Source organism: Methylobacterium organophilum, from assembly GCF_022533465.1.
GTDB lineage: Bacteria > Pseudomonadota > Alphaproteobacteria > Rhizobiales > Beijerinckiaceae > Methylobacterium > Methylobacterium organophilum.
Genome location: NZ_CP092848.1, coordinates 3,364,876 through 3,474,812, shown reverse-complemented (window position 1 = coordinate 3,474,812; position 109,937 = coordinate 3,364,876). Strand labels below are relative to the sequence as shown.

Here is a 109,937-nt window from a genome sequence, read left to right as displayed (position 1 = left end):
GCCTGACCGGCGACGCGCTGCTGGCCGAGGCGCGCGGCTTCCACGAGGCGCAGGCCATCCTGCTCACGGGCTATGCCGACATCACCGCGGTGATCGGCGCGCTCAACCGCGGCGGCATCATCGGCTACGTGACCAAGCCGTGGGACCCGGCCCTGCTGCGCAGCACCGTGCGCAACGCCTATGAGCGCCACCGGCTCGCCCGCGACCTCGCCACCGAACGGGCGCTGCTGCGCGGCCTGCTCGACCATTCCGAGGACGCCATCGCCTTCAAGGATTCGGAAGGCCGTTTCGTCCGCCTCAACGCCCGCAAGGCGGCTTCCCTCGGGGCCGAGCCCGCCGCCTGCATGGGGCGGCAGGAGGCGGAGTTCCTCGATCCCGCCGCGGCCGAGGCGGTGCGCGGGGCCGAGGCGCTCGCCGTCTCCGGCGCCGAGCCCACCGAGGCGGTCGTCGCGACGGGGCCGGCGGGGGCCGAGCGCTGGACGCAGGTGAGCCGCGTCCCGATCCGCGACACGGCCGGGGACGTGTCCCATCTCGCCGTGATCGAGCGGGACGTGACGCAGCAGCGGCTGATGGAAACCCGCCTGCGCCAGACCGACAAGATGCAGGCGCTGGGCACCCTCGCGGGGGGCATCGCCCACGACTTCAACAACCTGCTGACCGCGATCCTCGGCAGCCTGGAGCTCGCCGGCCCGAAGGTCGCCGACCAGCCGCGGGTGAAGCGCCTGATCGACAACGCCACCGGTGCGGCCCAGCGCGGCTCCGCCCTGACCAAGCGCCTGCTCAGCTTCAGCCGGACGCCGGACCTGCGCCTGCGCAGCGTCGACGTGAACGCCCTGATCGACGGCATGAGCGACCTGTTCGGCCGCAGCCTCGGCGGGCTCGTCACCGTGCGCACGGCGCTCGCCTCCGAGACGCCGCAGGCCTGCGTCGATCCCGATCAGCTCGAACTCGCGATCCTCAATCTCTGCATCAACGCCCGGGACGCGATGCCCGAAGGCGGCGCGATCACGATCGCGACCGGAGCCGCCCATGTCTCCGGCGAGGCGGAGCTCGCCGACGGCGACTACGCCCTGGTGACGGTGACCGACGAGGGCACCGGCATCCCGCCCGAGCTGCTGGAGCGCGTCTGCGAGCCCTTCTTCACCACCAAGGCCGTGGGCCAGGGCACGGGGCTCGGCCTCGCCATGGTGTTCGGCCTCGCCCAGCAGGCCAAGGGACGCCTGCGGATCCGCAGCGAGGTCGGGCGGGGCACGCAGGTGGAGCTAGCCCTGCCGCGGGCCGTGGGGGAGACGGAGAGCGGCACCGTCACCGTCAACGGCGACCGGCCGGCGCCCCGGCGCTCGGCCCGGGTCCTCGTCGTCGACGACGACGCCGAGGTCCGGCACGTCACCGCCTCCTTCCTGCACGATTTCGGCTACGCGGAATCGGAGGCCGTGGACGGCCCGTCTGCGCTGGACGCCATGGACGGGGCCCGCTTCGACCTCGTCGTGGCCGACCTCGCCATGCCGGGCATGAACGGGGTGGAGTTCGCCACGGAGGTGCGCCGGCGCTTCCCCGGCACGCCGGTCCTGATCCTGACCGGCCATGCCGACGCCGTCGCGATCCCCGAGGATCTGCCGGTGCTGATGAAGCCCTTCGGCTCCGGCGAGCTCGCCGCCCAGGTCGCGGGCCTGCTCGGCGCGACGTGAGCGTGGCTCAGGCTGCGGGCGCCCCTGGGGCTACGGTTCCTTCTTGTCGAGGGACACGCAGGCCTTCACCAAATCCTCGAGCCGCAGCGCGCCGGGATTGCCGATATTGGCCGTCTCCTCCAGGCAGCGCATGAAATAGTGGTTGTCGAGGTTCGGCGAGAGCGCCGAGAAGGCCTTGCCCATCCGGTTCGTGAAATCGATCTTGTCGGTCATGCTGGCCCGCGGCCAGAGATCGGCCTTGTCGTCCATCGACAGGCGCGCCTGCGCGGATCCGGCGAGAGCACAAGAAAAGAATAAGAATAGAATAATCGAGCGACGCATGACCTGTTTCCTCCTCTTGTCGAGGACAGGCATCATAGTGCGATTGGCCTGGAAGAACAGAAAAGGGCGACCCTTTCGGATCGCCCTTCCTTGAAAAGATGGCCTTGTGGCGCGGATCAGGCCGCCTCGGCCTCGCCGCCGACCACCGGGCCGGAATCCTTGCCGCGGGCGTCGACGTCGCGGTCGACGAACTCGATCACGGCGAGCGGGGCGTTGTCGCCGTAGCGGAAGCCGGCCTTCATGATGCGGCAATAGCCGCCCGGACGGGCCTGGTAGCGCGGGCCGAGCACCGTGAAGAGCTTGGTGACCATGGCGGCGTCGCGCAGCTGGCCCATGGCGAGGCGGCGGTTATGCACGCTGTCGACGCGGCCGAGGGTGATCAGCTTCTCGACAACCGGACGCAGGTCCTTGGCCTTGGGCAGGGTGGTGACGATCTGCTCGTGCTTGATCAGCGCGGCGGACATGTTGGCGAACATCGCCTTGCGGTGCTCGGGGGTGCGGTTGAAGCGACGACCGCGGAAACCGTGACGCATGATGGCTGTCCTTCTCTCGACCCGGCCGCCGTGCCACGGAACGGTCGGGCGCCTCGCCAGGGAGGCTGTTCTTCATGGATCCGCTTGACCCCGCGGCGGGATTTCTTCGCGCGACGGGGCGCCCGCGGGCGCCCCGATGCGGCTTGCTCAGTAGTGCTCTTCGAAGCGCTTGGCGAGATCCTCGATGTTCTCCGGCGGCCAGCCGGGAACGTCCATGCCGAGGTGCAGGCCCATGCCAGCCAGCACTTCCTTGATCTCGTTGAGCGACTTGCGGCCGAAGTTCGGGGTGCGCAGCATCTCGCCCTCGGACTTCTGGATGAGGTCGCCGATATAGACGATGTTGTCGTTCTTCAGGCAGTTCGCCGAACGGACCGACAGCTCCAGCTCGTCCACCTTCTTGAGCAGGGCCGGGTTGAAGGGCAGCTGCGGCGCGAGCGGCGCGGCCTCTTCCTTGCGGGGCTCCTCGAAGTTCACGAAGACCTGGAGCTGGTCCTGGATGATGCGCGCGGCATAGGCCAGGGCATCCTCCGGCGACACGGCGCCGTTGGTCTCGACCGTCATGGTCAGCTTGTCCTTGTCGAGATCCTGGCCCTCGCGGGTAGTCTCGACGCGGTAGCTCACCTTGGTCACCGGCGAGAACAGGGCGTCCACCGGGATCAGGCCGATCGGCGCGTCCTCGGGGCGGTTGCGCTCGGCCGGGACGTAGCCCTTGCCGGTGGCGACCGTGAACTCCATGCGGATCTCGGCGCCGTCGTCCAGGGTGCAGATCACGAGGTCGGGGTTCAGCACCTGGATGTCGCCGACGACGCTGATGTCGCCCGCGGTGACGAGGCCCGGGCCGGTCTTGCGCAGGGTCATGCGCTTGGGCTGGTCGGACTGCGAGCGCAGGGCGATGGTCTTGATGTTGAGGACGATGTCGGTGACGTCCTCGCGCACGCCCGGGATCGAGGAGAACTCGTGCAGCACGCCGTCGATCTGGACGGAGGTGACGGCCGCGCCCTGGAGCGAGGACAGGAGCACGCGGCGCAGCGAGTTGCCGAGCGTGGTGCCGAAGCCGCGCTCGAGGGGCTCGGCCACGACGGTGGCGACGCGCTTGGGGTCGTCCCCGGCCGAGACCTGAAGCTTGTTCGGCTTGATGAGCTCTTGCCAGTTCTTCTGAATGACCACGGTCCTACCTCTCGTCCAATCCTGCGCCGCCCGCGAGGGCTCTAGCGCTTCGGCCGGATGCGCCCGCCCTGGCGCGCCCGGTCCCCAAAGTCTCGTTCCGCCTACCGGACTCCCGCCACCCAGAGCGCCGGCACGAAGCTGTAGCCTGCACCGTCCCGGGCGACGTGGCCGAGTGCCGGGAACTCGAGATGAGAGCCGGCGATGAACGTCTTCTCGCTCGCGACCTCGTCGAGGACGCGCTTGCGGGTCTCCCGCGCCTGCTCGCCGTCCACGTCGAAGACGACGCCGGCTTGCGGGTTCTTGAACTGGATCGCCGGCAGATGGACCACGTCGGTCCACAGCAACAGCGACTGGCCCCCGGACGAGATCCGGAAGCCGCAATGGCCCGGGGTGTGCCCGGGCAGATGGACCGCGTCGATGCCCGGCGCGACCTCGCCGCCCCGGTGATCGCGCAGCCGACCCTTGTAGGGCGCGACCGCCTTGCGGGCGCCCTCGAAATAGGGCTTTGCCCCCTCCGGAGCCTTGGCCAGCGCCTCGTCGGGCAGCCAATGCGCCACCTCGTCGGCATGCACCAGCAGCTCGGCGTTGGGATAGGCCGCCCGGTCGTCCCCCGTCAGCAGCCCGCCGGCATGGTCGGGATGCAGATGGGTGAGGATCAGCGTTTCGATCTCCTCCGGCTTCACCCCCGCCGCCGCAAGGGCAGCGGGAACGCGGCCGAGGGTCTCGGGCCCGAGCTTGCCGTAGCCGGTGTCGATCAGGACCGGCTTGCGGCCGGCCCCGGTGACGAGGAACGCGTTGAGCGTGATCAGCGGGGCCTGCGGACGAAAACCGGCGGCCTGGAGGGCGCCGGCTTCTTCCTTGGAGATGCCCGTGACGAGATCGAGCGACCCTTCGAAGTAGCCGTCATTGAGCGCGGTGACCGTGAGGTCGCCGAGATTCCAGCGCAGCACACCCGGAAGGGCCGTCGTGTCGTTCGCCACCGGCGTCTCCGTTTTCAGCCTCGTTCGTTCCGTCGATCCCGTCCGATCAGACGCGGCGGCGCTTGCGCGGCCGGCAGCCGTTATGCGGGATCGAGGTGACGTCGCGGATCGAGGTCACGGTGAAGCCCGCGGCCTGGAGGGCACGAAGGGCCGACTCGCGGCCGGAGCCGGGGCCGGAGACCTCGACCTCGAGGGTACGCATGCCGTGCTCGGCGGCCTTGCGGCCGGCATCCTCGGCGGCGACCTGGGCGGCGTACGGGGTCGACTTGCGCGAGCCCTTGAAGCCCATGGCGCCGGCGGACGACCAGGAGATCGTGTTGCCCTGCGCGTCGGTGATGGTGATCATCGTGTTGTTGAACGAGGCGTTCACATGCGCCACGCCCGAGACGATGTTCTTGCGTTCGCGCCGGCGGACGCGGGTCGGTTCCTTGGCCATTCTGTTCTCGCTGGTCCTTCAATCACGCCCGTAACACCAGGCGCTCGGGATGTTTCGTCACGTGGGCGCGGCTGCCGTGCAGGTCCGTCCCGATCAACCGCCGCCGCCGGGGAGCACCCGGCGCGACGCAAAGAAGGCCGAGCGACGCACGGCCTTCCAATGCCAGAATTACTTCTTCTTGCCGGCGATCGGCTTCGCCTTGCCCTTGCGGGTGCGGGCGTTGGTGTGGGTGCGCTGGCCGCGGACCGGGAGCTGCTTGCGGTGGCGCAGGCCACGGTAGCAGCCGAGATCCATCAGGCGCTTGATGTTCATCGAGACTTCGCGGCGCAGGTCGCCCTCGACGACGTAGTCGCGGTCGATGGTCTCGCGGATCTGGAGCACCTCGGCGTCGGTGAGCTGGTTCACCCGGCGCTCGGCGGGGATGCCGACCTTCTCGGTGATCTCGCCGGCCTTCTGCGGGCCGATGCCGTGGATGTACTGAAGCGCGATGACGACGCGCTTGTTGGTCGGGATGTTGACGCCAGCGATACGAGCCAAGACTGCACTCCATGGGGCGGGCCGCAGCCCTGCCGCTTTTGCCTGTGACAAGCGCGCGTCCGGTGGAGGCCGGCCCCTGCGCGCCCTCAAGACGACAAATCGGCCCGCAAGCAGCCTTTCTCGAAGGTGCCCCGGACCTGATCGTGTCTCGACGAAGGTGGCTCGCCTAGCGCAGGCGCGCAAAGATGTCAACGCGCCCTTTACGGATCTTCCGAGTCCGAAGGCGTCCTTCAACCCCGGCGCGACAGCAGCAGCGCCAGGACCGCGGCGCCCGCGCCGAAGAGGCAGGCGCCGGTCCAGCCCGCATGCTGGAAGGCGAGACCGCCCATCCCCGCACCGAAGGCGCCCCCGAGCAGCATCGTCGCCATGAACACGGTGTTGAGGCGACTCCGGGCCTGGGGATCGAGCCCGTGCACCTGGGCCTGGTTGGCGACCTGGGACGAGGCCACGCCGAGATCCATCACCAGCACGCCGGCGGCGAGGGCGGCGAGGCTGCCGTCCAGCAGCCGGAACAGCAGGAAGGCGGCGATGACGAGGCCGGCGCCGGCAGAGACGACCCTGGCAGGGCCGTGCCGGTCGGCGAGCGCCCCGGCCCGTGGCGCGGCGAGCGCCCCGGCGATGCCGGCCAGCGCCAGCAGACCCACCGCGGTGCCGCCGAGGCCGTAGACCGGCTCGCGCAGATGCAGGGCCACGGTCGACCAGAAGCCCATGAAGGCGCCGAACATCAGGAACTGGATCGCCATGGCGCGGCGCAGGCCGGCATGGCTGCGCACCAGCGTGACCATCGAGGCGAGGAGATGCGGGTAGCTGAGCCGCGTCGTCGGCTCGATCCGCGGCAGGACCAGGGCCAGCACGAGGCCGATCGTGCCGGTGAGGGCCACCGCGAACCAGTAGACCGCGTGCCAGCCGAGGGCGTCGGCGATCACCCCGCTCACGGCCCGCGCCCCGAGGACGCCGATGAGGATGCCGCTGAGCACCGTCCCGATCACGCGGCCGCGTTCCGAGGGGGCGGAAAGCTGGACCGCGAAGGGCACGATCTGCTGCGCGACGGTCGCGAAGAGACCGACGCCGAGGCTCGCCGCGGCGAGCCAGGCGAGGCTCGGGCTGAGCGCGGCCGCGATCAGGGTGACGACCAGGGCCGCGACGGTGGCCAGGATCAGCGCCCGCCGCTCGAACCGGTCCCCGAGGGGGGCGAGGAACAGGACGCCGCAGGCGCCGCCGAGCTGCGACAGCACGGGGATCGTGGCCACCGTGCCGGAGGCGACGCCGAAATCATGGGCCAGAAGCCCGAGGAAGGCCTGATTGTAGTAGCTGTTGGCGACCGCGCTGCCGGCCGCGACCGCCAGGATCCGCAGGAGCCCGGCCGAGAGGGTCGTGTCGGATGTGGGGGGCATGGGCGTCATGCCCGCCTCCTTGCATCCGGCCTGCGCACGGACAAACGCTTTCGCGAGAGGCGAGCTCTGCAACGGGGGAACGGCGCGCTTCGCCCCGCGGCGGCGGCCTAAGCCGCCGTCGCGCCTGAACGCCTCAGGAGGCGACGGCCTCGCGGTAGCCGTCGAGCAGCGCCGTGACCTCGGTGGTGACCGCATCGATCGGCTTCATGCCGTCGAGCTGCTTCAGGAGGCCCGTTCCGGCATAATAGTCGGAGAGCGGCGCGGTCTGCTTCTTATAGGCCTCGAGCCGGGTCTTGAAGACTTCCGGCGTATCGTCCTTGCGCACGGGCAGGCCCTTGGCGGCCGTCTCCTCCGCGCGCTTGGCGATGCGGCCGACGAGGGCGTTCTCGTCGACGACGAACTCCACCACCGCGTCGAGGGCGATGCCCTTGTCGGCGAGCATGGCGTCGAGGGCCCGGGCCTGCTCCACGGTGCGCGGGAAGCCGTCGAGGATGAAGCCGGGCTTGGCATCCGCCTCCTCGATCCGGTCGGCGACGATGCCGACCACGACCGCGTCCGGCACGAGCCCGCCGCTCTCCATGATCGCCTTGGCCTCGCGCCCGACCGGCGTGCCGGCGGCGACCGCCGCACGCAGCATGTCGCCCGTCGAGAGCTGAGGGATGCCGTAGCGCTGCACGATGCGCTCGGACTGGGTACCCTTCCCCGCCCCGGGGGGTCCGAGCAGAATGATCCGCATGGCGTCCCTTCCTGTCCTCAAAGGCCCGCGCCCGGGCTCTTGCTTCGCGGCCTGACGGCGCTTCGCTTAGCCGCAGCCCGCGTTTCTGCGCAATTCCTCAAGGCCCGTCCACCGCACCTTTGGTGGAGAGGCGGGCCGGTCTGTCACTCAACGGCGGCGCGTGGTGGAGGCGCCGCGCAGCTTCGCCTTCTTCACGAGGCCCTCGTACTGATGCGCCATCAGGTGCCCGTGGATCTGGGCCACCGTGTCCATGGTCACGGAGACCACGATCAGCAGCGAGGTGCCGCCGAAGCCGAGGCTCGCCGAGGTGTAGGAGGCGACGATCTCCGGCACCAGGCAGACGAAAGTCAGGTAGAGGGCGCCGATCACGGTGATGCGGGTCAGCACCTTGTCGATGAAGGCCGCGGTGCGCTCGCCGGGGCGGATGCCCGGGATGAAGCCGCCATGCTTCTTCAGGTTGTCCGCCGTCTCCTGCGGATTGAACACCACCGCGGTGTAGAAGAACGTGAAGAAGATGATCAGCGCCGCGTAGGCCACCATGTAGAGCGGCCGCCCGTGGCCGAGATAGGCCGTCAGCGTGCCGAGGATGCCGGTGGAGCCCTGATTGGCCGAGAAGCTCGCCACGGTCGTCGGCAGCAGCAGCAGCGACGAGGCGAAGATCGGCGGGATCACGCCCGAGGTGTTGAGCTTGAGCGGCAGGAACGAGGTCTGGCCCTCGTACATCCGGTTGCCGACCTGGCGCTTCGGGTAGTTGATCAGGAGACGGCGCTGGGCGCGTTCCATGAACACGATGAAATAGACCAGGGCGACCGCGGCCACGGCGGCGCCGAGCAGGATGGCCGGCGAGAGCGCGCCGGTGCGCGACAGCTCGAGGGCGCCGAAGATCGCCGCCGGCAGGTGGGCGACGATGCCCGCGAAGATGATCAGCGAGGAGCCGTTGCCGATGCCGCGGGAGGTGATCTGCTCGCCGATCCACATCAGGAACAGCGTGCCGCCGGTGAGCGTGATCACGGTCGAGAGGATGAAGAACGGGCCCGGATTGATCACCGCGTTCGAGCCCTGCAGGCCGAAGGCGATGCCCCAGGACTGGACCAGCGCCAGCACCACCGTGAGGTAGCGGGTGTACTGGTTGATGACCTTGCGGCCGGACTCGCCCTCCTTCTTCAGCGCCTCCAGGCTCGGCACGACCGAGGTGAGGAGCTGAACGATGATCGAGGCCGAGATGTACGGCATGATGTTCAGCGCGAACACCGCCATGCGCTCGACGGCGCCGCCGGAGAACATGTTGAACAGGCCGAGCACGCCGCCCGCCTGGTTCTGGAAGTTCCGGGCGAACTGCTCGGGGTCGATGCCGGGAATCGGGATGTAGGTGCCGAGCCGGAACACGATCAGCGCGCCGATCGTGAACCAGATCCGCTTTTTCAGCTCGTCGGCCTTGGCGATGGCGCCGAAATTGAGGTTGGCGGCAAGCTGCTCGGCGGCTGAGGCCATGTCACGCGTTCCCGGAAATGGGCGTTCGGACGCGATTCGCGCGTCCCGAAAACAGGAGCGGCGGCCACGCGCGTCGCACGGGCCGCCGCTCGGTTGTTCGACTTAAGGGCTGGCTCAGGCCGACGCAACCGTGCCGCGATGCGCGACGCCGGCGGCGTAGACCGTGGTCACCGAGCCACCCGCCTTCTCGACGGCCTCGATGGCCGACTTGGAGGCGCGGGTGACCTCGAAGCTGAGCTTCGCGGTCAGCTCGCCGACGCCGAGCAGCTTCACGCCGTCGCGGGCGCGGCTGATCACGCCGGCCTTGACGAGGGCGTCGACCGTCACGGTCGCGGCCTTGTCGAGCTTGCCGGCATCCACGGCCTCCTGCACCCGGCCGAGATTCACCTCGTTCAGGTCGGCGGCGTGGATGTTGTTGAAGCCGCGCTTCGGCAGGCGACGATGCAGCGGCATCTGGCCGCCCTCGAAGCCCTTGATGGCCACGCCGGTGCGGGCCTTCTGACCCTTCACGCCGCGGCCCGCGGTCTTGCCCTTGCCGGAGCCGATGCCCCGGCCGACACGCATGCGCGCCTTGGTGGCGCCCTCGTTGTCGCGGATCTCGTTGAGCTTCATGGTGGAGCCCTCCTCACGCCGCGGCGTCGTCGAGGACGCGCACGAGATGCGCGACCTTGCGGATCATGCCGCGCACCGCCGGAGTGTCCTCCAGCTCGGAGACGCGGTGCAGCTTGTTCAGCCGGAGGCCGATCAGCGTCTGGCGCTGGGAGGCCTCGCGGCGGATCGGCGAACCGATCTGCTCGATGCGGACAGTCTTGCTAGCCATTCTGCCCTCCCCTTACGCCACGGCGGCTTCAGAGGTGTCGGCCGGGTCGGCATCGCGGCGGCGCGCCTGGAGCGCGGACACCTTGAGGCCACGACGGGCCGCGACCGAACGCGGGCTGTCCTCGTTCTTGAGCGCGTCGAAGGTGGCGCGCACGAGGTTGTAGGGGTTCGAAGAGCCGAGGCTCTTGGCCACCACGTCCTGCATGCCCAGCGTCTCGAAGACGGCGCGCATCGGGCCGCCCGCGATGATGCCGGTGCCCTGCGGGGCCGCGCGGAGGATCACCTTGCCGGCGCCGTGACGGCCGTTGACGTCGTGGTGCAGCGTGCGGCCTTCGCGCAGGCTGACGCGGATCAGACCGCGCTTGGCGGCTTCCGTCGCCTTGCGGATGGCCTCCGGCACCTCGCGGGCCTTGCCGTGGCCGAAGCCGACGCGGCCCTTCTGGTCGCCGACGACGACGAGCGCCGCGAAGCCGAAGCGACGGCCACCCTTCACCACCTTGGCGACGCGGTTGATGTGGACGAGCTTGTCCACGAACTCGCTGTCGCGCTCCTCGCGGTCGTCGCGGCGACGACCCTCGCGTTCACGTGCCATTGTTCTTTCCCGTGATCTCACTGACGCGGGCGTGACGCCCGCTCGCTCGATGGTTCCCCTCCCCCGAGACGGGGGAGGGAGAAGTTCCTCAGAACTCCAGACCGCCCTCGCGGGCGGCTTCGGCCAGGGCCTTGACCCGGCCGTGATAGAGGTAGCCCGAGCGGTCGAAGATGACCTTCGACACGCCGGCCGCCTTGGCGCGCTCGGCGACGAGCTTGCCCACCGCGGTGGCGGCGGCGACGTCGGCGCCGGTCTTCAGGCTGCCCTTGAGATCCTTCTCCAGGGTCGAGGCGGAGGCGAGCGTACGGCCCGCCGCGTCGTCGATGACCTGGACGTAGATCTGCTTGGACGAGCGGAACACCGACAGCCGCGGACGGCCATTGGCGGCCGCGCGCAGGGCGCGGCGGACGCGCGCCTTGCGGCGGATGAGGGCTTCGTTCTTGTTCGACATGATCGCCCCCTTACTTCTTCTTGCCTTCCTTGCGGAAGATGAACTCGCCGGCGTACTTGACGCCCTTGCCCTTGTAGGGCTCGGGGCCACGGTATTCGCGGATCTCCGCGGCCACCTGGCCGACGCGCTGACGATCGATGCCCGAGACCACGATCTCCGTGGGCTTCGGCGTCACGATGGTGATGCCGGCCGGGATCTCGTACTCGATGTCGTGGCTGTAGCCGAGCGACAGCTTGAGCGCCTTGCCGGCCATCGCGGCGCGGTAGCCCACGCCGGTGATCTCCAGCTTCTTCTCGAAGCCCTTCGAGACGCCCTCGACGAGGTTCGCCACCTGGGCGCGCGAGGTGCCCCACAGGGAGCGGGCCTGCTTCGACTGGTCCTTGGGCTGCACCGAGACGGCGCCGTCCTTGAACTCGACGATGACCTGGGGCGGCACCACGAACTGGAGCTCGCCCTTGGAACCCTTCATCTTCACCGTCTGACCCGTGACCGTGGCGGTGACGCCGGCGGGGACGGGGACGGGCTTCTTGCCTACGCGAGACATGTCGCTGTCCTCCGGATCAGAACACCTTGCAGAGCACTTCACCGCCGACGTTGCGCTCGCGCGCCTCGTGATCGGCCATGACGCCCTGCGGGGTCGAGATGATGGTGACGCCGAGGCCATCGGCGACGCGCGGCAGCTCGCCCACGGACGAGTAGACGCGGCGGCCGGGCTTCGACACGCGGCTGATCGAGCGGATGACGGGCTGGCCGTCGAAGTACTTCAGCTCGATCGCGAACTCCGAACGGCCGTTGCCGAGGTCGGTGGTCGCGTAGTCGCGGATGTAGCCCTCGGACTTGAGGACGTCGAGCACGCTTTTGCGCAGCTTCGAGCCGGGCGTCTGGACGACGTTGCGGCGGCGCAGCTGGCCGTTGCGGATACGGGTGATCATGTCACCCACGGGATCGTTGACCATGGTCGCTCCCCCTTACCAGCTGGACTTCACGAGACCCGGGATCAGGCCCTTGTTGCCGAGCTCGCGCAGGGCAACACGGGACATCCCGAGCTTCCGGTAATAGGCGCGGGGGCGCCCGGTGATCTCGCAACGGTTGCGAATGCGGGTGGGCGACGAGTTGCGCGGCAGCTCGGCGAGCTTGAGGCGCGCCTCGAAGCGCTCCTCCATGCCGAGCGACTCGTTGTTCGCGATCTCGAGCAGCGCCTTCCGCTTCTCGGCAAAGCGCTTCACCAGCGCCTTGCGGTGGTTGTTCTTTTCGACTGAGCTCTTCTTAGCCATGTCTTCTCTCTCCGGTGTCCGCGTATAAGCGAGCGTTGCCGCCGCTTACTGCCGGAACGGGAAACGGAACTGGGCGAGGAGCGCGCGCGCCTCCTCGTCCGTCGTGGCGGACGTCTGGATGACGATGTCCATGCCCCAGGGCTGCTCCGCCTTGTCGTAGGAGATCTCCGGGAACACGAAATGCTCCTTCAGGCCGAGGGCGTAGTTGCCGCGGCCGTCGAAGGACTTCGGGTTCAGGCCGCGGAAGTCGCGAACGCGCGGCAGCGCGATCGTGATCAGGCGATCCATGAACTCGTACATGCGCTGCTTGCGCAGCGTCACCTTGCAGCCGATCGGCATGCCCTCGCGGACCTTGAAGGTCGCGATCGCCTTGCGGGCGCGGGTGATGACCGGCTTCTGGCCGGCGATGAGGGCGAGGTCGCCCGCCGCCACCGAGGCCTTCTTGGAATCGGCGGTGGACTCGCCGACGCCCATGTTGATGACGATCTTCTCGATCTGCGGGACCTGCATCGGGTTCTTGTACCCGAACTGCTCGATCAGCTTCTGCCGGACGACCTCGTCGTAGTGCTTGCGCAGACGCGGGACGTAGGCGTTCTTGTCGGCCTCAGCCATCGATCTGATCCCCCGTGGTCTTGGCGAACCGGACCTTGCGCCCGTCGTCGAGGATGCGGAACCCAACACGGGTCGGCTTGCCGTTGGCATCGGCCACCGCGATGTTGGACAGGTGGATGGCAGCCTCCTTGGAGATGATGCCGCCTTCCTGGTTCTGGGTCTGACGCTGGTGCTTCTTCACCAGGTTGATGCCGCGAACGAAGGCCTTGTCCTCCTTCGGCAGCACCTGGATGACCTCGCCGGAGCGACCCGCGTCGCGACCGGTGAGAACGACGACCGTGTCGCCCTTCTTGATCTTGGCGGCCATCACAGCACCTCAGGAGCGAGCGAGATGATCTTCATGTGGTTGCGGGCGCGCAGCTCGCGCGGCACCGGCCCGAAGATACGGGTGCCGACCGGCTCCTTCTGATTGTTGATCAGGACGGCCGCGTTGCGGTCGAACCGGATCACCGAGCCGTCGGCGCGCTTCACGTCCTTGGCGGTGCGAACGACGACCGCCTTCATGACGTCGCCCTTCTTCACGCGGCCGCGCGGAATCGCCTCCTTCACGGAGACGACGATGATGTCGCCCACGCCGGCATACTTGCGCTTCGACCCGCCGAGCACCTTGATGCACATCACGCGACGCGCACCAGAATTGTCGGCGACGTCCAGATTCGTCTGCATCTGGATCACAGGAGTGACCTTTCCTTGTTTCAGGCGGGTTTCCGCACGCGGGCGGTATTGCCCGGCGGACGACGCCTGATGGGGATCTGACGTCCCCGGCTCATAAGAGAGACCGCGCAATCGGCGCTGAGGACGCCGGCGCGGTCACCGCGTACGAAGGGATGCGAACATCCCATGGACTGTCGCGAAGGCGTGCCCATTACAATGAGTCCGTCCATCGCGCAAGGCCATATCGCGGCGATCGCCCGCTTCCGCATCCCGGCGACCCCTTGGCGGCGTCGACGAGGGAGGAAGCGGTCTGCCCGCAAACGAAAACGGGCGCGAAAGCTCGCGCCCGCTTCGAACCTGTCCCGAGGAAGACCTCAGGCGGCGGTGCCGGCCGCCTCGGCCGCAGCGGCCTGATCCTCGACCAGCTTCCAGGTCTTGGTCTTGGAGTAGGGCCGCGACTCCTCGATGAACACCGTCTGGCCGATCTTGGCCACGTTGCCCTCGTCGTGGGCATGGTAGTTCTTCGAGCGACGGACGGTCTTCTTCATCACCGGGTGGGTGAAGCGACGCTCCACCTTCACGACGATGGTCTTGTCGGTCTTGTCGCTGACGACGACACCCTGAAGGATGCGCTTGGGCATGGCGTTATCTCCTCAGGCCTTGGCCGCGTCGAGCGTCTTGCGACGCTGCAGCGTGCGCACGCGGGCAATGTCGCGCCGGACCTCACGGACCCGGGCGACGTTCTCGAGCTGGCCCGTCGCACCCTGGAAGCGCAGGTTGAACTGCTCCTTCTTCAGGTTGACGAGCTCGTCGGAAAGCTGATCCGCCGACATCGCGCGCAGATCAGACAGTCTTTGCGTAGACTTCATGATCCTTCTTCCTATCAATCGGCGATGCGCTGGATGACGCGCGTGCGCACCGGCAGCTTCGCGGCACCGAGGCGCAGAGCCTCGCGGGCGATGTCCTCGGCGACACCGTCGACCTCGAACATGATGCGGCCGGGATGGACGCGGGCCGCCCAGTACTCGGGGGCACCCTTACCGGAGCCCATGCGGACTTCGGTGGGCTTGGCGGTGACGGGCAGATCCGGGAACACCCGGATCCACACGCGGCCCTGACGCTTCATCTCGCGGGTGATCGCGCGGCGGGCCGCCTCGATCTGGCGCGCGGTGATGCGCTCGGGTTCCATCGCCTTGAGGCCGAACTGGCCGAAGTTCAGCTCAAAGCCGCCCTTGGCCGCGCCATGGATGCGCCCCTTGAACTGCTTGCGGAACTTGGTCTTCTTGGGTTGCAGCATGGCAGCCTCTCATATGCTTCAGGTGGCTGCGATCACGCGTTGGCGTGATCGCGGCGACCCTCGCGGCCGCCCTCGCGATCGCGCTCACGACGCCCGCCGGAGCGGCCGCCCTCTTCCTGAGCGCGCTTGTCCTGCGCCATCGGGTCGTGCTCGAGGATCTCGCCCTTGAACACCCACACCTTGATGCCGCAGGTGCCGTAGGTCGTGAACGCCGTGGCGACGCCGTAATCGACATCGGCGCGCAGGGTGTGCAGCGGAACGCGGCCCTCGCGGTACCACTCCGTGCGGGCGATCTCCGCGCCGCCGAGACGGCCGGCGCAGTTGATGCGGATGCCCTCGGCACCGAGACGCATGGCCGACTGCACGGCGCGCTTCATGGCGCGACGGAAGGCGACGCGACGCTCGAGCTGCTGGGCGATCGACTCGGCCACCAGGGTGGCGTCGATCTCGGGCTTGCGCACCTCGACGATGTTGATGGCGACGTCCGCCTTCGTCATCGTGTTCACGAGCTTGCGCAGCTTCTCGATATCCGCACCCTTCTTGCCGATCACCACGCCCGGGCGGCCCGAGTGGATGGTGACGCGGCACTTCCGGTGCGGACGCTCGATCACGATCTTGGAGACCGCGGCCTGCTTGAGCTGCTTCATGAGGGCGGCGCGGATCGCGACGTCCTCGTGCATCAGCCGGGCATACTCGCCCTTCTCGGCGAACCAGCGGGAATCCCAGGTCCGGTTGATGCCGAGCCGCAGGCCGATCGGATTGACTTTCTGTCCCATCGGAAACTCCTCAGGCCGCTTCGGCGCGCACTTCGCGAACCACGATCGTGAGGTTCGAGAAGGGCTTCAGGATGCGCGCGCCGCGGCCGCGGGCACGGGCGTGGAAACGCTTGAGAACCAGCGCCTTGCCGACGAAGGCTTGGCTCACGACCAGGTCGTCCACGTCGAGGTCGTGGTTGTTCTCGGCGTTGGCGATCGCGCTCTCGAGGCACTTCTTCACGTCGCGGGCGATGCGCTTGCGCGAGAATTCGAGGTCGGCGAGCGCCGTCTCGACCTTCTTGCCGCGGATCAGCGCCGCCACGAGGTTGAGCTTCTGAGGGCTGACGCGCAGCATGCGCGCGACGGCCTTCGCCTCGTTCTCGGGGAGCGCGCGGGGGGTGGCAGCCTTGCCCATCTCAGCGCCTCTTCGCCTTCTTGTCGGCCGCGTGGCCCGGGAAGGTGCGGGTCGGCGAGAACTCGCCGAACTTGTGCCCGACCATCTCCTCGGTGACGTAGACCGGGATATGCTTGTGTCCGTTGTGCACACCGAAGGTGATGCCCACGAACTGCGGAAGGATCGTGGAGCGGCGGCTCCAGATCTTGACGACCTCGTTGCGGCTGGAACCGCGCGCGGCGTCGGCTTTCTTGAGGAGGTAGCCGTCGACGAACGGCCCCTTCCAAAGGGAGCGTGCCATGGTGGTTACTTCTTGCGGTTATGACGGCTGGACAGGATGAAGGTATCGGTCCGCTTGTTGGACCGGGTCTTCTTCCCCTTGGTGGGCACGCCCCAGGGCGTGACCGGGTTCCGGCCGCCCGAGGTGCGACCCTCACCGCCGCCGTGCGGGTGATCGACCGGGTTCATGGCGACGCCGCGGTTATGCGGACGCTTGCCCAGCCAGCGATTGCGCCCGGCCTTGCCGAGCGAGATGTTCATGTGGTCGGGGTTGGAGACCGCGCCCACGGTGGCGAAGCACTGGCCGTGGACCAGACGCTGCTCGCCGGAGTTCAGGCGCAGGGTCACGTAGCCCTGGTCGCGGCCGACGATCTGGGCGTAGTTGCCCGCGGACCGGGCGATCGCGCCGCCCTTGCCGATCTTCAGCTCGACGTTGTGGACGATCGTGCCCACCGGCATGTTGCCGATCGGGCCGGCATTGCCCGGCTTCACGTCGACGGTCTCGCCCGCGACGACGGTGTCGCCGGGGGAGAGGCGTTGCGGAGCCAGGATGTAGCTCTGCTTGCCGTCGGGGAACGTGATGAGCGCGATGAAGGCGGTGCGGTTCGGATCGTACTCGATCCGCTCCACGGTCGCCGCCACGTTCAGGTTCTCGCGACGCTTGAAGTCGACGTTGCGCAGGACCCGCTTGTGGCCACCGCCGCGGAAGCGGACGGTGACGCGACCGAGATTGTTGCGGCCACCCGAGGAGGTCTTGCCCTCGGTCAGCGCCTTCACCGGCTTGCCCTTGTAGAGCTCACGGCGGTCGACGAGCACGAGCTGGCGCAGGCTCGGCGTGACCGGTTTGAATGTCTTCAAGGCCATCGGCTTGATCCTAACGCTTCAAGTCTCAGAGGCCGGTCGTGACGTCGATCGTGTCACCCTCGGCGAGGGTGATGATCGCCTTCTTCACGTCCGAACGCTGCCCGCGCTGCCCGCGGAAGAACTTCTTCTTGCCCTTGGTGACGAGCGTGTTGACGCTCGTGACCTTGACGTCGAACAGCTTCTCGACCGCGTCCTTGATCTGCGGCTTGGTGGCCTTCGGGGCGACCCGGAAGACGACCTTGTTCTGCTCGGTGAGGTTGGTCGCCTTCTCGGTGATGACCGGGGAGACGATCACGTCGTAGTGGCGCGGATCGGCACTCATTTGAAACGCTCCTCCAGCGCGTCGACGGCGGCGCGCGTCAGCACGAGCGTGTCGCGGCGCAGGATGTCGTAGACGTTGATGCCCTGCACGGGCAGAACGTCGATCTGCGGGATGGCGCGAGCGGCGCGGCCGAAATTCTCGTCCACTTCCGCCCCGCCGATGATCAGCGCGTTCGAGAGGCCGAGCTTGCCGAAGCGCTCGATGAGCGCCTTGGTCTTGAAGCTCTCGATCTTGATGTCGTCGACGACGATCAGGGTCGAGGCCTTGGCCTTCGTGGAGAGCGCATGCTTGAGGGCAAGCGCGCGCACCTTCTTGGGCAGGTCGTGGGCATGGCTGCGCACGACCGGACCGAAGGCACGTCCACCGCCGCGGAACTGCGGGGCGGAGGCGGCGCCGTGACGGGCGTTGCCGGTGCCCTTCTGCTTGTACAGCTTCTTCGAGGTGCGATCGACGTCCGAACGGTTCTTCACCGCATGGGTGCCGGCGCGCCGCTTGGCGAGCTGGTAGCGCACCATGCGCTGCAGGATGTCGGCGCGCGGCTCAAGGCCGTAGATCGCCTCGTTGAGCTCGACCGAGCCGGCGGAGCCGCCGTCGAGCGTGGTGATATCGAGCTTCATCACGCGTTCTCCTCGGAGGCGGGCGCTTCGGGAGCCGCGGCGGCAGCACCGTTCTCACGGAACTTGCCCGGCTGCGGCACGTCGGCGGGGAGCGCACGCTTGACCGCGTCGCGGACCTGGATCCAACCGCCGGCGACGCCGGGAACGGCGCCCTCGACGAGGATGAGGCCGCGCTCCGGATCCGTGCGCACGACGCGCAGGTTCTGCGTGGTCACCCGCTCGACGCCGAGATGGCCCGGCATCTTCTTGTTCTTGAAGGTCTTGCCCGGATCCTGGCGGCCACCGGTCGAACCGATCGAGCGGTGGGAGATCGACACGCCGTGGGTGGCGCGCAGACCGCCGAAGTTCCAGCGCTTCATGCCGCCGGCGAAGCCCTTACCCGTGGTGGTGCCCGTCACGTCGACGAACTGGCCCGGGATGAAGTGGTCGGCGGTGATCTCGGCGCCGACCGGGATCAGCGCGTCCTCGGACACGCGGAACTCGGCGAGCTTCTGCTTCGGCTCGACCTTGGCGACGGCGAAGCGGCCGCGCTCGGCAGCCGAGACGTTCTTCACCTTGGCCTTGCCGACGCCGACCTGCAGCGCGACGTAGCCGTCTTTCTCGGTGGTACGGTGTGCCACAACCTGGCACTGATCGATCTGGAGCACGGTGACGGGCACGTGTTCGCCTGCGTCCGTGAAGACGCGGGTCATGCCGACCTTCCGTGCGATGACGCCTGAGCGCATAGGTCTCTCCCTCGCGCGATGAAACAGGAAGCTCTAGGTCCGAGGCGGACTTAGAGCTTGATCTCCACGTCCACGCCCGCGGCGAGGTCGAGCTTCATGAGCGCGTCCACGGTCTGCGGAGTCGGGTCGACGATATCGAGCACCCGCTTATGCGTGCGCATCTCGAACTGCTCGCGGGACTTCTTGTCGATGTGCGGCGAGCGATTCACGGTGAACTTCTCGATGTGGGTCGGCAGCGGGATCGGGCCACGGATCTGGGCGCCGGTGCGCTTGGCCGTGGAGACGATTTCCTTGGTCGACGCATCGAGGATGCGATGGTCGAACGCCTTGAGGCGGATGCGGATATTCTGACCGTTCATGACCTGATTACCTCGGCGGGAACGTGAAGGGCGGGCGCGAGGGCCCGCCCCTCTTCGTCCCCTGTCGGTAGCTCGTGCCGGATGGCTTAGTCGTTGATGGCGGCGACGACGCCGGCACCGACGGTTCGGCCGCCTTCACGGATGGCGAAGCGGAGCTTCTCTTCCATGGCGACGGGGGTGATCAGGACGACGTCCATGGTCACGTTGTCGCCGGGCATCACCATCTCGGTGCCTTCCGGCAGGGTGACGACGCCGGTCACGTCCGTGGTGCGGAAGTAGAACTGCGGACGGTAGTTGGTGAAGAACGGCGTGTGGCGGCCGCCCTCTTCCTTGGTGAGGATGTAGGCCTCGGCCTTGAACTTGGCGTGGGGCTTGACCGAGCCGGGCTTGCACACGACCTGGCCGCGCTCGACGTCCTCGCGCTTGGTGCCGCGCAGCAGCACGCCGACATTGTCGCCCGCCTGGCCCTGGTCGAGCAGCTTGCGGAACATCTCGACGCCGGTCACCGTCGTCGTGGTGGTCGGGCGGATGCCGACGATCTCGACGGTCTCGCCGACCTTCACGATGCCGCGCTCGACGCGGCCGGTCACCACCGTGCCGCGGCCCGAGATCGAGAACACGTCCTCGATCGGCATCAGGAACGGCAGGTCGATCGGCCGCTCCGGCTGCGGGATGTAGGCGTCCACCGTCTCCATCAGCTTGAGCACGGCGTCACGGCCGATCTTGGGCTCCTTGTCCTCGAGCGCCATCAGGGCCGAGCCCTTGGTGATCGGGATGTCGTCGCCGGGGAAGTCGTACTTCGAGAGAAGCTCGCGCACCTCCAGCTCGACCAGCTCCAGAAGCTCCTCGTCGTCGACCATGTCGACCTTGTTGAGGAACACCACCAGCGCCGGAACGCCGACCTGGCGCGCCAGAAGGATGTGCTCGCGGGTCTGCGGCATCGGGCCGTCGGCCGCCGACACCACCAGGATCGCGCCGTCCATCTGCGCCGCGCCCGTGATCATGTTCTTCACGTAGTCGGCGTGGCCGGGGCAGTCCACGTGCGCGTAGTGACGGTTCGTCGTCTCGTACTCCACATGCGCCGTCGAGATCGTGATCCCGCGCGCCTTCTCCTCCGGAGCCTTGTCGATCTGGTCATAGGCCGTGAACGTCGCGCCGCCGCTCTCCGCCAGAACCTTCGTGATCGCCGCCGTCAGGGACGTCTTGCCGTGGTCGACGTGACCAATCGTCCCAATGTTGCAGTGCGGCTTCGAACGGGTGAACTTTTCCTTGGCCATCAGAGCCTCCTGAAGTCGAAAGAATGGGTGTTAAGCGAAGAGCTTAGGCGTACTTGGCGATGACCTTGTCGGCCTCGCCGCGCGGCACCTCTTCGTAGTGATCGAACTGCATCGTGAAGTTGGCGCGGCCCTGGCTGAAGGAGCGCAGCTGGTTCACGTAGCCGAACATGTTGGCCAGGGGGACCATGGCGTTGATGACATTGGCGTTTCCGCGCATGTCCTGGCCCTGGATCTGGCCGCGGCGGGAGTTGAGGTCGCCGATGACCGAGCCGGTATACTCCTCGGGGGAGACCACCTCGACCTTCATCACCGGCTCCAGCAGTACCGAGCCGCCCTTCTGAAGCGCCTCGCGCAGGGCCGCGCGGGAGGCGATCTCGAAGGCGAGCGCCGAGGAGTCGACGTCGTGGTAGGCGCCGTCCACCAGCTCCACCTTGATGTCGACCACCGGGAAGCCCGCGAGCACGCCCGCCGTCAGGACCGAGTTCAGGCCCTTCTCGACGCCGGGGATGTACTCCTTCGGCACCGCGCCGCCGACGATCTTCGACTCGAACGAGAAGCCTGCGCCCGGCTCGTTCGGCTCGACCACGAACTTCACGCGGGCGAACTGACCGGTGCCGCCGGTCTGCTTTTTGTGCGTGTAGTCGACCTCCTGACGGCGGGTCAGCTTCTCGCGGTAGGCCACCTGCGGCTGGCCGATATTGGCGTCGACCTTGTAGGTCCGGCGCAGGATGTCGACCTTGATGTCCAGGTGGAGCTCGCCCATCCCCTTGAGGATGGTCTGGCCCGACTCCTGGTCCGTCGACACCCGGAAGGACGGATCCTCCGCCGCCAGCTTCGACAGCGCGATGCCCAGCTTCTCCTGGTCCGCCTTCGACTTCGGCTCGACGGCGATCTCGATGACGGGCTCGGGGAACTCCATCTTCTCGAGGATCACCGCCTTGTTCGGGTCGCAGAGGGTGTCGCCCGTGCGGGTGTCCTTGAGGCCGGCGAGGGCGACGATGTCGCCCGCATAGGCTTCCTTGATGTCCTCACGGTTGTTGGCGTGCATGAGCAGCATGCGGCCGACGCGCTCGCGCTTGTCGCGCGAGGAGTTCAGCACGCTCGAGCCCGACTCCACCTTGCCCGAATAGACGCGGCAGAAGGTGATCGTGCCGACATGGGGATCGTCCATGATCTTGAAGGCGAGCATGGAGAACGCGTCCTCGTCGGACGGCTGGCGCTGGACGGGCTCCTCGGTCTTGAAGTCGAGGCCGTCGACCGCGCCGCGATCGACCGGGGACGGCAGGTAGTCCACGACGGCGTCGAGGAGGGGCTGCACGCCCTTGTTCTTGAAGGCCGAGCCGCAGAGCACCGGATGGAAGGCGCGCAGCTGCACGGCCTTGCGGACGAGCTTGCGCAGACCGTCCTCGTCCGGCTCCACGCCGTCGAGATAGGCGCTCATGGCGTCGTCATCGAGCTCGACGCAGGCCTCGACCAGCTTGGTGCGGTACTCGACGGCCTGGTCCTTGAGGTCGGCCGGGATCTCCTCCTCGGAGAAGTTCGCGCCGAGGGCCTCGCCCGACCAGACGATCGCCTTCATCTTGATGAGGTCGACGACGCCCTTGAAGGAGCTCTCGGCGCCGATCGGCAGCTGCAGGCAGACCGGCTTGCCGGCGACGCGGCCGATGATGTCGGCGACGCACTTGAAGAAGTCGGCGCCGATCTTGTCCATCTTGTTGACGAACACGACGCGCGGCACGTCGTACTTGTCGGCCTGGCGCCACACGGTCTCGGTCTGGGGCTCGACGCCCTGGTTGCCGTCGAGCACGCAGACGGCGCCGTCGAGCACGCGGAGCGAACGCTCCACCTCGATGGTGAAGTCGACGTGGCCGGGGGTGTCGATGATGTTCAGACGCTTGTCGCGCCAGAAGCAGGTGGTGGCAGCAGAGGTGATCGTGATGCCACGCTCCTGCTCCTGCTCCATCCAGTCCATGGTGGCAGCGCCCTCATGGACTTCACCGATCTTATGCGACTTGCCGGTGTAGTAGAGGATCCGCTCGGTCGTCGTGGTCTTGCCGGCATCGATGTGGGCCATGATGCCGAAGTTACGGTAGTCCTCGATCGCGTGCGTGCGGGGCATCGGGGTCTCTCCGGAAAGGGGCGGACGGAGCGCCGCCCGGGGCGGCGCTCGACGGACGAATTACCAGCGGTAGTGCGAGAAGGCGCGGTTGGCCTCGGCCATCCGGTGGGTGTCTTCGCGCTTCTTGACCGCGTTGCCGCGGTTGTTGGCGGCATCGAGCAGCTCGGCCGAGAGACGCTCGACCATGGTGCGGTCGTTGCGGGCGCGGGCGGCCTGGATCAGCCAGCGGATGGCCAGAGCCTGACGGCGCTCGGCGCGCACCTCGACGGGGACCTGGTAGGTCGCGCCGCCGACGCGGCGGGAGCGGACCTCGATCGCCGGGGCGACGTTGTCGAGAGCGGCGCGGAACACCTCGATCGGGTTGGCGCGGGCGCGGTTCTCGACGATGTCGAAGGCGCCGTAGACGATCCGCTCGGCGACCGACTTCTTGCCCTCGTACATGATCGAATTCATGAACTTGGTCAGGACGACATCGCCGTACTTGGGATCCGGGATGATCTCGCGCTTCTCGGCAGAGTGACGACGGGACATTTTGTCTGGCTCTCGAAAAGTATGGTCTTAAGCGCCCCGCGCAGGCTGCCTTTCCTCGATCGAGGCCGCAGCATCCTTGCGAGGCCGTGGAAACGTGTCCGGCCCGCCCGAAGAGAATAACTTCGGGCCAGATCCTTACTTCGGACGCTTGGCGCCGTACTTGGAGCGACGCTGCTTGCGGTTCTTGACGCCCTGGGTGTCGAGCACGCCGCGCAGGATGTGGTAGCGCACGCCCGGAAGGTCCTTCACGCGGCCGCCGCGGATCATGACCACGGAGTGCTCCTGAAGGTTGTGACCCTCGCCCGGGATGTAGCCGATCACCTCGAAGCCGTTGGTGAGACGGACCTTGGCGACCTTACGCAGCGCCGAGTTCGGCTTCTTCGGGGTCGTGGTGTAGACGCGGGTGCAGACGCCACGCTTCTGGGGGCAGGCATTGAGCGCCGGCACCTTGTTGCGAGCCTTCTGAGCCTTGCGCGGCTGCGCGATCAGCTGGTTGATCGTCGGCATTCTCTGCCCTCTTCATCGAACCGCTCTGGGCGGTTCCCGTGTCCAAATCGATGCCCCTTGCGGGGCGCCCCGGCCCGATCGGTCCGTTTCCGGCTCGATCGCAAAACGAATAGCGCCAGAGGCCGGAAGGGCCTTTGGCGAGTGACGAGGCAGAGGACCACGCTTGAATCAAGCGCGTTCTTACCTACCGATCTGACGCGATGTCAGTCTTGTGAGCCCCGGCATCGTCACGACGGAGGTGCATGAAGCGAGGCGCTTCGAACCGTCCGCGATCTGCGATCTACCGAAGTGGCGCGCTTCTACGCGCCCTTGTGCGCAACGTCAACCGTTTCGCAGCAGGAAGTTCTGCTTTCGATCCGGTTAATGGCTGCGGGCCAGCGGATCCGGACCGAAGCGGTTCGGGCCCTGCTGGCCGCGGCGCAGGAAGACCACGACGAGGAGCCAGAGGCTGGTGGCGAGCCACGCGCTCGCCAGAAGGAGGGTCAGTCCACCGACGGGCCCCTCGGGCCGGGTCGTGTCCACGGCCAGGCTCACCGCCGCGAACAGAAGCGGAAGCAGCGGCAGGAACATCCACCAGCCCGAACGGTCGAGGTCGTGGCAGCGCTTGATGCCCACGGCGATGGCGGACCAGGTGGAGACGATGGCGAGGATCTGGCCGAGGATCGGGATCCACCCGAGCACGCCGCCGGCGATGAGCGGAACCAGGAAACCGTAGAGCCAGTAATCGCCACGGGAGAGTCGACCCTTCGGGCTCAAGTAGAACGGCACCCAGTCCCGCCGGGTCAGGGTCGAGAGCGGCGTTTCGAGGGCGTAGATCTCGCGGGCTTCCGTCCCGTCGCAGGTGAAATCGACGTCCTGACCGGAGAACGACGCCGGGGATCGCAGATCCGAACTGCGATAGCTGTAGCGTTGCCCGTCCTGGCCCGAGATCAATCCTTCGCGGGTGGCGTCCGCGACGACGAGAATCTTTCCGCGCATTGATGACCCCTCGGACGAATCCGGCCCGTCTTCGTGTCCGATGACGATTCGTCCCGGGATCTTCTAGGCACGTCCCTCTTTCAGGCGGATGAAAATCAAAAGGTCCCCCTCGTGGGACGAGTCCGACCCGAAACGAAGAAGGGCGGCCCTCTCGGACCGCCCTCCCCGCTGTCTTCAGAGACTAGCTCGACCGCTCACTCGGCGGCCGGCGGCAGCTCGCCCACCGGCTGCGCTTCGCTGTTGGCGGCGCGCTGCTGGAGAATGAGATTGTCGCGGCGGCGGGCGATCGCCTTGATGTCCGCCGCGAGCGAGCCCGTCCCTGCCGGGATCAGCGAGCCGACGATCACGTTCTCCTTGAGGCCTTCCAGGGTATCGACCTTGCCGTTGACCGCCGCCTCGGTGAGGACGCGGGTGGTCTCCTGGAACGAGGCCGCCGAGATGAACGACTTCGTCTGCAGCGACGCCTTGGTGATGCCGAGCAGGACCGGGACGCCCTGGATCGGCTTCTTGCCCTCCGCCTCGAGCTTCTCGTTGTATTCCGCGAGCTCGGTGCGGTCGATCTGGTCGCCGGGCAGGATGTCCGAATCGCCGCCGTCGGTCACTTCGACCTTCTGCAGCATCTGCCGGACGATCACCTCGATGTGCTTGTCGTTGATGAGAACGCCCTGGAGCCGGTAGACCTCCTGGATCTCGTTGACGAGGTAAGCCGCGAGCTCCTCCACGCCCTTGATCGCCAGGATGTCGTGCGGCGCCGGGTTGCCGTCGACGATGTAGTCGCCGAGCTCGACCACGTCCCCGTCCTGAAGGTGGATGTGCTTGCCCTTCGGGATCAGGTACTCGACCGGATCGGACCCGTCATGCGGCGTCAGCGTGAGCCGGCGCTTGTTCTTGTAGTCGCGGCCGAAGGAGATCGTGCCCGACTTCTCGGCGATGATCGCCGCGTCCTTCGGGCGCCGGGCCTCGAACAGTTCCGCCACCCGCGGCAGACCGCCGGTGATGTCGCGGGTCTTGGCCGACTCGGTCGCGACGCGGGCCAGGATGTCGCCGGCCTTCACCTTGCCGCCCGGGTCGGAGCCGATGATGGCATCGACGGGCAGGAAGTAGCGGGCATCCGAGCCGCGCGGCAGCTTCACGGGCTTGCCGTCCTGATCGACGACGAGCATCGCCGGCTTCAGGTCGGAGGTCCGCGACGAGCCGCGCCAGTCGATGACGACGCGCTTGGCGATGCCGGTCGATTCGTCGGTGGTCTCCGTGATGGACTGGCCATCGTAGAGATCCTCGTAGGCCACGATACCGTCGACCTCGGTGATGATCGGCCGGGTATAGGGGTCCCACTCCGCGATGCGCTGGCCGCGCTTGATCTTGTCGCCCTCGTCCACGCGCACCTTGGCGCCGTATTGGAGGCGGTGCACCGCCCGCTCGACGCCGTCGGGACCGACGATCACCACGGCCACGTTGCGGCCGGTGGCGATGAGATCGCCGTCGGAGTTCTTCGCGAGCGCCCGGTTGCGGATCTTCACCGTGCCTTCGAAGCTCGACTCGATGAAGGACGAATCCGCGATCTGGGCGGCGCCGCCGATGTGGAAGGTGCGCATGGTGAGCTGGGTGCCCGGCTCGCCGATGGACTGCGCCGCGATGACGCCGACGGCCTCGCCCATGTTGACCGGCGTGCCGCGGGCGAGGTCGCGCCCGTAGCAGGTGGCGCAGACGCCGCTCTTGGTGGCGCAGACGAGCACCGAGCGGATCTTCACCTCCTGGATGCCGGCGGCTGTGATCAGCGGGAGATGCTTCTCCTCGATGGTCTCGCCGATCTGGACGATGACGCTGCCGTCCTGGGCGACGAGCTCCTCCGCCGCGGCGCGGCCGAGGATGCGGGTCGCGAGCGGGGCCACGACCTGGCCCGCGTCCACGATGGCGCGCATCCGGATGCCGTTCTGCGTCCCGCAATCCTTCTCGCGGATCACCGCGTCCTGGGCCACGTCGACGAGGCGGCGGGTCAGGTAGCCGGAATTGGCGGTCTTCAGCGCGGTGTCCGCGAGGCCCTTACGGGCGCCGTGGGTCGAGTTGAAGTACTCGAGAACGTCGAGGCCTTCCTTGAAGTTCGAGATGATCGGCGTCTCGATGATCTCGCCCGACGGCTTGGCCATGAGGCCGCGCATGGCCGCGAGCTGCTTCATCTGGGCGGGCGAGCCACGGGCACCGGAGTGGCTCATCATGTAGATCGAGTTGACCTGCTTGTCGGCGCCGTTCTCGTCCTTCTGGACCGCGGAGATGCGGCCCATCATCTCCTGGGCGAGCTTGTCGGAGCACTTCGCCCAGGCGTCGACGACCTTGTTGTACTTCTCGCCCTGGGTGATCAGGCCGTCATTGTACTGCTGCTCGTAGTCCTTCACGAGGGCGCGGGTTGCGTCCACGATAGACCACTTGTTCTCCGGCACGACCATGTCGTCCTTGCCGAAGGAGATGCCCGCACGGAAGGCGTGGCTGAAGCCGAGCGCCATGATGCGGTCGCAGAAGATCACCGACTCCTTCTGACCGCAGTGGCGGTAGACGGTGTCGATCATCGCGGAGATCTCCTTCTTCGTCATCAGCTTGTTGACGACGTCGAAGGGCACCTTCGGGTGCAGCGGCAGCACGCCGGACAGGATCACCCGGCCCGGGGTGGTGTCGTAGATCTTGACCATGGGCTCGCCGTCCGGGCCGATGCCCTTCCAGCGCCACCGGATCTTCGAGTGCAGCGACACGGTCTTGGCCGCGAGCGCGTGCTCCAGCTCGCCGATATCGCCGAACACGCCCTGCATCGGGTTCTGCTTGTTGTCGGGGTTGTACGCGCCGACCGCGCCGTCGGCGACGATCGACAGGTAGTAGAGCCCCAGCACGATGTCCTGCGACGGCACGATGATCGGCTGGCCGTTCGCGGGATGCAGGATGTTGTTGGTCGACATCATGAGGACGCGCGCTTCCAGCTGCGCCTCGAGGCTCAGCGGGACGTGCACGGCCATCTGGTCACCGTCGAAATCCGCGTTGAAGGCGGCGCAGACCAGCGGGTGCAGCTGGATCGCCTTGCCCTCGATCAGCTTCGGCTCGAAGGCCTGGATGCCCAGACGGTGGAGCGTCGGCGCGCGGTTGAGCATCACCGGATGCTCGCGGATCACCTCGTCCAGGATGTCCCAGACCTCGGGCTTCTCCTTCTCCACGAGCTTCTTGGCCTGCTTCACCGTGGCCGAGAAGCCCTTGGCGTCGAGGCGCGCGTAGATGAAGGGCTTGAACAGCTCGAGCGCCATCTTCTTCGGCAGGCCGCACTGGTGGAGCTTCAGCTCCGGTCCGACCACGATGACCGAGCGGCCGGAATAGTCGACGCGCTTGCCGAGCAGGTTCTGGCGGAAGCGGCCCTGCTTGCCCTTCAGCATGTCGGCGAGCGACTTCAGCGGGCGCTTGTTGGCGCCCGTGATGACGCGGCCGCGGCGGCCGTTGTCGAACAGCGCGTCCACCGCTTCCTGAAGCATGCGCTTCTCGTTGCGGATGATGATGTCCGGCGCGCGCAGCTCGATCAGCCGCTTCAGGCGGTTGTTGCGGTTGATGACGCGGCGGTACAGGTCGTTGAGGTCCGACGTGGCGAAGCGGCCGCCGTCGAGCGGAACCAGCGGGCGCAGGTCCGGCGGGATGACGGGCACGACCGTGAGGATCATCCATTCCGGCTTGTTGCCCGACTGCTGGAACGCCTCGATGATCTTGAGGCGCTTCATCAGCTTCTTGGGCTTCAGCTCGGAGGTCGTGGTGGCGATCTCCTCACGCAGCGCGTTGGCGATGCCGTCCAGATCCAGCTCCTGCAGGATCCGGCGGATCGCCTCGGCGCCGATCATCGCCGTGAACGAATCCTCACCGTACTCCTCCTGTGCGCGCAGGTACTCCTCCTCCGACAGGAGCTGACGCTCCTTCAGGGGGGTGAGGCCCGGCTCGATGACGCAGTAGGACTCGAAATAGAGGATGCGCTCCAGGTCCTTGAGCGCCATGTCGAGCAGCAGGCCGATGCGGCTCGGCAGCGACTTCAGGAACCAGATATGGGCGACGGGCGCCGCGAGCTCGATATGGCCCATGCGGTCGCGCCGGACGCGGGCGAGGGTGACTTCGACGCCGCACTTCTCGCAGATGACGCCCTTGTACTTCATGCGCTTGTACTTGCCGCACAAGCACTCGTAGTCCTTGATCGGCCCGAAGATGCGCGCGCAGAACAGGCCGTCGCGCTCGGGCTTGAAGGTCCGGTAGTTGATCGTCTCGGGCTTTTTGATCTCGCCGTAGGACCAGGACAGGATCTTCTCCGGCGAGGAGATCGAGATCTTGATCTGGTCGAAGCTCTGCGGCTGGGCCTGCTGATTGAAAAGGTTCATGACCTCTTGGTTCATGATCCGCTCCTTGCTGACGGAGCGCCCCGCGCCTGGGCGGCCCCGTGCTGAAACTTCAAGGCGCCGCGCTCTCCTCGAGCGCCGCTGGCCGTCGTCACCGGAGGCTCCGCCCCTCCCCGCTCGACCGCGGCGGCATCGGGGGATGCCGCCGCGGGAGGTGTGTCGCCCTTACTCGGCCGCGTCGGCCGGCGGCTCGATCTGGTCGTTGGCCGCCTGCTGCTGCTTCGAGGAGGTGAGCTCGACGTTGAGGCCGAGCGAGCGCATCTCCTTGACGAGCACGTTGAAGGATTCCGGAATGCCGGCCTCGAAGGTGTCGTCGCCGCGGACGATCGCCTCGTAGACCTTGGTGCGGCCGGCCACGTCGTCCGACTTCACCGTGAGCATCTCCTGCAGCGTGTAGGCCGCGCCGTAGGCCTCCAGCGCCCAGACCTCCATCTCGCCGAAGCGCTGGCCGCCGAACTGCGCCTTGCCGCCCAGGGGCTGCTGGGTGACGAGCGAGTACGGGCCGATCGAGCGCGCGTGGATCTTGTCGTCCACGAGATGGTGGAGCTTCAGCATGTAGATGTAGCCCATCGTCACCTTGCGGTCGAAAGGCTCGCCGGTGCGCCCGTCATAGAGCGTCGACTGCGCCGAGCGGTCGAGCCCGGCCATCTCCAGCATCGTCTCGATGTCGGCTTCCTTGGCGCCGTTGAACACCGGGGTGGCCATCGGAACGCCGCGGCGGACGTTGTTGCCGGCCTCCGCGAGATCCTCGTCGGACAGCCCGTCGAGCTCGGCCGGCGAGTAGATCGCCTCCATCTCCCGGCGCAGCGGCGCGATGTCCTGGGTCTTCAGATAGGCGTCGACGGCCTTCGAAACCTTGCGACCCAGGCCCGCAGCCGCCCAGCCCAGATGGGTCTCCAGGATCTGGCCGACATTCATGCGCGAGGGCACGCCCAGCGGGTTGAGCACGATGTCGGCATGCGTCCCGTCCTCTAGGAACGGCATGTCCTCGATCGGCACGATGCGCGAGACCACGCCCTTGTTGCCGTGGCGGCCGGCCATCTTGTCGCCGGGCTGGATCTTGCGCTTCACCGCCACGAAGACCTTGACCATCTTCATGACGCCCGGAGGCAGCTCGTCGCCGCGCTGCAGCTTCTCGACCTTGTCGAGGAAGCGCTGCTCGAGGCGCTTCTTCGACTCGTCGTACTGCTTCTGCATCGCCTCCATCTCGGTCATGAGACGGTCGTCGACGACGGCGAACTGCCACCACTGCGAGCGCGGATAGTCGTTGATCAGCTCGCGGGTGAGGGTCGTGTCCTTCTTGAAGCCCTTCGGGCCGGCGATCGGCGCCTGGCCGATCAGCAGCTCGGAGAGGCGCGCATAGGTGTTGCGGTCGAGAATCGCCTGCTCGTCGTCGCGGTCCTTGGCGAGGCGCTCGATCTCCTCGCGCTCGATGGCCTGGGCGCGCTCGTCCTTGTCGACGCCGTGGCGGTTGAACACCCGGACCTCGACGATCGTGCCGGTGACGCCCGGCGGCACCCGCAGGGAGGTGTCGCGCACGTCCGAGGCCTTCTCGCCGAAGATGGCACGGAGCAGCTTCTCCTCCGGCGTCATCGGGCTCTCGCCCTTCGGGGTGATCTTGCCGACGAGGATGTCGCCCGCATGCACCTCGGCGCCGATATAGACGATGCCGGCCTCGTCGAGGTTCTTGAGCGCCTCTTCCGAGACGTTCGGGATGTCGCGGGTGATCTCCTCCGGACCCAGCTTGGTGTCGCGGGCCATCACCTCGAATTCCTCGATGTGGATCGAGGTGAACACGTCATCCTTCACGATCCGCTCGGAGAGCAGGATCGAGTCCTCGAAGTTGTAGCCGTTCCACGGCATGAACGCGACGAGCACGTTGCGGCCGAGGGCGAGCTCGCCGAACTCGGTCGAGGGACCGTCGGCGATGATCTCGCCCTTCTTCACGGGCTCGCCCACCCGCACCAGCGGCTTCTGCGTGATGCAGGTCGACTGGTTGGAGCGCTGGAACTTCTGCAGGCGGTAGATGTCGACGCCGGGCTTGGTCGGGTCGGTCTCCTCCGTGGCGCGGATGACGATACGGGTGGCGTCCACCTGATCGACGATGCCGGCGCGGCGGGCGGCGATGGCGGCGCCGGAATCCCGGGCGACCACGGCCTCCATGCCCGTGCCGACGAAGGGCGCGTCGGCGCGAACCAGCGGCACCGCCTGGCGCTGCATGTTCGAGCCCATCAGCGCGCGGTTGGCGTCGTCGTTCTCGAGGAACGGGATCAGCGCCGCGGCGACCGAGACGAGCTGCTTGGGCGACACGTCCATGAGGTCGACGCGGTCGGGGGAGACCACGATCACCTCGCCCGCGCGGCGGCAGACCACGAGGTCGTCCGTCAGCTTGCGATCCGCGTCCATGCCGGCATTGGCCTGGGCGACGTAGTACTTCTGCTCCTCCATGGCGGAGAGGTAGGCGACCTCGTCGGTCACGACCCCGTCCTTCACCCGGCGGAACGGCGTCTCGATGAAGCCGTACTTGTTCACGCGGGCGAAGGTCGCCAGCGAGTTGATCAGGCCGATATTCGGGCCTTCCGGCGTCTCGATCGGGCAGATGCGGCCGTAATGGGTCGGGTGCACGTCGCGCACCTCGAAGCCGGCGCGCTCACGGGTGAGACCGCCCGGGCCAAGCGCCGAGAGGCGGCGCTTGTGGGTGACCTCCGAGAGCGGGTTGGTCTGGTCCATGAACTGCGAGAGCTGCGACGAGCCGAAGAACTCGCGCACCGCCGCGGCGGCGGGCTTCGCGTTGATCAGGTCCTGCGGCATCACGGTGTCGATGTCGACGGACGACATCCGCTCCTTGATGGCGCGCTCCATGCGCAGGAGGCCCAGGCGGTACTGGTTCTCCATGAGCTCGCCGACCGAGCGCACGCGGCGGTTGCCGAGGTGGTCGATGTCGTCGATCTCGCCCTTGCCGTCGCGCAGGTCCACGAGCGCCTTGACGACGGCGAGCATGTCCTCCTTGCGCAGGGTGCGCATGGTGTCGGGCGCGTCGAGGTCGAGGCGCATGTTCATCTTCACGCGGCCGACCGCGGAGAGGTCGTAGCGCTCGGCGTCGAAGAACAGCGAGTGGAACATCGCCTCGGCAGTGTCGAGGGTCGGCGGCTCGCCCGGGCGCATGACCCGGTAGATGTCGAACAGCGCGCCCTCGCGGCCCGAGTTCTTGTCCACGTTGAGAGTGTTGCGGATGTAGGGGCCGACATTGACGTGGTCGATGTCGAGCACCGGCAGCTCGGTGACGCCGACATCGTCGAGCGCCTTGAGCAGCTTCTCGGAGATCTCGTCGCCGGCCTCGGCCCAGATCTCGCCGGTCTGCATGTTGACCAGGTCCTCGGCGATATACTGGCCGACGAGATCCTCGTCGGTCGCCTTGAGGAACTTGGTGCCCTTCTCGCCGATGAGGCGCGCGTTGCGGGCGTTCAGCTTCTTGCCCGCCTCGAGCACGACCTCGCCGGAATCGGCGTCGACGAGGTCGACGCTGGCCTTGAAGCCCTTCAGGCGCTCGGCATCGAACGGCACGCGCCAATCCGCCCCGTCCCGGGTGTAGAGGACGCGGTTGTAGAAGGTCGAGAGGATCTCCTCGCCGTCGAGGCCCAGCGCGAACAGCAGCGAGGTGACCGGCAGCTTCCGCTTCCGGTCGATGCGCACGTAGACGATGTCCTTGGCGTCGAATTCGACGTCGAGCCAGGAGCCCCGGTAGGGGATGATGCGGGCGGCGAAGAGCAGCTTGCCGGAGGAGTGCGTCTTGCCCTTGTCGTGGTCGAAGAACACGCCCGGGGAGCGGTGCATCTGCGAGACGATGACGCGCTCGGTGCCGTTGACGATGAAGGTGCCGTTGTCCGTCATGAGCGGCATGTCGCCCATGTAGACGTCCTGCTCCTTGATGTCCTTGACGGACTTGGCGCCGGTATCCGGGTCGACGTCGAACACGATCAGGCGCAGGGTCACCTTGAGCGGGGCCGCGAAGGTGATGCCGCGCTGGCGGCACTCGTCGACGTCGTATTTGGGCGCCTCGAAGGTGTAGCGGACGAATTCGAGGAGCGCGGTCGAAGAGAAGTCCGAGATCGGGAAGACGGACTTGAAGACGCTCTGCAGGCCCTCGTCGGCGCGGCCACCCTCGGGCTCGTCCACCATCAGGAACTGGTCGTAGGACGCCTTCTGGACCTCGATCAGGTTCGGCATTTCCGCGACTTCGCGGATCTTGCCGAAGAACTTGCGAATGCGCTTGCGACCGACCAGCGTGTTGGCCATGTGACCTCGCTCCACCATCCCGCGTCCTGGTTGCCCGGGGAAGGCTCTGACGCCTCCCGCACCGGACTGGAAGGCGCGCCCCGCCGGGCCGCCTTCCCCGTCTCAAAATCCTGCCCTCGTCTGCGGACCGAACCGGGATCCGCGAGGCCGCCCTCTTTAAGCGACCTTAGCCCGCGGGCGAGGCACCCGCGGGCTCCGGTCGCGGAAGGCCCTAAAGAGCCTTCCGCGCGGCGATGGGCCGGAAGCGGCCCATCTCTGTCTTACTTGAGCTCGACCTTGGCGCCGGCCTTCTCGAGCTGGGCCTTGATCTTCTCGGCCTCGTCCTTGGCCACCGACTCCTTGATCGGCTTCGGGGCGCCCTCGACGAGGTCCTTGGCCTCCTTGAGGCCGAGGCCGGTGATCGCGCGGACCTCCTTGATGACCTCGATCTTCTTGTCGCCGGCCGAAGCCAGGACAACGGTGAACTCGGTCTGCTCCTCGGCGGCGGCGGCAGCGCCACCACCCGCGGCCGGGCCAGCGGCGACGGCGACGGCGGCAGCGGCGGAAACGCCCCACTTCTCCTCGAGGAGCTTCGCGAGCTCGGCGGCCTCGAGAACGGTCAGGGAGGAGAGATCCTCGACGATCTTGGCGAGATCAGCCATGTTTCACTTCCTTGGATATATCGGTTTGAACGGATGGGTTTGTAAGGGGGAAACGGCTCAGGCCGCTTCGTCCTTCTTGGCATAGGCCCCGAACACGCGGGCGAGCTTGGCCGCCGGCGCGTTGACGACCTGGGCGACCTTGGTCGCGGGAGCCTGGATGAGGCCCACGAGCTTGGCGCGCAGTTCGTCGAGGGACGGGAGCGAGGCGAGGGCCTTCACGCCGTCCGGGTTCAGGGCGGTCGTTCCCATGGCGCCGCCAAGAATTACGAGCTTGTCGTTGGTCTTGGCGAAATCCACCGCCACCTTGGCGGCCGCGACCGGGTCGCTCGAATAAGCGAGCAGGGTCGGACCCTTCAGGAGGGGCTTGATGGAGGCGACGTCCGTGCCATCGAGAGCGATGCTGGCGAGGCGGTTCTTCGCGACCTTCACGGTGGCGCCGGCCTGCTTCATCTGCGCGCGCAGCTTCTGCATGTCGGCCACCGTGAGGCCCTTGTAGTGGGCCACGACGACGACGGCGTTCGTGGTGAACACGCCGTTGAGCGTCGAGACGAGATCAGCTTTTGCTGTCCGGTCCACTGGGCTCTCTCCGGTTGGCGGAACCTTGGACAGGTCCGCCGGTTGCACTTGCCGCCCGGAACGGATCTCGGCGTAGAAGCCGAAAACGTCCTGGACGACGTCTCTCGGCCCTGTCCCCGGGCGCCGCAGACGCGGCATCGCGGGTGAGATGGTTCAAACCGATGCCTCTCCCCGGTGCGTGAGCCCCGAAGCGAGGTTGCGAGAATTCGGTCTTCCCCGTCTGTGCAGGCTGGCGGATTAAGCCGGTTGCCCGGCGCCTGCAGTCTCGGACAGGACATGGCCGGAAACGGCGCTCGAAGCGGGTGCTTCGAGACCCTTCCGGCCAAAACCGCCTGGTCGCCCAGGCGGAATCTCGAACGGAAACCGACCGATCGGTCGATCCCTTTCCAATGGGTGAATGCGTGGAGCGCGGTGTATAGAGGCTAGCAAGCCCCCTGCCAAGTCCCGTTTCGCGACTTTTCCGCCGCAGGCAACAGGGATCGCACGCGGGAGGGCAGTTGGGTCGAGCCTCGATCCGCCCGGAGGAAGCGCAGCGTTCCGACGATCCGCGTGCCCTCCCCGGTTTCGGCGGGGTGATTCTCGCCATCATGGACCGGAATCCCGGGGAAGTCGAACGGGCTCGTCCCCTCCAGGCAAACGCCCGCGATCCCGCTGGGCGCGCCGCTCATCCGATCGGCCGCGCCCTGTCGGCCATCATCTCGGCCCGCACGTCCTGGAGATAGCCGGTCAGCCGCCGGGCGACCTGCGCATCGGCGCACTGGACCCAGAAGTTCGAGCCCGCGACCTCGGCGCCGAGATTGCGCAGGATGTCCTCGGCCGGTCCGGCGGCGCCGCGCTCGCAGGCGCTCGCCACGTGGCGCAGGCCCCGGGGTGTGGCGATCACGATGGCGATGGTCGCGGGCGGCATCACCCGGAGCCTAGAGCCGTGCCCGATCGCATGGCAATCGGGCACGGCGCGAGAGGCTTGTTTTGACGCACGCCCTTTCGCCGAATGGGCCTCCCCTTCGGCGCAGAGCGCCCGCCCCGGCGATCGGCCTGCGGCGGCAGAGGGGAGAAGCCGGCTCAGGCGGCTTCCCGCTCCGGCGTGAACCGCCGGCGCGTGTTCTCCCACCAGCTCCGCTCGCGTTGCGCCTCCGCCTCCGCCGCCTTGGCCGCGTAGAAGGAGGCGTTGTGCTCGCCGCGCAGGGCCTCGCGGGTGAAGCGGATCAGGTGGTGGGCGACGAAGCCCATGTTGAACACCGCCTCGATCTGCCCGCGCTTGAGGGCGTAGGCCGCCGCCCGCCAGAACGGCTTGCGGTAATCGGAGAACAGGCCGACCCGGGTGACGATGTTGAAGCCGAGGATCAGGCCGCGGCGCAGGTTGGTGACGGTGAGCTTGCCCGCCGTCGGCGTGACGATCCGGTGCGGATAGGTCACGTCGCACTGGTGCTTGAAGCGCTCGAAGATCTTCTCCGGGGCGTAGGCGTGGGCGATGGCCCGGCGCCAGCTCGCTACCACGGTGTCGTGGGGGCGCTTGAACAGCACGTTGGATTCGAGGCTCGCGTCGTGCACGAGCCGGCCCTCCTTCTCCAGCCGGTCCCAGAGCGGGGTCTTGGGCAGGGCCTGGAGCAGGTTGATCGTCAGCACCGGGATCGCGGAGCGGTCGATGAAGTCGATCAGGTTCTGCTCGGAGCGGTCGGTGTCGGTGTCGAGGCCGAGGATGATGCCCGAGGTCACCTCGAGGCCGTAGCTGTTGAGGGTCTCGATCGCCTCGTACATCGGCACGGCGGCGTTGTGGGTCTTGTCGATGCCCTTGAGCGCGTCGGCCTCTGGGGTCTCGATGCCGACGAACACCGTCATGAAGTTGGCCTGGCGCATCAGCTCGAGGATCTCGGGCTGCTTGGCCATGTTCAGCGTCGCCTCGCAGGCGAACTGGAGCGGGTAGTTGTTCTTCTTCTGCCACTCGACCAGCACCGGCAGCATCTCCCGCGTCGCCTTGCGGTTGCCGATGAAGTTGTCGTCGACGAAGTAGACCACCGCCGGGTGGCCCGGCTGGCTGACGATGGCGTCGAGCTCGGCGCAGAGCTGCTCCGGCGTCTTCAGCCGCGGCTGCCGCCCGTAGAGCTGCGGGATGTCGCAGAACTCGCAGCGATAGGGGCAGCCCGAGGAGAATTGCAGGGAGCCGATCAGGTAGCGCTTGAGCGGCACCGCCGCGTAGGCGGGGGCGGGAAAGTCCGAGAGCCCCAGCCGCTCCTTGGTGTCGAGCACCACCTGCCGGGCCGGGCGGGAGAGGTCGCGGTCGAGGATCTCGACCAGTCGGTCGGTGGCGTCGCCGATCTCGCCGACATGCAGGTAGTCGAAGTCCGGATACTTCTCCTGCGCGCCGGAGACCGAGGGACCGCCGAGCACGGCGACCTTGCCGGCGGCATGGGCGCGCTTGCCGATATCGTGGATCTGGCCTTCCTGGATGTGCATGCCGGAGACGAACACCGCGTCGGCCCAGGCGAAGTCCTCAGGCGTGGCGCGCTTGATGTTCTCGTCGATGAACCGGCACTCCCAGGCCTCCGGCATGTAGGCCGCGATCACCAGCAGGCCCTGGGGCGGCATGAAGGCCTTGACGCCCCCCATCAGCGGGTAGGCGTGGGAGAAGGTGCCGAAGGACGGCGTGTAGGCGGGGAAGACGCAGAGGATGCGTCGCTTGGAGGTGACCGTCAGGGAGCATCGCATGGGGGCCTATCTAGCACAGGCCCCGCGGAAGGCGCGCCCCTCAAGCATGCGTTTTTGCCGCGCTTTTCACCGCGGCGCGCACCGCCGCGTGTCGAGACTCACGCCGCGGTCACGCGGCCCGTCACGTCTCGGCGAGGCGCTCCGCGAACAGCACGGTCGTCGCTGGCCGGGCGTCGGCGCGGCTGGCCTCGACCACCGAGACGATGGCCCTGTCCGGCCTGATCCGGGGCGGGGAGCGGGGCATGGCCAGGCCGCAGCGTTTGTCCACCCGGATCTGTCGCCCGCGCGACCATGCCGAACCGCGCTGCCCTGCCCGGAGCGCGTGACCTCCGGCAATTGCCGCCCGGATGCGTGTCCCTCGAAGGGCGATGTCCTGGCCTGAGCGACAACTATAGCCGTGTCTTTCCTCCGGTCCCGGTCAATGTTTCGTCGAATTCGGTCGTCACAGCCGCGTGATCCATCGATCCTGCGGAGAGTTCCTCGATGCGCAAAGCTTGGCCCGTTCTGGCGTTGATCGCCGGCCTCACCCTGACCGTTCCAGGCTCCGCCCGCGCCGCCGACGGCACGGCGGTCGGCGTCGGCACGGGGGCGGTGGCGGGCGCGCTGGTCGGCGGTCCGATCGGTGCGGTGGTCGGGGCCGTGGCCGGCGGCGTGATCGGCTCCCGCTCCGACGGGGCGCGTCCGCGCCGGCATCGTCGCCCGCGCTATGCCCGACGCGCCCAGGGCGCCGAGCGATTCGGCGGTCCGCGCGTCGCCCAGGCGGCCCCCGCCGCCGCTCCCGCCGCGCGTCCGCAGGGCGGCCCGGCCACCGAGGTCAGCACACGCCAGGGTTGGCAGGATCCCCGCTGAGCGCGCGATCGGGCATGGGGGCGACGGGGCCTGCACAACCTGTCGCCGGAAGGTCACACTGGCGGGAATCACGTCGCGACACGGACACGGTGCCATTTTCAGGACGGATTGAGGCGCGCAGGATCACCTCATGTGAGCGACAGCGAACCGAGGTTGCCATGGCCGACTCCGACGCCCGCCGCCAGCCCTCCGCCGCCTATGCCGTTTCCGCTGATCAGGGCGGCCGGCCCGGCCTCGCCCTCGGGCGGGTCACGAAGGGGGTCGGCACCGCGCTCGGCAAGAGCATCGCCGTCGATCGGGAGGCGCCTCTCCCGGACTCCCTCGCCATCCTCGTCGAGCGCCTGCAGGCAGGCCCGCTCGGTCAAACGCCCCTCAAGCATCGTCGAGTCGCCTGAATGTCAAAGGTCGATAGAGTGTCCCAGGCCAACGTCGTCGCCTTCCCCGCCGTCGCCTCCGAGGCTGTCGCCGACGAGAACGTGGCGTCCGTGATCCAGGTGCTCCAAGACCAGCTCCAGCTCGCCCGCGAGGGCAAGCTGCGCTCGGTGGCCGTGGTCTCCGTCTCCAACGACGGCAGCGCCATCGGCACGCAATGGTCCTGCACCACCGGCGACGTCGCGAGCCTGATCGGCAAGCTGACGGTGCTCGCTCACGACATGATGGCGGCGCGGAACTGACGCTCCGGGAAGCCGCGTCGCGCGCTGCCCGCGCGGCCGCTTCCGGAGGCTCCGCGCGCCTTGCGCGGAGCCCATGCGGGCATATATTAACCGTCTGATATAGCTCGTCTTCTAAGGGGGTCTGCAGCCTTCGGCAGACGCCGCTCCCGCCCCCGACGAGCCGCGCCCTTCCCCAGGGCATGCGAGACGGAAAGAAGACCTTGGCAGATAACGAAGAAAACGGCACGGGCGCGCCGCCGCCCGCCACCGACATCAAGCCCGTCTCCATCACCGACGAGATGCGCCGCTCCTATCTCGATTACGCGATGAGCGTGATCGTGAGTCGCGCGCTCCCCGATGCCCGCGACGGCCTGAAGCCCGTCCATCGGCGCATCCTCTACTCGGCCTTCGAATCCGGGCACCTGCCGGACCGCAAATACGTCAAGTCGGCGCGCATCGTCGGCGACGTGATCGGTCAGTACCATCCGCACGGCGACCAATCGATCTACGATGCCTTGGTGCGGATGGCGCAGGACTTCTCCATGCGCCTCATGCTCATCGACGGGCAGGGCAATTTCGGCTCGGTCGACGGCGATCCGCCCGCCGCCATGCGCTACACCGAATCGCGCCTGGCCAAGCCGGCGACGGCCTTGCTCGCCGACATCGACAAGAACACCGTCGATTTCGGGCCCAACTACGACGAATCGCGCGAGGAGCCGACCGTCCTTCCGGCCCGCTTCCCGAACCTCCTCGTCAACGGCGCCGGCGGCATCGCCGTCGGCATGGCCACGAACATCCCGCCGCACAATCTCGGCGAATTGGTCGAGGCCTGCCTCGCCCTGATCGAGGATCCGGGCCTCGGCCTCGACGCCCTCCTCGAGATCGTGCCTGGCCCCGACTTCCCCACCGGCGGCTCGATCCTCGGCCGTGCCGGCACGCGCCAAGCCTACGCCACCGGCCGCGGCTCCATCATCATGCGGGCGAAGTCCCATGTGGAGGAGCTGCGCAAGGAGCGCGAGGCGCTGATCTTCACCGAGATCCCGTATCAGGTGAACAAGGCGACGCTGATCGAGAAGATCGCCGAGCTGGTGAAGGACAAGCGTCTCGAGGGCATCGCGGATCTGCGCGACGAATCGGACCGCGACGGCATGCGCATCGTGGTCGAGCTGAAGCGCGACGCCATGGCCGACGTGGTGCTCAACCAGCTCTACCGGTTCACGCCCCTGCAGACCTCCTTCGGCTGCAACATGGTGGCGCTGAACGGTGGCCGCCCCGAGCTGATGACCCTGAAGGACCTGCTCCAGGCCTTCGTGGATTTCCGCGAGGAGGTCGTCTCCCGCCGGACCAAGTTCCTGCTCGGCAAGGCCCGCGAGCGCGCCCACGTCCTGTGCGGCCTCGCCATCGCGGTGGCCAATATCGACGAGGTGATCCGCCTGATCCGGACCTCGCCGGACCCGAACAGCGCCCGCGAGGCGCTGATGGGCCGCGACTGGCCGGCGGCCGACATCGCCCCGCTGATCGCGCTGGTGGACGACCCCCGCCACCGCGTGGCCGAGGACGGCACCTACCGCCTTTCCGAGGTGCAGGCCCGCGCCATCCTCGACCTGCGCCTGCAGCGCCTGACGGCCCTGGGCCGCGACGAGATCGGCGACGAGCTGAAGAAGCTCGCCGAGGAGATCGCCGACTATCTCGACATCCTGCGCTCCCGCGCCCGCATCCAGGGCATCGTGCGCGACGAGCTGATCGAGGTGCGCGACGCCTACGCCACCCCGCGCAAGACCATGATCCTCGACTACGACGCGAATGTCGACGACGAGGACCTGATCCAGCGCGAGGACATGGTCGTCACCGTGTCCCATGCCGGCTACGTCAAGCGCGTGCCGCTCTCGACCTATCGGGCGCAGCGCCGCGGCGGCAAGGGCCGCTCCGGCATGGCGACCCGCGAGGAGGATTTCGTCACCCGCCTCTTCGTGGCCTCGACCCACACGCCGGTGCTGTTCTTCTCCGACCAGGGCCAGGCCTACAAGGAGAAGGTCTGGCGTCTGCCGATCGCGGCGCCGAACGCCCGCGGCAAGGCGCTGGTCAACATCCTGCAGCTCCAGCACCAGGGTGAGCGCATCACCACGATCATGCCCCTGCCGGAGGACGAGGCCTCCTGGGAGACCCTCGACGTGATGTTCGCGACCGCGTCGGGCAATGTCCGGCGCAACAAGCTGTCCGACTTCGTGCAGGTGAACCGCAACGGCAAGATCGCGATGAAGCTCGATCCGGGCGACCACATTGTCCATGTCGAGATCTGCCGGCCGGAGCAGAACGTGCTGCTCACCACCGCCAACGGCCAGTGCATCCGCTTCCCCGTGGAGGACGTGCGCGTCTTCAAGGGCCGTGATTCCACCGGCGTGCGCGGCATCAACCTCGGCAGCGACGACCGCGTCATCTCCATGACGATCCTCAATCACTTCGAGGCGACGCCGGAGGAGCGCGCGGGCTACCTGAAGATGCGGCGCGCCGTGATCGGCGACGGTATCGAAGGCGAGGCCGCGGAGAACGGCGAGGCGGAGGAGGCGAGCGCCGCCGCGATCTCGCCGGAGCGCTACACCGAGATGAGCGCCGCCGAGCAGTTCGTGCTCACCCTGTCCGAGCGCGGCTTCGGCAAGCGCACCTCGTCCTACGAGTACCGGACCTCGGGCCGCGGCGGAAAGGGCATCACGGCCATGCGGGTGAACGCCCGCAACGGCAGCCTGGTCGCCTCCTTCCCGGTGGAGCCGAGCGACCAGATCATGCTCGTCACCAATGCCGGCCAGCTCATCCGCGTGCCGGTGGACGACATCCGCATCGTCGGCCGCGCCTCGCAGGGCGTGACGGTGTTCAACACCGACAAGGCCGAGCGCGTCGTCTCCGTCGAGCATATCGAGGGCGACGAGGAGGACGGCGAGGAGGCCGCCGGCTGAGACCGGGGCCGGGTCCTCGTCCGGGCCGCGTATCGGAAACGGCCCCTGCCGATGCAGGGGCCGTCTTCTTTTGCGGAAGGGACGCCGGCGGTCCGGCGCGATAAGCCCGGGCCATGACCGCGAATCCCGAAGCGCCCGCCCTCTCCGCCGACCTGCCGCGGGACGGCGCCCTCCGCCCGACCAGCCGCCAGGTGCTGCTGCTGGCGCTTCCCGCGACCCTCGCCAACGTGACGACGCCGCTCCTCGGCTTCGTCGGGGCGGCGGCGATCGGGCGGCTGGGGGATGCCGCGCTCCTCGGGGCGGTGGCCCTCGGCGCGGTGATCTTCGACGCGATCTTCTGGAGCTTCGGCTTCCTGCGCATGGCCACCGCCGGCCTGACCGCGCAGGCGGTGGGCGCCCGGAATCCGGCCGAGATCGACCGGGCGCTGGCCCGGGCGCTCGCGGTCGGGGTCCTCTGCGGGCTGGTCCTCGTCGTGGGTCAGATCCCCCTCGCGGCCCTCGCCTTCCGCATCGCCGGGGCGAGCGCGGCGGTGACGGCGGGGCTCGCGGTCTATTTCCACATCCGCATCTTCGCCGCGCCCTTCACCCTGGCGAACTACGCCGTGCTCGGCTCGGTCCTGGGGCGCGGCCGCACGGATCTCGGCCTCGCCATCCAGGTCGGCATCAACCTCGCCAACATCGCCCTGACGCTGCTCCTAGTGCTCGGCCTCGGCTTCGGCATCGCCGGGGCGGCCGGGGCCACTTTCCTGGCGGAGGCCGGGGGCACGGCGCTCGGGCTCGCCGTCCTGCATCGCCTCGGCGCCCGCCCCTTCCGGGTGCCCATGGCGGAGGTGTTCGGCCGGGCCGCCCTGATGCGCACGCTCAAGGTGAATGCGGATGTGCTGATCCGGACCCTGGCGCTCGTCGCCGGTATCACCCTGTTCTCGGCCATGGGCGCGCGGCTCGGCGACGTGACGCTCGCCGCCAATGCCGTGCTCTGGAATCTCTTCCTGATCGGGGGCTTCTTCCTCGACGGCTTCGCCACCGCCGCCGAGGCTTTGTGCGGCCGGGCCGTGGGCGCCCGGGACCGCGAGGCCTTCGCCGCCGCGTCCCGGCTCTGCCTCCTCTGGTGCCTCGCCTTCGGCGTGGCCGTCAGCACCCTGGCGCTCGGCGGGGGCGGCGCCTTCATCGACGTGGTGACGACGAGCGAGCCGGTGCGGGCCGATGCCCGCTCGCATCTCCTCGCCGCCGGGCTCGCGCCCCTCGTGGCCGCCCTGCCCTTCGCCTATGACGGCATCTATATTGGCGCGACCTGGACCCGGGCGATGCGCAACCTGATGCTCGCCGCTTTGCTGGTCTATCTCGTCGCGCTCTTCGCTCTCCAGGCGCTCGGGCTCGGCAATGGCGGCCTCTGGCTCGCCTTCCTCGTTTTCCTCGCGGCCCGCGGCCTCGGGCAGGCCCTCGCCTTTCCAGGGCTCGCCCGGCGGAGTTTTTCCGGGGGCTGAAAGCCCGCAGCCTCTGCCGCCTGCCCGTACTCTGGCCAATTGACGTTCGACCGCGCTCCGCTCGAATGCCCGCGCCGCCCGTCAACGACAGTGTCCGATTCCGCGGAGCGGACGGGCGATGAGGACTTTCCAATGAAGACTCGTCTCTTCCTGCGCTTGGCCTTGCTGGCTGGCCTCGCCGCTTCTGTGGGGGCCACGCCGGGCTGGGCGAAAACCGTGAAGATCCCGGCCACCACCCCGCCGATGGCCGTGGAGATTCCCGGCGCTTGGACCGCCAGCACCGTCAAGCACGGTCTCGAGATCAAGAGCGACGACGAGGAGGTCTTTCTCTGGATCGAGACCTACAACGAGGCGAATTACGAGACCATCAAGGCCGAACATGGCCGCTATTTCGAGGGCCAGGGCGTCACCGTGACCGGCGAGCCGAAGATCGAGCCCCGGCGCTACGCGGGCTACGGCCTCGCTTTCCTCGACCTGCCGGCGACCTGGAAGGGCAAGCCGACGGTGCTGCGCTACATCTTGGTCGAGCCGGACGACAAGGCCAAGCGCCGGCTGATGATGAGCTACTGGGCCTCCCCGGAAGGCGACCGGACCCATGACGCCGCCATGAACAAGCTCGTGGAGAGCCTCGCCGCTGCTGTGAATGCCGCAAACTGAGCCGCTCCTCGGCGGGGACGGCGATCCCGGTGAGGGCTGTCGGCGCTGTCGGTTCAGGCAAAACAAAAGGACCAGGGCCGAAGCCCTGGTCCTGCTGCCGTAGACGCTCGTTATAAGCCTAAGCCTAGAACGGGATGTCGTCGTCGAGGTCGTAGTTCGGCTTGCCGCCGCCCCCGCCGGACGGGCGGGAGCCGCCGCCCGAGGAGCGACCACCACCGCCGCCCCCGCCGTAATCGCCCCCGCGGTCCCCGCCCCGGCCGCCGCCGTACTCGTCGCGGGAGCCGCCGCGGCTGATCTGGCCGCCGCTCTCTTCCTCGCCGGCGAAGTCGCCGCCGCCGCCGCGGCCGTCGAGGATCGTCATCTCGCCGCGGAAGCGCTGCAGCACGACCTCGGTCGTGTACTTCTCGACACCGGAATTGTCGGTCCATTTCCGGGTCTGGAGCTGGCCCTCGATATAGACCTTCGACCCCTTGCGCAGATACTGCTCGGCCACGCGGGCGAGGTTCTCGTTGTAGATCACGACCGAGTGCCACTCGGTCTTCTCCTTGCGCTCGCCCGACATCTTGTCCTTCCAGGACTCGGACGTCGCCAGCCGCAGGTTCACCACGGGATCACCGGAGGCGAGGCGCCGCGTCTCGGGATCGCGCCCGAGATTGCCCACCAGGATCACCTTGTTCACGCTGCCCGCCATCGCACTCTCTCCTCGCGATCCGATCTCACAGGGGCTGCCGCCCGGAGGCCGACTCATGAGCCTTCCCGGGGCCACCGGCAACGGGTCCAAACGGCGAATCCACGGGACAACCGGCAGCCCGTAAGTTCTACTTTTGTTCTCGTTCGGCGACAAGGCCGCGAAGGACGCCCTTACGCCTTCTTGTTCCAGCGCCCGTCCTCGTCCTGCTGCCAATAGGCGACCGCGTGGCCCTGCTCCTTGGCCGCCCGCCACTGCTCCCGGGCGCGCAGCAGCGCGTCCTGGTCGTTGCCGTCGAACAGGATGCAGATGCGGGCATAGGATTCCGCATCCGCCGGCAGGTCCGCCCCCTCCACCAGGAAACGGATCGACGCGCCGTTGGGATTGACGTCCCGCAGGGTCAGCACCACGGGCTGGCTTCCGGAATCCGGCTCGCGGTCGGTGCCGTGGGGCAGGAAGCTGTCGTCGGAATAGGTCCAGAGGCCGTCGTCGAGGGCCTGCAGCCGCTCCTCGCTCACGGCCTGGATGGCCGCCTGCCAGCCGCGCTCCAGCGACTTCTCGATCAGGCTCGGCAGCACCTTCTCCAGGGGCTGGCGCTGCAGGTGGTAGAACAGGATCTCGGTCACGGCGGCGAGGATAGGGCGCCAGGCGGGCGGGCGCGAGGGCCCGCGCGCTCCTCCGCGCGTCTCAATGCGCTTCCTGCCAGTTCCCGGCGGCCTTGGCCTCCACCACCAGAGGCACGCGCAGGGTCAGGGCCGGGGCTGGCGCCTGCTCCATCACCCGGGCGATCACCGGCAGCGCCGCCTCGATCTCCTCCTCGGGCGCCTCGAAGACGAGTTCGTCATGCACCTGCAGGAGCATGCGCAGGTTGAGATGCTCCTTGCGCAGGGCGTCCTCCATCCGGGTCATGGCCCGGCGGATGATGTCGGCCGCGGTGCCCTGGATCGGGGCGTTGATCGCCTGACGCTCCACGCTCGCCCGCTCGCTCGGGTTGTTGGAGCGGATCTGGGGATAGTGGCAGACCCGGCCGAACAGGGTGGTGACGTAGCCCTTGTCGCGGCAGAGCTTCTTCGTGCCCTCGATATAGTCGCGGATGCCGGGGAAGCGCTCGAAATACTGCCGGATGAAGGCCGAGGCCTCCTCCCGGCCGATGCCGAGGCGGTCGGCGAGGCCGAAGGCCGAGATGCCGTAGATGATGCCGAAATTGATGGTCTTGGCCCGCCGGCGCAGATCCGGCGTCATCTCGGCGAGGGGCACGCCGAACATGGCCGAGGCGGTCGCCGCGTGGATGTCGATGCCGTCCTCGAAGGCCTGGCGCAACTGCGGGATGTCGGCGATGTGGGCGAGGATGCGCAATTCGATCTGCGAGTAGTCCGCCGAGATCAGCTTGGTGCCCTCGGGCGCCACGAAGGCCCGGCGGATGCGCCGTCCCTCCTCCGTGCGGATCGGGATGTTCTGCAGGTTCGGGTCCGAGGAGGAGAGCCGGCCCGTGGTGGTGGCGGCCAGCGCGAAGGAGGTGTGGACGCGGTTCGTCTGCCGATCGGCATGCTCCTGCAGCGTGTCGGTATAGGTCGATTTCAGCTTCGAGAGCTGGCGCCATTCCAGGATCTTCCGGGGCAGTGCGTGCCCGGCCTGGGCGAGCTCCTCCAGGAGCGTCGCCGGCGTGGCCCATTGGCCCGAGGGCGTCTTCTTGGCGCCGGGCAGGCCCATCTTGCCGAAGAGCACGTCGCCGATCTGCTTGGGCGAGGAGACCTGGAAGCGCTCGCCGGCATCCTCTTGGATCTCCTCCTCGAGCCGCGCCAGGATCTGCGAGAAGTCGCCCGAGAGGCGGCTCAGCATGTCGCGGTCGATGCGGATGCCGTTGGCCTCCATGCGGGCGAGCACGGGTACGAGGGGCCGCTCCAGGGTCTCGTAGACCGCGACGCGCTTCTCCGCGACGAGGCGCGGCTTCATCATGCGCCACAGGCGCAGGGTCACGTCGGCATCCTCGGCGGCGTAGGCGGTCGCCTTGTTGAGGGGCACGCGGTCGAAGGTCAGCTTGTTGCGCCCGGTGCCGGTCACGTCGGTGAAGGTGATCGGCTGGTGGCCGAGATGCCGGCGGGCGAGCTCGTCCATGCCGTGGCCGCCCTTCCCGGCATCGAGCACGTAGGAGATCAGCATGGTGTCGTCGAAGGGTCCGACCTCGATGCCGTAGCGCTTCAGCACCAGCCAGTCGTACTTGATGTTCTGGCCGATCTTCAGGGTGCCCGGATCCTCCAGCAGCGGCTTGAGGGCGGCGATCGCCTGATCGAGGGGAATCTGGGTGATCGTCTGGTCCGCGGCCTCGCCGTCCTGGGCCGCCTCGCCGAACAGGTCCCCGTCCTTCGTGTCGGGCTTCACGTGGGCGAGAGGAATATAGGCCGCGCGGCCCGGAGCGGTCGCGAGGGAGACGCCGACGAGGCCGGCGCGGTTGGCGTCGAGGGCGTCCGTCTCGGTATCGACCGCGACGACGCCCGCCTCGAAGGCCTCCGCGATCCAGGCTTCGAGTTGCGCCAGGGTCGTGATCGTCTCGTAGGCGCTGGTGTCGAAGGGCTTGACCGCCTCCGCCGCCCGGGCCGCGACCACGCCGGCCGGCGTCGGCTCGGTGGCGCGGGGCTTCGGCGCCGCATCCGGCAGGCCGAGATCGGCGAAAGGATCGACCTCTCCAGTCTCCGGGGGCCTGGCGCCGGCCCCGCGCTCCGGCGCCGCCGCGGTCTCGGGATCGACCGGCACGGAATCCCCGAAGAAGGGCACGGCGTCGCTGCCGCCGGCGGCGTTCTCGTAGCCGTGGGGCCGGGCGCCGGGCAGCAGCGCCGGGTCGGGCTTTACCGCCTCGGGGTCGACATGCAGCATCTGGGCGATGCGCCGCGTCAGGGTGTTGAACTCCATCGCCTTGAGGAAGCCGACGAGCTTCTCGGGGTCGGGCTCCGGCACGCCGAGATCGTCGAGGGGCACCGGCACCGGCACGTCCTCTTCCAGGGCCACGAGCTTCCGCGAGAGCCGGGCCTGGTCGAGATTGGCGAGCAGGGTTTCGCGGCGCTTGGGCTGCTTGATCTCGCCGGCCCGCTCCAGCAGCTGCTCCAGGCTGCCATATTCCTTGATGAGGGCGGCGGCGGTCTTGAGCCCGATGCCGGGCACGCCGGGCACGTTGTCCGAGGTGTCGCCGATCAGCGCCAGGGCGTCGCCGATCTGCTCCGGGCTCAGCCCCTCCCACTTGGCGATGATCGCCTCGCGGTCGAGGTTGCGCTCGGGGCGGTAGCCGGGCTTGCCCTTGGCGCCGGATTCGAAGTCGTAGAACCGGATCCGGTCCGAGACGAGCTGCATCAGGTCCTTGTCGGAGGACACGATGATCACCTCGGCGCCCCGGGCTTCCGCCTGCCGGGCATAGGTCGCGATCAGGTCGTCGGCCTCGTAGCGCTCCAATTCCACCGCGTGCAGGCCGAAGGCGCGCACCGCGTCGCGCATCAGGGGCATCTGCCGCTTGAGATCGTCGGGCGCGTCCGGGCGGTGGCCCTTGTAGTCGGGGAAGAGCTCCTTGCGGAACGAGCCCTCGGACTTGTCGAAGACGATGCCGAGATGGGTCGGCTTCACCCCCGCGGCGCCGTCCTGCAGGAACTGGGCGATCTTGGTGCAGAACAGCCGCACGGCGCCGGTCGGCAGGCCGTCCGAGGGGCGGGTGTTGTACTTCTGGTCCTGGTTGATCGACTGAAAATAGGCGCGGAAGATGAAGGACGAGCCGTCCACCAGGATCACGCGGTCATTCGCCCCGACAGGGTCGTGGGCAGGCTGGGTCTCGACGGTCATCCAGGGGCTCATGCGCGGGGACGCCCCTCTCTAAAGCTCCCGACCCCCATCCGCCAATCGTGCCGCCGCGCCGCGCCAGGGCCCTTCCCCACCCGATCCAGAGAGGGATCGCGCCACCCCATGCCCCGACGTGCGATGGTGCACCGCCCGCGCGCAAACCGGACCCGCCAAGGGAACCCGCTGAAAGAGCAGCATAAATCGGCCCGGATTCTGCAATCCTGCACGAAATTTCACACGGATTTCCGGATGTCTTGAAGTATATCTATATTGCGCTGCGACAAAACGTGCGTTGTCTCCAGATCAGCGGATCCCAGATCACGGTCATCGAAGAGCACGCGGAGGCGTCGGACGGAGATGTCTCTGTTCTTCCCGTTCCGCGAATCAGATGAGGAATTCCTGGATGACCAACCGCACCAAGATCACCACCGCGCTCGCCCTAGCCCTCGGCCTCGCCGCCACGCCGAGCCTCGCCCAGTCCCTCTATTCCGATAGCGCCAGCTACAACCGTGACGGCACGCTCAATGTCTGGGGCGCCCATATCGACCCCGTCTCCCCCCGCGGCGGCGTGCTCGGCGGTGTCGGCAACGTGGTCGGCGGGACGGTCGGTGCCGTCGGCGGCATCGTGGGCGGGACGGTCGGCGCGGCCGGCACCATCGTCGGCGGCACGGTGGGCGCTGCGGACGACATCGTGACCGGCTCGATCGGCGGCCCGCGCACCGGCTACACCGACTATTCGGCCCGTGCCGGTAATGCCGAGCAGCTCGACCGCCCGGTGCCGCAATACGGCCGGGTGAGCGGCGGCCCCCTGCGCTGAACCCCTTCCCCGAACCATCGGCGAAACGGCGGAGCCTCGGCTCCGCCGTTTTCGTTTGTGGCGAACCCGGAGGCGCCGCACCGTCGTCCAGGCGCCCTCTGCCCGGCCACGAGAGGGGCGATCGACACCAGCGACCAAGACTTCGGCGGAGCGATTTCTTTATCGCAGGATAATTTTGAGCGCGAGCGATCGCCTTCGGCAGATCTCGTGGCAGCCCGCCATGAATTGTTCCCCGGGCATCAACGTAAAATCAACGAATTGATGCAGCGCGGCGCGGAACGGATCCGCTTCGCCTCCCGTTGAAGGCGCATCGATCACACCATCGCTCAAGCTTCGGGAGGGGACGATGCCGACCCAGACCCGCCTCCGCCGTCTCGCCCTGGTCATCCTCTCCGGCGCAACGGTGGTCTCCACGGCCGCCGCCGTGCACGCCCAGGAGGGCGGCTTTCTCGAGCAGCTCTTCGGCGTGCGCCCGGCGCCGCAGCCGGTCGCCCCGGTCCAGCCCGCCTGGGATCCACGCGCCGCCGCGCCTCAGAGCTACCGGGCGCGCCGCCACATCCGGTCGAGCGAGCGCCCGCGGGCGCGCTACGTCGCCCTGCCCGCCGATCCCGACAAGATCCTCGGCAAGCAGCCGGTGGATTCGAAGGCGATCGCCGCCAACCCGACCGCGGCGATCATGAAGGACGAGACCCTGCGCCCCGGCGACATCGTCGTCCTGCCCACCGGGCCGAAGGTGTTCACGGGGGCGGCTTCCACGGGCAAGCGCCACCGGGCCGCGGATTTCGAGGATGTCCGCCAGTCTCGCTCCGTCGACAAGAAGACGCGGGCGCTGCTGCTGGCGATGATGGTGCCCCATGGCGCCATGCCGGCGGCCGAGGCACGGAAATACCTCGCCAAGGCCCGCAAGATCGCCCCGGCGGAGGACATCGCCCCGCTGGAACGCCAGGCCCGCAACGAGTCAGGCGCGCGGGTGATCAATGTGTGGAACGCGGCACGCTGACGGCAGCCTGCCGCTTTCACGCCGCCAGGGAGGCGGCCCGCCGCAAATCCTCGACGAAGGTCGCGTAGGCCATGGCCTTCGCCTCCTCGTCGGGCAGGCGCAGCAGATAGGAGGGGTGCACGGTGATGTACCCCTCGTAGGGCTTGCCGAACCGGGCCGGCCCGCGCGCCCGGGTGATTGGGATCTGCTTGCCGGCCAGGGCCAGCACCGCCGTCGCGCCGAGGGCCACCACCAGCTTCGGGGCGACGAAATCGAGTTCCCGGTCGAGCCACCAGCGATAATGGCTCACCTCCCCCGCCGTCGGCTTCTCGTGGATGCGCCGCCTGCCGCGCAGGGTGAACTTGAAGTGCTTGACCGCATTCGTGAGATAGCAGGCGTCCCGGTCGATCCCCGCCTCCTCCAGTGCCCGTGACAGGAGCTGGCCCGCCGGCCCGACGAAGGGCCGGCCCTGCCGGTCCTCCTGGTCGCCCGGCTGCTCGCCGACAAAGGCGATGGGCGCGCCGATCGGGCCTTCCCCGAGTACGGCCTGGGTCGCGCCGGGCACCAGGGGCTCCGAGCGCTTGATGATCGCGTTCAGGGCCTCCAGCGAATCCGGTTCCTGCTCGGCCATCGCCGCCACGGCCCGGGCGGGCTCGCGCTTCACGGACATCTGCGGCTCCCTCTCGATCATCTCCACGGTGCGGCGGCCGGCCTGCCGGACCAGTTCGGGAATCGCCGCGGTCTCGGGCATGTTCCGCCAGTATTTCCTCGGCATCTCCGCGCGCATGGCGCGCAGGTTCGTGCGGGCCGGGTTGAAGGTGCTCTCGTAGTAATCCCGCCAGCCCCCTTCGAAGGGGTCCGAGGCGGGGGCATCCTCGCGTCGCCCCGGCGGCCCGAAGCGGAGCGCCGTGCCGTCCCAATGCGCGGAGCCCTCCGGCGTCAGGATCGTCCAGTCGAGGGCGCGGAAGCGATCGACGAAGAAGGGAGCGACGGCCTCCAGGATGTGATGCTCCGGCTCGAACCAGGCGACGAAGCGCTCGCGGGCGCCCTCCTCCACCCGGCGGAATCGCAGGAAGGCGTGCATCTTGTGCAGGTCGCGGCCGATCGCTTTCCGCATCAGGTGGAGGCGATGGATCAGGGGGTCGCTCGCCACCTCCATCAGCGCCCGCTCGCCGCGGCTGACGCGCCAGATCAGGCTGTAGAGCAGCGCGTAGCGCTCGGGATCGCGGTGGGGCACCACCATCGGGATCAGGTCGGCCACGGCCCGGGGCAGGCGCAGGGGTGCCCCTTCCCCGGCGACGGCGTCCGAGGCGAACAGGCCGGGTGCGGCCGTTTCCTGCCAGACGACCCGCTCCGGCGGCACCGCGGCGGCGATCAGGCTCCGCGCGCTGGCCCGGAAGCCGGTGAGATCCGCGCCGGGGGACAGGGCGACGGCGTGAAGGGGGCCGCCGCTGCCGCCCTTCCCTCCTCCGCTGAGGGGAAGGGAGGAGACGGCCCCGTTCCCATGCGCCCCCATCAGAACAGGCTCAGCTGCTCGGCCGGCTCGGCGAGGCGGGCCCGCAGATCGAGGCGGTCGGTCAGGGCGGTGGGGCGATGGTCGGCGGCGACGAGGAACGGGCGCGCGCGCTTCAGGCCGGAGCTGAGCCGGGCGACGTCATCGAGGCGCAGGGTCGCGTGCCGGCGCGCCTTCAGGAGGGCGTCGACCGCCCGCGCCCCGAGGCCCGGCACCCGCAGCAGCATCTCCCGGTCGGCCCGGTTCACGTCGACGGGGAAGCGGTGCCGGTTCTTGAGCGCCCAGGCGAGCTTCGGGTCGATGTCGAGGGCGAGCATCCCGTCCTCGGAGGCTTCCGCCACCTCGCCTGCTGAGAAGGCATAGTACCGGATCAGCCAATCCGCCTGATAGAGCCGGTGCTCCCGTTGCAGCGGGGGCGCCTTCAGGGGCAGGATCGCGGAGCCCGCAGGGATCGGGCTGAAGGCGGAGTAGTAGACCCGTTTCAGGCCGAGCTGGTCGTAGAGCTGGGCGCTGCGGCCGATCAATGCGGCGTCCGTGGTCGCATCGGCGCCAACGATCACCTGGGTCGATTGCCCGGCCGGCGAGAAGCGCCGCTTCTCCGCCTTGGCCTGCACGATCCGCTCGCCGATCTGGGCCATGGCGCCCTGGATGGCGGCGCCGTCCTTCTCCGGGGCGAGGCGGGTCAGGCTCTCCTCCGTCGGCAGCTCGACATTGATCGAGAGCCGGTCGGCATAGAGGCCCGCCTCCTCGATCAGCCAGGGGCTCGCCTCAGGAATCGACTTCAGGTGGATATAGCCGCGGAAGCCGTGCTGCCGGCGCAGTCTCTTCGCGACCAGGGTCAGCATCTCCATGGTGTGGTCCGGCGAGCGGATGATGCCGGAGGAGAGGAACAGCCCCTCGATGTAGTTGCGCTTGTAGAATTCCACCGTGAGCGTCACGACCTCGTCCACGCTGAAGCGGGCGCGGGTGACGTTCGAGGAGCGCCGGTTGATGCAATAGGCGCAGTCGAACAGGCAGTAATTCGTGAGCAGGATCTTCAGGAGCGAGATGCAGCGGCCGTCCGGGGTATAGGCGTGGCAGATGCCCGCCCCCGTGGTCGAGCCGAGCCCGTCCTTGCCGGCCGTGCGCTTCGGCGCCCCCGACGAGGCGCAGGAAGCGTCGTATTTGGCGGCATCCGCGAGGATGCGCAGCTTGCGCGCGAGCTTTTCGTCCATGGAACGGACCATGAACGAGATGGCCGCTCAGGCAATGCGGCGCGATGCCCTCATCACCGGAAAATGCGTCCTCCCGGAGCGAAGCCGGGAGGACGCGCGGGCCTCAGCCCTGGACGAGGGTCTTGTCGAGGGTGATCTCAGCATTGAGCAGCTTCGAGATCGGGCAGCCCTTCTCGGCATTGCCGGCCAGTTCGTCGAACTTGGCCTGATCGATGCCGGGGATCGCCGCCTTGAGGGTCAGGGCCGACTTCGTCACCTTGAAGCCCTTGCCGTCCTGGACCAGCGTGACGACCGCCTTGGTGTCGAGCGACGTCGCCGTGAGACCGGCTTCCTGGAGCTGGAAGGCGAGCGCCATGGTGAAGCAGCCCGCATGCGCCGCGGCGATCAGCTCCTCCGGGTTGGTGCCGGGCTCGTTCTCGAAGCGGGTGTTGAAGCCGTAGGGGTTGTCCGAGAGCACGCCGGACTGGGTCGTGATCTTGCCTTTGCCGGTCTTGCCGTCGCCCTCCCAATGGGCGCTCGCGTGGCGGTCGGTCATGGGTGGTCTCCTGAACATCGGGGTTCGATCGTGCGCAAGCTGGCGCGCGGGGAGACGAAGTCGAGGGGCCGTCTCAGCTTTCCGACTCGGGGCCGGCCTCGATGACGTCGCGCGCGAGGCCGATGGAGAATCCCGCTCGGGCCATGGCGGCGAGGTCGCGCGCGCGGCGCTCCGCCCGGTCCGCCGCCGGCCGGAAGGGGCCGAGCCGCCGCCGTCGTGCATAGGCCCGGGCCGCCTCGAGCTCGTGGTCGCGGCTCTCGCCCGCTTCCTCCTCCTCCGCCGCCAGCGTCGCCGCGATCAGGGTGCGGTCGATGCCCTTGGCGGCGAGCTTGGCGCCTGCGCCTCGGGTGGAGGTGCCCCGGCGGCGCAGGGTCGCGAGGCGGGCGGCGGCGAAGCGCGCATCATCCACGAGCCCGGCCCGCACGGCCCGGGCCACCGTCTCCTCGATCAGCGGCAGATAGGGCTCCGCCTCCTCGCCCCGGGCTCGGGCGCGCTTGTCGACCCGCCGGCGCAGGGTGCGACGGAGCATCTCGGAGGAGGCGCCGTAGCGCTCGAGGTAGTGCAGGGCCGCCCGCTCCAGCCACTGCGCCGTCACCGGCGGCGCGGTCCTTGCCTGGGGCTCCGATGCAACATTCCGTGAGGTCATCAGTTCTTCACGATCTGGACAGGTTTCCGATCCATGACGAGAATATGGTTAGCACGCAGGTTCGCCGGACCCGAACCCGGCTGGGCTCCGTCCTGATGCGGCGCGAGTGGGTGCTCGTCCTGCTGGCGCTCATCTTTGGCGCCGTGGCGGCCGGGATCGCCTATCTCTCGCGCCCCACCACCCTCGCCGTGGCCGTCGGCCCGCGCGACGGGGCGGAGGCGGCGCTGATGGAGGTCTATGCCAAGACGCTGGCGCGCAACCACGAGGACGTGCGCCTCCAGGTCCATCATTTCGACGACGTGCGCGACAGCGCCGCCGCTCTGCAGGAGAACAAGGCGGATCTGGCCGTCGTCCGTCCGGACGTGCTGCTGCCGGAGAACGGCCTGACTCTCGCGGTGCTGCACGACGAGGCGCTGATCGTGGCCGCGCCGGAGGCGAGCGGCATCGAGAACGTGGCCGATCTGTCGAAGCGGCGCCTGGGCGTGGTGGTGCGCCACGCCGCCGACATCCCGTTCCTGACGAACCTTCTCGATTTCTACGATTTCAAGCCGGCGAGCCCCGCCGAGCTCGCCGAGGGCCGGACGCTGCCCGCCGCCCATGTCGGCCTGGTGCCGCTCAAGGCCGCCGAGGTGAGCGAGGCCCTCTCCACCAAGCGCGTCGATGCCGTCGCGGTCGTCGCCGCCCCGGCCTCCAAGGCGGCGATCTCCACGGTGCGCGCGGTCGAGGCCGCCTCCCCCGACAAGGCGGTGACCCTGGTGAGCGTGCCGGACGGCAAGGCGATCATCCAGCGCCTGCCGGAGCTGCAATCGGTCACCATCCCCGCGGGCACCTTCGGCGGCTGGCCGAAGCGGCCGGAGGAGGATGTCGAGACCGTGGGCGTGTCCTACCGCCTGATGGCCCGGGGCTCGGTGAGCCGCATGGCCGTGGCCTCGGTGGTGCAGCACCTGTTCGAGTGGCGCTCGCGCCTCGCGGCGACCGCCCCCGTCGCCAATCTGATGAAGGCGCCGGACTACGAGACCACCGTCACCGCGACGAGCGCGCGGCTGCCGAACCATCCGGGTGCGGTCGACTATTTCGAGCGCGAGCAGCAGACCCTGCTCGAACGCTACGAGGACTGGATCTACCTGATCGCCTTCTTCGGCGGCACCATCGGCTCCGGCTTCGCCTGGCTCGGCCAGCGCCTCGCCCGCAAGCGGCGGGAGCGGATCGACGTGGTGCTCGACCGCCTGCTCGACATCCTCGGCGAGGCGCGCACGGCCATCAGCGTGGCGCAGCTCGACGCCCTGACCCGCGAGACGGATACGCTGATCGCGGATGTGGTGCGTCAGGCCCGGGAACGCTCGATCGACATCCGCTTGGTGGGTGCGCTGATCCTCGCGATCGACGCGGTGAACGGCGCGCTTGACGACGGGCGCCGGACGCTGGGCAGCCCGGCCGTCGAGACAGCCGCCGGCGCCCGCGCGCGCACGGCACGGCTCCTGGCGCTCAACCTGTCCGCGGCGGAGTGAGGAAGACTCGCCCGGCGCTCAGCGCGGGGCGAGGATCATGATCATCTGGCGGCCTTCCAGCATCGGCTCGCTCTCGACCTTGGCGACCTCCTGGGTCTCGCCCTTGACGCGCTCGAGAAGCCTCAGGCCGAGATCCTGATGCGCCATCTCGCGGCCGCGGAAGCGCAGGGTCACCTTGACCTTGTCGCCTTCCTCGAAGAACCGCTGCATGGCCTTCATCTTCACGTCGTAGTCGTGCTTGTCGATGCCGGGCCGGAGCTTGATCTCCTTGACCTCGACGGTCTTCTGCCGCTTGCGCGCCTCGTTCTGCTTCTTCTGCTCGTTGAAGCGGAAGCGCCCGTAATCGAGGAACTTGCACACCGGCGGTGCGGAATTCGGTGCGATCTCGACGAGGTCGAGTCCGACCTCTTCGGCCATGGCGAGGGCGTCGAAGAACGGCACGATCCCACGGTTCTGCCCGTCCTGATCGATCAGCTGAACCTCGCGGACACCGCGAATGTCCCGGTTGGCGCGCGGCCCGTCCTTCTGCGGGGCCGGCATGGCTCTCATCGGTCTACGAATGGCTATGTTCTCCTGAAATAACGACGAAACGGCAGCCTTTGGAGCTGCCTACCTCGGCAAACCCCGGCCACCGTACGGCCCGGCCAATGCCGGGCGATCGCACCTTGGCAAAACCTCTCCGCAAGTCAACTCGGCAGCACCACTTTCGGTTCACGAAAAGCCGGTTCTGCGACGGTCTCCGGGAAGGTCAGGCGAAATCGTCACGAATCATGCGGGCTCGTGCGGACTCGCGAAACCTGCCGGCCGGCCCTGACCGAGCAGATGGGAATAGATGGCGAGGGTCGCGGCGGTCATGGTCTCGAGGGAGAAGTTCGCCTCCACATGCGCGCGAGCGCGCCGGGCCATCGCGTCCCGGGCGCTGGCGCGCAGGGACAAGGCTTCCGCGAGCGCCTCGGCCAGGGCCGCCGGGTCGCCCGCGGGCACGCGCCAGCCCGTGCGCAGGCCGGGCTCGACGTCGGGCGGGGCGAGCACCGTTTCCGGCACGGCCCCGAGATCGGACACCACCACCGGTACGCCCAGCGCCTGCGCTTCGACCGCGGAGCGGCCGAAGGCCTCCGGCTCGACGGAAGGCACCGCCACCACGGCGGCGGCGCGGAAGGCCGCCGGCATGTCGAGGCAATGGCCGACCCGGCGCACCACGCCGTCGAGGCCGCGGGCCGCCACCAGGGCGTCGAGCTCGCGAACATAAGCCTCGCGCCCCTGCGGGTCGCCGGCCAGCACCACGGTGAAGTCGGGCACGCCCTGCGCGCGCATCCGGGCCGCCGCCTCGATCAGCACCCGCTGTCCCTTCCAGGCGGTGAGCCGGGCGGCGAGCAGCACCACGCGCTCGTGCGGAGGCACGCCCCAGTGCCGCCGCAGGGCCTCGACCCGGGCCGGCTCGACGGCGGAGGGCGTGAAGAGCGAGAGATCGGTGCCGCGATGGATCACCGCGATCCGGTCGCCGGCCTGTTCGGGATGGAAGCGCCGGATCAGGTCGGCGGTGTAGTGGGAATTGGCGATGACCACGTCGCCCCGGGCCATGACCGAGTTGTAGAGCACCTTCACCCCGGTCCGGCCGGAATAGGCGCCGTGATAGGTCGTCACGAAGGGCAGCCCGAGGCGCCGGGCGGCGCCCAGGGCGACCCAGGCCGGGGCCCGGGAGCGGGCATGGATCAACTGCACCCCCTCCCGCCGGCACAGGCGCATCAGCCGGCGCACGTTCCAGGCCATGGCGAGGGGGTTCTTGGAATTGGCCGGGAACGGCAGCCAGACGCCGCCCCGAGTCTGGAGCTCGCCCACGAGCCGCCCGCCCTCGGTGGCGACGAGCGCCCGGGCGCCCGCCGCGCTGAGGGCCGCGGCGACGTCGACCGTGGTGCGCTCCGCTCCGCCGGCTTCGAGGGCCGGGATGATCTGGAGCACGCTCACGCCGGCGAGCGGCAGGCCCTCGCTCGGGAAGGCACCGGCAGGCCGGGTCTCGCCGTTCATCGCCATCGATCGTCCGTGCTTGTGTGGCTGGCCATCTTCCCTGGAACCGGGGTCGTCGCGGCCGCCGGGGCGGGCACGGTGTGGAAGGGACAGGTTGCGCGAGGATCGGCTCCGCGCTTTACGGTTCGGTAAACGAAGCCTCGACGCTGTTGCGTCATGGCGGCGAATCGAGAGCAGCGAGCAGGCGATGGCAGAGAGCGGCGCCCGGGACGAGATCCCCGTCGAGATTCTGAAGGTCGAAGGCTCGCGGGGCGCGCGGGACATCGCCGTGAGGGTCCGGCCGGGAGCGGGGGCGCCGGTCGTCTGGCTCGGCGGCTTCCGCTCGGACATGCGCGCCACCAAGGCGCGGGCGCTCGATGCCTGGGCCGCTTCGCAGGGCCGCCCCCTCGTCCGCTTCGACTATTCCGGCCACGGCGAATCCGGCGGTAGCTTCGCGGAGGGGACGATCTCGGATTGGCTCGCCGACGCCGTGGCGGTGCTCGACCGCTTCGCGCCGGAGCGCCCCCTCCTCGTCGGCTCCTCGATGGGCGGCTGGATCGCCTGCCTCGCTGCCCTGGCGCGCGCGCGGGCGGGCAGCCCCGCTTCCGGCATGGTGCTGATCGCCCCGGCCCTCGATTTCACGGAAGCGCTGATGTGGGAGGCATTCCCGCCGGAGGTGCGCCGGCAGCTCGAGACCGAGGGCGTCTGGTACCGCGCGACGGCCTATGCGCCGGAGCCCGACCCGATCCGCATGGCGCTGATCGAGGATGGGCGCCGGCACCTGCTGCTCGGCGCCCCCCTCGATCCGGGCTGTCCGATCCATCTTCTTCAGGGGATGCAGGATCCCGACGTCCCCTGGCGGCACGCCCTTCGGACGGTCGAGCGCCTGCCCGGTGCGGGCACGCTGCTGACGCTGATCGCCGATGGCGATCACCGCCTGTCGCGCCCGCAGGACATCGCGCTGATCTGCGAGGCGGTGGAGCGCCTCGCAGGCCGGATCAGTGCAGGCTGACCGGATAGAGATCCTGCGCCACGGCGTTGGCCAGCACCACGTCGCGGGAATCCGCGAGCATGATCGGGGCGCCGCTCGCCGAGAGCAGGGCGAAGAGGTCGAGGCCGGGGCTGAGCTCGGGCGCCTGGGGGAACAGGCGCTTCACCTCATCCGAGCGGACCGGGCGCACATAGGCGATGTGGCCCTCGCCCAGGGCGGCGAGATCGGCGGGCCCGAATTCGACGGGCGGGTTGGTCTGTGCGTTGTTCGTCATGTCGTGCCCTCCTTCAAGGCAGAGCCAGTCTCGGTCACCGCCCCGCGGATGCGGCAGCGGGCCTCGACCGATGAGATGGGTGGCCGGCTGAGGGATTGCGAGGGGGCGGGCCACCGCCGATGTCGCAGGCGGCCAAGCGCCGGTCAGTCCCGCGCGGCGATCGCGATCTTGCGGACGATCCGCTCCGGTTCCGGACGGACCAGGTCGATCGAGAGCAGGCCGTTCGAGAGGTCGGCGCCCAGCACCTCCATCCCGTCGGCGAGCAGGAAGGTGCGTTGGAACTGGCGCGCCGCGATGCCCCGGTGCAGGAACTGACGCGCCTTGTCGTCGACCTGCCGGCCCCGCACGACGAGCTGGCTCTCCTCCAGGGTCACGTCCAGCTGATCGAGGGTGAAGCCCGCGACGGCGAGCGTGATTCGCAGCCGCTCCGGCGCGTCGCCGGCCCGGGGGATCCGCTCGATGTTGTAGGGGGGATAGCCGTCGCTGGCGGCTTTCGACACGCGGTCGAGCGCCTGCTCGATCTCGTCGAAGCCGAGGAGGAACGGGTGACCGAACGGGGAAGGCCGCGTCATCGGGTGCGCAACTCGTATTTCCGAAGCCCGCAAGGCGCGGGCCGGCGTGGCGCACGCCCCTGAAGGCACTTCGCGGATCGGGAGGCCCGCGCGATGCGGCACCCCCCTCCGTCTAAGAGATATGGCCGCCGCCCTCCGCGCCATCAAGGGCGCGGCGCCGGCCGTCCCCGTCCCTCTCGCCCGTCCCTTGCTTCTTCTCTCGGCTTCTCCTCCCACCCGAGGGCGCCCCCGGATCCGCGGGGGGCCTGTGAATACCGAAGCTTTGCCGCCGGGTCTCGAAAAGCGCGGCTTCCTCAGTGGGATGGCAGCGCGAATACCGGTGCAGAAGGACAGGTTTGGGATAAAGTGGCAATGTTCGGCTCCAGCGCTCCGCCGAATAACAGTTTGGAATTCCTCTATAATTCGGCCGGCGCCTTGATTGACCATCCTGCGTCGGATACTTCAGCCGGCACGACGAGATGACGCCTCGGGAGATCGCGGCGTCGTGCGGCCTTGCCTTTTTCGATCGTGGATTGCCGGCCGGCCGGTTTTCTCGGCCGCGCTCCCGATCGGGTCGTGCCCGTGGCGCGGCGGCAAGCGGGACAGGCGGGCCCGATGGAGGCCCGCCGCTCACCGGGAGGATGGACGTGAGGCAGGCGTTGGAGGTGGTCGTGCGCGGCATGCGTTCGGTTGGGAAGGGAAAGCGGTCTCTGGTCGCGGGCGCGGCCCTCGCGCTGGCTCTCGTCGGCCCGGCTCTCGCCCAGGACGCCAAGTCTTCGGACGCCAAGCCGTCGGACACCAAGGCCGCGGCCGGTCCCGCCCTGAAGATCCAGCTCAATCGCCTCGAGCCCGCCGGCGAGGCCTGCCGGACCTATCTGGTCGTCGACAACGGCGCCGGTCCTGCCCTCAAGTCGCTCAAGGTCGACCTCTTCGCCTTCGACACCGAGGGCGTCGCGCAGAAGCGCCTCGCCGTCGAACTCGGGCCGATCCAGGACAAGAAGACCGTGGTGCGGCTGTTCGACTTCCCCGGTCTCGCCTGCCCCAAGATCGGCCGCGTCCTTCTGAACGATGTGCTTGCCTGCGAGGGCGGCGAGGCCAGCCGCGAGAGCTGCCTGGAGCGCATCGAGACCGACAGCAAGACCTCCGCCGCCTTCAACCGTTGAGGGTCCGGGCGGGCAGCTGACCGCCCCGGGCTTCGCCACAGGATCGATTCGAGGAGTTCGCCCATGGATCCGACATCCGCCCCCGCCGCTGCGGCGCACGATTTCTCGTTCCTCGGTCTGTTCCTGCAGGCCGATCCGATCGTGAAGGGCGTGATGATCCTGCTCGTGGTCGCCTCGATCGCCTGCTGGACCGTGGTCTTCGAGAAGATCGTGCGCTTCGCCGGCGCCCGGCGCGAGGCCAAGCGCTTCGAGACGCTGATCGCGAGCGGCGGTCCCCTGGAGACGGACAAGGCGGGCATCGCCAGCCGCCTCGTCCAGGCCGGGCTGGAAGCCTGGCGCGATCAGGATCCGACCGAGAGCCGGGCCGAGCGGCGCGAGCGCATCGAGCGCGCCATGCGCGGGGCGCTGAGCCTCGAGGTGAAGCGCCTCCAGACCGGCCTGCCGCTGCTTGCCACCTCCGGTTCGACGGCGCCCTTCATCGGCCTGTTCGGCACGGTCTGGGGCATCATGAACTCGTTCTCGTCCATCGCCCGCAGCCAGGACACCAGCCTCGCCGTGGTGGCGCCGGGCATCGCCGAGGCGCTCTTCGCCACCGCGATCGGCCTCGTCGTCGCGATCCCCGCGGTCATGGCCTACAACAAGCTCTCGGGCGACGTCGCCCGCATCCAGTCGAATTTCGTCTCCTGCATCGCGGTGCTCGGCAACCGGCTCGCCCGCGACCGGGGCGCCAGCCACGCCCGCGCCGCCGCCGAATAGGCCGCGCCGCCCGCGCGAGGCCCCTAGGGGCCTGATCGAGACCTGAGATTTTCGCGGGGCCGCGCCCGTCAGGACGGCGCGCAGCCCGACACCAACCGCCCGGGAGGGCCGACGATGGCAATGGGTTCGATCCGCCAGGAGGGCGGCAGCGACGAGGACGGCCTCGACGCCACCCCGATGTCGGACATCAACGTCACGCCGATGGTCGACGTGATGCTCGTGCTGCTGATCATCTTCATGGTCGCGGCCCCGCTGATGACGACGGGCGTGCCGGTGCAACTGCCGAAGACCACGGCGGCCAAGGTTGCCCAGGCGCAGAAGCCCCTGGAAGTCTCCATCGACAAGGACGGCCATCCCTACATCGCCAAGGACGCCTTCACCCCCGAGACGCTGATGCCGCGCCTGCGGGCGCTCAAGGCGGAGAACCCGGACCAGGTCGTGCTGGTCCGCGGCGACCGGGACGTGCCCTACGGCAAGATCATGGAGGTGATGGGCCTCGTCGGCCAGGCCGGCTTCACCAAGGTCTCGCTGATCGCGCAGTCGCCCGGCGGCGGCGCGGCGCCTGCTCCCCCTCCCGCCCCTTCCAACGCGCCCGCGCCCTAACGCCATGACCGCTCTGGTTTCGTCGCAGAGCCCGGGCCGGGGGCCGTCGGGGCTGTTCGCGGCCTTCGTCGTCGCGCTCCTGCTGCACGCGCTCGCCCTGCTCGCGATCACCTTCCTGCATTTCACGCCGCCGGCGCCCCCCGGCGAGCAGGAGATCACGATCGATCTCGCGCCGCAGATGACGGAGGCCGAGACGCAGGCGCCCGCCGAGCAGGCCCAGTCCGAGGCCGCGCCCGAGACCACCAAGCCGATCGGCGATCCGATGGAGGCCGCCGAGCCGCCCCCGCCTGAGACCGCCGAGGTGGTGCCGGAGGAGGCGATCGCCGAGCAGCCGCAGGAGGTGAAGCCTCCGCCCCCGCCCGAGGTGCTGGCCGAGAAGCCGCCGGAGACCGCGCCGCCCCCGCCCGAGGAGCGGATCATCACCTCCCAGGCCCCGGAGGCGGAGGCTCTGGCGCCTCCGCCGCCGGAGACCGTGGCCAAGCCGCCGGAGCCTCCGAAGCCGATCGAGCCGGCGAAGCCCAAACAGCCCGATCCCGCCAAGATCGCCGCGGAGCGGGAGGCCCGTCGCAAGGCCGCCCTCGAAGCCAAGCGCGAGAAGGAACGCGAGGAGCGTCGCCTCGAGGCGATCCGCGAGAAGCGCGAAGCGCAGAAGCGTGAGCGCGAGGCGGCTCGCAAGGCCGCTGCCGCCAGCGCCGGGCAGTCGCAGCGCAACTCCGCTTCCGCCTCGCGCCAGAGCTCGGGTGGCGCGGCCTCAGCCGGCAGCGATCCGAACGCCATGGCGCAATGGAAGGCCTCGATGGCGGCCACCATCCGCGGCCGCATGAACCGCGAGGCGGCGTCCGGCACCTCCGGCGGCGTCGCCACCGTGCGCTTCACCGTGAGCCGGTCCGGTTCCGTGAGCGGGGCCGGGCTGGCGGGCAGCAGCGGCATCGGAGCCATCGACAGCGCGGCGCTCGCCGCCGTGCGCGGCGCACTGCCGCCGGCCCCCCCCGGCGTGACCCAGTCGAGCCTCTCCGTCACGGTTCCGCTCCGGTTCAGCCCGGGGCGGTGACGCGCGGCCCGTGACGGTCTTCTTCACGAGCGACACGCATTTCGGCGACACCCGCGCGTTGCGCATCGACAAGCGCCCCTTCGCGAGCCTCGCCGAGCACGATGCGGTGCTGATCGCCAACTGGAACGAGCGGGTCGGGGCGGCGGACGAGATCTGGCATCTCGGCGACTTCGCCCTCGGGCCGCCGCCGGAGCGCGTCCGCGCGATCCTCGCCGCGCTGAACGGGCGCAAGCACCTGATCGTGGGCAACAATGACGGCCCGGCGACCCTGGAGGCGCCGGGTTGGGACAGCGTCGGCCACTATGCGGAGATCACTGTGGACGGCCGGCGCCTCGTGCTCTGCCACTATGCCTTCCGCACCTGGAACGGGACGGGGCGCGGCGCCCTGAACCTGCATGGCCATTCCCATGGCCGGCTGACCCCGATCCCGCGTCAATACGATGTCGGCGTCGATCCGCAGGGGCTCAGGCCGGTGACCCTCGCCGAGATCCTCGTCTCGCGCCGGGGACGCCGAGGCATGCCCTCCGCGCCGGGCAAAAACGCGGAACCATAGAAGCAGCTTCGCCGTTCAACGGCACATGAACGGGCGATGATCGGGGCCAGAAATCTTGGCCGGTCTTGCGCCGTACCTTTCACACGATAGCTTCCGGGTTGCCCATGTCCGGCTCAACTCTGCGTCACGCGATTCTCACCGCCGCCACGGCTGCGGGACTTCTCGGGACGATGCTCCCTGCCCAGGCCCTGCCGAGCTGCGTCGAGGGACAGCGCCGCCTCCAGGAGGCCAGTGCGCTGCGCTTCCAGGCCCGCCAGGAGGCGCGCCTGGGTAACCACGACCGCGTCTGCGACACGCTCGACGAGGTCGGCGACCGCTACCACGACGCCCAGGGCGATTTCGAGGATTGCGGCCAGGACATCGTCTCCATCGATCTGCGGAGCGAATTGCGGGCGTTGCGCGTCGCCAAGCGCGTTAACCGCTGCGACTGACCGGGTGCGCCGCCACACGCCGATCCGCGGCGTTCGGGCGCATCACTCGACCAACGACGCCATGCCGATTCCTCAGGGGCTCACGATGAACACCAACGCTCAAGCCACGGTCGACACCGCCTCCGTCGGCCCCTCCTTCGCCGCCGCGCTCTGCGGCTTCCTCGGCAGCACCCTCGCCACCACGATGGTGATGTTCCTGCTCAGCAGCGTCTGAAGCGCCGGGAGGCCGCGCGTCGCGCGCTTTTCAGGGAGCGACGTTCCAGAAGCGCCCGCGGGCGAACAGCATCTCCGGATTGCCCACCCGCGCGGTTGGGGCGGCCTGGGGCGGCGGAGGCGGGCAGCGGGGCGCCACGATCGGCGCCGGTGCCTTGGCCGCCTGGGCCGGGGGGACCAGGCCGAGACGCGACTGAACCTCCGGATGGCGCGCGGCCGCGATCGTCGCCACGCAAGCGATGATGCCGCCGGCAAGCGTGCCAAGGAAGAAGTTCGTCATGAACGGCGGGTCCGGATCGCAATCTGCGTCGCACGCAGTGCAGCAAATCTCTCGCCCTTCAAGAGGGCGCCATCGTGGCGGATCCTCGCTCACCTTCTTTTAACAGGCGCGTGCCAGAAAGATCGACGAGCGGGCCTCTGCGCTGCCCGAACGGCGGGGACACCAAATCGATGTCGTATGCGGCCAATGCCTACGCGAAGGTCTCGCGCAGCGCACTCTCTCCCCGAGAAGCCGAGGCCGCCGTACTTCTCAAGGCCGCTGGCCGGCTCCAGGCCCTGCAGGGCAATGTCGAGCCCGGCTCCGTGGCGCTGAACGAGGCCCTGATCTTCAACCAGAAGGTCTGGACTGTTCTGGCCTCCGCCGTGGCCGATCCGGCCAATCCTCTGCCCGACGATCTGCGCCAGAACGTCAGCAATCTCGCCGTCTATGTCTTCCGCACGATCATCGACGCGATGATCGAGCCGAGCGCCCGCAAGCTCGAGACGCTCGTCACCCTCAATCATCACCTCGCCGCCGGCCTGCAGGGCGATCCCGGTCCGGTGGCCGCCTGACCGCATGGGTACAGTCCCGGACATGCGAAGGGCCGCCCCGGTGGAGCGGCCCTGAATTCCCGGAAGAGCGAAGGAGAAGCTAGGCGAATTTCGCGATGCGCTGGCCGAGCTGCGCCGTGCCGTCGCGGGCATAGGCACGCGCCCGGAGAACGACCTCGTCGGGGATCTGCACCAGCACGTCGCCGGTCGCGGCGTCGGTCACGCGGTAGACGATGGCCTGGCTCTCGGGATCACGCTCGAAGCCGCGCTTCTCCGTGGACGCCGCGGGAGCGGGATTGGCGGCCGGGGTGTTCTCGGGATTGATCTCGATCGAGACCGCCGGGGCGAGTTGCCGGCTGGTGTTCGGCGTGTCGGACGTGACCTGCGCCGTGGGGCGCGACTCCGCGGCCGAAGCGACCGAAGGGGTCGGTGCGGGCGTCGAGATCGGCCTTATGGCATCCATGGGATTGCTCCATCCTCATCGAGGACTGTGCCCCGATTGAAGCCCCGAGGCGATAAGCGGAATCTTAAGATCGTCGCGTTTTCCGCGCCGCGCTCAGGTCTCGGTTGCGAAAGCGTAAACGTACCGAGGCGAATTGTCGGGAAATTCTCCCCTGTGGCAGCTCAGTTGCAGTCCGTGATGCGAGCACAACGAGAAAGGGCCGCCGCTCGGAAGCGGCGGCCCCTGGCCTCCCGGCCCGCGCCTCGGCGCTACTCGGCGGCCTCGACGTAGAGCTTGCCGCCCTCGGAGAGGAACTCCTCCGACTTCGCCTGCATCCCGGCCCGGCGCTCTTCCTCGCTCATCGGGGCGGATTGCCCGATGACGATTCCGGCCTCCTCCATGGCGAGCACATCGGCGCGCAGATCCTGCGTGATCTTCATCGAGCAGAATTTCGGCCCGCACATCGAGCAGAAATGCGCCACCTTGTGCGCATCCTTGGGCAGGGTCTCGTCGTGGAAGCTCCGCGCCGTGTCCGGATCCAGGGAGAGGTTGAACTGATCCTCCCAGCGGAAATCGAAGCGGGCGCGGGAGAGCGCGTCGTCGCGCAGCTGCGCGGCGGGGTGGCCCTTGGCGAGGTCGGCGGCGTGGGCGGCGATCTTGTAGGTGATCACGCCGGTCTTCACGTCGTCGCGGTTCGGCAGGCCGAGATGCTCCTTGGGCGTGACGTAGCAGAGCATCGCCGTGCCGAACCAGCCGATCATCGCCGCGCCGATGCCGGAGGTGATGTGGTCGTAGCCGGGCGCGATGTCGGTCGTCAGCGGGCCGAGGGTGTAGAACGGCGCCTCGCCGCATTCGCGCAGCTGCTTGTCCATGTTCACCTTGATCTTGTGCATCGGCACGTGGCCGGGGCCCTCGATCATCACCTGGCAGCCCTTGTCCCAGGCGATCTTGGTGAGCTCGCCCAGCGTCTCCAGCTCCGCGAACTGCGCGGCGTCGTTGGCATCGGCGATGGAGCCGGGGCGCAGGCCGTCGCCCAGGGAGAACGACACGTCATAGGCCCGCATGATGTCGCAGATCTCGTCGAACCGCTCGTAGAGGAACGATTCCCGGTGCCCGGCGAGGCACCAGCGCGCCATGATCGAGCCGCCGCGGGAGACGATGCCCGTGGTGCGGCGCGCGGTGAGCGGCACGTAGGCGAGCCGCACGCCGGCATGGATCGTGAAGTAGTCGATGCCCTGCTCGGCCTGCTCGATGAGGGTGTCCTTGAAGACCTCCCAGTCGAGCTTGAGCGGATCGCCGCCGACCTTCTCCAGGGCCTGGTAGATCGGCACCGTCCCGATCGGCACGGGGGAGTTGCGCACGATCCAGGAGCGGATGTTGTGGATGTTGCGGCCCGTCGACAGGTCCATGACGGTGTCCGCGCCCCAGCGGATCGACCAGACCAGCTTCTCCACCTCGTCGGCCGCGGAGGAGGTGACGGCGGAATTGCCGATATTGGCGTTGATCTTCACGAGGAAGTTGCGGCCGATCGCCATCGGCTCGAGCTCGGTGTGGTTGATGTTGGCCGGGATGATGGCGCGGCCCCGGGCCACCTCCTCGCGCACGAAGTCCGGCGTGATGAAGGGCGGGATCGCAGCGCCGAAGCTCTCGCCGTCCTTCAGCGCATCGGCGGCCCGCTCCAGCATCTGCTCGCGGCAGGCATTCTCGCGGTGGGCGACGTAGATCATCTCCTCGGTGACGATCCCGGCCCGGGCGAACTCGTATTGCGTGACCATCTGGCCGGGGGCCGCCTTGCGGATGGTCCGCTCGGCCGGGCACGGGGCGACCAGCTTGTCGTCGGCCGCGAAGCCGTTGTCCTCGGGCTTCACGGCGCGGGGCACCACCGTCTCGTAGCCGCGCTTGACGATCCAGGGCTCGCGGGCGGTCGGCAGGCCCTTCTCGAGATCGATCCGGGCATCGGTCTCGGTATAGGGACCGGAGGGGTCGTAGACCCGCACCGCCGGCTCGTTCGGATCGGTCAGCGCGATCTCGCGAAAGGGCACCGTGATGTCCGGCCGGCCGGGCGCCTGCGCGTAGACCTTGCGCGAGCCGGCCACGGGGCCGGTGGTGACGCTGGACGGAGCGCCGTTGGGAAGATCCTTGGGACGGACGGGTGCGTTCATCGGGTGTCACTCCTGGCGTTGGAGGCGACCCGCAGACGACGAACGGTTTGGGCTTTCACAAACACGCGGCCTCTCGCCGCGCGCAGCAGGTTCCCGTCCCTCCGCCGGTACGAGCCGGATCAGGTTCAAGGGTCAGGGCGCCTCGCCCACTCTCAGCCCCCGGATCGGGGCCCCCCTCGGAACGGTTCCAGATTCGGGCCGTGGGCCGGCTTTGTCAACGGCGCGTCACCGGGGCGCCTGTTCTTCTCTGCATTCCCCTGTTTAAGGGTCGACTTTGCCGTCGCCGCCTCGGGAGCGACCAGGAGAGCATGCGCGTCCTCGGAATTCTCGCCCTCGTCCTGCTTCTGCTCGCGGGCGCGATGATCGGTGCCCTCGTCTTCAACCAGCGCCGGCTGATCTATCCGGGCGCGAGCATCCCGCCGCCCTGGAGCGCGCAGCCCGCGGATGTCGAGGCGCTCACCATCGGGACCGCCGATGGCGAGCGGCTGCATGGGCTCTGGCGGGCGCCGCGGCCGGGCTGCGGCGTGGTGCTGAGCTTCCACGGCAACGGCTCCCGCCCGGAGCCGCATGCGGAGCGGTTCTCGCAAGGCCCCTGGCGCGCGGCGGGCTGGGGCCTGCTCACCCTGGCCTATCGCGGCTATCCCGGCTCCACCGGCCAGCCGAGCGAGGAGGGGCTGATCGAGGATGGGCGCGCCGCCCTCCGCACGGTCGAGAGCCGGGCGCCGGGCGCGCCGGTCCTGCTCCACGGCCATTCCCTCGGCACGGGCGTCGCCGTGGCCGTGGCCGAGCAGGCTACGCCGGTCGGGCTGTTCCTCGACGCGCCCTTCGATTCCCTGCTCCATCTCGTGCGGCTGCGCTTCCCCCTCCTGCCCGCCGGCCTGCTCCTGCGCGATCCCTGGCGCTCGGACCTGCGCATCGCCCGGGGCGAGGCGCCGGTCTGGATCGTGCAGGGGGATGCGGATCCGGTGGTGCCGGCCAAGCTCGCGGCGGGGCTCGCCCGGGCGGCCGGGGCCCGCGCGCGGCTGGAGGTGATCCCGGGCGATCACGTTTCCATCCTCGGGATGCGCGACCAGGCGGTGGAAGCCTTCTTCCGCGGGCGAATCGGCGCGGCCTGCGTCCCGGAACCGGCCGCCCTCTCCCATCGCTGATCCACGGAGGAGGCGGCATGGTCGGTCGGCGGGCACGGCGTTGGCGCGAGGAGGAGGCGGGCGCGGCCGCACCGGCGGTTCTGCCCGTCTGCCCGCTCTGCGAACGGCCGATCCCGCCGGGGGCGCGGCAGAGCCTCCACCACCTCACCCCGAAGCTGAAGGGCGGCCGGCACGGGGAGACCGTGCGCCTGCACCAGATCTGCCATTCGGCGATCCATGCCCGCTACAGCGAGGCCGAGATTGCCCGGCGGCTCGCCGACGTGGATGCCCTGCGCGCCGACCCGGAGATCGCCCGGTTCCTGGCCTGGGTGCGCACGAAGCCCGACGACTTCCACGCGCCCACCCGCCTGACGCGGGCGCGCAAGGCGTCGCGAATGCCGCACGGTTGATTCACCGAATGTTACGGATGCCGGCGCGTTCCCCGGCCGCCGGGCGCCTGGGGTAGCCCCCGCTTTACGATTGCCCGTCAGGCTCGCCTCTCGCTCGAACAGACCGACCGGCGAGGCGCCCCGTGACCGTGATCCCCTTGCCCGTCCGTCCGGCCCGGCCCGAGGACGCGATGCGGCTCGCCTGGGTCGATGTCGCCAAGGGGCTCTGCATCGTCCTCGTGGTGATGATGCATTCCACCCTCGGCACCGGCGAGGCGATGGGGGGCGAGGGCTTTCTGCACACGGTCGTCGCCTTCGCCAAGCCCTTCCGGATCCCGGATTTCTTCCTACTCTCGGGGCTGTTCCTCGGCCGGGTGATCGACCGTGACTGGCGCCTCTTCGCCGACCGGCGCGTCGTCCACTTCGCCTATTTCTACGTCCTCTGGGTGGTGATCCAGTCGGCGGTGAAGACCGGTCCGATCGTCGCGGGCGCGCAGGGGCTGGACGGGGCCCTCGCCGCCTTCGGGCTGCACCTCGCCTGGGCCCTGGTCGAGCCCTACTCGACCCTCTGGTTCATCTATCTGCTCGCCGTCTTCTCCGTGGTGACCAAGCTCGCCCATGGGCGGGTGCCCCCGCCTCTCCTGCTCGCCGGAGCGGCCCTGCTGCAGATGCTGCCGGCCCACGGCATGCCCTATCTGCTGGAGGAGTTCTGCGGCCGCTACGTCTATTTCGTCGGCGGCTATCTCTTCGCCGAGCGGATCTTCGCCTTCGCGACGGGGGTGCGCGGCCGGCCCGCCATGGCGCTGGCTGGGCTTGCCGTATGGGCTCTGGTCGAGGCCCTCTTCGCCTTCAGCCCGAGCGGGTTCCCCGCCTATCCGACGCTGGCGAGCCTGCCCGGCGTGAGCCTCGTTCTCGGCAGCATCGGCGCGCTGGCGATCGTCTCGGTGGCCGCCCTCCTGACCCGGGCCGGAGGGCCGGTCACGGCCGCGTTCCGGGCCTGCGGCCGGCGCTCGATCGTGATCTACTTCGCCTTCTTCCTGCCGATGGCGCTGAGCCGCACCCTGATCGTCAAGTCCGGGCTGATCGCCGATATCGGTCTGGCCAGCCTGATCGTGACGGCGGTGGCGGTGGTGACGCCGCTCCTGTTCGAGCGCCTGATCCGCAGGACGCCGCTGAACGCCCTGTTCGAGCGCCCTGCCCTGTTCCACATCGCGGGAGCGCCGCGGCCGAAGGCGCCGGCCCTCAGGCCGGCCTGAGGGCCGTCAGGCCGGGGCGCGCTCCGACAGGAACCGTCCCATCCGCTCCAGCGCCCGGGCGATGTTCTCGGCGGAAGCAGGCGCCTCGCCACCCCGCCGCCGGGATCGTGCGGGCCGTCAGTTCGAGCGCGCGGCGAGGCGGCTCGCGGCGAAGGACAGGGCGCCGCCGACGACGAACAGGATCGCGAAGGTCTTGATCGTGGCGGTGAGCAGGGCCGGGTCGATGCCCGTATCCGTGAACAGCACCGCGGAGATGGCGCCGATCGGCAGGAGCAGGAGGACCAGAAGCGGCACCAGCGGGTTCATTGCGTTCCCTCGCGTTGTGCGGGCCTTCACGCGGGCCCGGATCTTACAGAAAGCGCAGCGGTCTTAGCACCGCCGTTCGGCCGAGGGAAACTCCCGGGACGCGGGATTCTGGCCGGGTGCGGCAGGCCGCAACGGGCGGATCATCGCCGTTTCGCGCGACCGATCCGCAGCCGGTCGTGCGCGGTCATAGATGCCCAAATTTTGGGCAGGTCGTGAAACTGGGCAGGCGCTCATCGTATTTGCACGCGCGAATACTGTGCAACTGCTTGACCGAATAATATGCGTTTCTTAGTTTCTCCGCAGAGCAGAATAATCGATTTTCGCTCGTGGGGATGCGCGATGACCGATCCGTACGAAATCAAAAATCGCTTCCGTCGTCGCCTGCAGGCGGCCGATGCCCGCAAAAATCAGCTGCGCCGCAAGCTGCTGGAGGACGGCACCAAGGCGCTCCAGCCGATCATCAGCGTGCTCAGCCTCATGGCGGAGGTGCTGGACGAGGACCGCAACGCTGCCGGCACCATCTCGGGCCTGACCGTCGACGTGGACAAGGAAGACTTCGTCTGCCTGACCGCGAACCTGCACAACAGCGCCGGTTCCGAGCACAAGATCGGCATCAAGTATGGTCCGGTCCTCGGCGGGCGCAACTACATCTGCGTCTCGGGGCTCAGCAAGGAATACAGCGAGAAGCTCTTGCCCGAGCTGAAGAGCGCCGCGCCGAGCCTCGGCCGCTCGGTGGGCAACGAGATCCATTTCGAGGAGGAGCGCAGCGGCGAGATCGCTGAGGTGGTCCGCGACCTCGTCGAGGATTTCTATGCCGGCCATGTCGAGCCCTGGAGTCGGCCTGCTGCCGGTGACGGCAAGTCCCGGCTGATGCTGGTGCAGTAGGGCCTGTTCAGGCCGGGATCCGCACCGTCGCCCGCAGGCCGCCGAGGGGGCTGTCGTGCAGCAGGATGTCGCCGCCATGGGCGCGGGCGATGTCCCGGGCGATGGCGAGGCCGAGGCCGGAGCCGCCGGCATCCTGCCGGGCGTCGTCGAGGCGCAGGAACGGCTTGAACACCTCCTCCCGGCTTTCCGGCGGAATGCCGGGGCCGTCGTCGTCGATGGAGACGAGGAAGGAGCGGTGCTCGGCCTTGCCGCTGATCGCCACGGTCTCGCCGTAGCGCGCGGCATTGGCGGCGAGGTTGAACAGGCAGCGCCGGAAGGCGTCGGGCCGCACCGTCACCACCGGCCGCCCCTCAAGGTCGACCGCCTCCACATGGGCGCCCAGCCGCTCCACGTCGGTGCGCAGGTCCTCGAGCAGCGCCCGCATGTCGGTGGGGGCCGCGGTCTCCGCCGAATCGCCCTTGGCGAAGGCGAGATAGGCCTCGAGCATGCGGCTCATCTCGTCCACGTCCCGCTGCAGGTCCTCCACGTCCGAGCTCTGCTCGACCAAAGCGAGGGAAAGCTTGAAGCGGGTGATGATGGTGCGCAGGTCGTGACTCACGCCGTTGAGCATCATCGTGCGCTGCTCCATCGCCCGTTCGATGCGCCGCTTCATCTCGATGAAGGCGTGGCCCGCCTGCCGGACCTCCCGGGCGCCCCGGGGCTTGAACTCGATCTCCCGGCCCTTGCCGAAGCCCTCCGCCACCGCGGCGAGGCGCAGGATCGGCTTGATCTGGTTGCGCAGGAACAGGATCGCGACGCCGAGCAGCACCAGGGACGAGCCGGTCATCCAGACCAGGAAGATGTGCGAGTTCGAGGCATAGGCCTGGCTGCGCCGCGCCGTGACGCGCAAAACCCCGTCGGGGATCGCGACGCGGATCTCGATCAGGTTCGAGCGGCCGACCGTGTCGATCCAGAAGGGGCGCCGGATCTGGCGCTTGAGCTCGTCGGAGAGGGCCTCGTCGAGGATCGAGAAGAAGGGCCGCGGCGCGGGCGGGGGCAGCTTGGCGCCCTTCAGCACGTCGAGGTCGAGGTTCAGCCGCTCCCCGGCGATCCGGGAGAGGGTCTCGACGTCCTTGTCCTGGGGGTAGCTCTCGTAGATGTCGATCAGCGCGGCGATGTCGGCCGTCACCGCCGCGGAGAGCCGCCGCGTCACCAGCTGCCAGTGCCGCTCCATGAAGGTGTAGGCGATCACCGACTGGAGCAGGACGACGGGGGCGATGATGATGATGAGCGAGCGGGCATAGAGCCCCTTCGGCAGGGCGTCGCCGATCGCCCGGGCGATGCGCCGCCACAGCCTGCGCGGCTGCGCGACGGCCCGCCTTGCCTGTTCCGGCAGCGCGGCGAGGGTAGTGCCCGGATCGGGCATCGCGCGGCCCCTAATCGATCACGAGACGGTAGCCGACCCCGCGCACGGTCTGCAGGAAGCTCGGATTGGCCGGATCCGGCTCCGTCTTGCGGCGCAGGCGGTTGATCTGCACGTCGATGGTGCGCTCGGCGGCGAGGCCCCCGCTGCCCGCCAACACCTCCCGCTCCACGCTGGCGCCCCGGGCCTGGGCGAGCATGGTCAGGATCTCGCGCTCGCGGTCGGTGATGCGGATCACCTCCTCGCCCCGCTTCAGCTCGCCCCGGTCGGTGCGGAAGCTGAAGGGGCCGAAGGTGACGGCGACGCCGCCCCCGCGGGGCGACGGCCCCTCGGCGTTGCGGCGCAGGATGTTGTTGAGCCGCAGGATCAGCTCCCGGGGCTCGAAGGGCTTGGGCAGGTAGTCGTCGGCCCCGATCTCCAGGCCCATCACCCGGTCGTTGGGATTGGAGCGGGCGGTGAGCATCAGGATCGGGACCTGGGAGGTCTCGCGCACGGAGCGGGCGTAGTCGAACCCGTTCTCGCCGGGCATCATCACGTCGAGGACGAGGGCGTCGAACACGAAGCACTGGCTGCGCGCGCGCGCCTCGTCGACATTGGCCGCCGCGGTGACGCGGAAGCCGTGCTCGCACAGGAAGCGCGAGAGCAGCTCCCGCACCCGGCGGTCATCGTCGACGACGAGGATATGCGGCGCATGGTCGGGCAGCTCGGCCCGGGCCCGCACGGCCAGCCCGCCGCTCACGCCGCCTCTCCCGCGCGGCGCGCCATCAGGCGGCGCACGGCCGCACGCTCGTCGGGCTCGATCATGCCGAGGAGGAAATCCTGCGCCGAGGTGCGTGCATCCGCCCCCTCGGCTTCGGCCTGGCCGGCGAGCGCCTGCACCACGCGCTTCGTCTGCACCCGGCTCAGATCCGCCGCGAGGTCCCGCCCGGCCCGCGTGCAGAACAGGAGCCGCTGGCGCCGGTCGTTCACGCCGGTCTTCTGCTCGACATAGCCCTGCTCGATCAGGTCCTTCAGGACCCGGTTGAGGCTCTGCTTGGTGATCTTCAGGATGTCGAGGAGCTCGGCGATGGTCAGGCCCGGATAGCGGTCCACGAAGTGCAGCACCCGGTGATGCGCCCGGCCGAAGCCGTATTGCGCCAGGATCCGGTCCGGGTCGCTCACGAAGTCGCGATAGGCGAAGAAGAACAGCTCGATCAGGTCGTCGCTCGCCCGGGACCCCTCGGCCGGCCCTTCGCAGGCGGGGAGCGCGTCGTGCCGGTCGAAGGCGCGGTCGTCGAAGCTCTGCGCCGCCGCGGCGCTCATCGTCACGTGGCGTGTCACGTCTTCGGCTGCCTCGATGCTGTCAGGGGCGAGGAAGGGCGGGAGAACCGCCGTCCCGGGCCGGGCCCGGAGATAAGTCAGCGTTGTTGACATATCTCAGCCTCGTTGATACCCGTCAACCCTCCTGCTAGCACCCGCGCCGACGGTCCCGTCGCGACGCCCGCGCTGCGAGGATCCACCCCGAATTCAAATCCGCGGCGAAGGAGCCGGGCATGTCCATGATTCCGTTCGACGAGCGCGACGGTACCATCTGGTTCGATGGCGCCATGGTGCCGTGGCGGGAGGCGAAGATCCACGTGCTCAGCCACGGCTTGCACTACGGATCCTCCGTCTTCGAGGGCGAGCGGGCCTATGGCGGTCGCATCTTCAAGAGCCGCGAGCATTCCGAGCGCCTGCGCCGCTCGGCCCAGCTCCTCGACTTCGAGATCCCCTTCTCCGTCGACGAGATCGAGGCGGCCAAGGCCCTCGTGCTCAAGACGAGCGGCCTGCAGGACGCCTATCTGCGCCCGGTCGCCTGGCGCGGCTCGGAGATGATGGGCGTCGCCGCCCAGAAGAACACCATCCACCTCGCCATCGCCGCCTGGGAATGGCCGAGCTACTTCGACCCGGCCACCAAGATGAAGGGCATCCGCCTCGACATCGCCGATTACCGGCGGCCGGATCCGCGCACGGCGCCCTCCACCTCGAAGGCGGCGGGCCTGTACATGATCTGCACGATCTCGAAGCACCGGGCCGAGAACAAGGGCTACGCCGATGCCCTGATGCTCGACTGGGAGGACAACGTCGCCGAGTGCACCGGCGCGAACGTCTTCTTCGTCAAGGACGGCGTGCTGCACACGCCCCAGGCCGACCGCTTCCTCAACGGCCTCACCCGGCAGACCGTGATCGAGCTCGCCCGCCGCCGCGGCATCGAGGTGATCGAGCGCCGCATCCGCCCGGAGGAGATGACCGGCTTCTCCGAGTGCTTCATCACGGGCTCGGCCGCCGAAGTGACTCCGGTCGCCGAGATCGGCCCCTACCGCTTCACGCCCGCCGCGCTGACCAAGACGCTGATGGACGACTACCTCGCCGAGGTGCAGCCCCGCGCCGTGGCGGCCTGAATCGTCCGGAGCCCGGCCCAGCCTGGGTCGGGCTCCGGAACCGCCCCGGGCGCGTCGCGTTTATGGAACAATCCGTGAACGAAAGCGCCTATCGGGAGCCGTCATGACCCAGCACAAGCCGGAAGCCAACAACCCCAAGATCGACCCGAGCGACGACTCGAACCGGATCAAGGATCCGGATGCCTGGACCACCGGCGGCGAGCCGATGACCGGCGCCCAGGCCTCGTACCTCAAGACCCTGTCGGAGCAGGCCGGGGAGCCGAAGGCCTACGCGCCCGATCTCGACAAGGCGGAAGCGTCCAAGCGCATCGACGCCCTGCGGGAGAAGGCGGGTCTGTCCTGAACCGCGGCCGCTGTGCAGAAAAGCACAGGTTTGGCCTCCGGTTTCGGCGCAAGTCTTAAGGCTTCTTCAATGCGCCGTTCCTAGAAGCATGGGAAGATCGACGCCTCGGGGGGGATCGGCGCATGGTTCCGTCACGCATCCCGCCCCTGGCCCGGTACGGCCCGGCGCTGAGAACGCTCTCGGCCCGCTTCCGCCAGGATCAGGCCGGCGCCACCGCGATCGAGTACACCCTGATCGCCGTGGTGCTGGCGCTTGCCGTGTTCGGCTCGATGAGCGGGCTCACCAGCGCGGTGAACACCCTGTTCAACACCGTCAACACGTCCTTCGACGCCGCACGCTGAAAGCAGGCCGGCCGCGATCAATCCTCCGTCGGCGCTTCGCCGCGCGGGGGCTTGCCCGCGCGCGGCTTGTCGGATCTGGGCGCCGCGGGGGACGCTTTCCTGTCCGAGGTGCCCTCCTCCGGGGCTGGGGCCGGGGCGGCCTTGTCCATGGGGGGGCGTGTCCAGAAGGCGTCGAAGATCTCCCGCATCGCCTTGACGTTCTGCTCCTGCACCTCCGCCCCGGTCTGCATCATCTGCTGGAACACCTCGAGGGAGGCCTCCGACGCGCCCCTCTCCCCCGGTCCCTTCTCCGCCGCGCCGCGAGGGCCCGGCTGCGCAGCCTTGGCCGCGGGCTTCGGGGCGGGCTTGCGCCCGGGGGGCGGCGCGGGCGCGGGCGTGTCCATCAGGCCGCCGAACCAGGCCGCCCAGGGATTGCCCGGCGGGAACAGGGGCGCGGGCTCCGGCGCCGGGGCGGCCCGTGTGCCCGTCTCGCTGTTGAGCATCAGATGGACGAGGGTCGCGACCAGCATGCCGGCCATCACCGGCATCATCTGCCGCAGGGCCTGGGTGCCGACGCCGCTGCTCGCCGCCGCCTGCTGCAGGATGGCCTGAACCAGCTGGGGCGGCCCGAACATCGCGCCGAAGGGAAATTCCGCCTTCCGCGGGCCGGTGCTGCCCGCTCCGCCGCCCAGGCCGAACATCCGGGCCATGCCGGTCGGATCGTTTCCCGGGGTGGCCTGGAGGCCCATAGTCAGGGCGGGCAGCAGGGCTTCCATCGCCCGCCGGGTCTGGTCCGGCGAGAGACCGAATTGCTGGCCGAACGCTTGAATCGCGGCCGGGCTCTGGGCCTGCATCAGCTCGAACGGATTGAACATGGGCGGCCCGCCTCTCCGAGAACGGTCCGGAAGCCCGGAACGCGGCTCCTGACACTGTGCCAAGTCTGTCCCATCGGGTCGCCCGTGACCAGCGGTGGTGATCGCGCCGGGCGATTTTGCCCGGGACATCCTTCTCCGGCGTCTCTCAGGCCGCCTTTCCCGACGCCACGCCGGCGGTCACGCCGCCGGCCGGGGCGACCGCGGGCACCGGCTCGAGGCTGCGGGCCTCCAGCCGGGCGACGGTCCGGAAGGCGAGGACGAGGGCCGTCAGCCCGAAGGCCAGGGAGCCGAAGCCGGTGCCCGCGATCACGCCCTCCGGCCCGAACCAGGCGGCCCCGATCAGGGCCGGCGGCATGGTCCCGATCGTCGCCCGCCCCCAGTTGAGGCCGGTCGAGGTCAGGGGGAATCCGAGATTGTTGAACGAGGCGTTGCCCAGGAACAGGAGACCGTTGAACAGCCAGATCGCCCCGCTGACGAGGCAGAAGAAGCGGAACAGGTCGGCGGCGACCCCCTGCAGCTCGAACAGCTGGGCCAGGGGCCCGCGGCCGAGCACCAGCGCCAGCCAGACGACGAGGACGTAGAGGCCGGTGACGCCGATGCCGGCCCGCAGCACGCCGCGCATCCGGTCGAAGCGCCGGGCGCCCCAGTTCTGGCCGAGGATCGGCCCGATCGCCCCCGACATGGCGAAGAGGCCGCAGAAGGCGACCGGGGCGAGCCGGTCGATCACCACGTTGGCCGCCACCGCCGCCGTGCCGAAGCGGGAGACCGCATGGGCCACGAAGGCGCCCGCTACGGCGGGCGCCAGGTTCGTCAGGATGGCGGGGGCGGCGATGCGGGCGATCAGGCCGGTATCGTCGAGGACCGCGTGGAGGCGCGCCGGTCCGAGCATGCGGTAGCGGGCGACGCCGCGCCAGCCCACGGCGAGGAAGGTCGCGCGGGCGAGGCAGGTGGTGATCGCCGCCCCGTCGACCCCGAGGCCCAGGCCGAAGATCAGGAGCGGATCGACCGCGGCGGTGACGATGGCGCCGCCGAGGGTGACCGCCATGGCCTCCCGCGCCGCGCCGATGGCCCGCAGCAGGCCGGAGAACAGCATCCCCGGCCCCATCAGCAGGTTCGAGGGCAGGGCGATCCAGAGGAAGCGCCGGGCGACGGGCAGGGTCGCCTCGTCCGCGCCGATCATGCGCAGCAGCGGATCGAGCACGGCGAGCAGGAGGAGGACGAGCAGCCCGGAGGCGATGAGGCCGAGGATGCTGACGGAGGTCGCGATGCGCCGCGCCCCGACCTCGTCGCTGGCCCCGATCGCCCGGGAGACCAGGGCGCCGGCGGCGATCATCAGGCCGATATTGATCGAGATCGCGAAGAACTGGACGATGGCGGCGAAGCCCACCCCCGCGGTGAGGTGCGGGTCGCCGAGCTTCGACACGTAGAGGAGGGAGAGCAGGTCGACGAGGAAGATCGCCATCAGGCCGATCGAGCCCGTGCCGCTCATCACGACGACGTGGCGCAGGATCGAGCCCGAGACGAAGCGGCCGGCCGCGGTGGGCCCCGGCGCGGCCTCCCCCGTGCGGGCGGCGGGAGAGAGGGGGCGAATCCGGCCGAACAGCATGCGCTGAGATGAGCGAGCCCCGCGAGGCGATCAAGCCCCGCGCCGGCCCGGGCGCCTCGATCCCGGGGCGCCGCTCAGGCCGATTGCCAGCGCCGGGCGGCGTTGTTGCCGAAGGCGCGGGCGTAGAGGTTGCAGTAGTTCTGGGCCGCGCCTTCCCAGCTGAAGGAGCGCGCCATGGCGCTGCGCCGCATCGTGTTCAGGCGCTTCTTCTGGCCGAAGGTGTCGAGCGCCCGGCGGACCGCGCCGAGGAAGCCCCGGGGCGAGGGGTCTGCGAAGGTGAAGCCCGTGACCCCGTCCTCCACGGTGTCGTTGAGGCCGCCGGTGCGGCGCACGATCGGCAGGGAGCCGAAGCGCTGCGCGTACATCTGGGCGAGGCCGCAGGGCTCGAAGCGCGAGGGCATCAGCAGGAAATCGCTGCCCGCGAACATGCGCCGCGCCTCCGTCTCGCAGAAGCCGACATGCACGCCGACATGCTCGGGATGACGCCCGGCGAGCTCCTTGAGCGCGCCCTCGAACCGGCTCTCGCCCTGGCCGATCACCACGAGCTGGCCGCCCTCGGCGACGATGGTCTCGGCCGCGCCGATGCTCAGGTCGATGCCCTTCTGGTGGACGAGGCGGGAGACGATGGCGAAGAGCGGGCCGCGGGAGACGGCGAGGCCGAACTGCTTGCGCACCTCGTCGGCATTGGCGGTCTTGCCCTTCCAGTCCTCCGGCTCGAAGCGGATGGCGAGGTGCTGGCAGGTGCGCGGATCCCAGCTCTCGTCGATGCCGTTGAGGATGCCCGAGAGGCGCCCCTGCGCGGCGCGGGTGCGCAGAAGCCCGTCGAGGCCGCAGCCATGCTCCGGCGTGGTGATCTCGCGGGCATAGGTCTCGCTCACCGTCGTGACCTGGGAGGCGTAGTAGAGACCCGCCTTCAGGAAGGAGAGCTGCCCATAGAACTCCACGCCGTCCATCTGGAAGGCGTGCTCGGGTACGCCGATGCGGCCCATCTCCTCGCGGGGGAACAGGCCCTGATAGGCGAGGTTGTGGATCGTGAGCACGCTCGGCAGCCGGATGCCGCGCCAGGCCATGTAGGCCGGGGCCAGCGCCGTCTGCCAGTCGTTGAGATGCAGGAGGTCGGCGCTCCAGCCCGCGTCGACCCCGCGGGCGATCTCCGCGGCGGCGCTGCTCAGCCGGGCGAAGCGCAGGTCGTTGTCCCCGAAATCGCCGTTGGCATCGCCGTAGGGCGAGCCGCCGCGCTCGTAGAGCTCGCGGTTCAAGAGCACATAGAGGCCGAGCCCGTCCGCGGTCTCGGCATAGCCGAGATCGCAGGCCGGGACGCCCGCGAAGGCGGGCAGGCGGGCGACATAGGTGATGTCGCGCAGGCGGTCGAGGACGCGGGGATAGCCCGGGATGAGGACGCGGACGTCATAGTGCCGGCGCAGGGCCCGCGGCAGCGCGCCGGCCACCTCGCCGAGGCCGCCGGTCTTCACGAAATCCGCCATTTCCGGGGTCGCGTAGAGGATCCGCGGCAGCATGCCCCCTTGGGGGGAGGGTGTCGGCTCTGCTGGGAAGGGAAAGTCCGCCCGGCTCGAAAGGCCACTCGGGGCAGACCCCGCCAGAGCCGCATAAGCCATCAATCCATCCCCACGCCGCGCTCTTTGCGCTTTGCTGCGGACGACCTCGCCCACACCCGACGTTGGCATGACAACGCTCCTGCGTGCCCGATGTTCCGTTGCATCGCACAATTCAGGCCACGTTCAGAAGCCTCCCGAGGCAGAAAAATCGGCCCTAGGGTCAAAAAAGAATGTGCGCCGCCTCAGGCCGAGATCGGCAGCAGCAGGACGCCCTCATTCGGGCCTAGCGGGAGGGTGTCCTTCTCCCGGGCGCCGGTGCGTCCGGCATGGGTCGAGAGCGCGACGGACCAGAGCCGGCCCGGCTCCAGGGGGACGGCGCGGGCTTCAGCTTCGAAATTGAGCAGGATGCGCACGGTATCGTCGCCCTCGACGCGCTCATAGGCGAAGACGGAGCCGGCCAGCGCCTCGGGCAGGTCGAGCCGCCGGTAGCCCCCGATCGACAGGGCGGCGTGGTCGCGGCGCAGGCCGAGCAGGCGGCGGTAGAGCGTGAGGATGGAGCCCGGATCGTCCCGCATCTCGTCGACGTTGCGCCGCACCCAATCCGCGCTCAGCGGCAGCCAGGGATCGGCGGTGGAGAAGCCGGCCTGGGGCGCGTCGCTCCACTGCATCGGCGTGCGCTCGGGGTCGCGGCCATGGCCCGGCTCGTTGCGCTCCCAGGGGTCCCGCACCCTGTCCGGCGGGATCGGCACATGGGCGAGGCCGATCTCGTCGCCGTAATAGAGGGTCGGCGTGCCGCGGAGCGTCAGCAGCAGCATCGCCGCGATGCGGGCCTGGGCCTCCCCGACGCGGTCGGCGATGCGGGGCTGGTCGTGGTTGCCGAGCACCCAGTTCGGCCAGCCGCCCTCCGGCAGGGCCGCCTCGTACTCGTCCACGAGGGTGGCGACGGCGTCGGCCTTCCAGGGCGTCTGGATCAGCTGGAAATTGAACGGCAGGTCGGCGCCGTTCAGCTCCGGCCCGTAATAGGCCACGAGCCGCTCGATCGGCAGGTAGATCTCGCCGATCAGCACGCGCTCGCCGTATCCCTTGAGCACGCCGCGGATGCCGGCGATGACGTCGAGCACCTCCGGCCGGTCGCAGGAATAGACCTGCTCGAAGCGGTTGATCCCGGCCTGGTCGGGCAGGAAGCCGGGATTGGGCGGGTTGTCGCGCAGGCCCTCGTCCTTGATCAGGTGCCAGATCACGTCGACGCGGAAGCCGTCGACGCCCCGCTCCAGCCAGAAGCGCAGGGCCTCGTGCATGGCCTCCCGCACCGCCGGGTTGCGCCAGTTCAGGTCCGGCTGCTCGGGCAGGAAGGCGTGGTAATAGTACTGGCCGGTGGCCGGGTCCCGGGTCCAGGCGGGGCCGCCGAAATTCGAGAGCCAGTTGTTGGGCGGGCCGCCATCGGGGCCGGGCTCGCGCCAGATGTACCAGTCGCGCTTCGGGTTCTCCCGGCTCGCCCGGCTCTGCGCGAACCAGGGATGCTCGATCGAGGAGTGGTTGGGCACGAAGTCGAGGATGACCTTGAGCTTGCGCCGGTGGGCCTCCGCGACGAGCATGTCGAAATCCGCGAGGCTGCCGAAGAGCGGGTCGACCCCGCAATAGTCGGAGACGTCGTAGCCGAAATCCGCCATCGGGGACGGGTAGAAGGGCGAGATCCAGACCGCGTCGACGCCGAGCCAGGCGAGATAGTCGAGCCGGTCCGTGATGCCCTTGAGATCGCCGACCCCGTCGCCGTTCGAATCCTGGAACGAGCGCGGATAGACCTGGTAGACCGTGCCGCTCTTCCACCAGATCGTTTCGGCCATGCGGTGCCCTCCAGTGGCCTGCCGCCCGCGCCCGCCGGAACCGGGGGATCGGACCCGCGTGATGCTAGCCCCGCGCGCCGCCCAAGGCGAGCGAGGCGCCGCTTCGCGGAGCGCGCGACACGACAGGATGCGGGTCCGTCATCCCGGCCCGGCGGCGGCAAGATAGGGCGTTCAGGAAAGTTTCAAGCATGCCCCGGCAGGGTCGATCCGTTGCCGGACGCGCCTAGATGGGCCTGTGTCGGTCGGGATACACTGGGACGGGGAAGGCGCTCCCCGGCGCCGCCGCTCCGTCCCTGTGTCTCGACAACCAGAAGTCCGGAACACACGATGCCGAAGCCGAGAGCCGGAACCGATGATCGCCAGGAGAAGCGCGCGGGGTCACGGCCGACAACCGACCGAAGGTCGGCTGCCTTGAAGGGGGACCCGACGATGCTGAACGAGACTCTGTCCGCGCCTCGGCGGACCGGAGAGGCGGATGCATCCGCCACGCCCGCCCAGGCTCCGGCGAAGCCTGCCCCCGAGAAGGCCACGCCGGCTCCCAAGCCTCAGGCAAGCGCCGTGCCGAAGGCCGCCCCCTCCCCCGAGCTCGTGGTGGCCTTGCGCGAGGACATCCGCGCCAAGCTGATCTACGCCCTCGGCAAGAGCGTCGAGGCCGCCCGCGAGCGCGACTGGTTCGCCGCCACGGCGCTGGCCCTGCGCGACCGGATCGTGGATGCCGCCCGCGGCGGCACCGGCGCCCAGGTTCCGGAGAAGCGGGTCTATTACCTCTCCCTCGAATTCCTCATCGGCCGCCTGCTCTCCGACGCCCTGAACAATCTCGGTCTGGTCGAGGCCACCCGCGCCGCCCTGCGCGACCTCGGCGTCGATCTCGGCGAGGTCGAGGAGGCGGAGCCGGACGCGGCGCTCGGCAATGGCGGCCTCGGGCGGCTCGCCGCCTGCTTCATGGAGAGCATGGCGAGCCTGTCGATCCCGGCCATGGGCTACGGCATCCGCTACGATCACGGCATCTTCCGGCAGTCGCTGGAAGACGGCTGGCAGCGCGAAGCGCCGGAGACCTGGCTCGCCGAGGGCAATCCCTGGGAATTCGCCCGCCCCGAGGCGACCTACACGATCGGCTTCGGCGGCCACGTCACCATGTCGGCCCATGGCGAGCACCATATCCGGCGCCATTGGCACCCGGCCGAGACCGTGAACGCGGTCGCCTACGACCTGCCCGTGGTCGGCTGGCGGGGCCGCCACGTGAACACCCTGCGTCTGTGGAAGGCGGAATCCGACGCCCCCGTCGAGCTCGCCCGTTTCAATGCGGGCGACCATATCGGCGCCGTGGCCGGCCGCGCCCGGGCGGAGGCGATCTCCCGCGTGCTCTATCCGAGCGATTCCTCGGCCGAGGGCCAGGAACTGCGCCTGCGCCAGGAATACTTCTTCACCTCGGCCTCGCTGCAGGATCTGCTGCGCCGGCACGTCGCCGAGCGCGGGTCGCTGCGCTCCCTGCCGGACCATGCCGCGATCCAGCTCAACGACACCCATCCCGCCATCGCGGTGCCCGAGCTGATGCGGCTCCTGATGGAGGAGCACGACTTCTCCTGGGAGGATGCCTGGCACATCACCACGAGTACCCTGAACTACACCAACCACACCCTGCTGCCCGAGGCGCTGGAGACCTGGCCCGTCGAGCTGATGGAGCGGCTGCTGCCGCGCCACATGCAGATCATCTACCTGATCAACTGGATCCACCTCGAGGAGCAGGCCAAGCTCGGCCGCAACGAGGCGGAGCATGTCGCCGCGGTCTCGCTGATCGACGAGTCCCACGGCCGCCGGGTGCGCATGGGACCCCTGGCCTTCCACGGCTCGCACCGGGTCAACGGCGTCTCGGCGCTGCACAGCGCGCTCCTGAAGACGACGGTGTTCAAGGACCTGCATGCGCTCGATCCGGAGCGCATCGTCAACAAGACCAACGGCATCACCTTCCGCCGCTGGCTGCACAACGCCAATCCCGAGCTGACGGCGCTCGCCGTCGAGACGGTGGGCGAGCGCGTGCTCGACGATCCGTCCGCCCTGCGGGGGCTGGAGGCGGTGGCCGAGGATCCCGAGTTCCGCACGCGCTACGCGGCCATGCGCAAGGCCCGCAAGAAGGAGCTCGCCCGCGTCATCGCCGAGCGCACGGGCATCGCGGTCGATCCGGCCGCCCTGTTCGACGTGCAGATCAAGCGCATCCACGAATACAAGCGCCAGCTCCTGAACATCATCGAGACGGTGGCGCTCTACCAGGCGATCAAGATGGCGCCGCTGAAGGACTGGACCCCGCGGGTCAAGATCTTCGCCGGCAAGGCCGCGCCGAGCTACGTCCAGGCCAAGCTGATCATCAAGCTCGCGAGCGACGTGGCCAAGGTCGTCAACGACGATCCGGACGTGGCCGGCCGGCTCAAGGTGGTGTTCCTGCCCAATTATTCGGTGAGCCTGGCGGAGAAGATCATCCCGGCGGCGGACCTGTCCGAGCAGATCTCGACGGCCGGCATGGAGGCCTCCGGCACCGGCAACATGAAGCTCGCCCTCAACGGCGCGCTGACCGTGGGTACGCTCGACGGCGCCAATATCGAGATCAAGGACCATGTCGGGGCGGAGAACATCTTCATCTTCGGCCTCGATGCGGCCGGCGTGCAGGCCCGCGCGGCCGAGCCGGGCTACATGACCCGGGCGATCGAGGGCTCGCCCCGCCTCGCCGCGGCGCTGGCGGCGGTCGAATCGGGCCTGTTCTCCCCCGACGATCCGGGGCGCTTCCGGCCCCTCATCGACGAGCTGCGCCACCGCGACCACTACCTGACCACGGTCGATTTCGACGATTACTGGCGGGTCCAGCGGGAGATCGACGCCGCCTGGAAGCGCCCGGCCACCTGGTGGCGCTCGGCCATCCTCAACACCGCCCGGATGGCCTGGTTCTCCTCCGACCGCTCCATGCGCGAATATGCCGAGGAGATCTGGAACGTGAAGGTCGACTGACGGGACGACGGGGATCGGGGGGCGGTCCGTTCCGCCGCCCTCCCCCGAGGCGAAGGCGCGCGCTCCTCGCGCAGAACGAAAAAGGCCGGCGTTGCGCCGGCCTTTCCCGTTTCAGGCTCCGTGAGCGGCGCTCACAGCACCCGCAGCATCGCCTCGGCGCCGGAGGCCTCGGCCTTGGAGGGGGTGTCCTCGATGTTGAGGATGCGCACCACGCCGTCCTCGACGAGCATGGCGTAACGCTGCGAACGCACGCCGAGGCCGAAGCCCGTGCCGTCCATCTCCAGGCCGATCGCCTTCACGAACTCGCCGTTGCCGTCGGCCAGGAACTCGATGCCGTCGGCCCCGCTCTGCTGCTGCCAGGCATTGAGCACGAAGATGTCGTTCACGGCGGTCACCGCGATCGCGTCGATGCCGCGGGCCAGGATCTCGTCGCGCTTGGCGACAAAGCCCGGCAGGTGGTTGCGGTGGCAGGCCGGGGTGAAGGCGCCGGGCACGCCGACGAGCACCACGCGGCGGCCCTTGAAGATGTCGTCCGTGGTCTTGGCCTGCGGGCCTTCGGGGCCGGTGACGCGGAAGGTCGCCTGCGGCAGGTGATCGCCAACCTGGATCGTCATGGAACTTCTCCTCCCTCGGGCCGTGCGAAAGCGGCAGTCCGGGTTCCGCGCCGGTCTAGCTGTGCCTCCCGCGCCTGTCGAGGCCGGGGCCTGCTTCGGCTGGGGGCCGGATCGGCGCCTTTGCGCGTGAAAGCGGCCATCCGCTTCTGGACAACCTCCGCGCCTGGATTAGCATGATGGCATGCAGGCGGGTCTTCTCACCGAACCGGGTTACCTCGACGGCCAGTTCCTGGTGGCGATGCCGGGGATGGGCGACGAGCGTTTCGCGCGCACGGTGATCTATCTCTGCGCGCATTCCGCCGACGGGGCGATGGGCATCATCGTCAACAAGCCGGTGGCGGATCTGAGCATGCCCGATCTGCTGATCCAGCTCGACATCGCCCCCGAGACCGACGCCATCCGCCTGCGCGAGCAGGTCGGCCACATGCCGGTGCTGATGGGCGGCCCGGTCGACGCCAAGCGCGGCTTCGTGCTGCACAGCGCCGACTTCCACATCGAGCAATCGACCCTCGTGATCGACGACGGCATCTGCCTGACCGCGACCGTCGAGATCCTGCGGGCCATCGCCGGGGGCGACGGGCCGGCCAGCGCCGTGCTGGCCCTGGGCTATGCCGGCTGGCAGGCGGGGCAACTGGAGCGGGAGATCATGGCCAATGGCTGGCTCAACTGCCCGGCCGATGCGGACCTGATCTTCAACGCCCGGCTCGAGGCCCGCTACGACGAGGCCCTGCGCCGCATCGGCATCGACCCCGTGATGCTCTCGGCCGAGGCCGGCCGCGCCTGAGCGGGCCCCGGCACCGGCCGGAAGGCCGTGGCGTGAGACGTCTTCCTACTGCTCGATGATGGTGGTCGGGCCCTGGTCCGCCGCATCCGGATTCAGGCCGTCCACCGCCGGCTTGCGGCGGGGGCGCGGCGTCGCGCTAGCGGTCGGGGTCGCGGTGTTGGCGCCGAGCCGCACCGCCAGCGCCAGGGCGCGGGCCTCCGTGAAGCGCAGGTGGCAGAAGCCGTGCGCGCCCTCGCGGGCATAGGTGCGGCAGACCTCCTCGCGGTCGGAGGAGAAGGCGGCCTGCTCCTGCACCACCGGCCGCAGGTCCGGGCCGCGCAGGCGCTGGCTCATGACCTTGTAATTGTCGCGCACCGCCTTGTCGGCGACGCCGCGGGCCGTGTCGAATTCCTGCGCCCGCGGCATCAGATTCGCGGCGCCCGGCCCCCACAGGCCCTTGGGCGTCACCGCGCAATCGGCGGCGGTGAAGGTGCAGAGATTGCCCGCCGTCGGCGTGACGAGCACGCCGCCTTCCAGCACGTCGAGGCGCAGGGGGCATTCCGGCGCGGCGAGCTCGTAGCGGGCCACGCCCTCCGGCTTGCCGGCGGCGGCCAGGGCGAGGGGCTTGCCGCTATTGAGCTTCACGCTGCAGCTCTCGGTCGGCTGCGAGACCTTGGTGCCGGCGAGCGTGACGAGGGCGGCGACCCCGGCGCCGGCCCGGTCGAGCTTCAGGGAACCGGCGAGCCCGTTCTCCAGCAGCTCCTGGCCGAACACGTTGTCCTCGGACGGCGCCTTCAGCACCACGGGCTGCCGGGGCGGCGCGGGGGTGGCCGGCCGCGCCTCGCCCTGCGGGGCGTCGCCGGGCGGGAGCGGTTCGCCCGGAAGCGGCGCGGGGGGCGCGGGCGGCGGCACGTTCTGGCGCGGCACCGGGGGCCTGGCCGCCCGGCCGATCCCGAACAGCTCCTCGAAGAAGTTCTGCGCGGCGGCCGGCCCGGCGGGCAGCAGGAGCGCCGGCATCAGCAGAAGGGCGCGGGCATGGGCCCGAAGCGTGCTTCCCGCATCTCGAAAAGAGCCGGGGCGGACGGCGCTCGGCCGGGGCGGGTTCGGCGACGGCATCAGGACGGCGGCACCTTGGCGGAAGAGCCTTCGGGGACGGGATCAGCAGGATCTAGCATGCCACCCGTGGCAGGGACGTGGCAGAGGCGCAACATTTCCCGGGCAGGGCCCGCGGAAGCGCCTCCGCATCCGTGGGAAAACCGCAAGCCCAGGGAACGGGATAGGTTGATCGCCCGGATGCGCGGCCGTTCGCCTTGCGGGTCTGCGGTGACCTTCTTATATGCGCGAAGGCACGGGATGAAGACCTGGGGCGGGCCGTTCCGGCCCCGGCTCCAAGCCCGACCCGTTCCCGCAATTTTTCTGATTGCACCGCCAGTAAAGCCTAGCCATGGGCCGAGCTGCTTCGGGGCTCGGCGGTCTGCTTGAACAGAACAACAGAGGGATCCCACCATGGGTAAAGTGATCGGTATCGACCTCGGCACCACCAATTCCTGCGTGGCCGTGATGGAAGGCACGCAGCCGAAGGTCATCGAGAATGCGGAAGGCGCCCGCACCACCCCGTCCATCGTCGCCTTCACCGACGACGGCGAGCGGCTCGTCGGCCAGCCCGCCAAGCGGCAGGCCGTGACGAATCCGGAGCGCACCTTCTTCGCCATCAAGCGTCTCATCGGCCGCACCTACGACGATCCGATGACGCAGAAGGACAAGGGCCTCGTGCCCTACAAGATCGTCAAGGGCGACAACGGCGACGCCTGGGTCGAGGCCGACGGCAAGCGCTACTCGCCCTCCCAGATCTCCGCCTTCACCCTGCAGAAGATGAAGGAGACCGCCGAGTCGCATCTCGGCCAGCCGGTGACGCAGGCCGTCATCACGGTCCCCGCCTACTTCAACGACGCCCAGCGCCAGGCCACCAAGGATGCCGGCAAGATCGCCGGTCTCGAGGTGCTGCGCATCATCAACGAGCCGACCGCGGCGGCGCTGGCCTACGGCCTCGACAAGAAGAAGTCCGGCACCATCGCGGTCTACGACCTCGGCGGCGGCACCTTCGACGTGTCGATCCTGGAGATCGGCGACGGCGTGTTCGAGGTGAAGTCGACCAACGGCGACACCTTCCTCGGCGGCGAGGACTTCGACAACCGCGTCGTCGAGTACCTGACGGCCGAGTTCAAGAAGGAGCAGGGCATCGACCTGACCAAGGACAAGCTCGCCCTCCAGCGCCTCAAGGAGGCCGCCGAGAAGGCCAAAATCGAGCTGTCCTCGGCCACCCAGACCGAGATCAACCTGCCCTACATCACCGCCGATGCCACGGGCCCGAAGCACCTCGCGCTGAAGCTCAGCCGCGCCAAGTTCGAGTCGCTCGTCGACGATCTGGTGCAGCGCACGATCGAGCCCTGCCGCAAGGCGCTCAAGGATGCCGGCGTCTCGGCCTCCGAGATCGACGAGGTCGTCCTCGTCGGCGGCCAGACCCGCATGCCCAAGGTGCAGGAGGTGGTGAAGTCCTTCTTCGGCAAGGAGCCCCACAAGGGCGTCAACCCGGACGAGGTCGTCGCCATCGGCGCCGCGGTCCAGGCCGGCGTGCTCCAGGGCGACGTGAAGGACGTGCTGCTCCTCGACGTGACCCCGCTGTCGCTGGGCATCGAGACGCTGGGCGGCGTGTTCACCCGGCTCATCGACCGCAACACCACGATCCCGACCAAAAAGTCCCAGACCTTCTCGACCGCCGAGGACAACCAGAACGCGGTCACGATCCGGGTCTTCCAGGGCGAGCGCGAGATGGCGGCCGACAACAAGCTGCTCGGCCAGTTCGACCTCGTCGGCATCCCGCCGGCGCCCCGCGGCATGCCGCAGATCGAGGTGACCTTCGACATCGACGCCAACGGCATCGTCAACGTGACGGCCAAGGACAAGGCGACGAACAAGGAGCACCAGATCCGCATCCAGGCCTCGGGCGGCCTCTCGGACGCCGATATCGACCGCATGGTCAAGGAGGCCGAGGCCAATGCCGAGGCCGACAAGAAGCGCCGCGAGCTGGTCGAGGCCAAGAACCAGGGTGAGAGCCTGATCCACACCACCGAGAAGTCGCTGGCCGAGCATGGCGACAAGGTCGGCGCGGCGGAGAAGGGCGCGATCGAATCGGCCATCGCCGCCCTGCGGACGGCCCTCGAGGCCACGGATGTCGAGGCGATCAAGGCCAAGACCAACGACCTGATGCAGGCTTCGATGAAGCTCGGCGAGGCGATGTACGCCGCCTCGCAGGCCGAGGGGGCTCCGGGGGCCGGCGGCGCCCAGGGTGCGGGCGCGGAGAAGAAGGACGACGTCATCGACGCCGACTTCCAGGAAGTCGACGACAACGACCAGAAGAAGCGCGCCTGATCCGTCGCGCGGAAGCCTCGGGGACCGGAAAATCCGGTCCCCGATCGCTTTCGCGCAATCGGAATCGCGTGACGACCCTTGATCCCCGGGCCTGCCTCGGGGATCAAGCATGACAGATCTCAGGAGGGCGCCCACGAGCGGGGCCGCCGTCCTGACGGGAAGATGCTCGATCCGCATCCCGTGCACGGCCGGCGGCTCGCCCACCCGTGCCGGAATGCCCAGAGGCCGTGAATGTCGAAGCGGGACTATTACGAGATCCTGGGCGTCGCCAAGACGGCGTCGGAAAGCGAACTGAAGGTCGCCTTCCGCAAGCTCGCCATGGTCCACCACCCGGACCGCAATCCTGGCGACAAGGAAGCCGAGATCAAGTTCAAGGAGATCAACGAGGCCTATCAGTGCCTCTCCGACGGCGAGAAGCGGGCGGCCTATGACCGCTTCGGCCACGCCGCCTTCAGCCAGGGCGGGGGCGGCCCCGGATTCGGCAACGAGTTCGGCGACTTCATGTCGGACATCTTCGAGAACTTCTTCGGCGACGGTCGCGGCGGCGGGGCGCGGGGCCGCGGCGGCGCGCCGGGCCGGGAGCGCGGGGCGGACCTGCGCTACAATCTCGAGATCAGCCTGGAGGAAGCCTTCACCGGCAAGACCGAGACGATCCGCATCCCCACCTCCATCGCCTGCGAGGCCTGCGCCGGGTCCGGCGCCAAGCCCGGCTCGAAGCCGCGCGCCTGCCCCACCTGCGGCGGCTACGGCCGCGTGCGGGCGGCGCAGGGCTTCTTCGCCATCGAGCGGACCTGCCCGAACTGCCACGGCCGCGGCGAGGTGATCGACGATCCCTGCCCCTCCTGCGCCGGTGCCGGCCGGGTCGAGCGCGAGCGCACCCTCTCGATCAACGTGCCGGCGGGCGTCGATGACGGCCTGCGCATCCGGCTCGCGGGCGAGGGCGAGAGCGGCCTGCGCGGCGGCCCGGCGGGCGATCTCTACGTCTTCCTCTCGATCAAGCCGCATCCCTTCTTCCAGCGGGACGGGGCGGACCTGTTCTGCCGCGTGCCGATCTCCATGGTGACGGCGGCGCTCTCGGGCGAGATCACCGTGCCGGTGATCGACGGCTCGCAGACGCAGGTGCGCATCCCCGCCGGCACGCAGACGGCCAAGCAGTTCCGCATCAAGGGCAAGGGCATGCCCGTGCTCCGCTCCCGCGACGTGGGTGACCTCTACATCCAGGTCTCGGTGGAGACGCCGCAGAACCTGACCAAGCGCCAGCGCGAATTGCTGCAGGAATTCGAGCGGGAGGCCTCGGAGGAGAACCACCCGGAAAGCGCGGGCTTCTTCTCGAAGGTGCGCGACTTCTTCGTCAGCGGGGCCTCGCGCGCCTGAGCGGTGCGGGGATCCGCGGCGCCGCTCGCGCGGTTGTGCTGTCGGCGCAGGCGATCTGCATCGGCCAAGCTTGACTGTTGCAAGGCTTTCGTCGTCTAGCCTTACCGTTCCACTGTGATCCGAGGGTCTTCGGTCTTGCCGCCGTTACGCCGATCCAGCGCCAAAGTCGTCGCCGCCACGCAAGATCTCCGTGTCCGGCGGGATCCGCTGGAGGATGAGGCCCGCTTCCTGCGCTCCTGGTTCGAGCGCCCGCTCGTCACCGGCGCGGTGACGCCGTCGGGCCGCATGCTCGCGCGCACCATGGCCTCCTATGTCGATCCGCGGGTGCCCGGCCCGGTGATCGAGCTCGGGCCCGGCACTGGCCCGGTGACGGAGGCGCTGATCCGCCGGGGCGTCGAGCCCGAGCGGCTCATCCTCGTCGAGTTCAATCCCGATTTCTGCGAGCTGCTGCGCCGCCGCTTCCCCGGTGTCACGGTGGTGCGGGGCGACGCCTACCGCATCCGCGATTCCCTCGGCAGCCTGCTCGCCGAGCCCTGCGCGGCGACGATCTCCAGCCTGCCGCTCTTCACCAAGCCCCTGGAGCAGCGCCTCGACCTGCTCCAGACGGCGCATGATGTGATGCACCCGAACGCGCCCTTCGTGCAGTTCACCTACGCCCTGGCGCCGCCGATCCCGGCCAAATGCGAGGCGGGCAGCTACACGGCGAGCCGCTCCAACAAGGTCTGGCTGAATCTGCCCCCGGCCCGGGTCTGGGTTTATCGCCGCCCCTGACAGGGATCTTCTGAACGTCGGTCTCAGTCGACGTTCATCCGGCGCGACCTACCTTCGGACATCTTCTGGTTGTCCCAGAGATCGATGAAAGGGAGGTCACTTACGATGACGACCAAGCCGATCACGCTGTGGCGCGGTGCTGTCCTTGCGGCGGCGATCGCGACGGGCGGGCTCTTCGCGGCCCCCGCCATGGCCGCGCCCCTCGCCCCCGCCCCGGCCGGGGCGATCGCCGAGAATCCGGGCGTCTCGACCGTCCAGTACGGCTGGCACCGCCACCATCATCACCATCATCACGGCTGGGGCCATCACCGCCGCCATTGGGGCCACCACCACGGCTGGGGCCACCGCCATTGGGGCCATCGCCACCACCATCACCATGGCTGGGGCCACCACCGCCGCCACTGGTACTGAGGCAGACTCATTCCGCCGGAGCCGTCCCCGCCCAACGGGGGCGGCTTTTCGCGTCCGGGCGTCGCCTGTTTTTGACAGGGGGCGCCGACGCGTCTACGGGCGGCACCCGATCCGGGCCGGTTTGGCCCCGCGGAGCCGTTCCATGACCCTCGACACCGAGGTCGCCTCCCTCAGACAGGTGCCGCTCTTCCGCGAGGTCGAGCCCGCCCGCCTCAAGCTCCTCGCCTTCACGAGCGAGCGCGTGCATTTCGAGGCGGCCCAGCCGGTCTTCGCCCAGGGCGACGCCTCGGATTGCGCCTATGTCATTCTGGAGGGCTCGGCCTCGGTCTCGATCGACGGGCCGCAGGGGCCGGTGCGCCTCGCCCTGCTCTCGGCCAATGCCCTGGTCGGCGAGATGGGCATCCTGGCCGAGCAGCCGCGCTCGGCGGGGGTGACGGCGGAGGAGCCGATGACGGCGCTGCGCATCGACCGGGCGGTCTTCCTGGAGCTGCTCGCGCAATTCCCGCAGATCGCCATCGCCGTGATGCGCGACCTCGCCCAGCGCCTCGAGCACACCAACCGCCAGCTCGCGCGCCTGAGCCCGCGGGACTGACCCGCCGACGCGCTCAGCGGTATTTCCAGCCCCACGGCCCGTAGATCGGGTAGCCCCGGCGATAGGCCTCGTACTCCGCGCCCGGATCGTGGCGGCGATAGCCGTTGCGATAGGCGTAGGGGCTCGGCTCGATATAGCTCGGGTTCTGCAGTTCCTGGCGCAGGGCGCCGTCGCCCTCCCCCGAGCTGCCGCCGGCGCTGCCGAAGGCCAGGGCCGGCCCCGTGCCGGCCAGGGTGAGGAGCGCGGCGCCGGCCGCCGCGCTCAGGATCGTCCGTCCCATGGAAAGCTCTCCGACAGTCTTGCCCCGACAACACGGACGCCGCGCGCCCGGTTGCAGCGGCCGGGCGCTCACGCCGTCGGGTAGGTGATGAACTCCATCAGCGAGCCGTCCGGATCGCGGAAATAGACGCTGATCCCCTTTCCCGCGGCGCCGTTGCGCTCCACCGGCCCGAGCTCCACCGGGACGCCGTGGCGGGCGAGATGGTCCATGGCCTCCTCCACGGTGCCCGACCAGCGGAAGCAGAGGTCGCTGCCCCCCGGCGCGACGGGTTTCGCCGCCAGGGGATCCCCGATCTGGCCCGGCCCGTGGACGTTGAGCTGCACGCCGCCGAAGCGGAACACCACGCCCTTCCGGAACGGGATCACCTCGGCGCCCATGACGTCGCGGTAGAAGGCGGTCGCGCGCGCCCAGTCGGAGACGTGGATCACGCAATGGTCGAGATGGATCGCCGGGCTGAGGCGGAGCGTCTCGGCGCCGCCCGCATCCTCCGGCAGGGTTTCGGTCTCCGGCATCGCGCTTCGGCAAGGCTCCCTGCGGGGTTGGGCCGGTGTGGCCTGCCCGAGATAGGTCGCCGCGCCCGGGCGGCGAGGCGGCGCTTCCTCGGCCGTTGCGTCCTGGAGGACACACAACCGGGCGTCGCCCGAGGCTACTCAGGGGCGGCGCCGGTCTCCGAATCGGCGCGTGCCCCTCGCGGAGAACCGCATGCTCGCCCGCCGGACCCTTCTCGTTCTCGCTGCCCTGGCACCGCTCGCGGCCTGCCAGTCGCGCGGGCCCGTGAACGTCGCCGCGGATGACGAGGCCGCCTGGTATGTCGGCAGCATGCCCGACAAGCCCTACGACGTGCCCCTCGTCGACACGTCGCGCCTCGACCCGAAATACCGCCGCCAGGTCGTGCGCTACACGGGGCCGGAGAAGCCTGGCACCATCGTGGTCGACATCGATGCCCGTCAGCTCGCCCTGGTGCAGGAGGACGGCACGGCGGTGCAGTACGGCGTCGGCGTGGGCAAGCTCGGCTTCTCCTGGAAGGGCGAGGCCCGGGTCGGCCGCAAGGGCGTCTGGCCCGATTGGCACCCGACCACCACCATGGTCTCCCTGAACCCGGGCATCGACCGCGCCCGCAAGGGCGGCATCGACAACCCCCTCGGCGCCCGCGCGCTCTACCTCTACCAGGGCAACCGGGACATCCTGTTCCGCATCCACGGCACCAACGAGCCCTGGAGCATCGGCGAGCAGATGTCCTCGGGCTGCGTGCGCATGCTCAACGAGGACATCGTCGACCTCTATGAGCGCGTCCCCGTGGGCACCCGCGTGTTGATCAAGCGCAACGGCAAGTACCGGGCCTGAGACCCCCACGCGCGGTCGGAGGTCCGGCCGGCCCGGGATCCCGCGCGTCGGGGCGTGATCCCCCTCAGACCAGCCGGCTCTGGACCACCGCCGCGGCGATGAAGCTCTTGAAGAGCGGGTGCGGCTCGAAGGGGCGCGACTTCAGCTCCGGGTGGAACTGCACGCCGATGAACCAGGGATGGTTCTCGTGCTCCACCGTCTCCGGCAGGAGCCCGTCCGGCGAGGTGCCGGAGAAGCGCAGACCCTTGGCCTCCAGGCATTCGCGATAGGCCATGTTGACCTCGTAGCGGTGGCGGTGCCGCTCGGAGATCTCGGTGCCGCCGTAGATCTGGGCGATCTTCGTGCCCTCCTTGAGGCTCGCGCGGTAGGCGCCGAGCCGCATGGTGCCGCCGAGATCGCCCTCCGCCGCGCGCCGCTCCAGCTCGTTGCCCTTCATCCACTCGGTGAGCAGGCCGACCACCGGCTCCGGCGTGTCGCCGAATTCGGTGGAATTGGCCGCCTCGATCCCGGCCAGCGAGCGCGCCGCCTCGATCACCGCCATCTGCATGCCGAAGCAGATGCCGAAATAGGGGATGTTGCGCTCGCGGGCGTAGCGAGCCGCCCGGATCTTGCCCTCGGCGCCGCGCTGGCCGAAGCCGCCGGGCACGAGGATGCCGTGCAGGCCCTCGAGGAACGGGGCCGGGTCCTCGCGCTCGAACACCTCGGACTCGATCCATTCGAGCTTGACGCGCACGTTGTTGGCGATGCCGCCATGGGTCAGCGCCTCGGTGAGCGACTTGTAGGCGTCCTTCAGCCCCGTGTACTTGCCGACGATGGCGATGGTGACCTCGCCCTCGGGGTTCTTCACCCGCTCGGAGATGGTCCGCCAGCGGCCGAGCTCCGGCTCCGCATTGGGGGCCAGGCCGAAATGGTCGAGCACCTCGCGGTCGAGCCCCGCCTCCCGGTAGGAGAGCGGCACGTCGTAGATCGAGGCGACGTCCAGGGCCTCGATCACCGCGCTCTCGCGCACGTTGCAGAACAGGCCGAGCTTGCGCCGCTCGTCGGCCGGGATCGGCCGGTCGCAGCGGCAGAGCAGGAGGTCGGGCTGGATGCCGATGGAGCGCAGCTCCTTCACGGAGTGCTGGGTCGGCTTGGTCTTCAGTTCGCCCGCGGAGGGGATGTAGGGCAGCAGCGTCAGGTGCAGGTAGGCGCAGGTGCCCCGCGGGCTCTCCTGGCCGATCTGGCGGATCGCCTCGAAGAAGGGCAGGCCCTCGATATCGCCCACCGTGCCGCCGATCTCGACCAGCACGAAGTCGAAGCCCTCGTTGCCGTCGAGCACGAAGGCCTTGATGGCGTTGGTGACGTGCGGGATCACCTGGATGGTGGCGCCGAGATAATCGCCGCGCCGCTCCTTGGTGATGATGTCCTGGTAGATCCGGCCGGTGGTGATGTTGTCGGACTTGCTCGCCGGCACGCCGGTGAAGCGCTCGTAATGGCCGAGGTCGAGGTCGGTCTCCGCGCCGTCGTCGGTGACGAAGACCTCGCCGTGCTGGGTCGGGCTCATCGTGCCCGGATCGACGTTCAGATAGGGGTCGAGCTTGCGCAGGCGGACCTTGTAGCCCCGGGCCTGCAGGAGGGCGGCCAGCGCCGCCGCAGCCAGGCCCTTGCCCAGCGAGGAAACCACGCCGCCGGTGATGAAGACGTACCGCGTCATGGGCCTTCGTCCATAAAGGGGGTTGAGCGATTCGACAAACCGCGAAGGCCCCCGCGTCGCGAGCGGCGATGCGGGGCCAAGCCGCGGGGCTGTCTCAAGGTTTCGGGGCCGGTCCGCACCGGCATGCGCCGGGCGCAGAGGGCCCCCTAAGGGACCGGCGGCCGGAAAGCCGGTCGCCGGGATCGGCGTGCGGGATCAGCGCGACTGCGGCGCGTCGGGCACGGCCGGTGTCGCCGGGGCCGGGGCGCTCTGCGGCGGGGCCGCGGGCGCCTGCGGGGCCGGGTTCGCCGGGGCGCCCTCGCCGCCGCCCTGCTTGCGCAGGGTGTCGAGGAGCGAATTGGCGTCCTGGGGCTGCTGCGGGGCGGGCTGCGTCGTGCCGGCGCCGTCGAGGATCGAGCGCGGCTGGCCGCTGCGATGGGCCAGGATCGCCAGCGTGATGCTGGTGGTGAAGAACAGGGCGGCGAGGATGGCCGTGGCGCGGGTGAGCGCGTTGGCCTGGCCGCGGCCGGTCATGAAGCCCGAGACGCCGCTGCCGCCACCGCCGAGGCCGAGGCCGCCCTCGGAGCGCTGAAGCAGCACGACGGCGATCAGCGCCAGCACGATGATCAGGTGGACGACGATCAGGACGGTCTGCATCGGTGATCCGGGCGGCCGCTCCGCGGGGGCGCGGCCTTGGCCTTCGAGAAACGCGTGAGGCGGCAGATGCTCGCGAACATCCACCGCACGATGGGCGGGCTCCTACAGCAAATGGGGGCCTACGCCAACCGGCGCCAGTGCGCGGCCGGCGCGCACGCCGCGCCGCCGGTTCCCGGGGCCTGCCGATCGCGGGTCCCGCCCCGGGCACGCAGCCGTGATCGCGTCTCGTGCCTGCGTGCCGGGCACGCAACGCCGCCCCGCGGCGTTGGTTCGGCGCGGGGCAACCGGAGGCAACGCCCATGAGTGCCGTGATCTCACAGGAAAAGTTCGAGGAGGGCCGCGCCGCCAAGGCGGCGGGCCTGACCTATCAGGACGATCCCTACCGCGCCGGGTCGCAGGACAGCGCGGACTGGCTGGCCGGCTTCACCGCCGACGAGCCCGAACCCAGCGCCCTCGGCCCCGGCACGAACGGCGCGGGCTTCACCGCCGTGGTCTGATTCTTTCGCGAGGCCCGGCGCGGCGTCGGGACGATCGTTGCGGTTCGAGCCGGGCTCTCCTCGCCTTGGGGCGAGGGGGGCTGCGGGTCGCGCGGTGGCGGGGGCGGCACGGCACTTGGGCCGGGGATCCCGGCGCCGCCCCTTCCGTCCGCTTCGCGGGCCCCCTCCCCCGTGGGGAGGAAAGGCGGCGAACGACCCGCTCTGCCTCGGAAACCCTCAGCCCTCACGCATAGGCGTTGCAGATCCCCAGGAAATCCTCGGCGACGAGGCTCGCGCCGCCCACCAGGGCGCCGTCGACATTGGCCACCGCCATCAGCTCGCGGGCGTTGGAGGGCTTCACCGAGCCGCCGTAGAGGATGCGCATCTTGTGCGCCTCGGCTCCCACCATCTTGTCGAGCATCTCGCGCAACGAGGCGTGGACCTCGGCGATCTCGCTCGGGGTCGGGGTGCGGCCGGAGCCGATCGCCCAGACCGGCTCGTAGGCGATCACCGTATCCGCGGCGGTGGCGCCCTTCGGGATGCCGATGGCGAGCTGCGCCCGCACGATGTCGAGCGCCCGGCCCTGCTGGCGCTCCTCCATGGTCTCGCCGACGCAGATGATGCCGCACAGGCCGGCCCGGCGGGCGGCGAGCGCCTTGGCATGCACGCCGTCATCGGTCTCGTAATGATAGGCGCGCCGCTCGGAATGGCCGACGATGACGTAGCGCGCCCCGAGATCGGCCAGCATCTCCGCCGAGATCGAGCCGGTGAAGGCGCCGCTCGGCTTGGCATGCAGGTTCTGGCCGCCGATGGCGATGGGCGAGCCGTAGGCGGCGGCGACGCAGGAGGCGATCAGGGTCGAGGGCGGGCAGATCAGCACGTCGATCCGGTCGAGCAGCGCCGGGGACAGGCCCTCGCGCAGGGCTTCCACCGTCGCGACCGAGGAACGCAGGCCGTTCATCTTCCAGTTGCCGGCTACCAGCGGACGCCGTCCCTCGCTCGCCATCGTGTTTCCGTCTCCCGGACCTGCTGTTTTTGCCCGGCCGAGGTAACAGAGCGAGCTTGGGCGCGCAAACGCTCCTCCTGGCCGGAGGGCCAGCCCGTGCAGACACTTGGGCCCTAATCGTCAGTCGCCGGGGCGGAGCGGGGCGGCAGGCTTTCCGCGGCAGGCCGGATGGTCTATCGCGGGTCGCAAAAGACGACGCCCTCGGCGCGCCCACGGTGCGCGAGGGCTCGCGAGAGGCAACGAACCGGGCCCCCGATGCTCCAATCCATGCGCACCGCCAGCCAGCACTGGCTCGGCAAGATCGTGCTCACCGTGATCTTCACGTTCCTCATCGCGGGCGTGGCGATCTTCGGCGTGGAGGAGTTCTTCCGCGGCGGCTCCAGCACGGCGGTGGCCACCGTCGGCAAGACGCCGATCTCGGCCGAGGCCGTGCGCACCGCCTATCAGCAGCAGGTCAACCGCTATCAGCAGCAGCTCAAGCGCGCGCTGACCCCCGACCAGGCCCGGGCGCTCGGCATCGAGCGGCAGGTGCTCACCCAGCTCATCACGGAGGCCGCCCTCGACCAGAAGACCTCCGATCTCGGCCTCGCGGTGTCGGATGCGGCGGTGCTGCGGGCGATCAAGGAGGAGCAGGCCTTCAAGGGCGCCAACGGCGAGTTCGACGCCCTGACCTTCTACCAGGCGCTGCAGCGGGCCGGCATCAACGAGGCGATGTTCGTGCGCGAGCAGCGCGCGGTCGGCGCCCGCCTCCAGCTCGCCGACGCGGTGGTGGCGGAGATGCCCGTGCCCCAGGCCCTGCGCGAGGCGGTGCACCGCTACTCGACCGAGCGCCGCGCCGCCGCCGTGCTGGTGCTGCCGCCCTCCGCCGCCGGCGAGATCCCCGCCCCCTCCGAGGACGAGGTCAAGAGCTACTACGAGGGCGCCAAGGCCGATTACCGCGCCCCCGAGACCCGGGCGCTGACCCTGCTCGTGCTCGATCCCGATGCCCTGGCCAAGACCAAGGCGGAGGCGATCACCGACGAGGAGCTGCGCAAGGCCTACGACGCGAACCGCACCCGCTACGGCAGCCCGGAGCGCCGCACGATCCAGCAGATCACCTTCCCGGACGAGGCCGCCGCCCAGGAGGCGCGGCGCAAGATCGAGAGCGGTGAGCAGCCCTTCGAGGCGGTGGCCGGCGCCCGCGGCATCGACCCGAAGGAGCTGACGCTCGGCACCATGACCAAGGCCGAGCTGTTCGACCCGGCCGTCGCCGAGGCCGCCTTCGCCCTGCCGGAGAACGCGGTGAGCCAGCCGGTGAAGGGCCGCTTCGGCACCGTGCTGCTGCGCGTCACCGCGATCCAGCCCGAGACGGTGAAGCCCTTCGAGGAGACCAAGGACGAGATCCGCAAGACGCTCGCCCTGCAGCGCGCCCGCGACAGCGTCGAGACCGTGCACGACGCGATCGAGGATGCCCGGGCCGGCGCCAAGTCGCTCGCCGACATCGCCAAGGAGCAGACCCTCCCCCTCGTCGAGATCCCCGCGGTCGACGCCACGGGCAAGGATCCGTCCGGCACGGCGGTCGAGGGCATCCCGGACAAGGACACCACCCTGCAGGCGGCCTTCCGCTCCGAGATGGGCAGCGACAGCGAGGCCCTGCGCACCAAGAACGGCGGCTACGTCTGGTACGACGTCGCCAAGATCGAGCCGGCCCACGACAAGCCCCTCGACGCGGTGCGCGACGAGGTGGTCGCGGCCTGGAAGGCGGCGGAGGTGACCAAGCGCCTCGCGGCCAAGGGCCGGGAGCTGACCGAGCGGCTCGACAAGGGCGAGACCATCGAGGCCGTGGCCGAGGGCACCGGCGCGCAGCCCAAGACCGTCACCGACCTCGCCCGCAACCAGCCGCGGGACGAGCTCGGCAACGACGTGATCGAGCGCATCTTCGCCACCCCCGTGGGCAAGGCCGCCTCCGCCCCCTCCGGCGACAACCGCGCCGTGTTCAAGGTGAGCGCGGCGACGGTGCCGGCCTTCACGGCGGGCTCGCCCTCCGACGGGCAGGTCACCAAGAACTTCCGCACCGCCCTGCAGGACGACGTGCTCAACGAGTACATCGCCGCCGTTCAGAAGAGCGCCGGCGTCAACGTGAACCAGACCGCCCTGCGCCGCGCGCTCGGCGGCGAATACTGACCCGGGACCGATGCGCGAGCCGGATTTCGACGCCTTCGCCGGCGCCTACGCGGATGGCCGGGCGAGCCTCCTCAGCCTCACCCTGGTCGCGGACCTGGAGACGCCGGTCGCCGCCTTCCTCAAGCTGAAGGCGGGCCATGCCGGGCCGGCCTTCCTGCTCGAATCCGTCGAGGGCGGGGCCGTGCGCGGCCGCTACTCGATGATCGGCCTCGATCCCGACCTCGTCTGGCGCTGCCGGGACGGCCAGCCGGAGATCGCCCGCGATCCCGGCCTGTCCGATTTCGTGCCCGACGCGCGGGCGCCGCTCGAGTCCCTGCGGGCGCTGATCGCCGAGAGCGCGGTCGGCGCGGAGGGCGCCGCCGCCGACCTGCCGCCCATGGCCGCGGGCCTGTTCGGCTATCTCGGCTACGACATGGTCCGGGCCATGGAGCGCCTGGGGGCGCCGAACCCGGATCCCCTCGGCGTGCCGGACGCGATCCTGGTGCGGCCCCGGGTGATGGTGGTGTTCGACGCGGTGGCGGATGTGCTCACCGTGGTCACGCCGGTCCGCCCGATGGAGGGTGTCTCCGCCAGAGCCGCCTACGAGGCGGCTTCGGAGCGCCTGGAGAAAGCCTCCGAGGCGCTGGAGGGGCCGTTGCCGATCGAGGCGCGGATCGAGGCCAGCGGCCTGACCATGCCGGCGCCGGTCTCGAACACCGATCCGGCGGCCTTCCTCGACATGGTCGCGCGGGCAAAAGAGTATATCGTCGCGGGGGATATCTTCCAGGTCGTGCTGTCCCAGCGCTTCGAGGCGCCCTTCCCGCTGCCCGCCCTCGCGCTCTACCGCTCCCTCCGGCGGACCAATCCGGCCCCCTTCCTCTGCTACCTCGACTTCGAAGCCTTCCAGCTCGTCTGCTCCTCCCCCGAAATCCTCGTCCGCGTCCGCGACGGCAAGGTCACGATCCGTCCGATCGCCGGGACGCGCCGCCGCGGCGCCACGCCGGCCGAGGACCGGGCGCTGGCCGACGAGCTGCTCGCCGATCCGAAGGAGCGCTCCGAGCACCTGATGCTGCTCGATCTCGGCCGCAACGATGTCGGCCGCGTCTCGCGGATCGGCAGCGTGCGCGTCACGGATTCCTTCTTCCTCGAATACTATTCCCAGGTCATGCACATCGTCTCGAACGTCGAGGGCGATCTGGATCCGGCCCAGGACAACCTTTCGGCGCTTGCCGCCGGCTTTCCCGCGGGCACCGTCTCCGGCGCGCCGAAGGTGCGGGCCATGGAGATCATCGACGAGCTGGAGCGCGAGAAGCGCGGCCCCTATGGCGGCTGCATCGGCTATTTCGGCGCCCGGGGTGAGATGGACACCTGCATCGTGCTGCGCACGGCCCTGGTGAAGGATGGCCGCATGCATGTGCAGGCGGGTGCCGGCATCGTCTACGATTCCGATCCGCATTCCGAGCAGCAGGAATGCGTGAACAAGGCCAAGGCCCTGTTCCGCGCGGCCGAGGACGCGGTGCAGTTCGCGAGCCGGGCGAAGCGGGGGCAGTAGCGCGCTCCGTCCTCGGCTAGACTGCCTCCCCGGATGGCCACGGCGCGGGGAGGATGCGATGGCGAACCTTGAAGGCAGCTTCGTCTGGTACGAGCTGATGACCCCCGACCCGAAGGCGGCGGAGGTCTTCTACGGCAAGGTCGCGGGCTGGGGTCTGGTCGATGCCGGGCATCCGGCCATGCGCTACACCCTCGCCTGCCTCGGCGAGCACCGCCTCGCCGGGATCATGGCGATGCCCGAGGCGATGCAGGCGGAAGGTTGCCGTCCCGGCTGGATCGGCTACGTCGCCGTGGCCGATGTCGATGCCAAGGCGGCGGAGGCCGAGCGCCTCGGCGGGCAGGTGGTGCGCGCGCCCGACGACATCCCCGAGATCGGCCGCTTCGCGGTGATCGCCGATCCGCAGGGCGCCAAGCTGGTGCTCTTTCGCGGGAACGGCGCCCCGCCGCCCAGGCCCGCGCCCGGCACGCCGGGCCTGTTCGGCTGGCACGAGCTCTACGCGACGGATTGGCCGGCGGCCTTCGCCTTCTACGAGGCCCTGTTCGGCTGGACCAAGGGGCAGGCCATCGCGATCGGCCCGATGGGCATCTACCAGCTCTTCCATGCGCCGGACGCGCCCGCCGAGGGCATGGCCACCGGCGGCATGATGAGCCTGTCGAGCCCGCCCGCGCCGTTCTGGCTCTATTACATCGTCGCCGGGGAGATCGAGGCCGCGGCCGGGCGGATCCGCGCGCATGGCGGCGCCATCCTCAACGGCCCGATGGAGGTGCCCGGGGGCATGTGGATCGTCCAGGCCGCCGACCCGCAGGGCGCGAACTTCGCCGTGGTCGGGCCGCGGGCCGGCGCCTAGCGCCGAGGCGTCGTCCTGCGCCGCCACCGGCGGCAGGACGACGTTTTTTCTCCGCCCATGTCACATCCGGCCGCTCCCCCTCGTCTTTCCGGCGGATCCGACAGGACAACCCGGAGAGACACCATGACCACTGCCCGCATCGCCGACCCGTTCGCCCTCGCCCCCGATCCCCTGAAGGCCATGATGCAAGTGGAGGCCGCCATCCGCGCGGGCGGCCTGGAGACGGCCCTGCTCGAGCTCGTCAAGCTGCGCGCCTCGCAGATCAACGGCTGTGCCTTCTGCATCGCCATGCACGCCACCGATGCCCGCAAGCACGGCGAGAGCGAGCTCCGCCTCTATCTCCTCGACGCCTGGCGGGACTCCACGCTCTATTCGGAGCGGGAGCGCGCCGCCCTCGCCTGGACGGAGGCGCTCACGCGTCTCACCGAGACCGGTGCGCCGGACGCGGATTTCGCCCTGGCGAAGGCCCAGTTCACGGAGGCGGAGCTGGTGCAGCTCACCCTGCAGATCGGGGCGATCAATCTGTGGAACCGGTTGCAGGTCGGCCTGCGGGCGGAACACGCCCACGACCTCTCGCGCCATGCCGCCTGACGCCGGAACGGCGATCTTCGAGGCGGAGCGGCCGCGGCTGATCCGCCTCGCCTATCGCATGCTCGGCTCCCTCGCCGAGGCCGAGGACGTGGTCCAGAATGCCTGGCTGCGCTGGCGGCAGGCCGACCGCGACGCCGTCGCCGCGCCCATGGCCTACCTGACGCGCATCGTCACCCGGCTCTGCCTCGACGTGATGAAGTCCGCCCGAGCGCGGCGGGAGACCTATGTCGGCGCCTGGTTGCCGGAGCCGTTGATCGAGGAGTCGCCCGAGGATCCGGCGGAGGACCTGACCTTGCCCCTGATGCTGGCGCTCGAGCGGCTCTCGCCGCTGGAGCGGGCGGCCTTCCTGTTGCACGACGTGTTCGGTGTGCCGCTCGCTGAGGTGGCCGTCACCCTGGAGCGCGACGGGGTGGCGGTCCGCCAGCTCGCTGCGCGGGCGCGCAAGCATGTCCGGGCCGGTCGTCCCCGCTACGCCCTGGCCCCCGAGGAGGGCGAGCGGCTCGCCCGGGCCTTCTTCGCGGCGACGAGCAGCGGCGACGTCGCGACCCTGCGGGCGATGCTGGCGAAGGACGTCGTCCTGCGCGCGGATGGCGGCGGCAAGGTCCTGGCCTTCCTCAACCCGATCGTGGGGCGCGAGCGCACCCTCCGGCTCTATGCGGGGCTGCACCGCAAATTGAAGACGCCCGGCCGCTTCCTGCGGCCCGCCCGTATCGACGGATGGCCGGGCTACATCTCGGAGGAGCGCGACGGCGTGCTCCAGACCACGGCCCTCGTGGTCGAGGACGGCGTGATCCGCCTCGTGCTGATCACCCGCAATCCGGACAAGCTGGGTCACGTGGCCCGCCTCATCGGCCCGCAGAAGACTGAAAACGGCCTCGTGCTCGGATGACCTCGTGACGCTGACGACGAGAGAAAGCCGGAAAAACCAGAGTGAGCCGCGGGCCGCCTCGACACGAAACAGGACCAGGCGATCGCCGTTGACGGGCCAGACTTGTTGTGGCTCAAGCCTCTTCCCGTCGCTGCCACGGTTTCGCTGAGGAATGATGCAAGACGATACGCTCGCGCGCGCTCTCGCCGATGTCCGGCAGCGCCTGAACGAGTTGCAGAGCGAGTATGACCGCGTCGCGACCGAACTCGGCAAGCTGCGTCAGGCGGAAAAGTCCCTGGCTGCTCTGGTCGAGGGCGTTGCCGAGGGTGATGTGAGCTTCGCCGGAGGCTTCGACGGCGCGCCCGCGCCCGGCCGGGCGCCGGCTGCCCGGGCCTCCTCCGGCCGCGGCAGCCGCGGCCCGCGGGCCAATTCCGCGAAGGGCCGCCTCAAGGTCCTGCTCGAGGAGGCCGGCCCGCAGGGATATTCGCAGGCCGACATCCAGCGGCGGCTTCACGACGTCGCGCCGGCCACGCTCAACACCTATCTCAGCATGATGGTGTCCGGCGGCGAGGCCGTTCGCAACGGCGACTTCTACACCGCCCGCAAGGGGCCGATCGCCCCCGACGCGCCGGGCGATGAAGAGGAGGAGGCGCCGGATCACGACGCCGCTGACCCGCAGGACGAGGAATAGGCGCCCTCCGCTTCCGCGCGACGCCGGCCTCGGGCCTCAGCTCCTGAGCCCCGGGGCCTCCTGGCCGGTGCGGGCGACGTATTCGGTGTAGCCGCCGCCATACTGGTGGATGCCGTCGGGCGTCAGCTCCAGCAGGCGGTTCGAGAGCGCGGCCAGGAAGTGCCGGTCGTGGGAGACGAACAGCATCGTCCCCTCGAACTGCGCCAGCGCCCCGATCAGCATCTGCTTCGTGACGATGTCGAGGTGGTTGGTCGGCTCGTCGAGCACGAGAAAGTTCGGCGGGTCGAACAGCATCTTGGCCATCACCAGGCGCGCCTTCTCGCCGCCGGAGAGCACGCGGCAGCGTTTCTCCACGTCGTCGCCGGAGAAGCCGAAGCAGCCGGCGAGCGCCCGCAGCGAGCCCTGCCCGGCCTGGGGGAAGCTCGATTCCAGGTCCTCGAAGATGGTCAGGTCGCCGTCGAGCAGGTCCATGGCGTGCTGGGCGAAATAGCCGAGCTTCACGCTGCCCCCGATCGTCACGCTGCCGGTATCGGGTTCGGCCGTGCCGGTGACGAGCTTGAGCAGGGTCGACTTGCCGGCGCCGTTCACGCCCATCACGCACCAGCGCTCCTTGCGCCGGATCGAGAAATCGAGCCCCTCGTAGATCACGCGGCTGCCGTAGCGTTTGTGCACGCCCTTCAGCATGGCGACGTCGTCGCCGGAGCGCGGCGCGGGCTGGAACTCGAAGGCGACCGTCTGCCGGCGGCGGGGCGGCTCGACCCGCTCGATCTTGTCGAGCTTCTTCACCCGGCTCTGAACCTGCGCCGCGTGGGAGGCGCGCGCCTTGAAGCGCTCGATGAACTTGATCTCCTTGGCCAGCATCGCCTGCTGGCGCTCGAACTGCGCCTGCTGCTGCGTGTCCGCGAGCGCCCGCTGCTGCTCGTAGAAGGCGTAGTCGCCCGAATAGGTGGTGAGCTGGCCGCTATCGATCTCGATGATCTTGGTGACGATGCGGTTCATGAACTCGCGGTCGTGCGAGGTCATCATCAACGCGCCGTCATAGCCCTTGAGGAAGTCTTCCAGCCAGATCAGGCTCTCGAGGTCGAGATGGTTCGACGGCTCGTCGAGCAGCATCACGTCGGGGCGCATCAGCAGAATGCGGGCGAGCGCCACGCGCATCTTCCAGCCGCCCGAGAGGCGGCCGACATCGCCGTCCATCATCTCCTGGGAGAAGCCGAGGCCGGCGAGCACCTCGTAGGCGCGGCCTTCGAGGGCGTAGCCGCCGAGCTCCTCGAAGCGGGCCTGGACCTCGCCGTAGCGCTCGATCAGCGCCTCCATCTCGTCGGCCCGGTCGGGATCGGCGAGCGCCTGCTCGATCTCCTTGAGCTCGGCCGCGACCACGCTGACGGGGCCGGCGCCGTCCATCACCTCCGCGACCACGGAGCGGCCGGACATCTCGCCGACATCCTGGCTGAAATAGCCGATGGTGATGCCGCGATCGCTGGCGACCTGGCCCTCGTCGGGCTGCTCCTGGCCGGTCATCATCCGGAACAGGGTGGTCTTGCCGGCGCCGTTGGGGCCGACGAGCCCGGCCTTCTCGCCCTTCTGCAGGGACGCCGTGGCCTCGACGAAGACGAGCTGCCGGCCGTTCTGCTTGCCGATCTTTTCGAGGCGTATCATGCGTCCGCATTGTCCCGGGAGGTCTGGACCGGGGCCTTACGGCATGGACGGCGCGAGCGGAAGGCGAGCCTGCGCCGGGCTGCCCCTCCCGGGGGAGGACCCGGCCGCTCAGAGCAGCCGGCGGTCGAGGCGGATGATGCGGCAGGGCTCGCCCGCCTGGGCGACCGGCGCGTGGGGCGGACGGATCAGCAGGGCCTCGGACTGGCCGAGCACCGCGAGCATGGACGAATCCTGCCGGTTCTCCGCCGTGGCCACGGGCAGCCGGTCCGGCGCCGTGTCGAGGCGGGCGCGCAGGTAGTCCTGCCGCTGGTCGTTCGCCGGCATGTCGCGGCCGAGCAGCGCCGGCTCGGAGCGGTCGGCTCCGGCGCGCGGGTCGCCGAGCAGGGCGCGGATCGCCGGCACCACGAAGAGCAGGCCGCAGACGATGGCGGAGACGGGGTTGCCGGGCAGGCCGACCACCAGCATGCGGCCGAGGCGGCCATGCATGAGCGGCTTGCCGGGGCGCAGGGCCACCTTCCAGAAGCCGAGCTCCATCCCCGCCTTGCGCAGGGCCGCCTGGACGAGGTCGTGGTCGCCGACCGAGGCGCCCCCCAGGGTCACCAGCAGGTCGGCCTGCGCCGCGACCGCCCGGCCGATGGCGCCGTCGAGGGCCTCCATCGAGTCGCCGGCGATGTCGAGGTCGATGATCTCCGCCCCCGCCTCGCGGGCGAGCGCGGCGACCGCGAGGCCGTTCGAGGCGACGATCTGGTCCCAGCGTGCGGGCTCGCCCGGCCGCACCAGCTCGTCGCCGGTGGCGAGCACCGCGACCCGGGGGCGGCGGCGCAGGGACAGGGTCGGATGGCCGCCCGCGGCGGCGAGCGCCAGCTTGCGGGCGCTCAGGGCGTCGCCCGCGGTCAGGAGCGTGTCGCCCTCGCGGAAATCGAGGCCGGCCGGGCGCAGGAAGCGGCCCGCCGCCACCGGCTCGTCGGCGACGACGTGTTCGCCCGCGGCGGTGGCGTTCTCCTGGATCAGGATCGCGTCCGCGCCTTCCGGCACCGGCGCGCCGGTGAAGATGCGCACGGCTTCGCCCGGGCCGAGCCTGCCCGCGAAGCCGTGGCCGGCGGCGCTGGTGCCGATCAGCCTCAGCCGGGCCGGAACCTGCCCCGCATCCGCCGCGCGCACGGCGTAGCCGTCCATGGCGGAGGTGAGGAAGGGCGGCTGCGTGCGGAGCGCCGGGACGTCCGCGGCCAGCGTGCGGCCGGCGGCGTCCGCGAGCTTCACCGTCTCCGCCTCCACCGGGCCTGGGACGGCGGCGAGGATGCGGGCCAGGGCCTCCGCGACGGGGAGCAGACTCATGGGTGGGCTCCCGGAGCGGTGCCGGACCGCAGGCGCAGGGGCGTCACTCCGCCTCTCCGACCCGCCAGGTGCCGGATTTGCCGCCCTCCTTGGAGACGAGGTGGATGCCCTCGATGCGCATGCCCCGGTCGGCGGCCTTCACCATGTCGTAGATGGTCAGGCAGGCCACCGAGACCGCGGTGAGCGCCTCCATCTCGACGCCGGTCTGGCCGGTCACCTTCACCTCCGCCGCCACGCGCAGGCCGGGGAGTGCCTCGTCCGGCTCGCACTCGACCCGGACCTTGGTGAGGAGCAGGGGATGGCAGAGCGGGATCAGCTCGTGGGTGCGCTTGGCGGCCATGATGCCGGCGAGCCGGGCCGTGCCGATCACGTCGCCCTTCTTGGCATCGCCCTCGCGGATCAGCCGCAGGGTCTCGGGCCGCATCAGCACAAGGCCCTCGGCCCGGGCGGTGCGGGTGGTCGCCGCCTTCTCCGAGACGTCGACCATGTTGGCGGCGCCGGCCGCGTCGAGATGGGTCAGCTCGCCCATCAGCGCGTCTCGTCCCCGAAGAGCAGGGTCCGGGTGGCGGCGGTGACGTTGGCCTGCCGCATCAGGCTCTCGCCGACGAGGATGGTGTCGAGCCCGGCCGCGCGCAGGCGCTTGACCTCCGCATGCGAGCCGATGCCGCTCTCGGCCACCGCGATGCGGTCGGAGGGGATGCCGGGCTTCAGGCGGATCGCGGTCTCGAAGGAGACCTCGAAGGTCTTGAGGTTGCGGTTGTTCACGCCGACGAGCCGGGTCTCGAGGGGAATGGCCCGCTCCAGCTCCTCCGCGTCGTGCACCTCGGCCAGCACGTCCATGCCGAGGTCGTGGGCGGTCTCGACCAGGGCCGCGGCCTCGTCGTCGTCGAGGCAGGCCATGATGACGAGGATGCAGTCGGCGCCCCAGGCCCGGGCCTCGAACACCTGGTAGGGCTCGAACATGAAGTCCTTGCGCAGGACCGGCAGGGCACAGGCGGCGCGCGCCGCCATCAGGTATTCCGGCGCCCCCTGGAAGGACGGGGCGTCGGTGAGCACCGAGAGGCAGGTGGCGCCGCCCTTCTCGTAGGCCTTCGCCAGTGCGGCGGGGTCGAAATCCGCGCGGATCAGACCCTTGGAGGGCGAGGCCTTCTTCACCTCGGCGATCAGGGCCGGGCGGTCGCCCGCGATGGTGCGGGCGATGGCATCGGCGAAGCCGCGGGGCGGATCGGCTTCCGCGACCTTCTTCTCGAGCTTGGCCAGCGGCACGCGCAGCTTCGCCTCGGCGATCTCGCGGCGCTTGTAGGCCTCGATGCGGGCCAGCACGCTCGCCCGCTCCGGGGCCTGGGCGGTCACGTCGGCGACGATATCGTCCATGGGATTCCCTTCAGGCGTCCGAGGCGTCGTTGGAGACTTCGACGAGCCGTGCCAGCGTGGCCCGGGCGGCGCCGGAATCGAGGGCGGCTTCCGCCCGCGCCACGCCCTCGGCGAGGGTGCCGGCGGCGCCCGCCACCACGAGGCCCGCGCCCGCATTGAGAACGGCGATGTCGCGATAGGCGTTGCGCGCGCCTTCCAGCACCTGGCCGAGGGCGGCGGCGTTGTGCGCGGGATCGCCCCCGCGCAGGTCGTCGAGGGTGGCGAGGCGCAGGCCGACCTCCCGCGGGTCGATGCTGAAGCGGGAGAGGCGCCCGTCCTCCAGGGCGACCACCGCGGTGGGGCCGGTGGTGGTGATCTCGTCGAGCCCGTCCGAGCCGTGCACGGTCCAGACCCGCCGGCTGCCGAGCTCGGACAGGACCTGCGTCAGCGGCTCGGCCCAGGCGGCCAGCGACACGCCGAAGACCTGCGCCCTCACGCCGGCCGGGTTCGAGAGCGGGCCCAGCATGTTGAAG

At 69.4% G+C, this 109,937-nt stretch carries 117 protein-coding genes and 1 riboswitch (2 of these 118 only partly in view); of the genes, 41 read left to right on the top strand and 76 right to left on the bottom strand.

Going from position 1 to position 109,937, the window contains the following annotated elements; translation table 11 throughout:
• Window positions 1–1,688 carry the 3' portion of a response regulator gene (locus MMB17_RS16295; protein ID WP_241099546.1) on the top strand. The gene continues 175 nt to the left of window position 1, outside the view, so the window shows 1,688 of its 1,863 coding nt (coding positions 176–1,863); its start codon lies beyond the left edge, outside the window; the stop codon is at window positions 1,686–1,688.
• A gap of 30 nt (window positions 1,689–1,718) precedes the next feature.
• On the opposite strand, the gene MMB17_RS16290 is transcribed toward MMB17_RS16295, so the two are convergent.
• From MMB17_RS16290 to MMB17_RS16080, 42 genes are all read right to left on the bottom strand, one after another.
• The gene (locus MMB17_RS16290; RefSeq protein WP_238314437.1) at window positions 1,719–1,937 is read right to left on the bottom strand and encodes a hypothetical protein; all 219 of its coding nucleotides are present in this window, start codon (window positions 1,935–1,937) and stop codon (window positions 1,719–1,721) included.
• Between the two features lie 188 nt (window positions 1,938–2,125).
• Complete coding sequence (gene rplQ, locus MMB17_RS16285; protein WP_238314434.1) at window positions 2,126–2,542, bottom strand: 50S ribosomal protein L17; 417 nt, start codon at window positions 2,540–2,542, stop codon at window positions 2,126–2,128.
• A gap of 147 nt (window positions 2,543–2,689) precedes the next feature.
• The gene (locus tag MMB17_RS16280) at window positions 2,690–3,709 is read right to left on the bottom strand and encodes a DNA-directed RNA polymerase subunit alpha (protein ID WP_238314432.1); all 1,020 of its coding nucleotides are present in this window, start codon (window positions 3,707–3,709) and stop codon (window positions 2,690–2,692) included.
• Between the two features lie 101 nt (window positions 3,710–3,810).
• Entirely contained in the window at window positions 3,811–4,689 is an 879-nt protein-coding gene (locus MMB17_RS16275; RefSeq protein ID WP_241099544.1) for an MBL fold metallo-hydrolase, read from the bottom strand.
• A gap of 46 nt (window positions 4,690–4,735) precedes the next feature.
• Entirely contained in the window at window positions 4,736–5,125 is a 390-nt protein-coding gene (rpsK, locus tag MMB17_RS16270) for a 30S ribosomal protein S11 (RefSeq protein ID WP_009866710.1), read from the bottom strand.
• 168 nt (window positions 5,126–5,293) lie between these two features.
• Window positions 5,294–5,662, bottom strand: a complete 369-nt coding sequence (gene rpsM, locus MMB17_RS16265; RefSeq protein WP_238314426.1) for a 30S ribosomal protein S13 — start codon at window positions 5,660–5,662, stop codon at window positions 5,294–5,296.
• Window positions 5,663–5,892: 230 nt separating this feature from the next.
• Window positions 5,893–7,056, bottom strand: a complete 1,164-nt coding sequence (locus MMB17_RS16260; RefSeq protein ID WP_241099543.1) for an MFS transporter — start codon at window positions 7,054–7,056, stop codon at window positions 5,893–5,895.
• Between the two features lie 133 nt (window positions 7,057–7,189).
• Entirely contained in the window at window positions 7,190–7,792 is a 603-nt protein-coding gene (locus tag MMB17_RS16255; protein WP_238314420.1) for an adenylate kinase, read from the bottom strand.
• A gap of 147 nt (window positions 7,793–7,939) precedes the next feature.
• Window positions 7,940–9,283 carry a preprotein translocase subunit SecY gene (gene secY / locus MMB17_RS16250; protein ID WP_238314418.1) on the bottom strand — a complete coding sequence of 448 codons (1,344 nt, stop codon included), beginning with the start codon at window positions 9,281–9,283 and terminating at the stop codon, window positions 7,940–7,942.
• Between the two features lie 114 nt (window positions 9,284–9,397).
• On the bottom strand, window positions 9,398–9,895 hold the full coding sequence (gene rplO / locus MMB17_RS16245; RefSeq protein WP_238314415.1) for a 50S ribosomal protein L15: 498 nt from the start codon (window positions 9,893–9,895) through the stop codon (window positions 9,398–9,400).
• A 13-nt stretch (window positions 9,896–9,908) separates the two neighbouring features.
• Window positions 9,909–10,103 carry a 50S ribosomal protein L30 gene (gene rpmD / locus MMB17_RS16240; protein ID WP_241099541.1) on the bottom strand — a complete coding sequence of 65 codons (195 nt, stop codon included), beginning with the start codon at window positions 10,101–10,103 and terminating at the stop codon, window positions 9,909–9,911.
• A gap of 12 nt (window positions 10,104–10,115) precedes the next feature.
• The gene (gene rpsE, locus MMB17_RS16235) at window positions 10,116–10,694 is read right to left on the bottom strand and encodes a 30S ribosomal protein S5 (protein ID WP_012253652.1); all 579 of its coding nucleotides are present in this window, start codon (window positions 10,692–10,694) and stop codon (window positions 10,116–10,118) included.
• An 88-nt stretch (window positions 10,695–10,782) separates the two neighbouring features.
• Window positions 10,783–11,145 carry a 50S ribosomal protein L18 gene (gene rplR / locus MMB17_RS16230; protein WP_238314409.1) on the bottom strand — a complete coding sequence of 121 codons (363 nt, stop codon included), beginning with the start codon at window positions 11,143–11,145 and terminating at the stop codon, window positions 10,783–10,785.
• 10 nt (window positions 11,146–11,155) lie between these two features.
• Window positions 11,156–11,689, bottom strand: coding sequence for a 50S ribosomal protein L6 (gene rplF / locus MMB17_RS16225; RefSeq protein WP_238314407.1), 534 nt, complete (start codon window positions 11,687–11,689; stop codon window positions 11,156–11,158).
• A 16-nt stretch (window positions 11,690–11,705) separates the two neighbouring features.
• Window positions 11,706–12,101 carry a 30S ribosomal protein S8 gene (gene rpsH, locus MMB17_RS16220; RefSeq protein WP_238314405.1) on the bottom strand — a complete coding sequence of 132 codons (396 nt, stop codon included), beginning with the start codon at window positions 12,099–12,101 and terminating at the stop codon, window positions 11,706–11,708.
• Window positions 12,102–12,113: 12 nt separating this feature from the next.
• Window positions 12,114–12,419, bottom strand: a complete 306-nt coding sequence (gene rpsN, locus MMB17_RS16215; protein ID WP_238314403.1) for a 30S ribosomal protein S14 — start codon at window positions 12,417–12,419, stop codon at window positions 12,114–12,116.
• A gap of 45 nt (window positions 12,420–12,464) precedes the next feature.
• Window positions 12,465–13,031, bottom strand: a complete 567-nt coding sequence (gene rplE / locus MMB17_RS16210; RefSeq protein ID WP_238314386.1) for a 50S ribosomal protein L5 — start codon at window positions 13,029–13,031, stop codon at window positions 12,465–12,467.
• The gene (gene rplX, locus MMB17_RS16205; RefSeq protein ID WP_238314382.1) at window positions 13,024–13,338 is read right to left on the bottom strand and encodes a 50S ribosomal protein L24; all 315 of its coding nucleotides are present in this window, start codon (window positions 13,336–13,338) and stop codon (window positions 13,024–13,026) included. The genes rplE and rplX overlap by 8 nt, the downstream gene beginning before the upstream one ends.
• The gene (rplN, locus tag MMB17_RS16200; protein WP_238314380.1) at window positions 13,338–13,706 is read right to left on the bottom strand and encodes a 50S ribosomal protein L14; all 369 of its coding nucleotides are present in this window, start codon (window positions 13,704–13,706) and stop codon (window positions 13,338–13,340) included. The genes rplX and rplN overlap by 1 nt, the downstream gene beginning before the upstream one ends.
• Before the next feature lie 353 nt (window positions 13,707–14,059).
• A complete protein-coding gene (gene rpsQ, locus MMB17_RS16195) occupies window positions 14,060–14,326 on the bottom strand; it encodes a 30S ribosomal protein S17 (protein ID WP_238314378.1) in 267 nt (88 codons plus the stop codon).
• 12 nt (window positions 14,327–14,338) lie between these two features.
• Entirely contained in the window at window positions 14,339–14,554 is a 216-nt protein-coding gene (gene rpmC, locus MMB17_RS16190) for a 50S ribosomal protein L29 (RefSeq protein WP_238314375.1), read from the bottom strand.
• Between the two features lie 14 nt (window positions 14,555–14,568).
• The gene (gene rplP / locus MMB17_RS16185; protein ID WP_238314373.1) at window positions 14,569–14,982 is read right to left on the bottom strand and encodes a 50S ribosomal protein L16; all 414 of its coding nucleotides are present in this window, start codon (window positions 14,980–14,982) and stop codon (window positions 14,569–14,571) included.
• A gap of 32 nt (window positions 14,983–15,014) precedes the next feature.
• Entirely contained in the window at window positions 15,015–15,758 is a 744-nt protein-coding gene (rpsC, locus tag MMB17_RS16180; protein ID WP_241099539.1) for a 30S ribosomal protein S3, read from the bottom strand.
• A 10-nt stretch (window positions 15,759–15,768) separates the two neighbouring features.
• Entirely contained in the window at window positions 15,769–16,152 is a 384-nt protein-coding gene (gene rplV / locus MMB17_RS16175) for a 50S ribosomal protein L22 (protein WP_238314368.1), read from the bottom strand.
• Between the two features lies 1 nt (window position 16,153).
• Complete coding sequence (gene rpsS, locus MMB17_RS16170) at window positions 16,154–16,432, bottom strand: 30S ribosomal protein S19 (protein ID WP_009865532.1); 279 nt, start codon at window positions 16,430–16,432, stop codon at window positions 16,154–16,156.
• Window positions 16,433–16,437: 5 nt separating this feature from the next.
• Window positions 16,438–17,274 carry a 50S ribosomal protein L2 gene (gene rplB / locus MMB17_RS16165; protein WP_238314351.1) on the bottom strand — a complete coding sequence of 279 codons (837 nt, stop codon included), beginning with the start codon at window positions 17,272–17,274 and terminating at the stop codon, window positions 16,438–16,440.
• Between the two features lie 25 nt (window positions 17,275–17,299).
• The gene (locus MMB17_RS16160) at window positions 17,300–17,596 is read right to left on the bottom strand and encodes a 50S ribosomal protein L23 (protein WP_238314348.1); all 297 of its coding nucleotides are present in this window, start codon (window positions 17,594–17,596) and stop codon (window positions 17,300–17,302) included.
• Window positions 17,593–18,213 carry a 50S ribosomal protein L4 gene (gene rplD, locus MMB17_RS16155; protein ID WP_238314335.1) on the bottom strand — a complete coding sequence of 207 codons (621 nt, stop codon included), beginning with the start codon at window positions 18,211–18,213 and terminating at the stop codon, window positions 17,593–17,595. The genes MMB17_RS16160 and rplD overlap by 4 nt, the downstream gene beginning before the upstream one ends.
• Window positions 18,213–18,938 (bottom strand): 50S ribosomal protein L3, encoded by a 726-nt coding sequence (gene rplC, locus MMB17_RS16150; RefSeq protein WP_238314332.1) that lies wholly within the window; start codon window positions 18,936–18,938, stop codon window positions 18,213–18,215. Before rplC ends, rplD begins: the two co-directional genes overlap by 1 nt.
• 50 nt (window positions 18,939–18,988) lie before the next feature.
• Window positions 18,989–19,297: a 30S ribosomal protein S10 gene (rpsJ, locus tag MMB17_RS16145; protein ID WP_238314320.1), complete on the bottom strand. Its 309-nt coding sequence runs from the start codon at window positions 19,295–19,297 to the stop codon at window positions 18,989–18,991.
• Window positions 19,298–19,383: 86 nt separating this feature from the next.
• Window positions 19,384–20,574, bottom strand: coding sequence for an elongation factor Tu (gene tuf / locus MMB17_RS16140; RefSeq protein ID WP_238315046.1), 1,191 nt, complete (start codon window positions 20,572–20,574; stop codon window positions 19,384–19,386).
• A gap of 43 nt (window positions 20,575–20,617) precedes the next feature.
• Entirely contained in the window at window positions 20,618–22,693 is a 2,076-nt protein-coding gene (gene fusA, locus MMB17_RS16135) for an elongation factor G (protein WP_238312714.1), read from the bottom strand.
• Between the two features lie 60 nt (window positions 22,694–22,753).
• Window positions 22,754–23,224, bottom strand: a complete 471-nt coding sequence (gene rpsG, locus MMB17_RS16130) for a 30S ribosomal protein S7 (protein ID WP_238312716.1) — start codon at window positions 23,222–23,224, stop codon at window positions 22,754–22,756.
• Between the two features lie 135 nt (window positions 23,225–23,359).
• Window positions 23,360–23,731, bottom strand: coding sequence for a 30S ribosomal protein S12 (rpsL, locus tag MMB17_RS16125; RefSeq protein WP_004447775.1), 372 nt, complete (start codon window positions 23,729–23,731; stop codon window positions 23,360–23,362).
• Window positions 23,732–24,091: 360 nt separating this feature from the next.
• Complete coding sequence (locus MMB17_RS16120) at window positions 24,092–24,709, bottom strand: DUF805 domain-containing protein (RefSeq protein WP_241099537.1); 618 nt, start codon at window positions 24,707–24,709, stop codon at window positions 24,092–24,094.
• Window positions 24,710–24,903: 194 nt separating this feature from the next.
• Window positions 24,904–29,112: a DNA-directed RNA polymerase subunit beta' gene (gene rpoC, locus MMB17_RS16115; protein WP_238312720.1), complete on the bottom strand. Its 4,209-nt coding sequence runs from the start codon at window positions 29,110–29,112 to the stop codon at window positions 24,904–24,906.
• Between the two features lie 168 nt (window positions 29,113–29,280).
• Window positions 29,281–33,411, bottom strand: a complete 4,131-nt coding sequence (rpoB, locus tag MMB17_RS16110; protein ID WP_238312722.1) for a DNA-directed RNA polymerase subunit beta — start codon at window positions 33,409–33,411, stop codon at window positions 29,281–29,283.
• A 260-nt stretch (window positions 33,412–33,671) separates the two neighbouring features.
• Window positions 33,672–34,052 (bottom strand): 50S ribosomal protein L7/L12, encoded by a 381-nt coding sequence (gene rplL, locus MMB17_RS16105; RefSeq protein ID WP_238312724.1) that lies wholly within the window; start codon window positions 34,050–34,052, stop codon window positions 33,672–33,674.
• A gap of 57 nt (window positions 34,053–34,109) precedes the next feature.
• A complete protein-coding gene (gene rplJ / locus MMB17_RS16100; RefSeq protein WP_238312726.1) occupies window positions 34,110–34,628 on the bottom strand; it encodes a 50S ribosomal protein L10 in 519 nt (172 codons plus the stop codon).
• Window positions 34,629–35,292: 664 nt separating this feature from the next.
• Window positions 35,293–35,535, bottom strand: a complete 243-nt coding sequence (locus tag MMB17_RS16090) for a hypothetical protein (protein WP_241099536.1) — start codon at window positions 35,533–35,535, stop codon at window positions 35,293–35,295.
• Between the two features lie 155 nt (window positions 35,536–35,690).
• Window positions 35,691–37,334 (bottom strand): B12-binding domain-containing radical SAM protein, encoded by a 1,644-nt coding sequence (locus tag MMB17_RS16085; protein ID WP_238312730.1) that lies wholly within the window; start codon window positions 37,332–37,334, stop codon window positions 35,691–35,693.
• A gap of 121 nt (window positions 37,335–37,455) precedes the next feature.
• Window positions 37,456–37,602 (bottom strand): hypothetical protein, encoded by a 147-nt coding sequence (locus MMB17_RS16080; RefSeq protein WP_241099534.1) that lies wholly within the window; start codon window positions 37,600–37,602, stop codon window positions 37,456–37,458.
• A 215-nt stretch (window positions 37,603–37,817) separates the two neighbouring features.
• On the opposite strand from MMB17_RS16080, the gene MMB17_RS16075 reads away from it, so the two are divergent.
• The 6 genes from MMB17_RS16075 (at window position 37,818) to MMB17_RS16050 (ending at window position 43,928) form a co-directional block, all read left to right on the top strand.
• Entirely contained in the window at window positions 37,818–38,183 is a 366-nt protein-coding gene (locus tag MMB17_RS16075; RefSeq protein WP_241099532.1) for a hypothetical protein, read from the top strand.
• A gap of 158 nt (window positions 38,184–38,341) precedes the next feature.
• Complete coding sequence (locus MMB17_RS16070; RefSeq protein ID WP_238312735.1) at window positions 38,342–38,578, top strand: hypothetical protein; 237 nt, start codon at window positions 38,342–38,344, stop codon at window positions 38,576–38,578.
• On the top strand, window positions 38,579–38,857 hold the full coding sequence (locus MMB17_RS16065; RefSeq protein ID WP_238312737.1) for a hypothetical protein: 279 nt from the start codon (window positions 38,579–38,581) through the stop codon (window positions 38,855–38,857).
• Window positions 38,858–39,135: 278 nt separating this feature from the next.
• Window positions 39,136–41,787, top strand: coding sequence for a DNA gyrase subunit A (gyrA, locus tag MMB17_RS16060; RefSeq protein ID WP_420847379.1), 2,652 nt, complete (start codon window positions 39,136–39,138; stop codon window positions 41,785–41,787).
• 113 nt (window positions 41,788–41,900) lie between these two features.
• Complete coding sequence (locus MMB17_RS16055; protein WP_241099529.1) at window positions 41,901–43,271, top strand: MATE family efflux transporter; 1,371 nt, start codon at window positions 41,901–41,903, stop codon at window positions 43,269–43,271.
• A gap of 132 nt (window positions 43,272–43,403) precedes the next feature.
• Window positions 43,404–43,928 carry a hypothetical protein gene (locus MMB17_RS16050; RefSeq protein ID WP_241099527.1) on the top strand — a complete coding sequence of 175 codons (525 nt, stop codon included), beginning with the start codon at window positions 43,404–43,406 and terminating at the stop codon, window positions 43,926–43,928.
• Window positions 43,929–44,052: 124 nt separating this feature from the next.
• Here the strand turns inward: MMB17_RS16050 and ssb are convergent, their stop codons facing one another.
• From ssb to polA, 3 genes are all read right to left on the bottom strand, one after another.
• Window positions 44,053–44,619, bottom strand: a complete 567-nt coding sequence (ssb, locus tag MMB17_RS16045; RefSeq protein WP_241099526.1) for a single-stranded DNA-binding protein — start codon at window positions 44,617–44,619, stop codon at window positions 44,053–44,055.
• A 170-nt stretch (window positions 44,620–44,789) separates the two neighbouring features.
• Window positions 44,790–45,242, bottom strand: coding sequence for a DNA polymerase III subunit chi (locus MMB17_RS16040; RefSeq protein ID WP_238312746.1), 453 nt, complete (start codon window positions 45,240–45,242; stop codon window positions 44,790–44,792).
• 61 nt (window positions 45,243–45,303) lie between these two features.
• Window positions 45,304–48,438 (bottom strand): DNA polymerase I, encoded by a 3,135-nt coding sequence (gene polA / locus MMB17_RS16035; protein WP_241099525.1) that lies wholly within the window; start codon window positions 48,436–48,438, stop codon window positions 45,304–45,306.
• A gap of 400 nt (window positions 48,439–48,838) precedes the next feature.
• Here polA and MMB17_RS16030 point away from each other — a divergent pair, with 400 nt between their 5' ends.
• Both MMB17_RS16030 and MMB17_RS16025 read left to right on the top strand, forming a co-directional pair.
• The gene (locus MMB17_RS16030) at window positions 48,839–49,252 is read left to right on the top strand and encodes a hypothetical protein (RefSeq protein WP_241099523.1); all 414 of its coding nucleotides are present in this window, start codon (window positions 48,839–48,841) and stop codon (window positions 49,250–49,252) included.
• A 346-nt stretch (window positions 49,253–49,598) separates the two neighbouring features.
• Complete coding sequence (locus MMB17_RS16025) at window positions 49,599–50,252, top strand: hypothetical protein (RefSeq protein ID WP_241099521.1); 654 nt, start codon at window positions 49,599–49,601, stop codon at window positions 50,250–50,252.
• A gap of 16 nt (window positions 50,253–50,268) precedes the next feature.
• Here the strand turns inward: MMB17_RS16025 and MMB17_RS16020 are convergent, their stop codons facing one another.
• The 4 genes from MMB17_RS16020 to MMB17_RS16005 all read right to left on the bottom strand — a co-directional run bounded on the left by MMB17_RS16020 (window position 50,269) and on the right by MMB17_RS16005 (window position 54,139).
• Entirely contained in the window at window positions 50,269–51,747 is a 1,479-nt protein-coding gene (locus tag MMB17_RS16020) for a UdgX family uracil-DNA binding protein (protein ID WP_241099519.1), read from the bottom strand.
• The gene (locus tag MMB17_RS16015; protein WP_241099517.1) at window positions 51,747–52,958 is read right to left on the bottom strand and encodes a putative DNA modification/repair radical SAM protein; all 1,212 of its coding nucleotides are present in this window, start codon (window positions 52,956–52,958) and stop codon (window positions 51,747–51,749) included. Before MMB17_RS16015 ends, MMB17_RS16020 begins: the two co-directional genes overlap by 1 nt.
• A gap of 103 nt (window positions 52,959–53,061) precedes the next feature.
• On the bottom strand, window positions 53,062–53,493 hold the full coding sequence (locus MMB17_RS16010; protein ID WP_241099516.1) for an OsmC family protein: 432 nt from the start codon (window positions 53,491–53,493) through the stop codon (window positions 53,062–53,064).
• Window positions 53,494–53,566: 73 nt separating this feature from the next.
• Window positions 53,567–54,139, bottom strand: coding sequence for a RecX family transcriptional regulator (locus MMB17_RS16005; RefSeq protein WP_420847277.1), 573 nt, complete (start codon window positions 54,137–54,139; stop codon window positions 53,567–53,569).
• 95 nt (window positions 54,140–54,234) lie between these two features.
• Here MMB17_RS16005 and MMB17_RS16000 point away from each other — a divergent pair, with 95 nt between their 5' ends.
• Entirely contained in the window at window positions 54,235–55,647 is a 1,413-nt protein-coding gene (locus MMB17_RS16000) for a TAXI family TRAP transporter solute-binding subunit (protein ID WP_241099513.1), read from the top strand.
• 18 nt (window positions 55,648–55,665) lie between these two features.
• Here MMB17_RS16000 and infC read toward each other — a convergent pair whose 3' ends face one another.
• Both infC and MMB17_RS15990 read right to left on the bottom strand, forming a co-directional pair.
• The gene (gene infC / locus MMB17_RS15995; RefSeq protein ID WP_238312766.1) at window positions 55,666–56,187 is read right to left on the bottom strand and encodes a translation initiation factor IF-3; all 522 of its coding nucleotides are present in this window, start codon (window positions 56,185–56,187) and stop codon (window positions 55,666–55,668) included.
• A 228-nt stretch (window positions 56,188–56,415) separates the two neighbouring features.
• A complete protein-coding gene (locus MMB17_RS15990; RefSeq protein ID WP_238312768.1) occupies window positions 56,416–57,672 on the bottom strand; it encodes a glycosyltransferase family 4 protein in 1,257 nt (418 codons plus the stop codon).
• 187 nt (window positions 57,673–57,859) lie between these two features.
• Between MMB17_RS15990 and MMB17_RS15985 the strand changes: the two genes are divergently transcribed.
• Complete coding sequence (locus tag MMB17_RS15985; RefSeq protein WP_241099511.1) at window positions 57,860–58,663, top strand: alpha/beta hydrolase; 804 nt, start codon at window positions 57,860–57,862, stop codon at window positions 58,661–58,663.
• On the opposite strand, the gene MMB17_RS15980 is transcribed toward MMB17_RS15985, so the two are convergent.
• Together MMB17_RS15980 and MMB17_RS15975 are read right to left on the bottom strand one after the other, a co-directional pair.
• Window positions 58,650–58,916 (bottom strand): BQ00720 family protein, encoded by a 267-nt coding sequence (locus tag MMB17_RS15980; RefSeq protein ID WP_238312773.1) that lies wholly within the window; start codon window positions 58,914–58,916, stop codon window positions 58,650–58,652. The genes MMB17_RS15985 and MMB17_RS15980 overlap by 14 nt on opposite strands.
• Window positions 58,917–59,059: 143 nt before the next feature.
• Window positions 59,060–59,488: an Hsp20 family protein gene (locus MMB17_RS15975; protein ID WP_238312775.1), complete on the bottom strand. Its 429-nt coding sequence runs from the start codon at window positions 59,486–59,488 to the stop codon at window positions 59,060–59,062.
• Window positions 59,489–60,147: 659 nt separating this feature from the next.
• Between MMB17_RS15975 and MMB17_RS15970 the strand changes: the two genes are divergently transcribed.
• The 7 genes from MMB17_RS15970 to MMB17_RS15940 all read left to right on the top strand — a co-directional run bounded on the left by MMB17_RS15970 (window position 60,148) and on the right by MMB17_RS15940 (window position 64,238).
• The gene (locus MMB17_RS15970) at window positions 60,148–60,630 is read left to right on the top strand and encodes a Tat pathway signal protein (RefSeq protein WP_241102213.1); all 483 of its coding nucleotides are present in this window, start codon (window positions 60,148–60,150) and stop codon (window positions 60,628–60,630) included.
• A 63-nt stretch (window positions 60,631–60,693) separates the two neighbouring features.
• Entirely contained in the window at window positions 60,694–61,386 is a 693-nt protein-coding gene (locus MMB17_RS15965; RefSeq protein ID WP_238312777.1) for a MotA/TolQ/ExbB proton channel family protein, read from the top strand.
• Between the two features lie 114 nt (window positions 61,387–61,500).
• Entirely contained in the window at window positions 61,501–61,989 is a 489-nt protein-coding gene (tolR, locus tag MMB17_RS15960) for a protein TolR (protein ID WP_241099509.1), read from the top strand.
• 4 nt (window positions 61,990–61,993) lie between these two features.
• On the top strand, window positions 61,994–63,040 hold the full coding sequence (locus MMB17_RS15955; protein ID WP_238312781.1) for an energy transducer TonB family protein: 1,047 nt from the start codon (window positions 61,994–61,996) through the stop codon (window positions 63,038–63,040).
• 10 nt (window positions 63,041–63,050) lie between these two features.
• On the top strand, window positions 63,051–63,593 hold the full coding sequence (locus MMB17_RS15950) for a metallophosphoesterase family protein (RefSeq protein ID WP_241099507.1): 543 nt from the start codon (window positions 63,051–63,053) through the stop codon (window positions 63,591–63,593).
• A 104-nt stretch (window positions 63,594–63,697) separates the two neighbouring features.
• A complete protein-coding gene (locus MMB17_RS15945) occupies window positions 63,698–64,024 on the top strand; it encodes a hypothetical protein (protein WP_373325050.1) in 327 nt (108 codons plus the stop codon).
• A 4-nt stretch (window positions 64,025–64,028) separates the two neighbouring features.
• A complete protein-coding gene (locus tag MMB17_RS15940) occupies window positions 64,029–64,238 on the top strand; it encodes a hypothetical protein (RefSeq protein WP_241102310.1) in 210 nt (69 codons plus the stop codon).
• Between the two features lie 30 nt (window positions 64,239–64,268).
• Here MMB17_RS15940 and MMB17_RS15935 read toward each other — a convergent pair whose 3' ends face one another.
• Window positions 64,269–64,517, bottom strand: a complete 249-nt coding sequence (locus tag MMB17_RS15935; RefSeq protein ID WP_241099506.1) for a hypothetical protein — start codon at window positions 64,515–64,517, stop codon at window positions 64,269–64,271.
• 170 nt (window positions 64,518–64,687) lie between these two features.
• On the opposite strand from MMB17_RS15935, the gene flaF reads away from it, so the two are divergent.
• Window positions 64,688–65,068 (top strand): flagellar biosynthesis regulator FlaF, encoded by a 381-nt coding sequence (gene flaF / locus MMB17_RS15930; protein ID WP_238312786.1) that lies wholly within the window; start codon window positions 64,688–64,690, stop codon window positions 65,066–65,068.
• A 79-nt stretch (window positions 65,069–65,147) separates the two neighbouring features.
• Here flaF and MMB17_RS15925 read toward each other — a convergent pair whose 3' ends face one another.
• A complete protein-coding gene (locus tag MMB17_RS15925) occupies window positions 65,148–65,510 on the bottom strand; it encodes a flagellar protein FlaG (protein WP_241099504.1) in 363 nt (120 codons plus the stop codon).
• A gap of 248 nt (window positions 65,511–65,758) precedes the next feature.
• The gene (gene thiC, locus MMB17_RS15920) at window positions 65,759–67,651 is read right to left on the bottom strand and encodes a phosphomethylpyrimidine synthase ThiC (RefSeq protein WP_238312788.1); all 1,893 of its coding nucleotides are present in this window, start codon (window positions 67,649–67,651) and stop codon (window positions 65,759–65,761) included.
• A gap of 79 nt (window positions 67,652–67,730) precedes the next feature.
• A riboswitch (TPP riboswitch) is annotated at window positions 67,731–67,838 on the bottom strand.
• 121 nt (window positions 67,839–67,959) lie between these two features.
• Between thiC and MMB17_RS15915 the strand changes: the two genes are divergently transcribed.
• The 3 genes from MMB17_RS15915 to MMB17_RS15905 all read left to right on the top strand — a co-directional run bounded on the left by MMB17_RS15915 (window position 67,960) and on the right by MMB17_RS15905 (window position 70,423).
• Window positions 67,960–68,799, top strand: coding sequence for an alpha/beta hydrolase (locus MMB17_RS15915; RefSeq protein WP_241099503.1), 840 nt, complete (start codon window positions 67,960–67,962; stop codon window positions 68,797–68,799).
• A gap of 17 nt (window positions 68,800–68,816) precedes the next feature.
• Window positions 68,817–69,188 carry an HNH endonuclease gene (locus tag MMB17_RS15910; protein WP_241099502.1) on the top strand — a complete coding sequence of 124 codons (372 nt, stop codon included), beginning with the start codon at window positions 68,817–68,819 and terminating at the stop codon, window positions 69,186–69,188.
• Window positions 69,189–69,358: 170 nt separating this feature from the next.
• Window positions 69,359–70,423, top strand: coding sequence for an acyltransferase family protein (locus MMB17_RS15905; RefSeq protein ID WP_241102212.1), 1,065 nt, complete (start codon window positions 69,359–69,361; stop codon window positions 70,421–70,423).
• Between the two features lie 117 nt (window positions 70,424–70,540).
• Here the strand turns inward: MMB17_RS15905 and MMB17_RS15900 are convergent, their stop codons facing one another.
• Entirely contained in the window at window positions 70,541–70,717 is a 177-nt protein-coding gene (locus MMB17_RS15900; RefSeq protein WP_420847276.1) for a hypothetical protein, read from the bottom strand.
• Window positions 70,718–71,068: 351 nt separating this feature from the next.
• Between MMB17_RS15900 and MMB17_RS15895 the strand changes: the two genes are divergently transcribed.
• Entirely contained in the window at window positions 71,069–71,614 is a 546-nt protein-coding gene (locus tag MMB17_RS15895; protein ID WP_241099500.1) for a hypothetical protein, read from the top strand.
• Between the two features lie 7 nt (window positions 71,615–71,621).
• On the opposite strand, the gene MMB17_RS15890 is transcribed toward MMB17_RS15895, so the two are convergent.
• Genes MMB17_RS15890 through MMB17_RS15880 form a run of 3 tightly spaced genes read right to left on the bottom strand, consistent with a single transcriptional unit; the run spans window position 71,622 to window position 74,318 of the window.
• Window positions 71,622–73,019 carry an ATP-binding protein gene (locus tag MMB17_RS15890; protein WP_238312795.1) on the bottom strand — a complete coding sequence of 466 codons (1,398 nt, stop codon included), beginning with the start codon at window positions 73,017–73,019 and terminating at the stop codon, window positions 71,622–71,624.
• Window positions 73,020–73,029: 10 nt separating this feature from the next.
• Window positions 73,030–73,755, bottom strand: a complete 726-nt coding sequence (locus MMB17_RS15885) for a response regulator (RefSeq protein WP_238312797.1) — start codon at window positions 73,753–73,755, stop codon at window positions 73,030–73,032.
• On the bottom strand, window positions 73,752–74,318 hold the full coding sequence (locus MMB17_RS15880; RefSeq protein WP_241102211.1) for a MarR family winged helix-turn-helix transcriptional regulator: 567 nt from the start codon (window positions 74,316–74,318) through the stop codon (window positions 73,752–73,754). Before MMB17_RS15880 ends, MMB17_RS15885 begins: the two co-directional genes overlap by 4 nt.
• A 230-nt stretch (window positions 74,319–74,548) precedes the next feature.
• Here MMB17_RS15880 and MMB17_RS15875 point away from each other — a divergent pair, with 230 nt between their 5' ends.
• The 3 genes from MMB17_RS15875 to MMB17_RS15865 all read left to right on the top strand — a co-directional run bounded on the left by MMB17_RS15875 (window position 74,549) and on the right by MMB17_RS15865 (window position 76,120).
• Window positions 74,549–75,436, top strand: coding sequence for a branched-chain amino acid aminotransferase (locus MMB17_RS15875; protein ID WP_238312800.1), 888 nt, complete (start codon window positions 74,549–74,551; stop codon window positions 75,434–75,436).
• Window positions 75,437–75,539: 103 nt separating this feature from the next.
• Entirely contained in the window at window positions 75,540–75,779 is a 240-nt protein-coding gene (locus tag MMB17_RS15870; RefSeq protein WP_241099498.1) for a DUF3072 domain-containing protein, read from the top strand.
• 122 nt (window positions 75,780–75,901) lie between these two features.
• Complete coding sequence (locus tag MMB17_RS15865) at window positions 75,902–76,120, top strand: Flp family type IVb pilin (protein WP_238312805.1); 219 nt, start codon at window positions 75,902–75,904, stop codon at window positions 76,118–76,120.
• A 17-nt stretch (window positions 76,121–76,137) separates the two neighbouring features.
• On the opposite strand, the gene MMB17_RS15860 is transcribed toward MMB17_RS15865, so the two are convergent.
• The 4 genes from MMB17_RS15860 to MMB17_RS15845 form a co-directional block, all read right to left on the bottom strand.
• The gene (locus MMB17_RS15860; protein WP_241099497.1) at window positions 76,138–76,974 is read right to left on the bottom strand and encodes a DUF937 domain-containing protein; all 837 of its coding nucleotides are present in this window, start codon (window positions 76,972–76,974) and stop codon (window positions 76,138–76,140) included.
• Window positions 76,975–77,119: 145 nt separating this feature from the next.
• Entirely contained in the window at window positions 77,120–78,580 is a 1,461-nt protein-coding gene (locus MMB17_RS15855; RefSeq protein ID WP_241099495.1) for an MATE family efflux transporter, read from the bottom strand.
• A gap of 74 nt (window positions 78,581–78,654) precedes the next feature.
• Complete coding sequence (gene glgA / locus MMB17_RS15850) at window positions 78,655–80,196, bottom strand: glycogen synthase GlgA (RefSeq protein ID WP_373325051.1); 1,542 nt, start codon at window positions 80,194–80,196, stop codon at window positions 78,655–78,657.
• Window positions 80,197–80,378: 182 nt separating this feature from the next.
• The gene (locus MMB17_RS15845; RefSeq protein ID WP_241099493.1) at window positions 80,379–81,980 is read right to left on the bottom strand and encodes an alpha-amylase family glycosyl hydrolase; all 1,602 of its coding nucleotides are present in this window, start codon (window positions 81,978–81,980) and stop codon (window positions 80,379–80,381) included.
• Between the two features lie 429 nt (window positions 81,981–82,409).
• Here MMB17_RS15845 and MMB17_RS15840 point away from each other — a divergent pair, with 429 nt between their 5' ends.
• Window positions 82,410–84,977, top strand: coding sequence for a glycogen/starch/alpha-glucan phosphorylase (locus tag MMB17_RS15840; RefSeq protein WP_241099491.1), 2,568 nt, complete (start codon window positions 82,410–82,412; stop codon window positions 84,975–84,977).
• Between the two features lie 131 nt (window positions 84,978–85,108).
• Here MMB17_RS15840 and MMB17_RS15835 read toward each other — a convergent pair whose 3' ends face one another.
• Entirely contained in the window at window positions 85,109–85,591 is a 483-nt protein-coding gene (locus MMB17_RS15835) for a peroxiredoxin (RefSeq protein WP_238312816.1), read from the bottom strand.
• A gap of 181 nt (window positions 85,592–85,772) precedes the next feature.
• On the opposite strand from MMB17_RS15835, the gene MMB17_RS15830 reads away from it, so the two are divergent.
• Window positions 85,773–86,375, top strand: coding sequence for a YqgE/AlgH family protein (locus MMB17_RS15830; RefSeq protein WP_238312818.1), 603 nt, complete (start codon window positions 85,773–85,775; stop codon window positions 86,373–86,375).
• A gap of 45 nt (window positions 86,376–86,420) precedes the next feature.
• Here the strand turns inward: MMB17_RS15830 and MMB17_RS15825 are convergent, their stop codons facing one another.
• The gene (locus tag MMB17_RS15825; protein WP_241099489.1) at window positions 86,421–87,371 is read right to left on the bottom strand and encodes a hypothetical protein; all 951 of its coding nucleotides are present in this window, start codon (window positions 87,369–87,371) and stop codon (window positions 86,421–86,423) included.
• A gap of 489 nt (window positions 87,372–87,860) precedes the next feature.
• Here MMB17_RS15825 and dnaK point away from each other — a divergent pair, with 489 nt between their 5' ends.
• From dnaK to MMB17_RS15800, 5 genes are all read left to right on the top strand, one after another.
• On the top strand, window positions 87,861–89,783 hold the full coding sequence (gene dnaK, locus MMB17_RS15820) for a molecular chaperone DnaK (RefSeq protein WP_241099487.1): 1,923 nt from the start codon (window positions 87,861–87,863) through the stop codon (window positions 89,781–89,783).
• Window positions 89,784–90,014: 231 nt separating this feature from the next.
• Window positions 90,015–91,157: a molecular chaperone DnaJ gene (dnaJ, locus tag MMB17_RS15815; protein WP_241099485.1), complete on the top strand. Its 1,143-nt coding sequence runs from the start codon at window positions 90,015–90,017 to the stop codon at window positions 91,155–91,157.
• Between the two features lie 135 nt (window positions 91,158–91,292).
• Window positions 91,293–91,928: a class I SAM-dependent methyltransferase gene (locus tag MMB17_RS15810; RefSeq protein ID WP_238312825.1), complete on the top strand. Its 636-nt coding sequence runs from the start codon at window positions 91,293–91,295 to the stop codon at window positions 91,926–91,928.
• A gap of 105 nt (window positions 91,929–92,033) precedes the next feature.
• A complete protein-coding gene (locus tag MMB17_RS15805; protein WP_238312827.1) occupies window positions 92,034–92,339 on the top strand; it encodes a hypothetical protein in 306 nt (101 codons plus the stop codon).
• A gap of 142 nt (window positions 92,340–92,481) precedes the next feature.
• Complete coding sequence (locus MMB17_RS15800; protein WP_238312828.1) at window positions 92,482–92,931, top strand: Crp/Fnr family transcriptional regulator; 450 nt, start codon at window positions 92,482–92,484, stop codon at window positions 92,929–92,931.
• Between the two features lie 13 nt (window positions 92,932–92,944).
• Here the strand turns inward: MMB17_RS15800 and MMB17_RS15795 are convergent, their stop codons facing one another.
• Together MMB17_RS15795 and MMB17_RS15790 are read right to left on the bottom strand one after the other, a co-directional pair.
• Complete coding sequence (locus MMB17_RS15795; protein ID WP_241099484.1) at window positions 92,945–93,211, bottom strand: hypothetical protein; 267 nt, start codon at window positions 93,209–93,211, stop codon at window positions 92,945–92,947.
• 68 nt (window positions 93,212–93,279) lie between these two features.
• Complete coding sequence (locus tag MMB17_RS15790; protein ID WP_241099482.1) at window positions 93,280–93,723, bottom strand: VOC family protein; 444 nt, start codon at window positions 93,721–93,723, stop codon at window positions 93,280–93,282.
• Window positions 93,724–93,913: 190 nt separating this feature from the next.
• On the opposite strand from MMB17_RS15790, the gene MMB17_RS15785 reads away from it, so the two are divergent.
• Entirely contained in the window at window positions 93,914–94,555 is a 642-nt protein-coding gene (locus tag MMB17_RS15785; RefSeq protein WP_238312835.1) for a L,D-transpeptidase, read from the top strand.
• A 64-nt stretch (window positions 94,556–94,619) separates the two neighbouring features.
• On the opposite strand, the gene MMB17_RS15780 is transcribed toward MMB17_RS15785, so the two are convergent.
• Together MMB17_RS15780 and secG are read right to left on the bottom strand one after the other, a co-directional pair.
• On the bottom strand, window positions 94,620–96,248 hold the full coding sequence (locus MMB17_RS15780; RefSeq protein ID WP_238312836.1) for a CTP synthase: 1,629 nt from the start codon (window positions 96,246–96,248) through the stop codon (window positions 94,620–94,622).
• A 195-nt stretch (window positions 96,249–96,443) separates the two neighbouring features.
• Window positions 96,444–96,884 (bottom strand): preprotein translocase subunit SecG, encoded by a 441-nt coding sequence (secG, locus tag MMB17_RS15775; RefSeq protein WP_241099480.1) that lies wholly within the window; start codon window positions 96,882–96,884, stop codon window positions 96,444–96,446.
• Between the two features lie 299 nt (window positions 96,885–97,183).
• Here secG and MMB17_RS15770 point away from each other — a divergent pair, with 299 nt between their 5' ends.
• Window positions 97,184–97,381 (top strand): hypothetical protein, encoded by a 198-nt coding sequence (locus tag MMB17_RS15770; protein ID WP_238312841.1) that lies wholly within the window; start codon window positions 97,184–97,186, stop codon window positions 97,379–97,381.
• Between the two features lie 223 nt (window positions 97,382–97,604).
• Here MMB17_RS15770 and tpiA read toward each other — a convergent pair whose 3' ends face one another.
• Entirely contained in the window at window positions 97,605–98,366 is a 762-nt protein-coding gene (tpiA, locus tag MMB17_RS15765) for a triose-phosphate isomerase (RefSeq protein WP_241099478.1), read from the bottom strand.
• A gap of 255 nt (window positions 98,367–98,621) precedes the next feature.
• Here tpiA and MMB17_RS15760 point away from each other — a divergent pair, with 255 nt between their 5' ends.
• From MMB17_RS15760 to MMB17_RS15735, 6 genes are all read left to right on the top strand, one after another.
• On the top strand, window positions 98,622–100,529 hold the full coding sequence (locus MMB17_RS15760; protein WP_241099477.1) for a peptidylprolyl isomerase: 1,908 nt from the start codon (window positions 98,622–98,624) through the stop codon (window positions 100,527–100,529).
• A 10-nt stretch (window positions 100,530–100,539) separates the two neighbouring features.
• Window positions 100,540–102,060, top strand: a complete 1,521-nt coding sequence (trpE, locus tag MMB17_RS15755) for an anthranilate synthase component I (RefSeq protein WP_238312846.1) — start codon at window positions 100,540–100,542, stop codon at window positions 102,058–102,060.
• Window positions 102,061–102,118: 58 nt separating this feature from the next.
• Window positions 102,119–102,907, top strand: coding sequence for a VOC family protein (locus MMB17_RS15750; protein WP_241099475.1), 789 nt, complete (start codon window positions 102,119–102,121; stop codon window positions 102,905–102,907).
• Between the two features lie 123 nt (window positions 102,908–103,030).
• Window positions 103,031–103,498, top strand: coding sequence for a carboxymuconolactone decarboxylase family protein (locus MMB17_RS15745; RefSeq protein ID WP_238312850.1), 468 nt, complete (start codon window positions 103,031–103,033; stop codon window positions 103,496–103,498).
• Entirely contained in the window at window positions 103,488–104,387 is a 900-nt protein-coding gene (locus MMB17_RS15740) for a sigma-70 family RNA polymerase sigma factor (protein WP_238312853.1), read from the top strand. Before MMB17_RS15745 ends, MMB17_RS15740 begins: the two co-directional genes overlap by 11 nt.
• Window positions 104,388–104,538: 151 nt before the next feature.
• Window positions 104,539–105,057, top strand: a complete 519-nt coding sequence (locus tag MMB17_RS15735) for a hypothetical protein (RefSeq protein ID WP_238312855.1) — start codon at window positions 104,539–104,541, stop codon at window positions 105,055–105,057.
• Window positions 105,058–105,093: 36 nt separating this feature from the next.
• On the opposite strand, the gene MMB17_RS15730 is transcribed toward MMB17_RS15735, so the two are convergent.
• From MMB17_RS15730 to trpD, 5 genes are all read right to left on the bottom strand, one after another.
• A complete protein-coding gene (locus MMB17_RS15730; RefSeq protein ID WP_238312857.1) occupies window positions 105,094–106,716 on the bottom strand; it encodes an ABC-F family ATP-binding cassette domain-containing protein in 1,623 nt (540 codons plus the stop codon).
• A 108-nt stretch (window positions 106,717–106,824) separates the two neighbouring features.
• On the bottom strand, window positions 106,825–108,051 hold the full coding sequence (locus tag MMB17_RS15725) for a molybdopterin molybdotransferase MoeA (RefSeq protein WP_241099474.1): 1,227 nt from the start codon (window positions 108,049–108,051) through the stop codon (window positions 106,825–106,827).
• 43 nt (window positions 108,052–108,094) lie between these two features.
• Entirely contained in the window at window positions 108,095–108,580 is a 486-nt protein-coding gene (gene moaC, locus MMB17_RS15720; RefSeq protein ID WP_238312862.1) for a cyclic pyranopterin monophosphate synthase MoaC, read from the bottom strand.
• A complete protein-coding gene (trpC, locus tag MMB17_RS15715; protein ID WP_241099473.1) occupies window positions 108,580–109,425 on the bottom strand; it encodes an indole-3-glycerol phosphate synthase TrpC in 846 nt (281 codons plus the stop codon). Before trpC ends, moaC begins: the two co-directional genes overlap by 1 nt.
• A gap of 10 nt (window positions 109,426–109,435) precedes the next feature.
• On the bottom strand, window positions 109,436–109,937 hold the end of the coding sequence (gene trpD, locus MMB17_RS15710) for an anthranilate phosphoribosyltransferase (protein ID WP_238312866.1). Its footprint extends 524 nt past the window's final position; only the last 502 of its 1,026 coding nucleotides appear in the window; its start codon lies beyond the right edge, outside the window; its stop codon occupies window positions 109,436–109,438.

Coding starts and splice junctions, on each gene's coding strand:
- MMB17_RS16290 (WP_238314437.1), bottom strand. CDS start 1,937: ATGGACGACAAGGCCGATCTCTGGCCGCGGGCCAGCATGACCGACAAG.
- rplQ (WP_238314434.1), bottom strand. CDS start 2,542: ATGCGTCACGGTTTCCGCGGTCGTCGCTTCAACCGCACCCCCGAGCAC.
- rpsK (WP_009866710.1), bottom strand. CDS start 5,125: ATGGCCAAGGAACCGACCCGCGTCCGCCGGCGCGAACGCAAGAACATC.
- MMB17_RS16260 (WP_241099543.1), bottom strand. CDS start 7,056: ATGCCCCCCACATCCGACACGACCCTCTCGGCCGGGCTCCTGCGGATC.
- MMB17_RS16255 (WP_238314420.1), bottom strand. CDS start 7,792: ATGCGGATCATTCTGCTCGGACCCCCCGGGGCGGGGAAGGGTACCCAG.
- secY (WP_238314418.1), bottom strand. CDS start 9,283: ATGGCCTCAGCCGCCGAGCAGCTTGCCGCCAACCTCAATTTCGGCGCC.
- rplO (WP_238314415.1), bottom strand. CDS start 9,895: ATGAAGCTCAACGAGATCCGCGACAACGAGGGCGCCACCAAGGCGCGC.
- rpmD (WP_241099541.1), bottom strand. CDS start 10,103: ATGGCTAGCAAGACTGTCCGCATCGAGCAGATCGGTTCGCCGATCCGC.
- rpsE (WP_012253652.1), bottom strand. CDS start 10,694: ATGGCACGTGAACGCGAGGGTCGTCGCCGCGACGACCGCGAGGAGCGC.
- rplR (WP_238314409.1), bottom strand. CDS start 11,145: ATGTCGAACAAGAACGAAGCCCTCATCCGCCGCAAGGCGCGCGTCCGC.
- rplF (WP_238314407.1), bottom strand. CDS start 11,689: ATGTCTCGCGTAGGCAAGAAGCCCGTCCCCGTCCCCGCCGGCGTCACC.
- rpsH (WP_238314405.1), bottom strand. CDS start 12,101: ATGGTCAACGATCCCGTGGGTGACATGATCACCCGTATCCGCAACGGC.
- rpsN (WP_238314403.1), bottom strand. CDS start 12,419: ATGGCTAAGAAGAGCTCAGTCGAAAAGAACAACCACCGCAAGGCGCTG.
- rplE (WP_238314386.1), bottom strand. CDS start 13,031: ATGGCTGAGGCCGACAAGAACGCCTACGTCCCGCGTCTGCGCAAGCAC.
- rplX (WP_238314382.1), bottom strand. CDS start 13,338: ATGGCCGCCAAGATCAAGAAGGGCGACACGGTCGTCGTTCTCACCGGT.
- rpsQ (WP_238314378.1), bottom strand. CDS start 14,326: ATGCCCAAGCGCATCCTTCAGGGTGTCGTCGTCAGCGACAAGACCGAC.
- rpmC (WP_238314375.1), bottom strand. CDS start 14,554: ATGAAGTCTACGCAAAGACTGTCTGATCTGCGCGCGATGTCGGCGGAT.
- rplP (WP_238314373.1), bottom strand. CDS start 14,982: ATGCTGCAACCCAAGAAGACCAAGTTCCGCAAGCAGTTCAAGGGGCGC.
- rpsC (WP_241099539.1), bottom strand. CDS start 15,758: ATGGGACAGAAAGTCAATCCGATCGGCCTGCGGCTCGGCATCAACCGG.
- rplV (WP_238314368.1), bottom strand. CDS start 16,152: ATGGGCAAGGCTGCCACCCCCCGCGCGCTCCCCGAGAACGAGGCGAAG.
- rpsS (WP_009865532.1), bottom strand. CDS start 16,432: ATGGCACGCTCCCTTTGGAAGGGGCCGTTCGTCGACGGCTACCTCCTC.
- rplB (WP_238314351.1), bottom strand. CDS start 17,274: ATGGCCTTGAAGACATTCAAACCGGTCACGCCGAGCCTGCGCCAGCTC.
- MMB17_RS16160 (WP_238314348.1), bottom strand. CDS start 17,596: ATGAGTGCCGATCCGCGCCACTACGACGTGATCGTCTCCCCGGTCATC.
- rplD (WP_238314335.1), bottom strand. CDS start 18,213: ATGAAGCTCGATATCACCACGCTCGACGGCGGCTCCGCCGGCTCGGTC.
- rplC (WP_238314332.1), bottom strand. CDS start 18,938: ATGCGCTCAGGCGTCATCGCACGGAAGGTCGGCATGACCCGCGTCTTC.
- rpsJ (WP_238314320.1), bottom strand. CDS start 19,297: ATGAACGGTCAGAATATCCGCATCCGCCTCAAGGCGTTCGACCATCGC.
- tuf (WP_238315046.1), bottom strand. CDS start 20,574: ATGGCCAAGGAAAAGTTCACCCGTTCGAAGCCGCACTGCAACATTGGG.
- fusA (WP_238312714.1), bottom strand. CDS start 22,693: ATGCCCCGCACGCACGCGATCGAGGACTACCGTAACTTCGGCATCATG.
- rpsG (WP_238312716.1), bottom strand. CDS start 23,224: ATGTCCCGTCGTCACTCTGCCGAGAAGCGCGAGATCATCCCGGATCCC.
- rpsL (WP_004447775.1), bottom strand. CDS start 23,731: ATGCCGACGATCAACCAGCTGATCGCGCAGCCGCGCAAGGCTCAGAAG.
- MMB17_RS16120 (WP_241099537.1), bottom strand. CDS start 24,709: ATGCGCGGAAAGATTCTCGTCGTCGCGGACGCCACCCGCGAAGGATTG.
- rpoC (WP_238312720.1), bottom strand. CDS start 29,112: ATGAACCAAGAGGTCATGAACCTTTTCAATCAGCAGGCCCAGCCGCAG.
- rpoB (WP_238312722.1), bottom strand. CDS start 33,411: ATGGCCAACACGCTGGTCGGTCGCAAGCGCATTCGCAAGTTCTTCGGC.
- rplL (WP_238312724.1), bottom strand. CDS start 34,052: ATGGCTGATCTCGCCAAGATCGTCGAGGATCTCTCCTCCCTGACCGTT.
- MMB17_RS16090 (WP_241099536.1), bottom strand. CDS start 35,535: ATGCCGCCCGCGACCATCGCCATCGTGATCGCCACACCCCGGGGCCTG.
- MMB17_RS16085 (WP_238312730.1), bottom strand. CDS start 37,334: ATGCGATGCTCCCTGACGGTCACCTCCAAGCGACGCATCCTCTGCGTC.
- MMB17_RS16075 (WP_241099532.1), top strand. CDS start 37,818: ATGCGCAAAGCTTGGCCCGTTCTGGCGTTGATCGCCGGCCTCACCCTG.
- MMB17_RS16070 (WP_238312735.1), top strand. CDS start 38,342: ATGGCCGACTCCGACGCCCGCCGCCAGCCCTCCGCCGCCTATGCCGTT.
- MMB17_RS16065 (WP_238312737.1), top strand. CDS start 38,579: ATGTCAAAGGTCGATAGAGTGTCCCAGGCCAACGTCGTCGCCTTCCCC.
- gyrA (WP_420847379.1), top strand. CDS start 39,136: ATGCGCCGCTCCTATCTCGATTACGCGATGAGCGTGATCGTGAGTCGC.
- MMB17_RS16055 (WP_241099529.1), top strand. CDS start 41,901: ATGACCGCGAATCCCGAAGCGCCCGCCCTCTCCGCCGACCTGCCGCGG.
- MMB17_RS16050 (WP_241099527.1), top strand. CDS start 43,404: ATGAAGACTCGTCTCTTCCTGCGCTTGGCCTTGCTGGCTGGCCTCGCC.
- ssb (WP_241099526.1), bottom strand. CDS start 44,619: ATGGCGGGCAGCGTGAACAAGGTGATCCTGGTGGGCAATCTCGGGCGC.
- polA (WP_241099525.1), bottom strand. CDS start 48,438: ATGACCGTCGAGACCCAGCCTGCCCACGACCCTGTCGGGGCGAATGAC.
- MMB17_RS16030 (WP_241099523.1), top strand. CDS start 48,839: ATGACCAACCGCACCAAGATCACCACCGCGCTCGCCCTAGCCCTCGGC.
- MMB17_RS16025 (WP_241099521.1), top strand. CDS start 49,599: ATGCCGACCCAGACCCGCCTCCGCCGTCTCGCCCTGGTCATCCTCTCC.
- MMB17_RS16020 (WP_241099519.1), bottom strand. CDS start 51,747: ATGGGGGCGCATGGGAACGGGGCCGTCTCCTCCCTTCCCCTCAGCGGA.
- MMB17_RS16015 (WP_241099517.1), bottom strand. CDS start 52,958: ATGGACGAAAAGCTCGCGCGCAAGCTGCGCATCCTCGCGGATGCCGCC.
- MMB17_RS16010 (WP_241099516.1), bottom strand. CDS start 53,493: ATGACCGACCGCCACGCGAGCGCCCATTGGGAGGGCGACGGCAAGACC.
- MMB17_RS16005 (WP_420847277.1), bottom strand. CDS start 54,139: ATGACCTCACGGAATGTTGCATCGGAGCCCCAGGCAAGGACCGCGCCG.
- MMB17_RS16000 (WP_241099513.1), top strand. CDS start 54,235: ATGCGGCGCGAGTGGGTGCTCGTCCTGCTGGCGCTCATCTTTGGCGCC.
- infC (WP_238312766.1), bottom strand. CDS start 56,187: ATGCCGGCCCCGCAGAAGGACGGGCCGCGCGCCAACCGGGACATTCGC.
- MMB17_RS15990 (WP_238312768.1), bottom strand. CDS start 57,672: ATGAACGGCGAGACCCGGCCTGCCGGTGCCTTCCCGAGCGAGGGCCTG.
- MMB17_RS15985 (WP_241099511.1), top strand. CDS start 57,860: ATGGCAGAGAGCGGCGCCCGGGACGAGATCCCCGTCGAGATTCTGAAG.
- MMB17_RS15980 (WP_238312773.1), bottom strand. CDS start 58,916: ATGACGAACAACGCACAGACCAACCCGCCCGTCGAATTCGGGCCCGCC.
- MMB17_RS15975 (WP_238312775.1), bottom strand. CDS start 59,488: ATGACGCGGCCTTCCCCGTTCGGTCACCCGTTCCTCCTCGGCTTCGAC.
- MMB17_RS15970 (WP_241102213.1), top strand. CDS start 60,148: ATGCGTTCGGTTGGGAAGGGAAAGCGGTCTCTGGTCGCGGGCGCGGCC.
- MMB17_RS15965 (WP_238312777.1), top strand. CDS start 60,694: ATGGATCCGACATCCGCCCCCGCCGCTGCGGCGCACGATTTCTCGTTC.
- tolR (WP_241099509.1), top strand. CDS start 61,501: ATGGCAATGGGTTCGATCCGCCAGGAGGGCGGCAGCGACGAGGACGGC.
- MMB17_RS15955 (WP_238312781.1), top strand. CDS start 61,994: ATGACCGCTCTGGTTTCGTCGCAGAGCCCGGGCCGGGGGCCGTCGGGG.
- MMB17_RS15945 (WP_373325050.1), top strand. CDS start 63,698: ATGTCCGGCTCAACTCTGCGTCACGCGATTCTCACCGCCGCCACGGCT.
- MMB17_RS15935 (WP_241099506.1), bottom strand. CDS start 64,517: ATGACGAACTTCTTCCTTGGCACGCTTGCCGGCGGCATCATCGCTTGC.
- flaF (WP_238312786.1), top strand. CDS start 64,688: ATGTCGTATGCGGCCAATGCCTACGCGAAGGTCTCGCGCAGCGCACTC.
- MMB17_RS15925 (WP_241099504.1), bottom strand. CDS start 65,510: ATGGATGCCATAAGGCCGATCTCGACGCCCGCACCGACCCCTTCGGTC.
- thiC (WP_238312788.1), bottom strand. CDS start 67,651: ATGAACGCACCCGTCCGTCCCAAGGATCTTCCCAACGGCGCTCCGTCC.
- MMB17_RS15915 (WP_241099503.1), top strand. CDS start 67,960: ATGCGCGTCCTCGGAATTCTCGCCCTCGTCCTGCTTCTGCTCGCGGGC.
- MMB17_RS15910 (WP_241099502.1), top strand. CDS start 68,817: ATGGTCGGTCGGCGGGCACGGCGTTGGCGCGAGGAGGAGGCGGGCGCG.
- MMB17_RS15905 (WP_241102212.1), top strand. CDS start 69,359: ATGCGGCTCGCCTGGGTCGATGTCGCCAAGGGGCTCTGCATCGTCCTC.
- MMB17_RS15895 (WP_241099500.1), top strand. CDS start 71,069: ATGACCGATCCGTACGAAATCAAAAATCGCTTCCGTCGTCGCCTGCAG.
- MMB17_RS15890 (WP_238312795.1), bottom strand. CDS start 73,019: ATGCCCGATCCGGGCACTACCCTCGCCGCGCTGCCGGAACAGGCAAGG.
- MMB17_RS15880 (WP_241102211.1), bottom strand. CDS start 74,318: ATGAGCGCCGCGGCGGCGCAGAGCTTCGACGACCGCGCCTTCGACCGG.
- MMB17_RS15875 (WP_238312800.1), top strand. CDS start 74,549: ATGTCCATGATTCCGTTCGACGAGCGCGACGGTACCATCTGGTTCGAT.
- MMB17_RS15870 (WP_241099498.1), top strand. CDS start 75,540: ATGACCCAGCACAAGCCGGAAGCCAACAACCCCAAGATCGACCCGAGC.
- MMB17_RS15865 (WP_238312805.1), top strand. CDS start 75,902: ATGGTTCCGTCACGCATCCCGCCCCTGGCCCGGTACGGCCCGGCGCTG.
- MMB17_RS15860 (WP_241099497.1), bottom strand. CDS start 76,974: ATGTTCAATCCGTTCGAGCTGATGCAGGCCCAGAGCCCGGCCGCGATT.
- MMB17_RS15855 (WP_241099495.1), bottom strand. CDS start 78,580: ATGCTGTTCGGCCGGATTCGCCCCCTCTCTCCCGCCGCCCGCACGGGG.
- glgA (WP_373325051.1), bottom strand. CDS start 80,196: ATGGCTTATGCGGCTCTGGCGGGGTCTGCCCCGAGTGGCCTTTCGAGC.
- MMB17_RS15845 (WP_241099493.1), bottom strand. CDS start 81,980: ATGGCCGAAACGATCTGGTGGAAGAGCGGCACGGTCTACCAGGTCTAT.
- MMB17_RS15840 (WP_241099491.1), top strand. CDS start 82,410: ATGCTGAACGAGACTCTGTCCGCGCCTCGGCGGACCGGAGAGGCGGAT.
- MMB17_RS15835 (WP_238312816.1), bottom strand. CDS start 85,591: ATGACGATCCAGGTTGGCGATCACCTGCCGCAGGCGACCTTCCGCGTC.
- MMB17_RS15830 (WP_238312818.1), top strand. CDS start 85,773: ATGCAGGCGGGTCTTCTCACCGAACCGGGTTACCTCGACGGCCAGTTC.
- MMB17_RS15825 (WP_241099489.1), bottom strand. CDS start 87,371: ATGCCGGCGCTCCTGCTGCCCGCCGGGCCGGCCGCCGCGCAGAACTTC.
- dnaK (WP_241099487.1), top strand. CDS start 87,861: ATGGGTAAAGTGATCGGTATCGACCTCGGCACCACCAATTCCTGCGTG.
- dnaJ (WP_241099485.1), top strand. CDS start 90,015: ATGTCGAAGCGGGACTATTACGAGATCCTGGGCGTCGCCAAGACGGCG.
- MMB17_RS15805 (WP_238312827.1), top strand. CDS start 92,034: ATGACGACCAAGCCGATCACGCTGTGGCGCGGTGCTGTCCTTGCGGCG.
- MMB17_RS15800 (WP_238312828.1), top strand. CDS start 92,482: ATGACCCTCGACACCGAGGTCGCCTCCCTCAGACAGGTGCCGCTCTTC.
- MMB17_RS15795 (WP_241099484.1), bottom strand. CDS start 93,211: ATGGGACGGACGATCCTGAGCGCGGCGGCCGGCGCCGCGCTCCTCACC.
- MMB17_RS15790 (WP_241099482.1), bottom strand. CDS start 93,723: ATGCCGGAGACCGAAACCCTGCCGGAGGATGCGGGCGGCGCCGAGACG.
- MMB17_RS15785 (WP_238312835.1), top strand. CDS start 93,914: ATGCTCGCCCGCCGGACCCTTCTCGTTCTCGCTGCCCTGGCACCGCTC.
- MMB17_RS15780 (WP_238312836.1), bottom strand. CDS start 96,248: ATGACGCGGTACGTCTTCATCACCGGCGGCGTGGTTTCCTCGCTGGGC.
- secG (WP_241099480.1), bottom strand. CDS start 96,884: ATGCAGACCGTCCTGATCGTCGTCCACCTGATCATCGTGCTGGCGCTG.
- MMB17_RS15770 (WP_238312841.1), top strand. CDS start 97,184: ATGAGTGCCGTGATCTCACAGGAAAAGTTCGAGGAGGGCCGCGCCGCC.
- tpiA (WP_241099478.1), bottom strand. CDS start 98,366: ATGGCGAGCGAGGGACGGCGTCCGCTGGTAGCCGGCAACTGGAAGATG.
- MMB17_RS15760 (WP_241099477.1), top strand. CDS start 98,622: ATGCTCCAATCCATGCGCACCGCCAGCCAGCACTGGCTCGGCAAGATC.
- trpE (WP_238312846.1), top strand. CDS start 100,540: ATGCGCGAGCCGGATTTCGACGCCTTCGCCGGCGCCTACGCGGATGGC.
- MMB17_RS15750 (WP_241099475.1), top strand. CDS start 102,119: ATGGCGAACCTTGAAGGCAGCTTCGTCTGGTACGAGCTGATGACCCCC.
- MMB17_RS15745 (WP_238312850.1), top strand. CDS start 103,031: ATGACCACTGCCCGCATCGCCGACCCGTTCGCCCTCGCCCCCGATCCC.
- MMB17_RS15740 (WP_238312853.1), top strand. CDS start 103,488: ATGCCGCCTGACGCCGGAACGGCGATCTTCGAGGCGGAGCGGCCGCGG.
- MMB17_RS15735 (WP_238312855.1), top strand. CDS start 104,539: ATGATGCAAGACGATACGCTCGCGCGCGCTCTCGCCGATGTCCGGCAG.
- MMB17_RS15730 (WP_238312857.1), bottom strand. CDS start 106,716: ATGATACGCCTCGAAAAGATCGGCAAGCAGAACGGCCGGCAGCTCGTC.
- MMB17_RS15725 (WP_241099474.1), bottom strand. CDS start 108,051: ATGAGTCTGCTCCCCGTCGCGGAGGCCCTGGCCCGCATCCTCGCCGCC.
- moaC (WP_238312862.1), bottom strand. CDS start 108,580: ATGGGCGAGCTGACCCATCTCGACGCGGCCGGCGCCGCCAACATGGTC.
- trpC (WP_241099473.1), bottom strand. CDS start 109,425: ATGGACGATATCGTCGCCGACGTGACCGCCCAGGCCCCGGAGCGGGCG.